Annotated in this window: 87 protein-coding genes and 1 pseudogene (1 of these 88 running past the window's edge); 40 read left to right on the top strand and 48 right to left on the bottom strand. The window is 68.7% G+C overall.

Annotated features, from left to right (window positions below; all coding sequences use genetic code 11):
* Positions 1-3: 3 nt before the first annotated feature.
* Together ACWIDZ_RS05825 and ACWIDZ_RS05820 are read left to right on the top strand one after the other, a co-directional pair.
* The gene (locus ACWIDZ_RS05825; protein ID WP_453988731.1) at positions 4-138 is read left to right on the top strand and encodes a homogentisate 1,2-dioxygenase domain-containing protein; all 135 of its coding nucleotides are present in this window, start codon (positions 4-6) and stop codon (positions 136-138) included.
* Positions 135-497: a hypothetical protein gene (locus ACWIDZ_RS05820; RefSeq protein ID WP_453989144.1), complete on the top strand. Its 363-nt coding sequence runs from the start codon at positions 135-137 to the stop codon at positions 495-497. The genes ACWIDZ_RS05825 and ACWIDZ_RS05820 overlap by 4 nt, the downstream gene beginning before the upstream one ends.
* A gap of 59 nt (positions 498-556) precedes the next feature.
* Here ACWIDZ_RS05820 and ACWIDZ_RS05815 read toward each other — a convergent pair whose 3' ends face one another.
* The 13 genes from ACWIDZ_RS05815 to ACWIDZ_RS05755 all read right to left on the bottom strand — a co-directional run bounded on the left by ACWIDZ_RS05815 (position 557) and on the right by ACWIDZ_RS05755 (position 13181).
* Positions 557-859 (bottom strand): hypothetical protein, encoded by a 303-nt coding sequence (locus tag ACWIDZ_RS05815; RefSeq protein ID WP_338577891.1) that lies wholly within the window; start codon positions 857-859, stop codon positions 557-559.
* 74 nt (positions 860-933) lie between these two features.
* Positions 934-1902, bottom strand: a complete 969-nt coding sequence (gene glk / locus ACWIDZ_RS05810) for a glucokinase (protein ID WP_453989143.1) — start codon at positions 1900-1902, stop codon at positions 934-936.
* Between the two features lie 31 nt (positions 1903-1933).
* On the bottom strand, positions 1934-3823 hold the full coding sequence (gene edd / locus ACWIDZ_RS05805) for a phosphogluconate dehydratase (protein ID WP_453989142.1): 1890 nt from the start codon (positions 3821-3823) through the stop codon (positions 1934-1936).
* Entirely contained in the window at positions 3823-4530 is a 708-nt protein-coding gene (gene pgl, locus ACWIDZ_RS05800; protein ID WP_453989141.1) for a 6-phosphogluconolactonase, read from the bottom strand. The genes edd and pgl overlap by 1 nt, the downstream gene beginning before the upstream one ends.
* Complete coding sequence (gene zwf, locus ACWIDZ_RS05795; RefSeq protein ID WP_453989140.1) at positions 4527-5981, bottom strand: glucose-6-phosphate dehydrogenase; 1455 nt, start codon at positions 5979-5981, stop codon at positions 4527-4529. The genes pgl and zwf overlap by 4 nt, the downstream gene beginning before the upstream one ends.
* Positions 5982-6027: 46 nt before the next feature.
* The gene (gene hisIE, locus ACWIDZ_RS05790) at positions 6028-6651 is read right to left on the bottom strand and encodes a bifunctional phosphoribosyl-AMP cyclohydrolase/phosphoribosyl-ATP diphosphatase HisIE (RefSeq protein WP_452112144.1); all 624 of its coding nucleotides are present in this window, start codon (positions 6649-6651) and stop codon (positions 6028-6030) included.
* A 156-nt stretch (positions 6652-6807) separates the two neighbouring features.
* A complete protein-coding gene (gene hisF / locus ACWIDZ_RS05785) occupies positions 6808-7575 on the bottom strand; it encodes an imidazole glycerol phosphate synthase subunit HisF (RefSeq protein WP_453989139.1) in 768 nt (255 codons plus the stop codon).
* Positions 7572-8306 carry a 1-(5-phosphoribosyl)-5-[(5-phosphoribosylamino)methylideneamino]imidazole-4-carboxamide isomerase gene (gene hisA, locus ACWIDZ_RS05780; RefSeq protein WP_453989137.1) on the bottom strand — a complete coding sequence of 245 codons (735 nt, stop codon included), beginning with the start codon at positions 8304-8306 and terminating at the stop codon, positions 7572-7574. Before hisA ends, hisF begins: the two co-directional genes overlap by 4 nt.
* Before the next feature lie 181 nt (positions 8307-8487).
* Positions 8488-9087 carry an imidazole glycerol phosphate synthase subunit HisH gene (gene hisH, locus ACWIDZ_RS05775; protein ID WP_453989136.1) on the bottom strand — a complete coding sequence of 200 codons (600 nt, stop codon included), beginning with the start codon at positions 9085-9087 and terminating at the stop codon, positions 8488-8490.
* Positions 9084-10517: an imidazoleglycerol-phosphate dehydratase HisB gene (gene hisB / locus ACWIDZ_RS05770; RefSeq protein WP_453989135.1), complete on the bottom strand. Its 1434-nt coding sequence runs from the start codon at positions 10515-10517 to the stop codon at positions 9084-9086. The genes hisH and hisB overlap by 4 nt, the downstream gene beginning before the upstream one ends.
* Positions 10518-10698: 181 nt before the next feature.
* Positions 10699-12006 carry a histidinol dehydrogenase gene (gene hisD / locus ACWIDZ_RS05765; RefSeq protein WP_453989134.1) on the bottom strand — a complete coding sequence of 436 codons (1308 nt, stop codon included), beginning with the start codon at positions 12004-12006 and terminating at the stop codon, positions 10699-10701.
* Entirely contained in the window at positions 12006-12887 is an 882-nt protein-coding gene (gene hisG, locus ACWIDZ_RS05760; RefSeq protein ID WP_453989133.1) for an ATP phosphoribosyltransferase, read from the bottom strand. The genes hisD and hisG overlap by 1 nt, the downstream gene beginning before the upstream one ends.
* A 9-nt stretch (positions 12888-12896) precedes the next feature.
* On the bottom strand, positions 12897-13181 hold the full coding sequence (locus ACWIDZ_RS05755; RefSeq protein WP_453989132.1) for a YerC/YecD family TrpR-related protein: 285 nt from the start codon (positions 13179-13181) through the stop codon (positions 12897-12899).
* Between the two features lie 24 nt (positions 13182-13205).
* On the opposite strand from ACWIDZ_RS05755, the pseudogene ACWIDZ_RS05750 reads away from it, so the two are divergent.
* The 4 genes and pseudogenes from ACWIDZ_RS05750 (at position 13206) to ACWIDZ_RS05735 (ending at position 18799) form a co-directional block, all read left to right on the top strand.
* Positions 13206-14339 (top strand): annotated as a pseudogene (locus ACWIDZ_RS05750) (urea transporter).
* A gap of 105 nt (positions 14340-14444) precedes the next feature.
* Positions 14445-15653, top strand: coding sequence for an NAD(P)/FAD-dependent oxidoreductase (locus ACWIDZ_RS05745; protein ID WP_453989131.1), 1209 nt, complete (start codon positions 14445-14447; stop codon positions 15651-15653).
* 117 nt (positions 15654-15770) lie between these two features.
* Positions 15771-18038, top strand: coding sequence for a TonB-dependent receptor (locus ACWIDZ_RS05740; protein ID WP_453989130.1), 2268 nt, complete (start codon positions 15771-15773; stop codon positions 18036-18038).
* Between the two features lie 83 nt (positions 18039-18121).
* Complete coding sequence (locus ACWIDZ_RS05735; RefSeq protein ID WP_453989129.1) at positions 18122-18799, top strand: Fe2+-dependent dioxygenase; 678 nt, start codon at positions 18122-18124, stop codon at positions 18797-18799.
* Positions 18800-18826: 27 nt separating this feature from the next.
* Here ACWIDZ_RS05735 and ACWIDZ_RS05730 read toward each other — a convergent pair whose 3' ends face one another.
* Both ACWIDZ_RS05730 and ACWIDZ_RS05725 read right to left on the bottom strand, forming a co-directional pair.
* A complete protein-coding gene (locus ACWIDZ_RS05730; RefSeq protein ID WP_453989128.1) occupies positions 18827-20428 on the bottom strand; it encodes an ATP-binding protein in 1602 nt (533 codons plus the stop codon).
* A gap of 117 nt (positions 20429-20545) precedes the next feature.
* Entirely contained in the window at positions 20546-21934 is a 1389-nt protein-coding gene (locus ACWIDZ_RS05725) for a UDP-N-acetylmuramate--L-alanine ligase (protein WP_453989127.1), read from the bottom strand.
* A 76-nt stretch (positions 21935-22010) separates the two neighbouring features.
* On the opposite strand from ACWIDZ_RS05725, the gene ACWIDZ_RS05720 reads away from it, so the two are divergent.
* Complete coding sequence (locus ACWIDZ_RS05720; protein WP_453989126.1) at positions 22011-22850, top strand: LD-carboxypeptidase; 840 nt, start codon at positions 22011-22013, stop codon at positions 22848-22850.
* A 7-nt stretch (positions 22851-22857) separates the two neighbouring features.
* Here the strand turns inward: ACWIDZ_RS05720 and ACWIDZ_RS05715 are convergent, their stop codons facing one another.
* Both ACWIDZ_RS05715 and ACWIDZ_RS05710 read right to left on the bottom strand, forming a co-directional pair.
* The gene (locus ACWIDZ_RS05715) at positions 22858-23349 is read right to left on the bottom strand and encodes a retropepsin-like aspartic protease family protein (protein ID WP_312218626.1); all 492 of its coding nucleotides are present in this window, start codon (positions 23347-23349) and stop codon (positions 22858-22860) included.
* Between the two features lie 77 nt (positions 23350-23426).
* Positions 23427-23645: a DUF1289 domain-containing protein gene (locus ACWIDZ_RS05710; RefSeq protein WP_312218625.1), complete on the bottom strand. Its 219-nt coding sequence runs from the start codon at positions 23643-23645 to the stop codon at positions 23427-23429.
* Positions 23646-23811: 166 nt separating this feature from the next.
* On the opposite strand from ACWIDZ_RS05710, the gene ACWIDZ_RS05705 reads away from it, so the two are divergent.
* Positions 23812-23973 (top strand): hypothetical protein, encoded by a 162-nt coding sequence (locus tag ACWIDZ_RS05705; RefSeq protein WP_162938831.1) that lies wholly within the window; start codon positions 23812-23814, stop codon positions 23971-23973.
* Between the two features lie 126 nt (positions 23974-24099).
* A complete protein-coding gene (locus tag ACWIDZ_RS05700; RefSeq protein ID WP_453989124.1) occupies positions 24100-24897 on the top strand; it encodes a crotonase/enoyl-CoA hydratase family protein in 798 nt (265 codons plus the stop codon).
* A 95-nt stretch (positions 24898-24992) separates the two neighbouring features.
* Here the strand turns inward: ACWIDZ_RS05700 and ACWIDZ_RS05695 are convergent, their stop codons facing one another.
* The 3 genes from ACWIDZ_RS05695 to ACWIDZ_RS05685 are packed head-to-tail and all read right to left on the bottom strand — an operon-like array spanning position 24993 to position 27969.
* On the bottom strand, positions 24993-26009 hold the full coding sequence (locus ACWIDZ_RS05695) for an HlyD family secretion protein (protein WP_453989122.1): 1017 nt from the start codon (positions 26007-26009) through the stop codon (positions 24993-24995).
* A 23-nt stretch (positions 26010-26032) separates the two neighbouring features.
* Complete coding sequence (locus ACWIDZ_RS05690; protein ID WP_343828478.1) at positions 26033-26791, bottom strand: ABC transporter ATP-binding protein; 759 nt, start codon at positions 26789-26791, stop codon at positions 26033-26035.
* 5 nt (positions 26792-26796) lie between these two features.
* Entirely contained in the window at positions 26797-27969 is a 1173-nt protein-coding gene (locus ACWIDZ_RS05685) for an ABC transporter permease (RefSeq protein WP_453989120.1), read from the bottom strand.
* A 183-nt stretch (positions 27970-28152) separates the two neighbouring features.
* Here ACWIDZ_RS05685 and ACWIDZ_RS05680 point away from each other — a divergent pair, with 183 nt between their 5' ends.
* Positions 28153-30246 (top strand): S46 family peptidase, encoded by a 2094-nt coding sequence (locus ACWIDZ_RS05680; RefSeq protein WP_453989119.1) that lies wholly within the window; start codon positions 28153-28155, stop codon positions 30244-30246.
* Positions 30247-30312: 66 nt separating this feature from the next.
* Here the strand turns inward: ACWIDZ_RS05680 and ACWIDZ_RS05675 are convergent, their stop codons facing one another.
* Positions 30313-30651, bottom strand: a complete 339-nt coding sequence (locus tag ACWIDZ_RS05675; protein ID WP_453989118.1) for a YdeI/OmpD-associated family protein — start codon at positions 30649-30651, stop codon at positions 30313-30315.
* 161 nt (positions 30652-30812) lie between these two features.
* Between ACWIDZ_RS05675 and ACWIDZ_RS05670 the strand changes: the two genes are divergently transcribed.
* Positions 30813-32909: a S46 family peptidase gene (locus ACWIDZ_RS05670; RefSeq protein WP_453989117.1), complete on the top strand. Its 2097-nt coding sequence runs from the start codon at positions 30813-30815 to the stop codon at positions 32907-32909.
* On the top strand, positions 32906-33433 hold the full coding sequence (locus tag ACWIDZ_RS05665; RefSeq protein ID WP_453989116.1) for a GNAT family N-acetyltransferase: 528 nt from the start codon (positions 32906-32908) through the stop codon (positions 33431-33433). The genes ACWIDZ_RS05670 and ACWIDZ_RS05665 overlap by 4 nt, the downstream gene beginning before the upstream one ends.
* Before the next feature lie 28 nt (positions 33434-33461).
* Here ACWIDZ_RS05665 and pgsA read toward each other — a convergent pair whose 3' ends face one another.
* The 5 genes from pgsA to ACWIDZ_RS05640 form a co-directional block, all read right to left on the bottom strand.
* A complete protein-coding gene (gene pgsA, locus ACWIDZ_RS05660) occupies positions 33462-34088 on the bottom strand; it encodes a CDP-diacylglycerol--glycerol-3-phosphate 3-phosphatidyltransferase (protein ID WP_312218613.1) in 627 nt (208 codons plus the stop codon).
* A gap of 76 nt (positions 34089-34164) precedes the next feature.
* Positions 34165-34779, bottom strand: coding sequence for a carbonic anhydrase (locus tag ACWIDZ_RS05655; RefSeq protein WP_338577929.1), 615 nt, complete (start codon positions 34777-34779; stop codon positions 34165-34167).
* A 70-nt stretch (positions 34780-34849) separates the two neighbouring features.
* Positions 34850-36748 (bottom strand): excinuclease ABC subunit UvrC, encoded by a 1899-nt coding sequence (gene uvrC, locus ACWIDZ_RS05650; RefSeq protein WP_453989115.1) that lies wholly within the window; start codon positions 36746-36748, stop codon positions 34850-34852.
* A 16-nt stretch (positions 36749-36764) separates the two neighbouring features.
* Positions 36765-37211 (bottom strand): DMT family transporter, encoded by a 447-nt coding sequence (locus tag ACWIDZ_RS05645; protein ID WP_338577930.1) that lies wholly within the window; start codon positions 37209-37211, stop codon positions 36765-36767.
* 8 nt (positions 37212-37219) lie between these two features.
* A complete protein-coding gene (locus tag ACWIDZ_RS05640; protein WP_453989113.1) occupies positions 37220-37693 on the bottom strand; it encodes an NUDIX domain-containing protein in 474 nt (157 codons plus the stop codon).
* A gap of 193 nt (positions 37694-37886) precedes the next feature.
* Here ACWIDZ_RS05640 and ACWIDZ_RS05635 point away from each other — a divergent pair, with 193 nt between their 5' ends.
* The 6 genes from ACWIDZ_RS05635 (at position 37887) to ACWIDZ_RS05610 (ending at position 40771) form a co-directional block, all read left to right on the top strand.
* Positions 37887-38636 carry an SDR family NAD(P)-dependent oxidoreductase gene (locus ACWIDZ_RS05635; protein WP_453989112.1) on the top strand — a complete coding sequence of 250 codons (750 nt, stop codon included), beginning with the start codon at positions 37887-37889 and terminating at the stop codon, positions 38634-38636.
* 76 nt (positions 38637-38712) lie between these two features.
* Complete coding sequence (locus ACWIDZ_RS05630; RefSeq protein ID WP_453989111.1) at positions 38713-39249, top strand: 6-pyruvoyl trahydropterin synthase family protein; 537 nt, start codon at positions 38713-38715, stop codon at positions 39247-39249.
* Entirely contained in the window at positions 39246-39635 is a 390-nt protein-coding gene (gene folB, locus ACWIDZ_RS05625; protein WP_291779213.1) for a dihydroneopterin aldolase, read from the top strand. Before ACWIDZ_RS05630 ends, folB begins: the two co-directional genes overlap by 4 nt.
* A gap of 57 nt (positions 39636-39692) precedes the next feature.
* Positions 39693-40067, top strand: a complete 375-nt coding sequence (locus ACWIDZ_RS05620; protein ID WP_453989110.1) for a serine/threonine protein kinase — start codon at positions 39693-39695, stop codon at positions 40065-40067.
* A gap of 13 nt (positions 40068-40080) precedes the next feature.
* Positions 40081-40455 (top strand): hypothetical protein, encoded by a 375-nt coding sequence (locus ACWIDZ_RS05615; RefSeq protein ID WP_269298737.1) that lies wholly within the window; start codon positions 40081-40083, stop codon positions 40453-40455.
* Positions 40456-40480: 25 nt separating this feature from the next.
* Complete coding sequence (locus ACWIDZ_RS05610) at positions 40481-40771, top strand: GNAT family N-acetyltransferase (RefSeq protein ID WP_453989109.1); 291 nt, start codon at positions 40481-40483, stop codon at positions 40769-40771.
* Between the two features lie 222 nt (positions 40772-40993).
* On the opposite strand, the gene ACWIDZ_RS05605 is transcribed toward ACWIDZ_RS05610, so the two are convergent.
* The 4 genes from ACWIDZ_RS05605 to uvrB all read right to left on the bottom strand — a co-directional run bounded on the left by ACWIDZ_RS05605 (position 40994) and on the right by uvrB (position 45445).
* On the bottom strand, positions 40994-41320 hold the full coding sequence (locus tag ACWIDZ_RS05605; RefSeq protein WP_291779225.1) for a hypothetical protein: 327 nt from the start codon (positions 41318-41320) through the stop codon (positions 40994-40996).
* 114 nt (positions 41321-41434) lie between these two features.
* Complete coding sequence (locus ACWIDZ_RS05600) at positions 41435-41623, bottom strand: hypothetical protein (RefSeq protein WP_291779228.1); 189 nt, start codon at positions 41621-41623, stop codon at positions 41435-41437.
* A gap of 983 nt (positions 41624-42606) precedes the next feature.
* On the bottom strand, positions 42607-42957 hold the full coding sequence (locus ACWIDZ_RS05595; RefSeq protein WP_453989108.1) for an endonuclease domain-containing protein: 351 nt from the start codon (positions 42955-42957) through the stop codon (positions 42607-42609).
* Between the two features lie 166 nt (positions 42958-43123).
* Positions 43124-45445: an excinuclease ABC subunit UvrB gene (gene uvrB / locus ACWIDZ_RS05590; RefSeq protein ID WP_453989107.1), complete on the bottom strand. Its 2322-nt coding sequence runs from the start codon at positions 45443-45445 to the stop codon at positions 43124-43126.
* A gap of 123 nt (positions 45446-45568) precedes the next feature.
* On the opposite strand from uvrB, the gene ACWIDZ_RS05585 reads away from it, so the two are divergent.
* The 4 genes from ACWIDZ_RS05585 (at position 45569) to ACWIDZ_RS05570 (ending at position 49641) form a co-directional block, all read left to right on the top strand.
* Positions 45569-46705, top strand: coding sequence for a beta-ketoacyl-ACP synthase III (locus ACWIDZ_RS05585; protein ID WP_453989106.1), 1137 nt, complete (start codon positions 45569-45571; stop codon positions 46703-46705).
* Positions 46645-47385 (top strand): iron-containing redox enzyme family protein, encoded by a 741-nt coding sequence (locus ACWIDZ_RS05580; protein ID WP_453989105.1) that lies wholly within the window; start codon positions 46645-46647, stop codon positions 47383-47385. Before ACWIDZ_RS05585 ends, ACWIDZ_RS05580 begins: the two co-directional genes overlap by 61 nt.
* Complete coding sequence (locus ACWIDZ_RS05575) at positions 47382-48311, top strand: DUF6999 family protein (RefSeq protein ID WP_453989104.1); 930 nt, start codon at positions 47382-47384, stop codon at positions 48309-48311. Before ACWIDZ_RS05580 ends, ACWIDZ_RS05575 begins: the two co-directional genes overlap by 4 nt.
* Positions 48312-48372: 61 nt before the next feature.
* The gene (locus tag ACWIDZ_RS05570) at positions 48373-49641 is read left to right on the top strand and encodes a dicarboxylate/amino acid:cation symporter (protein WP_453989151.1); all 1269 of its coding nucleotides are present in this window, start codon (positions 48373-48375) and stop codon (positions 49639-49641) included.
* On the opposite strand, the gene ACWIDZ_RS05565 is transcribed toward ACWIDZ_RS05570, so the two are convergent.
* On the bottom strand, positions 49638-49847 hold the full coding sequence (locus tag ACWIDZ_RS05565) for a hypothetical protein (protein WP_453989103.1): 210 nt from the start codon (positions 49845-49847) through the stop codon (positions 49638-49640). The two genes, ACWIDZ_RS05570 and ACWIDZ_RS05565, sit on opposite strands and share 4 nt — an antisense overlap.
* Positions 49848-50071: 224 nt before the next feature.
* The gene (locus tag ACWIDZ_RS05560; protein ID WP_453989102.1) at positions 50072-52702 is read right to left on the bottom strand and encodes a M14 family metallopeptidase; all 2631 of its coding nucleotides are present in this window, start codon (positions 52700-52702) and stop codon (positions 50072-50074) included.
* 212 nt (positions 52703-52914) lie between these two features.
* Here ACWIDZ_RS05560 and ACWIDZ_RS05555 point away from each other — a divergent pair, with 212 nt between their 5' ends.
* The 5 genes from ACWIDZ_RS05555 to ACWIDZ_RS05535 all read left to right on the top strand — a co-directional run bounded on the left by ACWIDZ_RS05555 (position 52915) and on the right by ACWIDZ_RS05535 (position 56562).
* Positions 52915-53238, top strand: coding sequence for a PadR family transcriptional regulator (locus ACWIDZ_RS05555; RefSeq protein ID WP_312218909.1), 324 nt, complete (start codon positions 52915-52917; stop codon positions 53236-53238).
* A 19-nt stretch (positions 53239-53257) separates the two neighbouring features.
* Positions 53258-54385: a hypothetical protein gene (locus ACWIDZ_RS05550; RefSeq protein ID WP_453989101.1), complete on the top strand. Its 1128-nt coding sequence runs from the start codon at positions 53258-53260 to the stop codon at positions 54383-54385.
* 72 nt (positions 54386-54457) lie between these two features.
* A complete protein-coding gene (locus ACWIDZ_RS05545) occupies positions 54458-55576 on the top strand; it encodes a bifunctional transcriptional activator/DNA repair enzyme AdaA (RefSeq protein WP_453989100.1) in 1119 nt (372 codons plus the stop codon).
* Positions 55557-56120: a methylated-DNA--[protein]-cysteine S-methyltransferase gene (locus ACWIDZ_RS05540; protein ID WP_453989099.1), complete on the top strand. Its 564-nt coding sequence runs from the start codon at positions 55557-55559 to the stop codon at positions 56118-56120. Before ACWIDZ_RS05545 ends, ACWIDZ_RS05540 begins: the two co-directional genes overlap by 20 nt.
* Before the next feature lie 37 nt (positions 56121-56157).
* Positions 56158-56562 (top strand): host attachment family protein, encoded by a 405-nt coding sequence (locus tag ACWIDZ_RS05535; RefSeq protein WP_338577950.1) that lies wholly within the window; start codon positions 56158-56160, stop codon positions 56560-56562.
* Positions 56563-56566: 4 nt separating this feature from the next.
* Here ACWIDZ_RS05535 and ilvA read toward each other — a convergent pair whose 3' ends face one another.
* Positions 56567-58084, bottom strand: a complete 1518-nt coding sequence (gene ilvA, locus ACWIDZ_RS05530) for a threonine ammonia-lyase, biosynthetic (protein ID WP_453989098.1) — start codon at positions 58082-58084, stop codon at positions 56567-56569.
* Positions 58085-58442: 358 nt separating this feature from the next.
* Between ilvA and nadA the strand changes: the two genes are divergently transcribed.
* From nadA to ACWIDZ_RS05505, 5 genes are all read left to right on the top strand, one after another.
* Positions 58443-59522, top strand: a complete 1080-nt coding sequence (gene nadA / locus ACWIDZ_RS05525; RefSeq protein WP_453989097.1) for a quinolinate synthase NadA — start codon at positions 58443-58445, stop codon at positions 59520-59522.
* Between the two features lie 58 nt (positions 59523-59580).
* Positions 59581-60459, top strand: coding sequence for a metalloprotease (locus ACWIDZ_RS05520; protein ID WP_453989095.1), 879 nt, complete (start codon positions 59581-59583; stop codon positions 60457-60459).
* 4 nt (positions 60460-60463) lie between these two features.
* Entirely contained in the window at positions 60464-62032 is a 1569-nt protein-coding gene (locus tag ACWIDZ_RS05515) for an L-aspartate oxidase (protein ID WP_453989094.1), read from the top strand.
* Complete coding sequence (gene nadC, locus ACWIDZ_RS05510) at positions 62033-62908, top strand: carboxylating nicotinate-nucleotide diphosphorylase (RefSeq protein ID WP_453989093.1); 876 nt, start codon at positions 62033-62035, stop codon at positions 62906-62908.
* 90 nt (positions 62909-62998) lie between these two features.
* Positions 62999-63211, top strand: a complete 213-nt coding sequence (locus tag ACWIDZ_RS05505; RefSeq protein WP_291779289.1) for a hypothetical protein — start codon at positions 62999-63001, stop codon at positions 63209-63211.
* Between the two features lie 11 nt (positions 63212-63222).
* Here ACWIDZ_RS05505 and ACWIDZ_RS05500 read toward each other — a convergent pair whose 3' ends face one another.
* On the bottom strand, positions 63223-64323 hold the full coding sequence (locus ACWIDZ_RS05500; protein ID WP_453989092.1) for a cell wall hydrolase: 1101 nt from the start codon (positions 64321-64323) through the stop codon (positions 63223-63225).
* Between the two features lie 425 nt (positions 64324-64748).
* Between ACWIDZ_RS05500 and ACWIDZ_RS05495 the strand changes: the two genes are divergently transcribed.
* The 4 genes from ACWIDZ_RS05495 to ACWIDZ_RS05480 all read left to right on the top strand — a co-directional run bounded on the left by ACWIDZ_RS05495 (position 64749) and on the right by ACWIDZ_RS05480 (position 67667).
* Entirely contained in the window at positions 64749-64946 is a 198-nt protein-coding gene (locus ACWIDZ_RS05495; protein WP_338577956.1) for a hypothetical protein, read from the top strand.
* 249 nt (positions 64947-65195) lie between these two features.
* A complete protein-coding gene (locus ACWIDZ_RS05490) occupies positions 65196-65558 on the top strand; it encodes a DUF6481 family protein (RefSeq protein WP_291779298.1) in 363 nt (120 codons plus the stop codon).
* A 311-nt stretch (positions 65559-65869) separates the two neighbouring features.
* On the top strand, positions 65870-66346 hold the full coding sequence (locus ACWIDZ_RS05485) for a Dps family protein (RefSeq protein WP_453989091.1): 477 nt from the start codon (positions 65870-65872) through the stop codon (positions 66344-66346).
* Between the two features lie 73 nt (positions 66347-66419).
* Positions 66420-67667, top strand: coding sequence for a cell wall hydrolase (locus tag ACWIDZ_RS05480; protein WP_453989090.1), 1248 nt, complete (start codon positions 66420-66422; stop codon positions 67665-67667).
* Between the two features lie 13 nt (positions 67668-67680).
* On the opposite strand, the gene ACWIDZ_RS05475 is transcribed toward ACWIDZ_RS05480, so the two are convergent.
* The gene (locus ACWIDZ_RS05475) at positions 67681-67932 is read right to left on the bottom strand and encodes a helix-turn-helix domain-containing protein (RefSeq protein ID WP_453989089.1); all 252 of its coding nucleotides are present in this window, start codon (positions 67930-67932) and stop codon (positions 67681-67683) included.
* Positions 67932-68534: a DUF2975 domain-containing protein gene (locus tag ACWIDZ_RS05470; protein WP_453989088.1), complete on the bottom strand. Its 603-nt coding sequence runs from the start codon at positions 68532-68534 to the stop codon at positions 67932-67934. The genes ACWIDZ_RS05475 and ACWIDZ_RS05470 overlap by 1 nt, the downstream gene beginning before the upstream one ends.
* Before the next feature lie 81 nt (positions 68535-68615).
* Between ACWIDZ_RS05470 and ACWIDZ_RS05465 the strand changes: the two genes are divergently transcribed.
* A complete protein-coding gene (locus tag ACWIDZ_RS05465) occupies positions 68616-69572 on the top strand; it encodes an MBL fold metallo-hydrolase (RefSeq protein WP_453989087.1) in 957 nt (318 codons plus the stop codon).
* 17 nt (positions 69573-69589) lie between these two features.
* Here the strand turns inward: ACWIDZ_RS05465 and trxB are convergent, their stop codons facing one another.
* The 11 genes from trxB to ACWIDZ_RS05410 all read right to left on the bottom strand — a co-directional run bounded on the left by trxB (position 69590) and on the right by ACWIDZ_RS05410 (position 83060).
* Positions 69590-70597, bottom strand: coding sequence for a thioredoxin-disulfide reductase (trxB, locus tag ACWIDZ_RS05460; RefSeq protein ID WP_453989086.1), 1008 nt, complete (start codon positions 70595-70597; stop codon positions 69590-69592).
* Between the two features lie 62 nt (positions 70598-70659).
* Positions 70660-71004, bottom strand: coding sequence for a hypothetical protein (locus ACWIDZ_RS05455; RefSeq protein WP_291779309.1), 345 nt, complete (start codon positions 71002-71004; stop codon positions 70660-70662).
* Positions 71005-71173: 169 nt separating this feature from the next.
* Complete coding sequence (locus ACWIDZ_RS05450) at positions 71174-72202, bottom strand: mitochondrial fission ELM1 family protein (protein ID WP_453989085.1); 1029 nt, start codon at positions 72200-72202, stop codon at positions 71174-71176.
* Entirely contained in the window at positions 72193-72666 is a 474-nt protein-coding gene (greA, locus tag ACWIDZ_RS05445) for a transcription elongation factor GreA (protein WP_003170051.1), read from the bottom strand. Before greA ends, ACWIDZ_RS05450 begins: the two co-directional genes overlap by 10 nt.
* A 178-nt stretch (positions 72667-72844) precedes the next feature.
* Positions 72845-73057 (bottom strand): hypothetical protein, encoded by a 213-nt coding sequence (locus ACWIDZ_RS05440; RefSeq protein WP_291779317.1) that lies wholly within the window; start codon positions 73055-73057, stop codon positions 72845-72847.
* A 53-nt stretch (positions 73058-73110) separates the two neighbouring features.
* A complete protein-coding gene (locus ACWIDZ_RS05435; protein ID WP_453989084.1) occupies positions 73111-73329 on the bottom strand; it encodes a cysteine protease in 219 nt (72 codons plus the stop codon).
* Positions 73330-73415: 86 nt separating this feature from the next.
* Complete coding sequence (locus ACWIDZ_RS05430) at positions 73416-74738, bottom strand: amidohydrolase (protein ID WP_453989083.1); 1323 nt, start codon at positions 74736-74738, stop codon at positions 73416-73418.
* Between the two features lie 292 nt (positions 74739-75030).
* Positions 75031-78330, bottom strand: coding sequence for a carbamoyl-phosphate synthase large subunit (carB, locus tag ACWIDZ_RS05425; RefSeq protein WP_453989082.1), 3300 nt, complete (start codon positions 78328-78330; stop codon positions 75031-75033).
* 10 nt (positions 78331-78340) lie between these two features.
* Complete coding sequence (locus tag ACWIDZ_RS05420; RefSeq protein ID WP_453989081.1) at positions 78341-78661, bottom strand: ribonuclease E inhibitor RraB; 321 nt, start codon at positions 78659-78661, stop codon at positions 78341-78343.
* 175 nt (positions 78662-78836) lie between these two features.
* Entirely contained in the window at positions 78837-82157 is a 3321-nt protein-coding gene (locus tag ACWIDZ_RS05415; protein ID WP_343828517.1) for a TonB-dependent receptor, read from the bottom strand.
* Positions 82158-82361: 204 nt separating this feature from the next.
* Positions 82362-83060, bottom strand: a complete 699-nt coding sequence (locus tag ACWIDZ_RS05410; protein ID WP_453989080.1) for an HAD family hydrolase — start codon at positions 83058-83060, stop codon at positions 82362-82364.
* Between the two features lie 120 nt (positions 83061-83180).
* Here ACWIDZ_RS05410 and ACWIDZ_RS05405 point away from each other — a divergent pair, with 120 nt between their 5' ends.
* From ACWIDZ_RS05405 to ACWIDZ_RS05395, 3 genes are all read left to right on the top strand, one after another.
* Positions 83181-84488, top strand: coding sequence for an amino acid permease (locus ACWIDZ_RS05405; protein ID WP_453989079.1), 1308 nt, complete (start codon positions 83181-83183; stop codon positions 84486-84488).
* A gap of 87 nt (positions 84489-84575) precedes the next feature.
* Positions 84576-85736 (top strand): glutamine-hydrolyzing carbamoyl-phosphate synthase small subunit, encoded by a 1161-nt coding sequence (gene carA / locus ACWIDZ_RS05400; protein ID WP_453989077.1) that lies wholly within the window; start codon positions 84576-84578, stop codon positions 85734-85736.
* Positions 85737-86702, top strand: coding sequence for a hypothetical protein (locus ACWIDZ_RS05395; protein WP_453989075.1), 966 nt, complete (start codon positions 85737-85739; stop codon positions 86700-86702).
* 21 nt (positions 86703-86723) lie between these two features.
* Here ACWIDZ_RS05395 and ACWIDZ_RS05390 read toward each other — a convergent pair whose 3' ends face one another.
* A protein-coding gene (locus tag ACWIDZ_RS05390) for a hypothetical protein (RefSeq protein WP_453989074.1) crosses the window boundary here: on the bottom strand, positions 86724-86934 show its 3' portion. It continues 47 nt past the right edge of the window; the window shows 211 of its 258 coding nt (coding positions 48-258); its start codon lies beyond the right edge, outside the window; it ends in the stop codon at positions 86724-86726.

Here is an 86934-nt window from a genome sequence, read left to right as displayed (position 1 = left end):
AAGATCGAGAACACCCTGGCCTTCATGTTCGAGACGCGCATGCCCATCCGCACCACGCTATGGGCCGAGCAGACGCCGCTGATGCAGCTCGACTACGACGACTGCTGGACCGGCTTTCAGAAAGGCCGCACGGCGTGAGGGGGAAATCGATCATCGTGGCGGCGGGGCTTTCGGCTCTGCTGGCGCTGGCCGGATGCGCGCCGTCCGCCGAGAAGGCGACCGATCAGTCCGCCGAGGTCGCGGCCTGCGCCGCTCGGGGCGGAGAGATGCGTCCCGTGGGACGGCTGCAGAGCGTCCAGTGCGTCATTCGCTACGCCGATGCGGGGAAGCCCTGCACCGACGGCGCCCAGTGTCAGGGCGACTGCCTGGCGTCCGCTGACGCCCGCCCTGCGGTCGGCGCGGCCGCGAGCGGCTTCTGCGCCGCAGACAGCAATCGTTTCGGCTGTCGCACCGTGATCGAGCACAGTCAGGCCAAGCCGACGCTCTGCATCGACTGACGTCATGAAAAGGGCCCCGTCGCGATCACGACGGGGCCCTTGTTCTGTGCGAGGTCTGTTTAGGACTTCGGCGGGGTGTTCGAGGTGGTCATGCCGCCGTCCAGGTTGCCGGCCTCGGCCTTGATGGCGTCAGCCTTCTCGTCGGCCTTCTTCTGCACGGCGTCGGCCTGGGCGTTGAGGGCGTCGGCCTGTGCGTCGGTCGGGGCGACGTCGGCCTGGTTCTCAAGCTGCGTGGCGGTGACGTCGGCTTCCGCTTCCACGGCGTCGGCGCGAGCGTCCGCTTCCTTCTCGGCCGGGTTCTGGCAGGCGGCCAGGCCGGTCATGGCGGCGACGGAAACAGCGGCGAGAACGAGTTTGCGCATGGTTGTGCTCCAGATGGTTGAGCCTTGGAAACTCGCGGGCTCACAATCGGTTCACGCCTCTGTGATCACGTTTTTCAGCCTGCTTCGGCGAAGGCCACGCGCGCCGCGCCCAAAAGGGCGGCGTGTTCATGCAGGATCACCTTGGTGGGGATGGCGGCCATATAGTCCTGAAAACGTCCCTTGCGCTCGAACCGTCGGCGGAAGGGGCTGGCCTGGATGAAGGGCAGGATGCGCGGGACGATGCCGCCGGCGATATAGACCCCGCCGCGCGCGCCGGTGGTCAGGGCGATGTCTCCAGCCACGGCGCCCAGCATGGCGCAGAAGCGGGCCAGGGTGGCGCCGCAGGGACTGTTCGGATCGTCCAGCGCCTGGGTCGTGATCTGGGCGGGGTCGTCGATATGGCTCTCGCGGCCGTCGATCTCGGCCAGGGCGCGATGCAGGTTCAGCAGGCCCGGTCCGCAGATCAATCGTTCGATGGACACGCGGTCGTAGCGGCGGCGCAGGATGCGGAGCACCTCGTCCTCGACCTCGTCGCCGGGAGCGAAACAGGCGTGGCCGCCTTCGCTGGGCAGGGCCATCTCGCGCCCGCGGGCGTCGCGCGCCAGGGCGGACATGCCGAAGCCCGTGCCGGGACCCAGCACGGCGATGGCGGCGTGAGGATCGCCTTCGGTCGGCCCGCCCAGGGGCGCCAGCTGGTCAGCCGGCACGATCGGCGCGCCCCAGGCCAGGGCCTCGAAATCGTTAATCAGCCGGGCGGGATTGAGACCCAGCGACTGGAGCTCCTTCTCCGACAGACGCCAGGGCGAGTTGGTCAGGTCGATGGCGCCGTCCGTGACCGGCCCGGCCACGGCGATGACCCCGCCTGCGGGCTTGATCGCGCAGTCGTCGAGGTAGGCCTGCACCCCCTGGAGAAAGGTCGGATAGGTCTCGGCCGGGAAGCTGTCGAAATGCTCGAGCCGAGGATGGCCGTCGACCATGCGGGCCAGGGCGAAGCGGGCGTTGGTTCCGCCGACGTCGCCTACCAATAGGGTCGCGTCCCTCATGCTTTCTCCTTCGCGGGTTCTCCTGGTGGGTTCAGGCGTCCACGGCGCGATCGACCAGGTTCGGATCGGGCGGGCCGTCGTCATGGCCGTTGGCGCCGACGGGCGAGGCGAAGCAGACGCTGGCGCCTTCCTCCGCCGTCGACACCGTCTGACGGAAGGCGCCGAACAGTTCACGACCATAACCCCAGGACGAGCCTTCGGCATGGGCGCGCGAGCGCTTCGCCGCCGGGCGTGCGTCCAGATCCTCGATCCCCACCGTGGTCAGCACTCCCGCTTCGGGGTCCAGCCGGATCACGTCGCCGTCGCGCACGTAGGCCAGGGGGCCGCCGGCCAGGGCTTCGGGGCTGACATGGATGGCGGCGGGCGTCTTGCCGCTGGCGCCCGACATGCGGCCGTCGGTGACGAAGGCGACCTTGAAGCCCTTGTCCTGCAGCACAGACAGAGCCGGCGACAGGCTGTGCAGTTCCGGCATGCCGTTGGCCTTGGGTCCCTGGAAGCGCAGCACCAGCACCACGTCGCGGTTCAGCCTGCCGTCCTTGAAGGCCTGCAAGGCGTCTTCCTGGGTCTCGAACACGGCGGCGGGGGCCTCGACGATGCGGTTCTCGGGCTTGACCGCCGAGACCTTGATCACCGCCCGTCCCAGATCGCCCTGCACCAGCCGCAGGCCCCCCTCGCGGTCGAACGGGTCGGAGGCGGGGCGCAGGATGGTCAGGTCCAGACTCTCCTTCACCGTGTCGCGCCAGACCAGTTCGCCGTCTTCCAGCCGAGGCTCCTTGAAGTACGGCTCGAGCCCCTGACCCATGATGGTGGTCACGTCGGGATGCAGGTTCCCGGCCTCGACCAGTTCGCGGGTGACGAAGGCCACGCCGCCCGCCGCCTGGAAGGCGTTCACGTCGGCTGAACCGTTGGGATAGACCCGCGCCAGCAACGGCGTCACCGACGACAGCTGGTCCATGTCGGTCCAGTCGATCAGCACCCCCGCAGCCCGCGCCATGGCGACCAGATGGATGGCGTGGTTGGTCGAGCCGCCGGTCGCCAGCAGGGCGACGATCATGTTGACGATGGTCTTCTCCGACACGACGTCGGCCATGCGGCCGCGCCCCTCGCGCGCCAGTTCGATCGCCCGCTTGGTCGCCGCCGCCGTCAGGGCGTCGCGCAGCCCCGTGTCGGGATGCACGAAGGCGGTCGAGGGCATGTGCAGCCCGGCGACCTCCATCATCATCTGGTTGGAGTTGGCCGTGCCGTAGAAGGTGCAGGTGCCGGGCGAATGATAGGAGGCGATCTCGCTCTTCAGGAGTTCGGCGCGGTCGATCAGGCCTTGGGCGTATTCGGCGCGGACGCGAGCCTTCTCGGCGTTGGGAAGGCCCGAGGGCATCGGCCCGGCCGGGGCGAAGACCACCGGCAGATGGCCGAAGGCCAGGGCGCCCATGAACAGCCCCGGCACGATCTTGTCGCACACGCCCAGCATCAGGGCGGCGTCGAACGCATCGTGGGTCAGGGCCACCCCCGTCGACATGGCGATGACGTCGCGGCTGAACAGGCTCAGCTCCATGCCGGGCCGCCCTTGCGTGACGCCGTCGCACATGGCCGGGGTTCCGCCCGCCACCTGGGCCGTGGCGCCGACCTCGCGCGCGGCCTGACGGATAACCTCCGGAAAGCGCTCGAACGGCTGATGCGCCGACAGCATGTCGTTATAGGCGGTGACGACGCCGAGGTTGGGCTGGGCGCCGGTCATGGCCGTCAGCTTGTCGGCCACGGTCTGACCCGCAAAGGCGTGGGCCCAGTTGGCGCAGGACAGCTTGCCCCGCCCCGGCCCCGATCCCGTCGTCGCGTCCATGCGGCGCAGATAGTCGGCGCGGGTCTTGCGGCTGCGTTCGACGATGCGGGCGGTGACCTCAGCCACCACAGGATTGAGCGCCATCACTCGGCCTCCGTCCAGAACACTTCAAGGGGGGCGTTCGCCGCGATCAGGGCGGCGATGGGGTTTACGGCGGGATCGCTCGCCGCCTCGCGCTCGTATACCGCGCGCTTGCCGGCTCCGGTCAGGGCCAGCACCAGGCGCCGGGCTGAGACCAGCCAGGGCAGGTTGAGCGTCAGCCGCTCCTGCGGCGGCGCCGCGCCGTCACGCCCGGAGGGCACGCCGTAGACGGCGGGCTTCAGGCCCGGCGTCAGCAGGGTCGTCAGCGTCGGACTGCCGGGGAACATGGAGCAGATGTGTCCGTCCTCCCCCATGCCCAGTAGAACGGCGTCCAGCGGGCGGCCCTCGGCGGCCAGCGCCTGAGAGGCGATTGCGGCGGCGCGATCCACTGTCACGGCGGGGCTGTAGAGGGGCGTGAAGCGCGCCGCGGCGGCCCGGCCGGTCAACAGGTTGCGCTTCAGCAAGGCTGCATTCGAGTCAGGCGAGGTTTCGGGCACATAGCGCTCGTCAACCAGGGTCGCCGTAACCCCGGCCCAGTCGAGGTCGGCCTCAGACAACCGCGCGTAGATGGGCGAGGGCGTCGATCCGCCCGATCCGGCGAACAGGGCGCGTCCGCCTGCAGCCAGGGCGTCCGCCAACGCCTCGGCCAGCGCGTTCGCTGCAGCTTCGGCCCAGACGTCGCGGGTGGTAAAGGTCTGGCTCTTAATCATCGCGTGTTCCACTTCCGGCCCGTGCGCGACAGCAGCAGGTCGGCCGCCTCCGGCCCCCAGGTCCCGGCGTCATAGTCCAGCGGCCGGCACTCGCGGCAGGCCCAGGCGTCGGCCACCTCATCGATCCATTTCCAGGCCTGTTCCGCCTCGTCTCGGCGCACGAACAGGGTGGAGTCGCCGTGCAGGGCGTCCAACAGCAACCGTTCATAGGCGATGCGGCGGCGCGGCGGCGCGGCGTCCTTGCCGTCCTGCCCCCACGACAGACTCATCTGGATCGGTTGAAGCTGCATCCTCTGCTCCAGCCCCGGCTTCTTGTTCATGACCGACAGGGAGATGTCCTCATCGGGCTGAAGCTCGATGACCAGGCGGTTGTCATAGATGGCCCCGCGCTCGCCGTGGCCGAAGATGGAGTGGGGCACCGGCTTGAACTGGATGACGATCTCGGTGCGCTTCTCTGGAAGCCGCTTGCCGGTGCGCATGAAGAAGGGCACCCCCGCCCAGCGCCAGTTGTCGATATCGGCCCGGATGGCGACGAAGGTCTCCGTGTCCGACGGCTGGCCGCGCTCGGTCTCATAGCTGTCGACGGTGCGGCCCTCGACCGCGCCTTCCACATACTGGCCGCGCACGGTGACGCGTTCGGCGTCCTCGGCGGTGACGGGGCGCAGGGAGCGCAGCACCTTCACCTTTTCGTTGCGCACCGAATCCGGGTCCAGGTCGCTGGGCGGCTCCATCGCCACGAGGCACAGCAGCTGCAGCATATGGTTCTGCACCATGTCCCGCAGCGCGCCGTATTCGTCGTAATAGGGCCAGCGGTCGCCGACGCCGACCGTCTCACCGACCGTGATCTGCACATGGTCGATGGTCAGATTGTTCCACAGCGGTTCGAAGATGGCGTTGCCGAAGCGCAGGGCGATCAGGTTCTGCACCGTCTCCTTGCCCAGGTAGTGGTCGATGCGGAACACCTGCCGCTCATCGAAGGCGTGGGCCACGGCGTCGTCGATTTCGAGGAAGCTCTCCAGGTCTCGGCCGACCGGCTTCTCCAGCACGATGCGATCGTTTTTCTCGGCCAGGCCGGCCGCCTTCATGGCTGTGACGATGCGGCCGTAGAGAGAGGGCGACACCGCCAGGAAGGAGACGGTGTCCCCTTCGCCGGACCGGGCCTTCAACGCGCGCAGGCTCTCGGCGTCGGTGGCGTCCACCGCCAGGTAATCGAGCCGGGCGGCCAGGCGCGCCCAGCTGGCCTCGTCCCAGGCGTCGTCGGCCTCGGCGCGGGGCTGCACCGCCTGGCGCACCTTGGCGATGTAGTCCTCGGCCGTCTCCTGAGATCGGGCGGCGCCGATGATCTTGAGCCCCTGGGGCAGAAGGCCGTCATGATCCAGGAAGTAGAGCGACGGCAGAAGCATCCGCATGGCGAGGTCGCCGCCGCCGCCGAACAGGATCAAAGCCGCCATCTAGGGCCTCCCTCGCAGAAGATCGGCCCGCCAAGCGAGACCGTAGTCAGCCAGAGTGATTGGCTGGTTCCGCCCGCCGGGCCAAGACATCCAGCACGTCCTGAAACACCATGTGACGGGCGTGCAGAAGCACCAGCAGGTGATAGATCAAATCCGCCGCCTCACTGGCGAGTTCCGTATTATCTCCCGCCGCCCCGGCCAGGGCCGTTTCGACCCCCTCTTCGCCGACCTTCTGCGCGGCGCGTTTGGGGCCTTGCGCGATCAGGCGCGCGGTCCAGCTGTCGTTGGGATCGGCCTGGGCGCGGACATGGATGGTGCGCTCGAGCCGGCCGACGCGGCCGAGCCCCGGCGCGTCCTCCTCGCCGAAGCAGCTGATGCGGTTCAGGTGGCAGGCATTCCCGACCGGGCGCACCTTCACCACCACGGCGTCGCCGTCGCAGTCGGGCGTCACCGAGACGACGTTGAGGAAATCGCCCGACGTTTCGCCCTTGCGCCACCGCCCCCCGCGCGAGCGCGAGAAGAAGGTGGCCTGGCCGCTGTCCAGCGTCTCGCGCAGCGCCGCTTCGTCCATATAGGCCAGCGTCAGCACCTGCAGGGTGTCGGCGTCCTGCACCACGGCTGGGATCAGGCCGTTTCCTTTGGCGAAGTCGATGGATTGAAGGTCGAGCATCATTCTAATCCGCTCATCCCGGCGGACGCCGGGATCCAGTAAGAGCCACGCAACGCGGCGTTGGAGATCATGTGCTTGAAAGCCTGCAGGTCTGCGTTTGAGGCCAAAGCACTGGATCCCGGCGTCCGCCGGGATGAGCGGGAGGGGAGGGCCAGTTCATATCCTCACCTCCACGCCCTGCTGATCCAGATAACGTTTCAACTCCGGCACTGTGATCGCGCCTGAGTGAAACACGCTGGCCGCCAACGCGCCCGACACATCCGCCTCCACGAACACGTCGCGGAAATGCTCGACCGCGCCTGCCCCGCCCGAGGCGACCAGCGGAATGGTCAGCCGCCGCCGCGCTTCGGCCAACTGGTCCAGGTCATAGCCGCGCCGCACCCCGTCCTGATCGATGCAGTTCAGCACGATTTCGCCGGCGCCCAGCCCCTGCGCCTCGACGATCCACTCCATCGTCAGCCGCCCCGCGCCGCGCCGGGCGTCCGGATCGCCGGTGTATTTGTGCACCCGCCATTCGCCGTCCTGAAAGGCGCTGTCGACGCCGACGACGACGCACTGACGCCCCAGCCGCGCGGCCATCTCGCCGATCAGTTCGGGTCGCTCGAGGGCGGGCGAGTTGATCGACACCTTGTCCGCGCCGTGATCGAGGCAGCGCGCCGCCTGCTCCACCGTGCGGATGCCGCCCGCCACGCAGAAGGGAATATCCAGCAGCCGGGCGATGTCCTGCACCCAGCCGTAATCCAGCGTCCGCCCCTCGGGGCTGGCCGTGATGTCATAGAAGACAAGTTCGTCGGCCCCCTGATCGCGATAGCGCGCGGCCAGTTCAGCGGCGTCGCCCATGTCGACGTGCCCCTCGAACCGCACGCCCTTGACCACGCGACCGTCCTTGACGTCGAGGCAGGGGATGATGCGTCTCGCCGTCATGGGGCGATGGCTTTCAGCGCCTCGGCCACGGTGAAGCGGCCGGTATAGAGGGCGCGGCCGGTAATGGCACCGGCGCAGCCGATCGCCTTGGCGGCGGTCAGGTCGTCCAGATCCGCCACCCCGCCCGAGGCCTGGATCTCCAGCTCAGGCCGACGGCGGATGGCTTCGGAGAGCAGCTCTTGATTCAGGCCGGTCAGGGCGCCGTCGCGACCGACGTCCGTGATCAGGATATGGCGCAGCATCCCGACCGGATAGCGCTCCAGCACGCTCCACAGATCTACGCCCGACGACTGGGTCCAGCCCTTCAGGGCGGGCACGGGCAGGCCGTCCTCGTAGCGGACGTCCAGGGCCAAGGCGATGGCGTCGGGGCCGAACTGCTCCAGCCATTTCAGCACCTGATCCGTATCGGTGACGGCCAGCGAGCCGATGACGACGCGGCTGATCCCGGCCCCCAGCAGGTGCTCGATATCCTTTTCCGAGCGGACGCCGCCGCCCGACTGGACCTTGATGTCCACGGCCTGGGCCATGTCGCCGATCAGCGCATACTGACGCGCCTCGCCCGCCTGCGCCCCGTCCAGGTCGATGACGTGGATCCACTCGGCCCCCTCGGCGGTGAAGGCAGCCAGCCGGTTGGCGGGATGGGAATCATAGCGGGTCACGTGATTGAAATCGCCGTGCAGCAGGCGAACCGCATGGCCGTCGATCAGGTCAATGGCGGGGTAGATGATCATATTTCTGCTCTCTCTGCCGTCATTCTCCGGCAAGCCGCGAAGCGGCGCTGACCGGGGAACCCAGCGGCGCCCGTCAGGGCGAAAACACTACGCGCCAGCTTCGCGACGAAGATCGCCTTCGGCGCCGCTGGGTCCCCCGATCTCCGCTTCGCTTCGTCGGAGGATGACGAAAGAAAGGGGGTCACGCGGTCAGCTCCAGGAAGTTCTTCAGAATACGCGCGCCGAGCGCGGCTGAGCGTTCCGGGTGGAACTGGCAGCCCCAGCGGTTGGCGCTGTTGACCATCGCGGGCACGGCGACGCCGTAGTCGGCGGCGGCGAGGGTCGCCGGGCCGTCGGGACAGACGAAGCCGTGGACGAAATAGGCCCAGTCGCCGAACTGGACGCCGTCCAGCAGCGGGTCGTCGCGACGGATCGTCAGACGGCTCCACCCCATGTGTGGCGAGGGGCGCGAGGGGGCGGGCAAGATGGCCTCGACCCGGCCGGGGATCAGACCCAGCAGGTCGGCCCCGCCATCTTCCGCACTCGTCTCGAACAACAACTGCTGGCCCAGACACACGCCCAATAAGGGACGCGAAAACCGACGCAACGGCTCGATCAGGTCCAGCGTCTTTAGCCGCTGCATAGCGTAACCGGCGGCGCCGACGCCGGGCAGGATGATCCGCTCGGCCTCAGCCACATCGGCCGGGTCGTCGGTGATCCGCACCCGGGCGCCCAGCCGCTCCAGCGCGAACCGCACCGAAGCGACATTGCCCGAGCCGTAACCGATCAGAGTGACGTTCACAGCACCCCCTTGGTGCTGGGCACGGCGTCGCCTTCGACGCGGATGGCCTGACGCAGGGCGCGGCCCAGCGCCTTGAACACGGCCTCGGTCTTGTGGTGGTCGTCGTCACCGGTGACGCGGACGTGGACCGCCGCGCCCAGATTCTCGGCCAGCGACCGCACGACGTGCGCCGTCAGGTCGGTGCGGTAATCGCCCAGCATCGGCGTCGCGAACGTCCCCTCGAACACCGGATAGGGCCGCCCCGACAGGTCGATGGAGACCGACGCCTCGGCCTCGTCCATCGGCAGGACGAAGCCGTAGCGGCCGATGCCGCGCCGATCGCCCAGCGCCTGTTTCAACGCTTGGCCCAGAGCAATGGCGCAATCCTCGATCGTATGGTGCGGGTCGATGTGCAGGTCGCCTTCGCACGACAGGCGGATCGAGAAGCCGCCGTGCGCCGCCACCTGTTCGATCATGTGGTCGAAGAAGCCGACGCCGGTTTCAATCTTCACCGGCCCGGCGCTGTCCAGATCGACGGCGCAGACGATGCGCGTCTCCTTGGTGTCGCGGATGGCCTGACCGATGCGATTGCGGCGCGCGCCGGGGCTGGCGGCGCCCAGGGCGGTCAGCAGGCGGTCGTTGACTTCGGGCGTCAGCGAGACGGGCAGGCGTAGCCGCTCGCTCGCCGGATCGGCGCTTAAGCCATAGCGGCGCAGGGCCTCGACCGCGCCTGCCGGATCAGAGGGCTTGGCGATGATCACCGGCCCCACCCCGGCCTCCAGCGCCATGATGCGCGACAGGGCCTCGGCGACGCGGGCGCGCTCGCGGCGCACGCCGCTGATGCGTTCGGCCGTCTCCATCATCCGCGACGGGTCCAGCGCCTGCATCGCCAGCCGCACCGAGGCTTCGGGCAGGGCGTAGGGCTCCAACACTGCGGCCAGCCGCGCCAGCGTTTCCTCTTGCGCGACCGCCGCCCCGACCCGCGCCCCGGCCAGCCCATAGGCCAGCGACAGGCTGCGCAAGACGATCAGATTGGCGTGATCCTTCACCACGGCAGCGGCCGAGGGGGCGTCGGCGAACTCGACCAGCCCCTCGTCCACGACCAGCAGGGCGGGGGCGACGCGCGCGGCCATCTCGGCCACGGCCTCGGGCGAGCCGAGGGCGCGGATGATCACGGCGGCGGTGTCGGCGCCGTCGGCCGGGCGGGCGTAAAGGGCGGCCAGTTGCGTATAGGGCTCGGCGTCGGGCGCCTGCACCTTCTGCCGGTCGCGCGCGGCCAGGCGCCAGACCAGTTCCAGCCCGTGCGTCAGTCCACGCGTCGGCAGCACCTGATCGGCGCCGACGCCGTAAAGGGCGGCCATGCGGGCGGCCAGAGCGGCAGGCTCGACCGGATAGCACTCCAGGCCGTCGCCACCCGACACCAGCGGCGGATAGGGGGCGGGAAGCGTCATGACCTTTCTCCCGCGCCACACTGTCCTTCTCCCCTTGTGGGAGAAGGTGGCCTGCGGAGCAGGTCGGATGAGGGGTGCGTATCCACAGGCAAGAGGGCTGAGGGCGAAGCCAGCACGCCCCTCATCCGAGCGCCTCCGGCGCCCACCTTCTCCCACAAGGGAAGAAGGAAGAGATCGTTGGTCATCCCGCGCTCCTCAGATCGGCGGCTCTGGCGTGGGCCTCCAGCCCCTCCAGCCGAGCCAGTGCGGCGGCGACGGGGGCCAGTGCGGCGGCGCCCTGTTCGCTGACGGTCTGCACCGACATGGTGGTCATGAAGCTGGCGGTGGTCACGCCGCCCAGCGTCCGCGCCGCGCCGTCGGTCGGCAGGACGTGACTCGGCCCGGCGGCGTAGTCGCCCAGCGTTTCCGCCGCCCAGCGCCCGACGAAGACCGCGCCCGCCGCGCTGATCCGCTCGACCAGCTTCTCGGCTTCTTCTGTCTGGATCGACAGGTGTTCTGGGCCATAGAGGTTCGCCACTTCGCACGCCTCGACCATGTCGCACACGCGGATGGCGCGGGCCTCGGCCAAAGACGCGCGCGCGATGGCGGCGCGGGGCAGGCTTTCGACCTGACGCTCGACCTCGGCGATGATCTCGCTCAGGGCCGTGCCGCTGTTGGACACGAGGATAACCTGGGCGTCCGCGTCATGCTCGGCCTGACTGAGCAGGTCGGCGGCGGCGATCTCGAAATCGGCGTCGCGGTCGGCGATGACCAGCAGCTCGGACGGCCCCGCAGGCAGGTCGCAGGCCGGGCCGCCGGGCAGGGACGAGGCGTAGCGCTTGGCCTCGGCCACATAGGCGTTGCCGGGTCCGAACAGCTTGTCGACGGGCGCGATGACGCCGTCTTCCAGCTCGACGCCGAAGGTCAGGGCGGCGATGGCCTGCGCCCCGCCCAGCAGCCACAGTTCGTCCAGCCCCGCCTCGGCGGCGGCGGCGATCATGGCCGGGTGGACCGAGCCGTCCTTCGACGGCGGCGTCACGGCGACGCGCCGCCCGACCCCGGCCACGCCCGCCGGTATGGCCAGCATCAGCAGCGACGAGAACAGCGGCGCCGTCCCGCCCGGCGCATAAAGCCCGGCCGAGCCGATGGGCCTCCAGACCAGTTTCGACTTCACGCCCGGCGTCGTCTCGATGAAGGGCGTGTCCTCGGGCCGGGTCGCCTGATGGAAGACGCGCACATTGTCGGCGGCGACGCGCAGGGCGCGGGCGGCGGCGGGGGGCAGGTCGCGGCGGGCCTTCGCGGCGGCCGCCTCGGTGATCTCGATGCGGCGCGGCGCGGCGCCGTCCAGACGCGTCGCCCAGTCGGTCACGGCCTCGCCGCCCCGCGCCTGCACGTCGTCGAAGATTTCGCGCACCACGCTGGTGACGAAGCCCTCGGTGCGGCGCTGCGGGCGGGCCAGGGCGGCTTTGCGTCCGGCGGCGTCGAGTTGGTTCCAGTCGATACGCTTCATCACATCATCTTCTCGATGGGCAGGACCAGTATGGCCGACGCCCCTTCGGCCTTCAGTTTCTCCAGCGTCTCCCAGAAGACCGCCTCCTGACACACGGCGTGGACGGCCACGGCGTCGTCGCGGCCCGACAGGGGCATGACGGTGGGCGAGCCTGCGCCGGGCAGAAGAGCCGTGATCCGGTCCAACGCCGTGCGCGGCGCGTTCAACATCACGTATTTGGCCCCTTGCGAGGACACCACGCCCGCCATCCGCTCGACGATGGAGTCCAGCAGGTGTTGAAGCCCGGCCTCGGGCGGCGTCGGCGCCTTGATCAGCACCGCCTGACTGTCCAGCACCGTCTCGCGCGCGCTCAGGCCGTTGGCCTCCAGCGTCGCTCCGGTCGAGACCAGATCGCAGATGGCGGCGGCCAGCTTCAGGCGGGGGGCCACCTCGACCGCGCCGCGCATGGTGACGATGTCCGCGTCGACGCCCGCCTCATCCAGAAAGCGACGCAGGATCTTGGGGTAGGAGGTCGCGATCCTTAAGCCCTGCAACGACGACGGCCCGGCATAGTCCAGCCCCGGCGGCGTCGCGATCTTCAGCGTGCAGCGCCCGAAGCCCAGCGGCATGACGACCTCTGCGTTCGGCCCGCCGTTCTTCACCTCTTCCAGCACATTCTCGCCGACGATGCCCAGATCACAGACCCCGTCCGCCACGAAGGTCGGAATGTCGTCGTCGCGCACCCGCAACAGGTCGATCGGATAGTTCTCGATCCGGTACAGCAGGTCGTTGTTGCCCTTGACCACGCGCAGGCCCGCATCGCGGACCAGATCGAGGCTGCGTTCGGCCAGACGGCCGGATTTCTGGACGGCGATGCGCAGCCGCCCCTGAACCGTGCTCATGATGTCAACTCAGGCTTTCAGTCTGTCCAGCACCAGCCGATAGCCCTGGTGCGGCATGTCCTTCAGGGAGCGCGCGACACGCACGACGGTGGTCGGGCTGGCCGGGGCCTGGGCGGCGATCTCACGATAGGTCCTGTCCCCGGCGTCCAGCATCCGCGCCACCTGCCACCGCTCGGTCATGGCGCGCAGCTCGGCCGGGGTGCACAGATCGGCCAGAAACGCGTCTGCCTCCTCCCGCGTTTTCAGCGAGAGCAGGGCGTCCAGCAGGGCAGTCCTGGCGGCGTCGGTGCTCATGGTGTGTTCCATTATGCTGTAACAATGGAACGGTCAAGGGCCCTTCGTCATGTCTGGCTCGGCGCGGCAATGTGGGCGGAGAAGCTTGGCGGTGGCCATGCAGGGCGGGCGTCCCGGGAGGCGATGGGCTATGGATGCGGGATTCTCGGGATAGCGGGGTGGATCATGCTGGGTGTTCGGTTCGGCCCTACGGGCATGTTGTTCGATGATCGCCGGCCCGCTGCTGTCGTGCTGGGCTTCATCGACGCTGTGTTGCGCGGCGTCGGCCAGGTCATGCTCCAGAACAGCACCTATGCGGGCCTGCTGTTTCTGGCCGGCGTCTTCTACAATTCCACGCTGTTCGGCGCCGGTGTCCTGGTCGGGGCGACGACGAGCACGGCGATCGCCTGGATTTTCGGGGCTGACCCCGCGCGGCTGCGCGCTGGCCTGTTTGGCTTTAATTGAGCCCTGGTCGCTGTCGGCCTGCTTTACTTTTTGCAGCCTGGGGCGCTGACATGGGTCTGCGTGGTTTTCGCGGCCGCCTGTTCCAGCGTCCTGATGGCGGCCATGCTCAATCTGTTCAGCCAGTGGAAGATGCCGGTGCTGACAGCGCCCTTTGTCTTCACCACCCTGTGCGTCTTTCTGGCGACGGCGCGTTTCGGACGATTGCAGTCCACGGACATGTTGCCGACGGCTGGCTTGCCGCACGCGGTGACGGTTGAAGGCGTGGTGAATGGATCGACGTTGATCGAGGGCCTCTTGAGCGGCGTCGCCCAGGTCTTCTTTCAGGCCAGTCCGGTCACCGGCGGTCTGTTTGTCGTCGGCCTGTTGATCAGTTCGCGCCCCGCGGCTGCGGCGGCGCTGGGCGGTTCGCTGATCGGCCTGCTGGCGGCCTGGGGGATGGGGGCGGCCGAGCCGGCCATTCGTTCGGGCGCCTTTGGCTTCAATAGCGTTCTGACGGCTATCGCCTTGGCGAGCGTCTTCCTCCGTCCCGGCGTTTTCTCCCTGGTCTATGCCGGCCTGGCGACCATAGCCGCAGCGGTGGTCTTCGCTGCCGTGTCTGCGGCCCTGGAACCCATCGGCATGCCGGCCATGACGCTGCCGTTCGTTCTGGTCGTCTGGGTTTTCGTGATGGCGGCGTCCCTGTTTCCTCGCGTCGGCGTGGTGGAGACAGGCTGACGCGAACAACTCCCGGCCCTTGGCTGCCCTCGCCGTCTGCCGGCGATCGGGAAAAGGCGCATCTCGCCACTCGCCACTCGCCACTCGCCGCCCTATCTGTCCGCCATGAGCAAGGTTCTGATCATCGGCGCGGGACACGCGGGGGGCTCGGCGGCGGCGCTGCTGAGGCAGTATGGGTTCGAGGGCGAGATCGTCCTAGCGGGGCAGGAGAGCGCGCCGCCCTATCAGCGGCCGCCCCTGTCCAAGGCCTGGCTGAAGGGGGAGGCGGGTCTGGAGGACCTGCTGCTGCGCCCCGAGAGCTTCTACGCCGAGCAAAACATCGCCCTGCGCACCGGCGTCACGGCGACCGCCATCGACGCAGGCGTGAAAACCGTGACCTTCGCCGACGGCGCGGTCGAGACCTATGACGTGCTGATCCTGGCAACCGGCTCGACGGCGCGCAAGCTGGCCATCCCCGGCGCGGATCGGCCCGACCTGCTGGAGCTTCGCACCCTGGAGGACGCCGAGCGGCTGAAGGCGGTTCTCGCCCCCGGCAAGCGGTTGGCGGTGGTCGGCGGCGGCTATGTGGGTCTGGAGGCGGCGGCCTCGGCCCGTGCGCTGGGCGCCGAGGCGGTGGTGATCGAGCGCATGGACCGGGTGCTGGCCCGCGTGGCGTCGCAGCCCCTGTCGACCTTCTTTACCGAACTGCACAAAAAGCACGGCGTCGAGATCCTGACCGGCGTCGAGGTCGCTGGGTTCGAGGATGCGGGCGTGCGTCTGGCGGACGGCGAACTGATCGCGGCGGACGCGGTTCTGGTCGGCGTCGGCGCCTTCGCCTGCGAGGCTCTGGCGCGAACGGCGGGGTTGGCCTGCGACAATGGCGTGGTCGTCGATGCGGTGGCCCGCACCAATGACCCGAACATCTACGCGATCGGCGATGTGACGCGGCGGCCCATCCCGATCCACGGCGGCGTCATGCATCGGCTGGAGAGCGTGCCCAACGCCCTGGAGCAGGCCAAGCAGGCGGCCTCAGCCATCGTCGGCCGCGCAGCCCCGGCGCCGGAAGTGCCGTGGTTCTGGTCCGACCAGTACGACGTCAAGCTGCAGATCGCGGGCGTGCCCTTCGACGCCGACCGCCAGTTGGTGCGCGGCGATCCGGCCGGCGGCGCCTTCTCCGTCTTCCACCTCAGCGGCGAACGCATCGTCTGCGTCGAGGCGGTGAACGCCCCGGCCGACTTCATGGGCGGGCGACTGCTGATCGGGAAGGGGACGCCGGTCGACGACGCCCTGCTGGGCGATCCCTCGACGTCGATCAAGGCGGTGGCCAAGGGGTAGGTGTGACTTCTGTGTGACACCTGACCCGCAAGTGCGATTTAGTCGCAGGAGTCAGATTGTCGCACCTTGAAATGGTGCTAATGCGAGCCGGTCTCAATCACTGACCGGTTCCTCCCCATGTCCGACACTCGCTCCGCCGCCCTCAAGGCGCTCCTGTTTGCGTCCAGCGCCGCCGGGATGCTGTGCGCGGCGCCGGCGATGGCTGCGGTCGCCGACGAGGCCGCGCCCGCCGACGGCGTGGTCAGTCAGGACGCCACCAATCTGGGCACGGTGGACGTGAACGGCCATCGCGTGAAGCGCGAGCCGAAGGACCCGCAGTTCGTCACGCCTCTGGTCGATACGCCGCGTACCGTGACGGTGATCCCGCAACAGATCATCGAACAGACCGCCGCCACCTCCTTGCAGGATATTCTGCGCACCTCGCCGGGCATCACCTTCGGCGCGGGCGAGGGCGGTCAGCCCTTGGCGGACCGGCCCTTCATCCGGGGACAGGCTTCGGGCAACAACATCTTCGTCGACGGCATCCGCGACACGGGCGGCCAGCAGCGCGAGGTTTTCAACCTGGAGCAGGTCGAGGTCATCAAGGGCGCCGATTCCGTCTATTCGGGCCGGGGTTCGGGCGGCGGCAGCATCAATCTGGGCTCCAAGTCGCCGCGTTTGACCAACTTCGTCCATGGCTCGGCCGGCGTCGGCACGGACGATTATCTGCGCGGCACGGTGGACGCCAACTGGCAGGTCGGTCCGACCGCCGCCATGCGTCTGAACGTCATGGCCTCGCAGGGCGACGTGCCGGGCCGCAACGGGGCCGATTTCGACAAGTGGGGCGTCGGCGCCTCGATCGCCGCGGGCCTGGGCACGCCGACGACAGTCACCGCCAGCTACTACCACCTCGACAGCAATCAGACGCCTGACTACGGCATCCCGCTCTACACCAAGCTGGGCGGTGCGGCGGCGCCGCGCCCGGACGCCTCGGGCGTGCTGGACGTGCCCTACGACAGCTTCTACGGCCTGAAGGCGCGCGACTATCTGAACAATACGGTCGACAGCCTGACGCTGGAGGTCGAGCACCGCTTCAACGACAACCTGGCCCTGCGCAATGTCACCCGCTACTCGCAGACGCTGAACGACTATGTCGTCACCAACCCCGGCGACGGCGGCGCGGCCGAGCAGATCAACGGCGTCTGGTGGATGAAGCGGGGTCTGAAGTCGCGCTGGAACCCGGCCGAGACCCTGGCCAACGTCACCGACCTGCACGGCTCCTTCCTGACCGGCGCGATCAAGCATGACTTCGACGTCGGCCTGGAGCTGTCGCGCGAGAAGAACCGTAACGCCTCCTATAATGTCACCACCCTGACCGGCACGGCCTGCCCGGCGCCGCTGACGGGACTGGACTGCACCCAGGTCTATGCGCCGAACCCGAACGACCCGTGGACGGGTACGATCACGCGCGGGCCGGAGACCTATTCGGACACAGATGCCCTGGGGCTTTACGCCTTTGATTCCGTCAGCCTGGGCGAGCGGTGGAAGCTGAACCTGGGCCTGCGCTACGACCGCTATGACGTCGAGGGCACGGAACTGCCGCGCGGCGCCACGGCGCCCATCATGCGCGAGGCGGACTGGGACTTCGTCAACTATCAGCTGGGTGTGGTCTACAAGCCGACGGCGAACAGCAGCGTCTACGCTTCCTTCTCGACCGCTTCGACGCCGCCCACGATCTCGGCGGGCGATCAGAACGGCGTCGGCGGCGTGGGCAGCGGCAACCTGGCCAGCACCGTGCTGGATCCGGAGCAGACCGAGAGCTTCGAAATCGGCGCCAAGGCCAATCTGTTCGATGACCGGCTGGCGCTCAGCGGCGCCCTGTTCCACCTGACGCGCAAGGACGCCGCCATCGAAGTGGCGCCGGGCCTGTTCGAACAGGCGGGCGAGACCAGGGTCCAGGGCGTGGAGTTGGGCGTGTCGGGCAACATCACCGACAAGTGGCAGGTCTTCGGCGGCTACACCTGGATGGACTCCGAACTGGTGCGCGGCGCCTACAGCAGCGTCAACCTGGGCGACCCGCTGGCCAATACGCCCGAGCACAGCGCCAGCCTGTTCACCACCTATCGCGTCCTGCCCAAGCTGAGCCTGGGCGGCGGCGTCTATTACGTCTCCAAGTCCTGGGGCGGCAACCAGGGCGGGGCCGGCGGCGGCGGCAACCGCGTCTATGCGCCGGAATACACCCGCGTCGACCTGTTCGCCTCCTACGACATCAACGACCGCGCCTCGCTGCAGCTGAACGTCCAGAACGCCGGGGATGAGGAGTACATCATCCGCACCAACGGGGTGCATCACGCCGATGTCGCCCCGGCGCGCCAGGCGATCCTGACGCTGAACGTCCGCTACTAAGAGGTCGCGTTTCGCGCCATCATGTCGGCCCCGTCGTTCGTTCGAGCGGCGGGGCCGATGCGTTTCCAGACGGTGAGAGAGCCATGCTGCTGCACATCCCCGAAGTCTTCACCAAGGCCGAGGTGAAGGCCCTGCGCCAGACCTTGGACGCCGGCCCCTGGGCCGACGGCAACATGACCTCGGGCCATCAGTCGGCGAGCGCCAAGCGCAATCAGCAACTGCCCGAGGACAGCGCCCAGGCGCGCGAGGTGTCGGCCCTGGTGGTGCAGGCGCTGAACGCCAATCCGATGTTCGTCTCGGCCGCCTTGCCGCACACGATCTTTCCGCCCCTGTTCAACCGCTATGAGGGCGGCGGCGAGTTCGGCACCCACGTCGACAACGCCATCCGCCAGCGCGACGGCCATCGCATCCGCAGCGACCTGTCGGCCACCCTCTTCCTGTCCGAACCCGAGGACTATGACGGCGGCGAGCTGATCATCGAGGAGATGTACGGCGCCCAGTCGATCAAGCTGCCGGCGGGCGATCTGGTCCTCTATCCGTCCAAGAGCCTGCACCGGGTGACGCCGGTCACCCGCGGCGCGCGCGTCTCCAGCTTCATGTGGCTGCAGAGCCTGATCCGCGACGACGCCGACCGCGAGAACCTGTTCCGCCTCGATGTGGCGATCCAGCGCGTCAATCTGGACAAGGGGCCGAAGGATGTGGCCGTGATCGAGCTGACCGGGGTCTATCACAACCTGCTGCGGCGCTGGTCCGAGGTGTGAAGGGCGAGGTGTGAAGGGCTGGGGCGATCAGGCCGCCTGGGCCGCCTCGCCGCGCGACAGGACCAGGCGGATGGCGTTCAGCAGGGCCTCGGGCTGGATGGGCTTCTGCGCCACCCCGTCCATCCCTGCCGCCAGATAGGCGGTTTCGTCGCGCGGATCGGCGTTGGCCGTCAGCGCCAGGATCGGCAGGGCGGCCGCCGGACCGGGCAGGGCGCGGATCGCGCGCGTCGCCGCCACGCCATCCATCACCGGCATCTTCACGTCCATCAGGATCAGGTCGAACGTCGCCGCCGCCGCGCGCTCGACCGCCTGGCGACCGTTCTCGGCGGTCTCGTGGGTGCAGCCGAACAGCTCCAGCACCTTGCCCGCCACGAAGCGGTTGGCGGCGTTGTCGTCCACCACCAGCACGTGCAGCGTGGCATGGGCGGTGGGGTCGGCGAGGGCTTCGGGATTGCGGAGACCGTCCGCCTCGGCCAGGGGGAGGCGCAGGTCGAAACGGAAGCGCGCCCCGCCCTGCGGCGAGCGCTCGACGGCCAGCTTGCCATCCATGCGCTCGACGATCTGCCGACAGATCGCCAGCCCCAGACCGGCGCCGGCGCCCTGGCGACCCGCCTCGCCGGTGTTGAACGGTTCAAAGATGGCGCGCGCCGCCTCGTCGCTGACGCCGGGGCCGCTGTCGTCCACCGTGGCCGACAGGCGCACCTGGCCGGTCTCCAGCGTCGTGGTCAGCCGCACCGCGACCGAACCCGCTTCGGTGAACTTCAGGGCGTTGCCGATCAGATTGTTCAGCAACTGCTTCAGCCGCATCTCGTCGCCGACGATCCAGCGGGCGGCGGCGAGGTCGTTCTCGACCCGCAGGTCCAGCGCCTTCTCCTCGGCGCGCGGGCTCCACAGGGCGAACAGGTCCGCCGACACCGCCTGCAGGTCCAGCGGGGCGGGCTCCAGCGTCAGCATCCCGGCCTCGGCGCGCGACATGTCCAGCGCGTCGGTCAGCAGGCGCAGCAGGCTGTTTCCCGAATCCAGAATGGTGCGGACGTGGGGGCGCAGAGCCTCCTGCGTCAGTTGCCGCTCCATCAGGGCGGCCACGCCCAGCACCCCGTTCAGGGGCGTGCGGATCTCATGGCTCATCACGGCCAGGAACTCGGACTTGGCCCGGCTGGAGGCGCGGGCTTCGGCCTCGGCGCGGACCAGGTTCTGGGCCAGTTCGGCCATGGCCTCGGCCCGCCGCTTGTGGATCGCCACCCCGGCCTGCAACACGTGCAGGCCCGCCCCCACGCCGACATAACGGCCGCGCGAGACGACGATGAACCCCTTCAGCAGGGCGCCCAGTCCCGCCGCGTCCATCGACTGGAACAGGACGTCAGCCGAGGCGTCGGCCTCCACGATCATGGGAGCGGGGTCCATCAGCGCCGAGACCGGCCGTCGAGCGTAGAGGGCCCGGCCGAACTCGGCCGCCAGCTTCAGGGTGAAGGCGTTGCGCTCGATCAGACCGACGGGCCGGCCGTCGGCGTCGGCCACGGCGATGACCAGGGTCGCGGGCTCGGCCTCGAAACGAGCCAGGGCGTCCGCCCCCGGCGCGTCCGGCGCCATGGGCGCCGAGGCGTCCACGAAGTCTCCGATCCTGGCCATTCCCAGCCGTCCCCTGCGTTCTGCGAGCGCAGGGTTAGGTCAGGCCGCTTAACAGCCGCTTTTCCGTAAATGAATGTTTTGCAAGGTTAATCTGAAAGATCATCCGGTATCTGATGATCAGAGGCGCGCCAGAAGTTCGGCCGCAAAGGTCGACAGGCTGTCGTCGCGCGCGCCCATGACCACCACGCGGTCGCCGGGCTGCGCCGTCTCGACGATGCGGTCGCCGCAGTCGGCGCGGGTCGCCAGGGCCAGCGCCTGACGCCCGGCCGCACGCACGCCCGCGGCGATGTCCTCGCTGCCGACGCTGCGGTCGGTGGTGCCGCCGTAATAGACGGGCTCGGGCATCAGCAGCAGGTCGTCCTGCCGCATCAGCCCGGCGAAACCTGCGATGAATTCCTGCTTCATCAGCTTCAGCGGGCCGAAGCCATGCGGCTGGAACAGGATCAGCAGCCGCCCGTCAAAGGCGTGCAGCGTCTTTAGGGTGGCGGCGATCTTGTCCGGGTTGTGGGCGAAGTCGTCGATGACGGTGACGCCGTTCCGTGTCCCTACCACCTCCAGCCGGCGCCGGATGCCGCTGAACGTCTCCAGGGCCGCGACCGCCTGATCCACCGGCACGCCCAGCGCCTTGACCGCGCCCAGGGCCGCCAGGGCGTTGGCGACATTGTGCGCGCCCGGCACGTTCAGCGTCACCGCCCGCGCCGCCTCGCCGCGCACGCGCAGCTCGAACCTCATGCCGGTCGGCAGGGGCTCAAGGTCGTGCGCCGACAGATCGGCGTCTTCCTCGCCTAGCGCGAAGGTGATCGCCTTGCCGGGCGCCAGGGTCTGCGCCAGCGCCGCCGTCTCGGGGTTGTCGAGATTCAGCACCGCCGTCGTCGCCCAGCCGACGAAGCCGCCGAACAGGTCGCGCAACTCCTCCATCGACTTGTGGTCCAGCGAGATGTTGGAGACGACCGCCACCGTCGGAGCATAGCGGGCGATGGAGCCGTCGCTTTCGTCCACTTCAGCAACGAACAGGTTTGGTCCGCCGATCAGGGCGCTGGCGAACGGCTGGTCGGGCGAGGCGAAGTTCTTCATCACGGCGCCGTTGACCACGGTCGGGGCGCGGCCGGCCTGATCCAGAATCCAGGCGACCATGCCGGTGATGGTGGATTTGCCGCTGGTGCCCGCCACGCCGATCGAGGTCGGAGCCGCGTTGAACAGTTCGCTCAGCAACTGAGGCCGGGTCTTGATGACGGCGCCGACGCGCTTTGCAGATCCAATGTCAGGCACCGTGTCCTCGACGGCCCCGGTCGCGACGACCACCTGATCGGCGCTGACCACGCCCGATCCGTCCTGCGGGTGCAGGGTGACGCCGTGGGCGCGCAGCCAGTCGAACTTCTCTGGCGTGCGGCCTTGATCCAGCGCCCGGTCTGACCCGGCGATACGGGCGCCCGAGGCCTGAACGATCATGGCCAGCGGCATCATGCCGGAACCGCCGACGCCGCAGAAGAAGTAGTCTTTGTTCATCGGCTTGATTTCAATGCGAGAAACCGGGGAATGTCCGGTCTGACTAGCACGCAAGACGCTCAAGGCCACCCCGTCCATGCAGACCAGACCGTTCCGAATCGGCGTCGTCAACGCCAGCTCCCGTCTCGATCCGGCGCGGGGCGAGGCGATCCGGGCCTGGGCGGCGGCGACCTGGCCGGACGGGGAGGTAGAACTGGCGCTGCACCCGGCCCTCCATGAGGTCCACGGTCATTTCGGCGGCGACGACGCCACCCGCGCCCGCGCCTTCGTCGAGACGGCCAACGACCCCGCCATCGACGCCGTCTGGTTCGCGCGCGGCGGCTATGGGGCCTGCCGCATCGCCGAGGCGGTGATTCCCGAACTGACCGCCCATGCCTACGCCAAGCGTTACCTGGGCTATTCCGATGCAGGCAGTTTGCTGGCGGCGCTTTATCGCGCGGGCTTTCCCCATGTCGCGCACGGGCCGATGGCGTCGGACGGATCGCGCCATGACGCTACCGGGCGCCGGGCGGTGAACTGGCTGAGGTCGGGCGATCCGACCTCCCTGGAGCCGTCCCTGCTGACCGACGCCCGACCCGCCGTCGGCTTCAACCTGACCATTCTCAACGAACTGGTCGGGACGGCGATCGAGCCGGACCTGACCGGCCACGTCCTGATGCTGGAAGAGGTGTCCGAGGCTCTCTATCGCGTCGACCGGATGATGTTCCACCTGACCAGCCAGGCTTCGATCCGTCGTGTGGCGGGCATCCGGCTGGGCCGTGTCTCTGACGTCACCGTCAACGATCCCGACTTCGGCCTGACGGCGGAGGAGATCGTGCGTTACTGGTGCGTGCGGTCAGGGATTCCCTATCTGGGCGACGCCGATATCGGCCATGACCGGGATAATAAGGTGGTGCCCTTCGGCGCGCGCGACTGAGCCGCCCTCAACCCCTCAGGATCAAGCCGTCGGGTCGCGCCTCGAAAGCCGACAGCCGGCCCAGGAAGCTCATGCCCAGCAGGGCTGCGGGCATGTCGCGGTCGATCACCAGGGCCTCGACCGAGGTCATCTCCACCCCCGCCACGGATACGGAGGTCAGCAGCACCCGCGCGGCGGGCGTCTGGCCCGAGGCGGTGTTCAGCGTCTGGTTGAAGTCATGCGGCTTCAGCCGCACGCCCAGCCGTTCGGCGTCGGCGCGGCTCAGCGTCACCACGCTGGCGCCGGTGTCGACCAGCATCCGCATGGGCCGCCCTTCGACGGTCGCCTCGGCCCAGTAGTGGCCGTCGGCCGCGCGCGTCACCGACGGCGCCTCCTTCAGGGCCACGGCGGCGTAGGCCTGGGCCGGGCCTTCCCACCACATCAGGGCGCCGACGCAGGCCGAGGCCGACGCCAGGGCGGCGGCGAAGACGACAGCGGAGCGGAGGTCAAAGCGGATCATGTCGCGGACTATGCGGGCTGGCCTCTTCCCATGCGGTGAAGCGACGTGGCGAACGAAAGGTTGACGACGCCCGCCCTTCACTCGCCCAGCAGCCGGGGGTCGATCCGCTTTTTGCGACCCGGCAGGTCGTCCATGACGGCGGCGCGGGCCTCGTCCGTCATCCGGCTCCAGGTCGCGATCTCCTGAAGGGTGCGCAAACAGCCCAGGCACAGGCCGGACGCGCCGTCGACGGTGCAGACCATGATGCAGGGACTGACGATCGGACGCGGGGGGAGGGAGGCGGGAGCAGGGGGCATGGTTCGTGACGATATCGCAACAATGAGTCCGAGAACGGACTATAATTTCTTGACTTTTCGCGCCGGGCGGCTATGTTCATCCTCGACGCGAAACGACTGACAGGGTGAGAGTCCCAAAAAGCACGACGTGTCTTCTTTCATCGTTCAACGAAAGGAGACGCCAAAAATGAACGAAAACAAAGAGCGCAATCTCCAGCACGCCATGCTGTCCTTCGCCCTTTTCGGCGGGATGCTGGTGAACACGAAGCAGATGAACGGCGCCGGCGACCGCGTGGTCAGCCACCCGTCCAACTTTGTGCCCATAACGATCAAACGGCCGCGCGCGTAGTCGCGAGACTGGATGATCCAGCCAGAAGCCCCGGTCAGAACGACCGGGGTTTTTCAATTCCGCCCTTGCCATCGCGCCGCCCCTTGGCCGACACCCGGGCCTCTATTTCAGAAGAGGAAGCGCGGCATGGGTCTGATCGTCGAAGAGCGCAAAGGCGCGGTCATGGTCTGGACGCTGGCCCGGCCCGATCGTCTGAACGCCCTGCCGGACCTTGAGGACGGCGAGGCCTTCGCCGCCGCCTGCGACGCCGTCAACGCCGACCCCTCCATCCGCTGCGTGGTGCTGACCGGCGCCGGGCGGGCCTTTTCGGCGGGCGGCGACCTGAAGGCGATGAAGGATCGCCGCGACCTGTTCGAAGGCTCGGGCGCCGCCATCCGCGAACGCTATCGCCGCGTCGTCCACCGCATCGTGCGCGCCCTCTATGGCTTGGAGGTTCCGCTGGTGACGGCGGTCAACGGACCGGCCATGGGGCTGGGCTGCGACATCGCCGGACTGGGCGACATCCGCATCGCTTCTGACCGCGCCAGCTTCGGCGTCCCTTTCATGAAGCTGGGCATCATTCCCGGCGACGGCGGCTCGTGGCTGCTGCCGCGAAACATCGGCTACGCCCGCGCCGCCGAACTGCTGTTCACCGCCCGTTCGATCGACGCGGCGACGGCCGACCAGTGGGGCCTGGTCAACCGCGTCGTCCCGCATGAGACGCTGATGGAGGAGGCGATGCAGACGGCGGAACAGATCGCCGCCCAGCCGCCCCAGGCTCTGCGCATGGCCAAGAGTCTGCTGCGTCAGGGCCGCGACATGAATTTCGACCAGATGCTGGAACTGTCCGCCGCCATGCAGGCCCTGGCCCACCTGACCGACGACCACATCGAAGGCGTGACGGCGGTGCTGGAGAAGCGCAGCGGTGAGTTTACGGGGAACTGAGCGTCCTTCTCCGCCGGGGCGAGCGGGTGAAGACCGTGTCGCCATAAAAAAGGGCCCCTCGCGAGGCCCTTGCTCCGTCTCCATCCTGACCGCTGTTACGTCCGAGCGGGCGCCTTCATGGCGCGCGCGGCGGGCACGCCGGTGGAGGCGTTGTCGCGCTTGGCGCCGGCGGTTTCGCCCGGCTTCATGAACTTGACCAGGACGCGCTGGCCGATCAGCAGCGGGGCGTCGTCCACGGCGACCACCACCTCGACCACGCGTTCGTCGGTGCGCTGCGAGGGATCGTCCGAGGCCAGCTTGCGGGCGCCGAAGACGGCGGCGCGGCGCAGCACCTTGCCGACATAGACCTTGGACGGGTCGCCTTCGGGGGTGATCTCCACGGCCTGGTCGACGGCGACGTTCGGGATGTCGGCCTCGACGATCTCGGCGCGGGCGATGCGCGGGGCCGCCGGCTCCAGATCGAACATGTTCGACACGTTCAGGGTCGAGGCGCCGGCGCCGGGGTTGGCGTAGCGACGCACGATGCGGCCGTCGGCGGGCGAGCGGATGACGGTCAGTTCGACGTCGTATGCGGCCTGGTCGCGACGGGCGCGGGCGCTCTGCACCGCCGACTGCTGCGAGCCGAGGCGGGCCTGGGCCTGGGCGATGGCGTCGCGGGCCTGGTCCATGCGCTGGGCGGCGACGAAGTTGGTGGCGACCAGCTTCTGCAGGCGGTCGTATTCGCGCTGGGCCGCGGCGATGTCGACGTTGATCAGGCGCAACTGGCTCTCGGCTTCGGCCAGGGTGGCCGAGGCGGTCTGCAGCGCCAGGCGCGGCTCGTCGTCCTCCTGGCGGGCCAGGATCTGACCGGCCTTGACCAGATCGCCTTCCTGCACCAGCACATCGCGGACCACGCCGCCGCGTCGCGCGGCGATCTGGATGATGCCGCCCTCGATGTCGATCTTGCCGTTGGCGATGGCGGAGTAGGGGCTTTCGACCTTCTTCTCGGCCGCCTCGGCCAGTTCGGCCTTCTTGGCGGCCCCGGCCTTCTGCACCATGCCGAAGCCGATGATCAGCACGACCAGCAGCGCCAGGCCGATCCAGAGCCATTTGTTTTTCAGAAATGCGGGCATGGGGGTCCTCAAGGGGATCGGTGTCAGTGCGACGCCAGGATGGCTTCGGGATTGGGGGTGCGGCGCTGATCGTCGATGATCACGCCGTCTTCGATGTGGATGACCCGGTCGGCCCAGGCCTCCAGGCGCGGGTCGTGCGTCACGCAGATGACCGCCGCGCCGTGTTCGGTGGCTGCCCGGCGCAGCAGTCTGATGACCACCTGGCCGTTCTCGCCGTCCAGCGCCGAGGTCGGTTCGTCGGCGAACAGGATCTGCGGGTCCTTGGCCAGGGCGCGGGCGATGGCGACGCGCTGCTTCTCGCCGCCGGACAGGGCGGCCGGGCGCTGGTGCAGGCGATGGCCGAGGCCGACCTCCTCCAGCGCCAGGGCGGCGCGCTTCTTGGCGCGATCGGACGACAGGCCCTGGAACTTCAGCACCGTCGTCACCTGTTGCAGGGCGGTCAGCGACGGGAACAGGTTGAAGCCCTGGAAGATGAAGCCGCAGTGATCCAGGCGGAACTTGTCGATCCTGCCGCCCGACAGCTTCCACAGGTCATCCACGTCCAGGGCGTCGACGCGCCCTTCCTCGGGCCGCAGCAGGCCGGACAGGGCGGCGATCAGCGTCGACTTGCCCGAACCGGACGGCCCCATGACCATGGTCAGGTCGCCGTGGCGCGCGTCGAAATCCACGCCCTTCAGCACCTCGACATAGGACCGGCCGGACTTGAACCGTTTGACCAGACCCTTGGCCTCCAGGGCGAACTCGCCATGCTTGCCGTGAACTTTCGTGTGCCCAAAAGCCATGGTGTTCATCGCAGCAGGTCCGCAGGTTGGCTCTTCTTCAGGATGCCCATCGACAGGAAGCCCGACAGCATGGAGATGCCGATCAGGCCTCCGCCGACCACGAGCAGCAGGCTGAGGGGCATTGAGATGATGACGGCGTTGGACAGGGCGAACAGCGACAGCAGCCAGGTCAGCAGGATGGCTGCGCCGACCCCGACCATGCCGACCCAGAAACTCAGCTCCATGACGATGCGGCGCAGCGAGCCCATGCCGACGCCCAGGGCGCGCAGGGAGGCGAACTCCTTGATGTTGGCCATGATGGCGCCGCGCAGGGTCTGCCAGGTGATGGCCACGCCGATGATGATCCCCAGCACCACGCAACCGCCGATGATGATGACCAGTATGCCTTCTTCGAACATGGCGCCGGCGTTGGCGTCGGCCAGCTGCTGACGGGTCCAGGCCTTCCACTGGCCGTTGCCCATGGCGTTCAGCTGGGCCACCACATGTTCGGCGCGAGCCGGATCCTTGATCCGGAGCATCAGCGGGCCGACGCGCGGCCCTTCGAAGGCCTCGCCCAGCATCCGCAAGGAGTCGCGCGACATGACGATGGTCGGCTGCATCATGTTGGGATAGCCGCGCAGCACCCCGACCACGGTCACGGTCTGGCCGTTGAACAGGGCCTTGTCGCCCAGCTTGACGCCCAGCGGCGTCAGCGCCGTCTCGTCCACCGCCACGGTGAAGGGTTGGCGCAGGGCCTCGACCAATTCCTCGGAATAGTCGCGCGGGATGGTGACCGAGCCGGGCGCCGTGTCGATGATGTTGACCAGGACGCTCTTCTGGCGCGGCGCGCCTTGCTTGGCGCGGTCGGCGGCCGTGGCGGTCGGATCGACGTTCTTGATGTTCTGGAAATTGCCGCCTGACATGTCGAGCGTCTTCACCTCGACCACCTCGGGGTGGTTATAGGCCAGCGGCACGAAGCGGCGCGGCATGCCCATCGGCCCGCTGAACAGGGCCTTGGCGCCGGGCTGCATGATGAAGATGTCGGCGCTCGAGCGCTCGATGGCGGCGGTGAAGCCCTTGCCGATGCCGATGAAGACCCCGGTCATGGCCAGCACGAGCAGGCCCGAAAGGGCCAGCGCCATGACGGCGGCCATATAGCGGCGCCACTCGAAGAGCAGCGTGGATAGCGCGAGCGACATGACGCGTATTCATTCCCCTGACTTGCGCTGTTATCTGACCGCCGCCCCGCCGGAGGCCAAGTTAAATCGGGGTAAGGCTGGCTCGGCCGGATCTATTGCGGGGCTTGAGGGGGCGGGCCTTGCGGGTCTAGTGACGGCGCCACAGCAAGACGGGGCGTGATGTCACGCTCTAGGGAGACGCCCATGTCACTTCGCCGCACCCTTTCCTTCGCCGCCTCTCTGGCCGCCCTCGGCATGGCCGCCGTCGTGGTCAACGCCCCTGCTTCCGCCGCACGCGCGGACGAGGGCATGTGGACCTTCGACAACTTTCCGATCCAGACGGTGAACGACAAGTACGGCACACGCATCGATCAGGCCTGGCTGGATCGCGTGCGCAATGCGGCGGTCCGTCTGCAGGGCTGTTCGGCCTCGTTCGTGTCGGGCGAAGGCCTGATCCTGACCAACCACCACTGCGTCATCTCCTGCGTCCAGGATCTGTCGAGCGCCCAGAACGACTACGTCAAGAACGGCTGGATGCCGGCCACGCGCGAGGAAGAGAAGACCTGCCCCGGCCAGACCGCCGAGGTCCTGACCGACATCACCGACGTGACCGATCGCGTCCTGGGCGCCGGCGCGGGTCTGGAAGGCGCGGCCTTCGTCGCCGCCCGCTCGGCCGAGATCGACGCCATCCAGAAGGAAGCCTGCGGCGACGACCGCAAGCTGACCTGCCAGGTCATCAGCTTCTATCGCGGCGGCAAATACGCCCTCTACAAGTTCCGCAAGTACGAAGACGTGCGTCTGGTCTTCGCGCCCGAGTTCCAGGCGGCCTTCTTCGGCGGCGATCCGGACAATTTCAACTTCCCGCGCTACGCCCTCGATGCCGCCTTCCTGCGCGCCTATGAGGACGGCAAGCCGGTCGTCACGCCCAACCACCTGAAGTGGAACCCGAACGCGCCGGTCGACGGCGAAGTGACCTTCGTGGCGGGCAACCCCGGCTCGACCTCGCGCCTGCTGACCATGAGCCAGCTGGAGCGCCTGCGCGACCAGCAGATTCCGATCACCCTGATCCAGGGCGCAGAGCTGCGCGGCCGCCTGATCGAATATTCGACGATCGGCGAGGAAGAGAAGCGCGTCGCGCTGGATCCCATCTTCGGCCTGGAGAACAGCTTCAAGGTCTACTACGGCCAGCAGGGCGCGCTGACCGATCCGGCCTTCATGGCCAAGAAGCGCCAGGAAGAGGCGGAACTGCGCCAGCGCGTCGCCGCCGATCCGGCTGTGGCCGAACGCATCGGCGACCCGTGGGCCGATCTGGAAAAGGTGCAGGCGACCGCCCGCGACCTCTATCTGCCCTATCGCCAGCTTGAAGCGAACGCCGGCGGCGGTTCGACCCTCTATTCCTACGCCCGCGCCATCGTCCGCGCGTCCAAGGAACGCGCCAAGCCCGTCGCCGAACGCCGCGCCGGATACGCCGACAGCGACATCGCCGCCCTGGGCCGCCGACTGGCCTCGGACGCGCCGATCCCCGTCGGCGTCGAGGAGATCCAGCTGTCGCACTGGATGCTGAAGACCCGCGAATACCTGACGGTCGACAGCGCCGACGTGAAGACCATGCTGGGTGCCGAAAGCCCCGAAGTCATCGCCGCCCGCCTGTCGCAAAGCCGCCTGATCGACCCGGCCTTCCGCGCCGAAGCCCTGGCCATGACGCCGGAACAGCTGGCCGCCTCGGGCGACCCGATGATCGCCTTCGTCCTGGCCAATGACGATGCCGCCCAGGCCGTCCGCACCCAGTGGGACGCGGGCGTCAACGCTCCGACCGCCCGCGCCGCCGAAAAGGTCGCCCAGGCCCGCTTCGCCGTCTATGGCGAGAACCAGTATCCGGACGCCACCTTCTCGCTTCGCCTGTCATACGGCCAGGTGAAGGGCTGGACCTATCGCGGCGTGACCGTTCCGTCCTTCACCCACATGGGCGGCCTGTACGAACGCGCCACCGGCGCCGAGCCGTTCAACGCCGCCGAGCGCTTCCTGGCGGCGCAGGACCGGATCAACAAGGACGTCGTCTATGATTTCGTCTCGACCAACGACATCATCGGCGGCAACTCCGGCTCGCCGGTGATCAACGCCAAGGGTGAAGTGATCGGCGCCGCCTTCGACGGCAACATCCACTCCCTGGGCGGCTCGTTCGGCTACGACGGCGAGCTGAACCGCACGGTGTCGGTCTCGACCGCCGCCGTCACCGAGGCCCTGCGCAACGTCTACGACCAGCCGCGCCTGCTGCGCGAACTGGGCGTGCGCCGCTGAGCCTGGCGGATTGATGTCCGGGATCTGGGGGCGCCTTCGGGCGCCCCCTTTTCTTTGCCCGCAGGCCTATCTCGACTTGCCCTGCTTCTCGATGAGCACAGCCTGTTGCCAGCGGCCGGGAGCCTTGTCCGAGCGATGGATGCAGCCAACCCAGCAGCAGGGCCGCCGCTTGCCTTCGTGCAATTCCTCAACGGCACGCTCGATCCGTTTCTGACGGGTGGCGGCCTGTTTGGCGTCTTCGACCCAGCAGATGAACTCATTGCGCCCCAGCGCGGTGAGGCCGCGCCACAGGTCGAGGGTTTCCGGCTCGGATGAGAGTCGCGCCCGCATGTCGTCCGGAACCTGATGCGCCACGCCCTGGGGGAAGTCGTCCGACATCGCGTCAATCCCGTCCCGTTTCGTCATTCGCCGAATCTAGACCCGCGAAGGCGCGATGTGAATGCTTTCGCCGGGGGTTGCGATTTGCCTCCAGGTTCTGTTCAGACTGACCGCAAAGACGGCCTCGGGTTTAAGGGGCTGAAACCGGGCCTCGGCGATGACCAAGGCCGCGACGCCGAGGATGTCTCATGCGCACCACCTACGCCCCCCTTCTGTTCGCCTCGGCCGCCGTCCTGGCCTTCGCCGCCGCCTCTTCGGCCAAGGCGGAGGAGGGCATGTGGACCTATGACAACTTCCCCATCGCCCGCGCCAACCAGACCCTGGGCACGAACATCGACCAGGCTTGGCTGGACCGCGTTCGCCTGTCGTCGGTGAAGTTCGGCGGCTGTTCGGCGGGCGTCATCTCGGCCGAGGGGCTGGTGATGACCAACAACCACTGCGTCTCCTCGTGTGTCGCCAACCTGTCGACGCCGCAGCTTCAGTACAATGAGACGGGATTCACGCCCAGGAGCCGCGAGGAAGAGCTGCAGTGCCCCGGCGCCTCGGCCGAGATTCTGACCGACATCACGGACGTGACCCAGCGGGTGCAGAAGGCGGGCGAGGGGCTGGACGGTCAGGCCTTCACCCAGGCGCGCGAGGCCGAGGCCGGCCGTATCGAAGCGGAAGCCTGCGGTTCCGATTCCAAAATCCGCTGTCAGGTCGTCAGCCTGTATCGCGGCGGTCAGTTCAAGCTCTACAAGTTCCGCAAATACTCGGACGTGCGTCTGGCCTGGGCGCCGGAAGACCGCGCCGCGACCTTCGGCGGCGACCTGGACAACTTCTCCTTCCCGCGCTTCGCCATCGATGCCGCCTTCATCCGCCTGTATGAAGACGGCAAGCCCGCCGCGACGCCGACCCACTTCACCTGGAACCCGAACAAGCCGACCGAGGGCGAGCCCGTCTTCGTCACCGGCAACCCCGGCTCGACCCAGCGTCTGCTGACGCAGGCCCAGCTGATGACCATCCGCGACGTGGTCCTGCCGCTGGATCAGCTGATCGCCTCCGAACTGCGCGGCCGTCTGATCCGCTATTCGGAAGAGGGCGAGGATCAGGCCTTCATCGCCATGGACCCGCTGTCGGGGGTGGAGAACACCTACAAGCGCGGCCGCGGCCGCATGGCGGCCCTGATCGACCCGGCCTTCATGGACCAGCTGGCCGGGCAAGAGACCGTCTTCCGTCGCGGCGTGGCCGAGAACGAGGCCCTGTCCGCCGAAGTCGGCGATCCCTGGGCTGTTCTTGCCGATGTCCAGCCGCTGGCGCGCGAGCTTTATCCGGCCATGGCTCTGCTGGAAGGCGGCACCGGCATGGGCACGACCTCGGTCGCGGGCGGCTCGCCCCTGTTCCAATGGGCGCGGGCCATCGTGCGCGGCGCCCAGGAGCGCGCCAAGCCGTCTGACCAGCGTCTGTCCGAGTTTTCCGACAGCCGACTGGCGGGGGTCCAGTCCAGCCTCTTCGCCGCGCGCCCGACCTATCCGGCGCTGGAGCAGATCCGCCTCGAGTGGTGGTTGTCCAAGACCCGAGAATGGCTGACGGTCGACAGTCCCTATGTCCGCACCCTGCTGGGCAAGGAAAGCCCCGAGGGCCTGTCCGCGCGTCTGATCGAGGGCACGAAGCTGGCCGACCCCGCCGTGCGCCGCGCCCTGTGGGAGGGCGGCCTGCCCGCCGTCCAGGCCTCGACCGATCCGCTGATCCAGTATGTCCTGGCCATCGACGCGCAAGCCCGCGCCGTCCGCACGGATTGGGAGAACCGGGTGCAGGCGCCGACCGACCGCGCCTCCGAACAACTGGCCGTCGCCCGCTTCGCCGTCTTCGGAGACGCCGTCTATCCGGACGCTACGGGCACCCTGCGCCTGACCTACGGCCGGGTAGAGGGGACCGACGTGCCGGGGCAGCGCATCCCCGCCTTCACCACCTTCGCCGGACTGTGGGACCGCGCCACCGGCGCCGAGCCGTTCAACGTCGCGCCCAAGCTGCTGGCCGCCAAGGACCGCATCGACCCCGCGACGGTGATGGATATGGCGGTGTCGTCGGACACCATCGGCGGTTCGTCAGGCTCGCCTGCGGTCAACGCCAGGGGCGAGATCATCGGCGCCAACTTCGACTCCACCGTCCTGACCCAGCGCAACGCCTATGGCTATGATCGCAACGTCAACCGCAGCGTCATCGTCACCACCCAGGCCGTCACCACGGCCCTGCGCGACGTCTACGGCATGGATCACCTGGTCGAGGAACTCGGCGTTCAATGAGCGAGCTGAGCTTGCGCCCTGCAGCGCCGGACGATGTTCCGGCGCTGCATCGTCTGATCGAAAGCGCCTATCGCGGGGACAGCGCCAAGGCGGGCTGGACCCATGAGGCCGACCTGCTGGGCGGCCAGCGCACGGACGAAGTTGAGCTGCGCGGCATCCTGGCCGACGCCTCGCGGATCATTCTGCTGGCCGAGGTCGAGGGCGGCCTGACCGGCTGCGTCCAGGTGGCGGATCAGGGCGAGGGGCTGGCCTATCTCGGCCTGCTGACCGTCGATCCGGCGCGTCAGGCGGGCGGTCTGGGGCGGGTGCTGATCGAGGCTGCTGAAGCCCAGGCCGTCGCTCGCTTCGGCGCGACACGCATGGAGATGACGGTCATCCGTCAGCGAGGCGAACTGATCGCCTGGTACGAACGGCGCGGTTATCGCCTGACCGGCGAGACGCGGCCCTTCCCGCTGGACGACGAACGTTTCGGCCTGCCCCAGACGCGCGAGCTGGAGTTCGTGGTGCTGGAGAAGACGCTCTGACGTCCTTCTCCCACAAGGGGAGAAGGATTTAGAGATCCCGCATCTGCTTTTGGGCGGCGCTGAAATACTGCCAGCCGGTCCAGATGGTGACGATCGCCGCCAGCCAGATCAGGGTGTCGGCGAAGGGCTGGAAATAGTTCAGCAGACCGAAGTCCAGGCCGAAACTGTCCCAATTGCGAGCGAACAGCTGGCAGCCCAGGGCGACCATCTGCAAGGTGGTCTTCCACTTGGCGGCCAGGGTGACGGGCAGATTGATGCGGCCCGCCATCGTCTCGCGCAGAGCCGAGACGGCGAACTCGCGGAACAGGATCAGGCCGCAGGGAATGATGATCTGCTGCACCGACCCGCTCGTCAGCACGCCCAGCACGGCGCCGGTGACCAGAATCTTGTCGGCGATCGGGTCCAGAATGGCGCCCCAGCGCGTCTCGGCCTTCCAGCGGCGGGCCAGATAGCCGTCGATCCAGTCCGTCGAGGCGGCGATGACGAAGATCCAGAAGCCGATCTTGTACATGGCGAACTGGTCGTCAGGGCTCAGCCAGGCCGAGACGAAGGGGAAGCCGCTGGTCGCGCCCGCCAGCAGCAGGAACATGACGATCCCGGCCGCCAGCCGGAGGCTGGTCAGGATGTTGGGGATGGCTTTGTAGGCAGGGGCCATGACGTCTTCCGTTGCAACACGCCGGGTGTGCCACGGTTCGCGGCCAGAGGCGAGGGCAGAGGCGAGGACGCCGCCTTCAGTCCAGCCGCTCGAACCGCCCCGGCCCGGTCAGCTTGGACAGGATGCCCAGGGCGATGCCGAAGTGCAGACCGCTGAGCTTCAGTTCGCCCGCCGCTTCCTTTTCCGCGATCCAGGGGAAGGTGCGCAGATTGTCCAGCGACAGGCGCACCACGGCCTCCTCGGCCGCGCATTCGACCTGATCGGCGGGCAGCGTCTCGACCACGCGGCGCACGGTCGGGGCGGCCTGCTCGACCCAGGGGGCGACGAAGTCCTGACAGTTGGCGGGCGAGCCCTTGAGCATGGCGGTGACGCCGCCGCAGGAGGCGTGGCCCATGACGACGACATGCCGGACCTGCAGGACGTTGACGCCGAACTCCAGCGCCGCCGAGACGCCGTGCAGCTTGCCGTCGGGCTGATAGGGCGGAACTAGGTTGGCGACGTTGCGCACCACGAACAGCTCGCCCGGCGCCGTGTCGAAGATCAGGGCCGGATCGGCGCGACTGTCGGAACAGGCCACCACCAGGGTGTGCGGCTTCTGGCCATTGGCGGCCAGGGCTTCGTATTCGGCGTGTTCGGACGGCCACCGATTCTGGCGGAAGCGGTGATAGCCCTTGGTCAGTTCGTCGGTCATGACCTAGCCCTTAGACCCGCGACGGTTCGTCGCTCAACCCGAAAACGCCGCTGGCCGAAATGCGTCTGGTTCAGGACTTGTGAAAGAAGCCGTGAATGCGCTCGGCCAGGGCCTGGCTGACGCCGTCCACCTTGACCAGATCTGCGACCGAAGCGCGGCTGACCCCCTTGGCCGAGCCGAAGGCGTGCAGCAGAGCCTTCTTGCGTCCCGGCCCGACGCCCTCGATTTCATCCAGCGGATTCTTCTTGATGTCCATCGAGCGGCGCTTGGCGTGGGCGCCGTTGGCGAAGCGGTGCGCCTCGTCCCGCAGGCGTTGCAGGTAGTAGAGGGCGGGGCTTTTCAGCGGCAGCATGAAGGGCGCCTTGCCCGGCATGAAGAACTTCTCCAGCCCCGCGTCGCGGTCCGGCCCCTTGGCCACCCCGACCACGGCGATGTCGTCGACGCCCAGATCGGCCATGACGGCCAGCACCTCAGCCAGCTGGCCCGCCCCGCCGTCGATCAGCAGCAGGTCGGGGCGCTCCACCGCCTCGCCGGCCTCCTCGTCCTTGACCAGTCGGCCGAAGCGGCGGCGCATGACCTCGCGCATCATGCCGTAGTCGTCGCCGGGCGTCAGGTCTTCGCCCTTAATGTTGAACTTGCGGTACTGGTTCTTGCGGAAGCCTTCGGGGCCGGCGACGATCATGCCGCCGACGGCGTTGGTCCCCTGGATGTGGGCGTTGTCATAGACCTCGATCCGCTCGGGTCGGGCGTCCAGACCGAAGGCCTCGCACACCTCGTCGAGGATTTTGCCCTGCGCTGAGTTCTCGGCCAGCTTGCGGCCCAGCGCCTCGCGGGCGTTGGTCAGGGCGTGGTCGACCAAGCTGGCCTTGCCGCCGCGCTGGGGGCGGGCGATCTCGACCCGGTGTCCGGCCTTCATGCTGAAGGCTTCCTCCAGCAACTCCAGCTCGTGCGGCCGGACGTTGGACAGGATCAGGCGCGGAACCGGCTTGTCCTCATAGAACTGGCCGAGGAAGGCGGCGAGGATTTCGGGGTCGCTGTCGGTCTTGTCCACGCGCGGGAAATAGGCGCGTCCGCCCCAGTTCTGGCCCGCGCGATAGAAGAAGACCTGGACGCAGGCCTGACCGCCTTCGGAATGCAGGGCGAAGACGTCGGCCTCGGCCACCCCGTCGGCGTTGACGCTGCTCTCCATGGCGATGGCCGACAGGGCGCGGATGCGGTCGCGCACGCGGGCGGCGGTCTCGAAGTCTAGGTCGTCCGACGCCGCCTGCATCTCCCGCGACAGGCGGCCGATGACGGCGCGCGACTTGCCGCGCAGGAACTGCTCCGCCTCGCTGACCAGGTCGCCGTAGTCCTCCAAAGAGATCAGGCCGGTGCAGGGGGCCGAGCAGCGCTTGATCTGGTGCAGCATGCAGGGGCGGGTGCGGGTCTCGTAGACGCTGTCCGAACAGGACCGAAGCAGGAAGGCTTTCTGCAGGGTGTTCAGCGTGTGGTTGACCGCCCAGGTCGAGGCGAAGGGGCCGAAATAGTCGCCGGGAATCGTATGGGCGCCGCGATGCTTGCGGATCTGGGGCGCGCGGTGGTCGCGGCGGATCATCAGTTCGGCGAAGGACTTGTCGTCGCGCAGCACGACGTTGAAGCGCGGCTTCAGCTTCTTGATGAAATTGGATTCGAGCAGCAGGGCCTCGGTCTCGGACGCCGTGACCACCAGCTCCATCGAGCGGGTCAGCGATACCATCAGGCCGATGCGCTGGGTGTGGAAACGCCCCTGCGCATATTGCACCACACGCTTCTTCAGCGACTTGGCCTTGCCGACATAGAGGCAGGCGCCGTCCTCGCCGTACATCCGATAGACGCCGGGCTTGTCGGGCGCGCGCCGGGCCTCGTCCGCGATCAGCTCGGCGGCCTGAAGCGGAAGGGCGTTCGCCTGCGAGTCGGGCGTCTCCGGAATGTCGGGCGTCGGGTCGGTCATCAGGCGGGATATAGGCTCAGCCGCGCCGGACCAGAAGCACCCCGCCGATCACCAGCAGCACGCCGGCGATGCGCGTCAGGCTGATCGGCTGCTGCGGCACGCCCATGACGCCGAAATGATCGAGGATCAGGCTCAGCGCCAGCTGGCCCGCCACCATCAGGGTGATGGTCAGCGCTACCCCGATCTTGGGCACGCCCCAGGCGGCGGCCACCACGAAGACGCAGCCGTAGAGCCCGCCCAGCCAGGCCCAGGCGGGCAGGGCCTTCATCGCCTGCACGTCCGGCCGCGCCTGCAGCGTCACGGCGACGAGAGCCAGGGCGACGGTTCCCACGGCGAAGGAGACGAGCGCCGCATTGACCGGCGAGCCGACGGCGCTGGCCAGTCGCGCATTGGTCGGCCCCTGCAGGGCGGTGGCGGCGCCGCCCAGGATCATGGCCAGCAGGGCGAGGACGGGAAGCTGCATTAATGGTCTCACCAGTTCGGATCGGGGGCGGCGCCGCCGAAGATCTCGGCCAGACGGTCGCGAGTGGCGCGGGTCGTGTCTTCGGGCAGGGCGTCCGGACGGAACCAGCCGATCTCGGCGATCTCGCCGTGGCTGGTCCGCTCGGTCATGTCGAAGGCGTCGATGCGGAAGACCAGGACGTGATCCCCCGGAAAGAAGCGTTCGTTGGAGTGGACCGACAGCAGGCGCGGCTCGCCCCTCACGATCAGCCCAGCCTCCTCGCGCAGTTCGCGGATGACGGCGGCCTGGGTGGTCTCGCCCTTGTCCACTCCGCCGCCGGGCAGCCACCAGCCCTCCAGATAGGTGTGTTTGACCAGAAGCACCCGGCCTTCGTGATCGACCGCCACGCCGCGCACGCCCAGCGTCATGCCTCGGCTCATCCGCGACCAGGCGAAGAACAGCGGACGGGTGAAGGGTTCGATGCGGGTGCGCCAGTTCGCCATGCGCGAACGATAGGCTGTCGTCGGGCGGCTTGAACAGGGGCGCGCTTGCCCCTATTCGGGGACAAAATCAGGAGACCCATCATGCTGGCCATCGCCATCATCTTCGCCTTCATCGCCGTCATCGCCGCCTTCAACTACTTCGAGTTCGGCCGGGTTGACTGACTTCAGGTCGGCTGACGCCTCGTTTCGAGGTGTGGCGCTGGTCACGGCCGCCTCGCGCCGGATCGGGGCGGTGCTGGCGAAGGCGACGGCCCAGGCGGGCTATGACGTCGTCGTCCACTATCGTTCCGACGCGGACGGCGCACAGGGCGTCGTCCAGGCCATCGAGGCCATGGGACGGCGCGCCGTCGCCGTCCAGGCCGAGCTGACGGACGCCGCGGCGCGGACCGCCCTGATCGACCGGGCCGCCGCCTTCGGGCCGTTGCGGGCGCTGGTCAACAACGCCTCCCTGTTCGTCTATGACCAGCTGGAGACCTTCCGTGAGGCGGATCTGCGCCTTCATCACGAGGTCAACGTCCTGGCGCCCCTGGCCTTGATCCGCGACTTCGCCGCGCGCCTGTCGGACGGGGACGAGAACGGGGAGGGGGGCGTGGTGGTCAATATGCTGGACTATAAGGTCACGGCTCCGAACCCCGACTTCTTCTCCTATACGGTCAGCCGCGTGGGCATCGCCCATATGACCGGCGCCCTGGCGCTGGCCCTGGCGCCGCGCATCCGCGTCTGCGGCATCGCGCCGGGTCTGACCCTGCCCTCGGCCGGGTGGCCCGAGGCCGACTATGAGGCCGGGGCGGAGGCGACGCCGCTGAAGCGGCCGGTGGCGGTCGAGGACCTGGCGGCGGCCCTGACCTTCATCCTGACGACGCGCAGCCTGACCGGCCAGAACCTGGTGGTGGACGCCGGAGCCGGCCTGACGCCCCGCGACCGAGACCTGGAGTTCGCCTGAAGGCGTTCGCCGCCACATGACCTTTATTTGCCGATAGGTTGGCGCCTTAGCTGCCGCCGTTCATTCTGAGACCTCCATGCCCGCTGTCCGTTTCACTCGCCGCTTCTCGATGGCGCACCGGCTGATCGCCGATGCGGGGTCGAGGTGCGCCGTGCCGCATGGGCACAATGAGTTCGTGACGGTGACGCTGGAGCCGACGGCCGAGATCGCCTTCGGCGGCGCCAACCATGCAGCCTCGTTCGAGCGGCTGAAGGCGCGCTGGCACGGCTTCGTCGACCGCAGCCTGGACCACGCCTTCCAGCTGAACCGCGCCGACCCCCTGCTGGCCTGGTTCCAGCAGCATGAGCCGCACCGCCTGAACCAGGTGCTGACCGTGGACGGCGATCCGACGACCGAGGCCCTGGTCATCGCCCTGTGGCGCAAGCTGGAAGCCATCCTCGAAGCCGAAGCCCTGCCCTTCCGCCTGGCCGAGCTGGCCATCGAGGAGACGCCGACCAACACCGTCCTGACGCGCGGTCTGACCGAGGCGGAGCGGGCCTGGGAACTGGGCGCCTGGTGCGACCGGGCGGATTTCAGCATCAATGATCTTCTGCCGCCGGAGACCTGGTCTTGAGCGCCGTCGTCACCCCCCTGCCGTCCGTCGAACCGCGCCGCGTGGGCCTGAAGGTCATGGTGCGCGCCCTGAAGGTCGAGGCCTCCATCGGCTTCTATGATCATGAGCATGGGCGGCTGCAGCCCCTGGTGGTGGACGTTGAACTGGACCTGGGCGCCGCGCCGGTCGAGCGGCTGGCCGATACGCTGGACTATGACGGCGTGGCCCGCATCGTGCGCGAACTGGCGGCGGGGCCGCACATCGCCCTGATCGAGACCTTCGCCGAGCGCACGGCCGTCGCCTGCCTGGCCGATCCGCGCGTGCTGAACGTCGTCGTGCGGGTCGAGAAGCCCGGCGCCATTCCCGATGCGGCGGCCGCCGCCTGCGAAGTCGCCTATTCCCGCTGAGGCCAGTTGCGCGGGGCCGTTCGTCCCGCCATCATCCCGGCCTGACAAGAGGTTCCGATGGTCCAGTCCGGCGATTACAGCAGCAACAGCAGCGGCGAGGTCTCGGCCGACCTGACGGGCCTCTATGCCGGTTACGCCCTGATCCTGCTGGCGGCGCCGACCTTCGGCGTGGCGGCGGCGATCGGTCTGCTGCGCGTGTGGCGCCGACCCGCGCCCATCGATCCGATGCTACGCAGCCACTTCGTCTTCCAGCAGCGGACCCTGTCGGCGGCGGTGTGCGCCATCATCGCCGGCGCGGTGCTGATCCTGGTCAACGTCGGGGTCTTCGTCCTGTTCGTCATGGCGGTCTGGACCATCGTGCGCGGCGCCCTGGGGCTGAAGGATATGCTGACCGGGCGGCCCATCGCCGAGCCGCGTCGTCTCTTCTACTGAAAGGCCTGCCCCCATGAGCGATCAGAACACCGCCGCGCCGGTCGCGGGCCGAGACGGCGCCGTGGTGGCGTGGATTCTCTACATCCTGTCGATCCCCAGCGCGAACGTGCTGGTGCTGGTCGGACTGGTGCTGGCCTATGTGAACCGGGGCTCGGCGACGGGGCTGGCGGCCCAGCACGTCGAGGCGCAGATCAGGCTGTTCTGGTCGGTGTTCTGGATCAGCGCCGTCCTGTGGGTGCTGGTGGCGGTGAGCGCCGTGGCCTCGGCCTTCCTGATCGGGATTCCGTTCCTTCTGCTGTTCGGGCTTCTTTTGCTGCTGGTGTCGATCTGGTTCACGGTGAAAAGCGTTCTGGGTCTGCTGGCCCTGCTGAGCGACCGGCCGGCCTGAACTGATCCATTCGGGAGGAGCCGCCGTGCCCGCCTTCAAAGACCACGCCGCCGACCGCCGCTTCCAGCAGATGTTCGCCGACGCGGACGGGACCGAGCATCCCGTCTGGGCCGAGTATGCGGTGCGCGGCCACGCCCGCGTCATCCTGCATGTCGAGGCGCACCCGGCCCTGCGCGGGACGGGGGCGGCGGGCCGCTTCATGCAGGCCCTGGCCGAGCACGCCCGCGCCGAGGGGCTGACCCTGATCCCGCATTGCAGCTATGCGGTCGCCTGGCTGAAGCGCAATCCCGAGTACGAGGACGTAGTGGGGGCGTAGCGGCGCGCCTGCTGGATTCTCGGGTCAAGCCCGAGGATGACGGCGTTGAAGGGAGGCGCGGTGCGAAGCGCCCAGGCCGCGTCGGGTCGAGAAGGCGGAGCCTTCTGACCGCGGCCCGCTAACATCACTCGCGTGGGGTCGAGAAGGCGGAGCCTTCTGACCGCGGCCCGCAAACATCATTCGCGTCGGGTCGAGAAGGCGGAGCCTTCTGACCGCGGCCGATCAGGAATGACTCTTCGCCACGATGGCCTTCATGGTCTCGGCCTTGGACGGCAGGTCGGCGACCAGGCGGGCGGCCAGTTCGCGGGCGCCGACGGGATAGGCGTCGCCGCCGTCGGCGATCTCCTTGGCCATGTCGGCGGCCTTGCACAGGGCGACCTCGAGGGCCTCGACCTGTTCGAGCGCCAGGGCGCGGGCTTCGGCCTGCAGGCGCTTGACCCGTTCGGCGGTGGTTTCGGGCGCGCGCATCAGGTCATAGACCTCGGCTTCCGGCGAGGAGACCACGCGCAGGGCGGCGCGGGCGTCGGATTCATTGCTGGACTTGGTCATCGGCGTCTCTCCTTAACGCACCATGCCGCATTTTCGCCGCAAGGTCGCATCCCATTTTGCGGCCAAGCTCGAGGGCGCGCCGCCATGTTGCCCGTAAGCCTCATGAACCGGGCCTCATGAATCGGGGATGAAGGGCGGCGCGGCCCAGCGCGCGCGACGCCGCTCGGCGATGGCCCACAGATGGTCGATGCGGCTGGCCAGCTCGCGCCGCAGCCGCCGTTCCTCGGCCGGATGCAGGGGCCGGTCGTCGTCATCGGGGACAGGCGGGGACGCAGGCGCGCGCGGCGGTCGGGGACGGGTCATGGGGTCCTCTTTCTCCCTCCCCTTCATGGGGAGGGTGGTCGCGCAGCGACCGGGTGGGCAGGGCAGGGGTTGGGCGCGGCGTGTGGCTTGCGGCGTCGCCCCCACCCGGCTTCGGCTGGGCCTCAGCCACCCTCCCCATGAAGGGGAGGGAGATTGGGCGCACGGGTTTGGCCGCCGCGCCTTTCGGCGGGCGGTTGGAGGGCTGGGCGGAGCGCCGGGCCGACGCCCGGAGTGTGATGTGTATTATACCGTTTCGACGCCGACAGACGCTCCGCGCGGACGGGCTTCCACGAGCTCGGGGCAGGCGCCGGTCTTATCGGCTACCCCCGGCGCCCGCGGCGGGCGGGGGCCTGCTTGCGACAGGCCTCCCGGAACGGTCCGCGTAACCCCCGCGACCCTGGCCGAAGCCTCTCTGACGGACGGGTCGAACGCCCCGTCACCAGGCTCCGTCGGCTTCTTGTTGGGTGCGGCCTACCGCCCTTCGGGCTACTTGAGGCCGCGAAAGCAGCCAGCGCCCGTTGGGTGGCGAGCCGGGCGTCGGCGCCGGCGTTCGCCCGCATCGCCGCCCTTCGCATCCTGGACCGCCCGGCGCGCTCCGCCGGACGCGCCGCTGGGCTCCCGCCCTCGACCGGCCGCCGCGACGGACGCCGCGCGGTCCGACAAGAACTCCGCTCCATCCGCTCCCGCCGCCCGCAAGGTCGCAGGCCTCACGAGCCCTCCATGCGACGGAACGAGGGCAGGGTGGCATGGCGGGGAGGCAGGGCGGGCTGAAAGGGGATGGCGGAGAGGGAAAGGCGGGAAATTGCTGGGGTTGAGGCGGGACGGTAGGCGGGTTCGTCCTTCTCCCCTTGCGGGAGAAGGTGGCCCGCCAGGGCCGGATGAGGGGTTTCTCACCCGAGGACGAAGGCGATCGTCCATCCACAGCGCGACCCCTCATCCGACCTCGCTCCGCTCGGCCACCTTCTCCCGCAAGGGGAGAAGGATCAGTCGCGCGTCAGCTTTTTGTCCGCCGCCGCAATGATCGCCGCCAGCACCTCGTGGGGGCGGTTCTCGATCTGCGGGTTGGGAAAGCGCAGCACGCGGAAGCCTTCTTCGCGCAGGAAGTCGTCGCGGGCGGCGTCCTCGGCGCGGTCGTCGTGGTGCGGGCCGTCGGCCTCGACGATCAGGCGATGACGCAGACAGACGAAGTCGGCGACGTAGCGCCCGATCACGACCTGCCGCCGGAATTTCAGCCCCTCCAGCCGCCGGTCCCGCAGAATGGCCCACAGCCGCCGCTCATAGAGGGCGGGTTCGCGACGCATCGCCTTGGCGCGGGAGTGCAGCCATTCGTCCATACGGCGACGTTAACCCTTCTCCCCTTGCGGGAGAAGGTGGCCCGCGCAGCGGGTCGGATGAGGGGTTTCTGGACGGTGATGAAGGCCGCGAAATCCACCCGCAGCGAGACCCCTCATCCGTCGGCCTGCGGCCGCCACCTTCTCCCGCAAGGGGAGAAGGGAAGGTTTATCGCCCCTTCCTGAACGCCTCCGCCTTCTCGGCCGCTGCTTCGGCGCGCCAGCGTTTGGGGGCTGACCTGTCGACCTCCTCGCCCGCGCCGGTGAGGGCTTCGTTGGCGAATTCGAGGTCGAGGAGCTTCATCTTCTTGATCTCGTCGCGCAGGCGGGCGGCTTCCTCGAACTCAAGGTTGGCGGCGGCTTCGCGCATGCGGCCTTCCAGATCCTTGAGAGCGGCCTGGAAGTTGGAGCCGACGAAGGGCTTGGCTTCCTCGGCGACGCCGGGGCGGGTCAGGCGGTCCAGGTCGCGGGACTCATAGGGGCTCTCGAGGATCTCCTTGATGTCGCGCTTGACCGTCTCGGGCGTGATGCCGTGTTCGAGGTTGTAGGCCTGCTGCTTCTCGCGGCGGCGGTCGGTCTCGGCGATGGCGCGCTCCATCGAGCCGGTCATGCGGTCGGCGTAGAGGATGACGCGGCCGTCGACGTTGCGGGCCGCGCGGCCGATGGTCTGGATTAGGGAGGTCTCGGAGCGCAGGAAGCCCTCCTTGTCCGCGTCGAGGATGGCGACCAGGCCGCACTCGGGGATGTCGAGTCCCTCGCGCAGCAGGTTGATGCCGATCAGGCAGTCAAACGAGCCCAGGCGCAGGTCGCGCAGGATCTCGATCCGCTCCAGCGTGTCGACGTCGGAGTGCATGTAGCGGACGCGCACCCCCTGTTCGTGCATGTATTCGGTCAGGTCCTCGGCCATCTTCTTGGTCAGGGTGGTGACCAGGGAGCGGTAGCCGGCGCGGCTGGTCGCCTTCACCTCGTCGATGACGTCGTCGACCTGGTTGCGGGTGGCGCCGGAGACGGGGCGGATCTCGACCGGGGGGTCGATCAGGCCGGTGGGGCGGATGACCTGTTCGGTGAAGACGCCGCCGGTCTTGTCCAACTCCCAGGCGCCGGGGGTGGCCGAGACGAAGACGGTCTGGGGCCGCATGGCGTCCCATTCCTCGAACTTCAGCGGGCGGTTGTCGATGGCGGAGGGGAGGCGGAAGCCGTACTCGGCCAGGGTCGACTTGCGGCGGTAGTCGCCGCGGAACATGGCGCCGATCTGGCCGACGGTGACGTGGCTCTCGTCCACGAACAGCAGGGCGTTGTCGGGGATGTATTCGAAGAAGGTGGGCGGCGGCTCGCCCGGCGCGCGGCCGGTCAGCCAGCGGCTGTAGTTCTCAATGCCGGCGCAGGAGCCGGTGGCCTCCATCATCTCCAGATCGAAGCGGGTGCGCTGCTCCAGCCGCTGGGCCTCCAGCAGCTTGCCGTTCTCGACCATCCAGTCGAGCGTCTCCTTCAACTCGGCCTTGATGCCGTTGACGGCCTGATTAAGCGTCGGGCGCGGGGTGACGTAGTGGCTGGCGGCGTAGACGGTGACCTCGTCCAGCGCATTGGTCTTCTTGCCGGTCAGGGGATCGAACTCGTCGATGGCCTCGATCTCGTCGCCGAACAGGCTGATGCGCCAGGCGCGGTCCTCGAGGTGGACGGGGAAGATCTCCAGCGTGTCGCCGCGCTTGCGGAACATGCCGCGCTCGAAATGGACGTCGTTGCGCTTGTACTGCAGGGCGATCAGGTCGGCGCGCAGCTTGGCCTCGTCGATCTGGTCGCCGACCTTCAGGTTGAAGGTCATGGCGGTGTAGGTCTCGACCGAGCCGATGCCGTAGATGCAGCTGACCGAGGCGACGACGATGACGTCGTCCCGCTCCAGAATCGCGCGGGTGGCGGCGTGGCGCATCCGGTCGATCTGCTCGTTAATCGACGAGTCCTTCTCGATGTAGGTGTCGGTGCGCGGGACGTAGGCCTCGGGCTGATAGTAGTCGTAGTAGCTGACGAAATACTCGACCGCATTGTCGGGGAAGAAGGCCTTGAACTCGGAATAGAGCTGGGCCGCCAGCGTCTTGTTGTGGGCCAGGATCAGGGCCGGGCGCTGGGTCTGTTCGATCACCTTGGCCATGGTGAAGGTCTTGCCCGAGCCGGTGACGCCCAGCAGCACCTGTTCGCGATCGCCCTCGTCCGCCTGGGCCACAAGCTCGGCGATGGCCGAGGGCTGGTCGCCGGCGGGCTGGTATTTCGTCTCCAGCCGGAAGGGGACGCGCTTCTTGTTGGTCGGCCGGTCGGGGCGGTGGGGGACCCAGTCGGCGGGGGCGGCGGGCGCCTCCTCGGGCGTCAGGCGCGGTCCGTTCACGGGCGCGAAGGCGGGCGCACGACCGTGGTCGAAGGCGACGGGCGCCTCGCTGAGACCGGGATTGGGCGTGTGGACGGGCTTGGTCGGTTTCGCAGGAGAACGGGCCATGAACATCAAGGTAATGCGTGCGCCTGCGCGACGCTAGGGCGAGCGGAACGGCGATTCCGATAAAGCGCGGCGTCCGAACCGACGCTTTCCGGCTTGTGCGGCGCCGGACGCGTCGCCAAGGTTCGCGCCATGAGTATGCTTCGCGACGTCTTCATCACCGGGACCGGCGCCGTCCTGCCCGGCGAGCGGATCGGCAACGATCGGATGGAGGACTTCATCGGCCGCATCGGCGGGCGGGCGTCCGCCGTCGGGCGCCGCGCCCTGCGCTGGAACGGGATCGAGGGGCGGCATTACGCCCTGAACGCCGAGGGCGAGCCGCTGCATTCCAACGCCTCCATGTGCGCGGACGCCGTGCGGGCGGCGCTGGATGGGGCGGGGCTGAGCCTCGGGGATCTGCAGCATCTCGGCGCGGCGGCGACGCAGGGCGACTATCTGGTGCCCGGCCACGCCAGCGCGGTTCAGGCGGAACTGGGCGCGGGCCCGCTGGAGGCGTTCAGCTATCAGTCCGTCTGCGCCAGCGCCCTGATGGCGGCCAAGGGGGCGTGGTTGAGCGTGCGCGCGGGCGAGGCGGAGGTCGCCGCCGCCTGTGCGGGCGAGTTTTCCTCGCGCTGGTTCCGGCCGGCCTTCTATGAGGGCACGGTCCTGGTGGACGACAAGGGCCGGGCGCGGATCGAGGCGGACTTTCTGCGCTTCACCCTGTCGGACGGGGCGGGCGCCGTGGTGATGGAGCCGAGGCCGAAACCCGAGGGGCTGAGCCTGAAGGTCGAGTGGATCGACATGACCTCGCTGGCCGGGCGTTTCGATCCCTGCATGTGGGCCGGATCAACGCCGCAGGCGCGCGCCGACATGACCAGCGCCTGGAGCCACGCCGGACCGGCGGCGGCCCATGCGGCGGGGGCGGTGGCCCTGTTGCAGGACTTCGAACTGCTGAAGATCGTCATCCGCGCCTGGATCGGCGTCTGGCTGGAGAAGGTGGACGCTGGACGCATCGTCCCGGATCAGGTCGACCATCTGCTGTGCCATTACTCCGCGCGGTCGCTGCGTCAGGAGATCGTCGGCCTGCTGGAAAGCACGGCCGCGATGATCCCGGAGGAGAAGTGGTTCACGACCCTGACCGACAGCGGCAATGTCGGCTCGGCCTCGATCTGGGTCATGCTGGACGCCTTCCTGAAGTCGGGACGTGGAAAGCGCGGAGACAGGGTGCTGTGCATCGTGCCCGAGAGCGGGCGGGCGATGATCGGCTTCATGATGCTGGAGATTGTGTGATGGCGGAACAACTGGCCGAGGCGGCGGTGGCCGATTGCCTGCGGAAGCTGGCGGTGGTCTTCGCCGATTTCGAGCAGCGTCTGGAGGCGACGCCGCTGATCCGCAAGCTGACGCGGGGGCGGTTCGAGGTCGCCGACTACCACGCCTTCCTGATCAACCTGCGCCAGCAGGTGAAGGACGGGGCGCTGTGGATGAGCCGGGCGGCGTCCAACATCGGCGAGGATCATCTGGAGCTGCGCTCGACCCTGATGCGCCATGCGGTGACGGAGCATCGGGACTTCCGCCTGCTGGAGGCCGACTTCACAGCCTCGGGCGGGGCGCTGGATGACATTCAGTCGGCGCCGAAGAATGTGGGGTCCGAGGCCCTGTCGGCGTGGATGTTCCATGAGGCGTCGAAGCCCGATCCGTTCGGCCTGCTGGGGGCCATGTTCATCATCGAGGGACTGGGCTCGATCAAGGCGCGGCCGTGGGGCCTGAAGGTGCAGGAGCGGCTGGCCCTGCCCGACGAGGCGGTGCGTTTCCTGCTGTATCACGGCGACAACGACGCCGAGCACATGAAGGAGTTCGAGGAGATGTTGGGCATGGTCCTGCCCGATCCCTTCATCGCCGAACGCATTGTCGTCACCGCCAAAGTCACGGCCCGCCTCTACGCCCTGCAGATCGAGGAGATCGCGGCGTGAGATACTACAAGCCGGGGGAGGATCCGTTCGACCCCGCGAGGTTCGATCCCAAGGATCCTGATCCGTGGATGGCCCTTTATTTGGACCACAGCCTGCCGATCGACGACGGAGCCAAGCGCGACCTGTTGCTGGGCGCGCGGTCGCGGTCGCGCCGCTGGCTGTTTCCGATGGCGCGGCCGCTGGTGTTCCTGTTCTTCTGTCTGGTGAAGGTGCTGCGGGTCATTTCGCCGAAATACCCGAACCTGAACGGCCTGCTGCACAAGACCATCCACTGGGGGCTGCGGACCTTTGTGACGCCCGAGGGCAATCGGGTGATCCTGCGGCACTTCCACGTCGGGTCCGAGCTGACCGCCTTCGTGCGAGAGAACGCGGGGGTGGGCGACAAGGTGACGAAATGGCCGCTGACGCCGACGCGGCTGAAGGACATCGAGCCGGACCTGTTCCTTCAGCACGACCTGAACATCTTCAACTTCGTCATCGAGATGAACGCCGCCCTGCGCGCCGAGGGGCGGGAGCTGACGCCGCCCGAGCGGATCGACTTCTCCATGATCTCGGACGAATTCCCGCCGTTCGAGGCGTTTCCGCGCAAGTGGCACAACTTCGTCGACGTGCAGACGGCGGTGGAGTTCTACACCCCGATCTACGCCCTGATGCTGCCGCGCGACGACTTCGTGCGGGCGTCCAGTTCGCTGCAGCTGGATGAGGTGATGGCCATCTATATCGCCCGCATTCTGGGCACGAGCTACCACATGGCCTTCGTCAAGAACGGCCATCCGCTGGTGGCGCTGTCGACGCTGCAGGCGGGCTATCGGCTGATGATGCACGGGCTGGATTCAGAGGCCATGCACGGCTGGCTGCGGGTGATGAAGGCGCGCCAGGCGGCGGGCCTGCCGCTGGACCCGGCCAACTCGGGCGCGCCGAAGTAGGGCGTGGCGTCTACGGCGTTTTGCACTGGCGCGCGGCGCGGCGGCTGCTAGCGTGGCCGGTATGAAATCGGCGCGCTCCTTTCTGACCTCTCTCAGCACCCTGGTGCTGCTGTCCCTGGTGCTGGGCCTGCTGGCCGGGGCGGGGGCGCAGCGCTGGGGCCTGCCGGGCGGCCATGTCACGGCGGACTTCATCCAGGCGCTGGGCCAACTGTGGCTGAATGCGCTGCGGATGACGATCATCCCGCTGGTGTTCAGCCTGCTGGTGACGGGCATCGCCTCCATCGCCGATGCGGCGAGGACCGGGCGTCTGGCGCTGAAGGCGGTGGCCTGGTTCGGGGGGCTGATCGTCTTTGCGACCGTCTACGCCGTCGCGGCGGCCTATGGGCTGCACGCCGTCTGGCCGATCGATCCCGAAGGCGCGCGCCTGCTGCTGGCGATCAAGCCGGAGGGCGCCGAGGGTCTGGGCGCCGGCGCGCCGTTCAGCGAGTTCGTCAAGACCATCGCCCCGTCCAACCCGATCCGCGCGGCGGCCGAGGACGCCATCCTGGGCATGGTGGTGTTCGCCGTCTTCTTCGGCTTTGCGGCCTCGGGGCTGCCCGAGCGGCTGCGGGCTCCCCTGATCACCTTCTTCGAGGCGGTGGGCGAGACGATGATCGTCATCGTCCGCTGGGTGCTGAGCGTCGCGCCGCTGGGCGTCTTCGCCCTGTCGGTCGGGGTGGGGCTGACGGCGGGGGCGAGCGCGGCGGGGGTGCTGCTGCACTATGTGGCGCTGATCTCGCTCGCCTGCATCGGCATCGGCCTGATCTTCTATCCACTGGCCGTCATCTTCGGGCGGGTGAGCCTGGGCCGGTTCGCGCGGGCGGCGGCGCCGGCGCAGGTGGTGGCCTTCTCGACCCAGTCGTCGCTGGCCAGCCTGCCGGTCATGGTCGAGCGGGCGGTCGACGAACTGGGCGTCAGGCGGGCCACGGCGGGCCTGGTCCTGCCGCTGGCGGTGGCGGTGTTCCGCATCACCAGTCCGGTCGCCAATCTGGGGGTGGCCATCTACTGCGCCCATCTGTTCGGGCTGGAGCCTTCGGCGGGACAGCTGCTGGCGGCCATGCTGACGGCGGTGCTGATCTCGATCGGCACGGTGGGGTTGCCGGGTCAGGCCAGCTTCTTCGCCTCCATCGCCCCGATCTGCATCGCCATGGGGGTGCCGCTGGAGCTGCTGCCCCTGCTGCTGGCGGTCGAGGTCGTGCCCGACATCTTCCGCACCCTGGGCAACGTCACCGCCGATCTGGCCGTGGTGCGCATCGTCGAGGGCGCAGAGGCGACGGACAACCGCCCTTAGTCCTCCATCGCTTCGAACATGGTCTCGGCCTCGTCGAAGTCGTCGTAGTCGAGCCGCTCGGGCGGGCGCAGGATGACGAAGCGGCTGAGGACGGGCGCGTCCGGCTCGGGGCGACGATCCCATTGCCAGAAGCTGCGGTCGATCCGGCTTTGCAGCAGGGTCCAGTCGCCGTCGTCGGCGGGCGGGCGTGGCGTGTGGAAGGTCATGCGCATCAGCTCCCCTGCTGGCGGAAGCAGGAAAGCCTGCGCGGGCGCGGGTTGTCAAAGTCGGTGCGTTGTTCCTTCTCCCCTTGTGGGAGAAGGTGGCCGAACGGAGTGAGGTCGGATGAGGGGTTGCGAGAGCTTAGCCTCGGCCTCTCGTCAAACGTCAAACACACCCCTCATCCGTCCGGCTTCGCCGTCCACCTTCTCCCGCAAGGGGAGAAGGGATGTCAGTCGCCCCTCGTGCCTGACGTATGCGCCGGGCCGCGGAAGACGGCGTTGAGGAACAGCGGCTTCAGCCCTTCCAGGAAGGCGCGCATGGTCACGTCCTGGGTGAAGGCGACGACCTGGCCGCGACCGACCTCCGAGGCCATGGCGACCGGCTTATAGGCCAGCTGGCGGCGGTTCTCGGCCCATAGCTGGCCGGACGCCAGCACCTGGTCCGGTCCGGCCAGGCGCACGACGTTGGTTCCCTGGTCGCGGGCCAGCGGAGTGTAGATGTCCGAGCCGCGCACCATGACGCTGAGGGTCGGGGCGACGCCCGCGCCCAGCCAGTGTTCGTTGTCGACCACGGCGCTGGCCAGGACGCCGGCGACCGGATCGGGGGCGCCGCCGTGATGGCCGGTCAGGGCCAGGTATTCGGCGTCGGTGGCGATCTCGCTGCCGCCGTCCTTCTTGTCCTTGTCGCCGTCGCCGGAGACGGCGCTCTCGCGGCGGCTCTCCAGCAGCTTGGAGTCGGGATCGGTCAGCAGACGGCTGGCCGAGCCGACGCCGATCAGGACGCCGCCCGCCTGGACCCAGGCGCGCAGGTTGGCGACGCCGCTCTCGCCCAGGATCTGCTCATAGTTTCCGCCTGAGGGCAGGATCAGCACCTGGTAGCGGGACAGGTCGGCGTTCGCCAGGCGGCGGGTGCGCACGGCCGTGACCGGCCAGCCGTATTCGCGCTCCAGCACATGGCGGATGGAGCCGGCGGATTCCGGCTCGGTCGGGTCGTCCCAGGCCATGGCGACGCGCGGGGCGGCGATGACTGTGGCCTTGTCCGAGCCGATGCTGGGGCCACTGGAGACCCAGGAGGTGGCCAGCGGCGTCACCTGGGCGCCGCTGCCGGCGGCCAGACGGCGGACGTGTTCGTCCAGGTCGTCGGGCGAACCGGCGCGCGTCACGATGAAGGTTCCGCCCGGATAGGCGCGGCCGTCCAGGGTGAAGGGCTCCTCGACCGAGCGGACCGGCAGCTTGTCGGTCAGGGCGGCGGTCAGGAAGCGCATTCCCGCCGTGCCCGGATGGATGGCGTAGCCGTAGGCAGCGTCGCCGGAGGCCACGGCGGCGGGGCGGATCAGTTCGGGGCCCACGGCGGCCGTCTGGACCGACGGAGCGCCGGTGCAGCGCTGGCTCGGCACATTGAACAGCAGGGGCAGGGACCAGCCGGTCAGGTCATAGATCTCATCGCCCAGACCCCGCGCGCGGCGGGCTTCCTGCTCGGCCAGGAATTTGGGGTCCAGCGGCACGTCCCTGGCCAGCAGGGTCTCGGCCATGCGGCGCTGGGGTTGAGCCAGGTTCACCACATAGTCGCCCGCCTGATAGCTCTGGCCGCAGGCGGAGAAGGCGGCGGTCGCGCGTCCGACCTCCAGCCCCGAACGCACCAGCAGGCCCGCCAGCTTGTCGGCGGCGGCCGGGTCGGCGGCGGCGGAGCGCGACAGGACATAGGCGCCGCGACCGCCCGAAATCCCGTCGCGGTGGAAGGCGTAGAAGTCGCTGAGCAGCTTCTCGCGGTCGCGGGCGGCGGTCTCGATGGTCGACAGGGTGGCGGTCAGGTGGCCCTTGACCGTGTCGGCGTAGGTCAGCATCTCGCCCGACGACCGGCGCGCCAGCAGACCGCGCGACGAGCCCTGCTCATAGGTCATGGAGACGGCGCCGAAATAGGCGGGCCAGCCGTCGCCGTAGCCGGGATAGAAGGCGTCGAAGGTCTCGCGCGTGAAATAGTCCAGCCCGGCCTGGTCGAAGCGCCCGGCGGTGTTGCGGCCGAACCGCTCGCGCGCGTCCAGGATCGGCGGATAGATCCACGGGTTCAGCGGCTGGGCCTCGGGCGGGAAGAAGAAGCTGGAGTCGGTGCCCATCTCGTGGGAATCGACCACCACCTGCGGGCGCCATTCGCGGATCAGGGCCGAGTGGCCCTGCGTCTCCGGCTGGGACTGGATGAACCAGTCGCGGTTCAGGTCGAACAGATTGTGGTTGTAGCGGCCGGACGGCCACGGCTCGGCCCGCTCGGCCGACAGGGGATCGCCGTTGGGCTGGGCGCCGAGGCCCGCCTCGAAGCTGTTGATGAAGCGCTCGCGTCCGTCGGGGTTCTGGGTCGGGACGAAGACGACCACGACGTCCTCCAGCCAGCCTTGCGCCTCGGCGTCGAGGCCGTCGGTCAGGCGGCGCGCGGCGATCAGGGCGGCGTCGGCGGGGCTGATCTCATTGCCGTGGACGGAATAGGCCATCCAGACGATGGCCGGGGTGTCGTTGATCAGGGCGCGGGCCTGCTCGGGACTGGTCTTGCGCGGGTCGGCCAGGGCGTTGGTCGCGGCCTTGATGGCGTCCAGACGGGCGATGTTGCGCGGCGAGCCGACGGCGGCCCAGAACAGGGGGCGGCCTTCCCACGTCTGGGCGTAGTCGCCCATGACCATGCGGTCGGGATTGGCGGTCCGCAGCGCCTCGAAATAGCGGCGCACGTCGGCCGAGCGGGTGATGCGCTCGCCGCTGTCGTGGCCGATGACGGCCTGAAGCTCGGGCGGGTTCTGTTGAGCCAGGGCGGGCGCGGCGCCCAGGGCCAGGCTGAGCGCCAGCAAGGAACAGGCGGCGCGGCGACGAGACGACATTGGAAAACTCCCCCTACAGATCGATGACCTTAACCGTGGAGCCGAGGCGAAGGAAGCGGCGCCGCGCCCTCATTTCTTCCGCTTTGCGCGCTGTATTTCGACAGGGATTAGGCGGTTCGCCGTCCGGGATGGCGAAGGTTGTTGACAGCCTCATACAGTATGTCGCATACACTGTGTGTCACACACTATGTGGCGGCAGGTGAGGCGGCGTCGTGGATCGGGAACTGTTCGAGACGATGCGGCTGGAGCTGCGGCGCGGGACGCTGGTCCTGGCGGTGCTCGCCTGCCTGCGGACCGAACGCTACGGCTACACCCTGCGTCAGGCGCTGGCGGCGGACGGGCTGGAGATGGAGGAATCCACCCTCTACCCCCTGCTGCGGCGGCTGGAGGGGCAGGGGCTGCTGACCAGCGAATGGCGCGAGGAGGAGAAGCGAAAGAAGCGCTTCTACGTCCTGTCGCCGGGGGGCGAGGCCATGCTGGCCGCCCTGACCGAGGAATGGCGCGGCATCAACGCCTCGCTGGAACGATTGCTTTGAAGGGACGGGAGAGGGCGCGATGGACATCATCGAACGCTATCTGGAGGCCGTGGCGGCGCAGCTGCCGACCGAGGACCGCGAGGACATCGTCGCCGAACTGCGCGACCTGATCCTGAGCCGCGTCGAGGCGCGCGAGGAGGAGCTGGGCCGGGCGCTGAGCGACGAGGAGAAGGAGGCGATCCTGCACGAGATCGGCCACCCGCTGATCGTCGCCGCCCGCTATCGCAAGGGGCCGGACAGCCTGATCGGGCCGGAGCTGTTCCCTTATTGGCTGTTCGGGGCCAAGGCCGGGCTGATCGTCATCGCGGCGGTGCAGGCGCTGGGGCTGCTGATCAGCGTGCTGGGCGCGCCGGCCGATTTCGGGCGGGCGATCAGCCAGGCCTTCCACGGCTTCTTCTCCGGAGGGCTGACCCTGCTTGGGGCGCTGACCCTGGCCGGGGCGATCATGGAGCATTACGACATCAAGCCTAAGTGGCTGACCAAATGGCGGGTGCGCGACCTAGCGGCCTTCGGCCTGGCCGATCCGGCGAAGTGGGGCGCGTCCCTGGCCGGAACCGAGAAGGCCAAGTCCGAGTGGTTGCCGAAGGGCGCGCGCGTCTGGGGCGTGACGGCGAACGACAAGCCGGGACTGGAGGCGCTGGCTTCCCTGATCGTCGGGGGCGTCTTCGTGATGTGGTGGATCGGCGTGATCCGCTTTCCGGGCCTGGGCGAGTTCTCCTTGAGAAGCGGCGCGGTGGGGATCGAGGCGGCGCCGGTGTGGGCGGCCCTCTACGGCCCCATCCTGGCCCTGGCCGTAGGCGGCATGGCGGTGGACGCGGTCAGCCTGATCCGTGGACGCGAGGGGCGGCTGACCTGGCTGCTGAAGATCCCGCTGGCGGGCGCGGCGCTCTGGGTGCTGTGGCGGCTGTTTGATGCGGGCTGGTGGCTCACCCTGACCCAGGGCGCGGCGAGCGCCCGCGTCGAGGGCGGGGCGACGAACATCAGCCTGGACGCCCTGCGCGCGGTGAACGATGCGGGCCGCGATCTGGATGGGACGGCCCTGACGCTGGGTACGGTGATGACCTGGGTGTTCGCGGTGATGGCGATCAGCTTCGTCGTCAACATCGCGACCTATGTCTGGCGGCTCGCGACGACGCGCGAAGGGTAATCCGCCAGGCTGCGGCGCCGTCATGTCCGAAAACCGCGAGACACGGCGGCGCGGCGGGCGCATGTTGCAGGCATGGAAAGCGCCCGCAACATGCTGGATCAGGAGGCCTGCTATCGAGCCGTCCTGACGCGCGATCCGCGCTTCGACGGGCGCTTCTTCACCTGTGTGAAGACGACGGGGATCTATTGTCGCCCGGTCTGCCCGGCGCGGACGCCCAAGCGCGAGAACATGACCTTCGTCATCAGCGCGGCGGCGGCCGAGGAGGCGGGCTTTCGCGCCTGTTTGCGCTGTCGACCCGAGACGGCGCCCGACATGGGCGCGTGGCGCGGCACCTCCAACACCGTCAGCCGGGCGCTGAACCTGATCGAGGCGGGGGTGCTCGATGAGGGCGACGTCGACGCCCTGGCCGCCCGTCTGGGCGTGGGCGAGCGGCACCTGCGCCGCCTGTTTCGCCAGCATCTGGGCGCCGCGCCGGTCAGCGTGGCCCAGACGCGCCGCGTCCTTCTGGCCAAGGCCCTGATCCACCAGACCGACCTGCCGATGGCTGAAGTGGCGATGGCGTCAGGCTTCGGCAGCGTGCGACGGTTCAATGAGACGTTTCAGGCCCTGTATGGGCGGCCGCCGTCGGCGCTGCGGGCGCGGGCCGAGCGGCCGTGGGACGCCAGGTCGAATGAAGGGGTGCGGCTGAGCCTGCCCTATCGTCCGCCCTATGAGATCGAGGCCATGTTGGCCGCCCTGAAGGCGGGCGGAGAGACGGTTGAAAGAGGCGTCTGGCGCCGCGCCCTGACCCCGGCGACGGACGGGGCGACGGGCGAGGTTTCGGCCCGGTTCGAGGCGGGCGACCGGCTGGCGGTGACGGCGGCGCTGGACGATCTGAAGGCCCTGCCGGGCGTGCTGGCGCGGGTGCGACGGCTGTTCGACCTGTCGGCCGATCCCGAGGCGATCCGGCGCGATCTGGCGGCTGACCCTGTGCTGGCGCCGCTGGTCGAGGCGCGGTCGGGCCTGCGCCTGCCGGGCGTCTGGAGCGATGAGGCGGCCGACATGGCCAGCGACCGGCTTGAGGACGAACGGCTGGCGGGGCGGGCCGAGCGGTGGCGGCCCTGGCGGGCCTATGGCGTGCTGCACCTGCGCGAGGCGGGGATCGACGGCATGACGATCATGGAGAACGACGATGATAAAGACGCAGCTTGAAGCCTTCACCCTGGACCGCATCGCCACGCCGGTGGGCGAGGTGCTGTTGGTTACGGACGCCGACGGCGCCGTGCGCGCCTTCGACTTCACCGACTATGAGGCGCGGATGATGAAGTTGCTGGCCCGTCACTACGGCGAGGCGCGGCTGACGCCGGGGCGGGCGCCGGAGGCGGTGCGGAACGCCGTGGCCGCCTATTTCGACGGCGATCTGACGGCGCTGGACGGGCTCGCGGTGAAGACCGGCGGCACGGACTTCCAGCGCGCGGTCTGGGCGGCGCTGCGGACCATTCCGGCGGGACGGACCTGGAGCTACGGTCAACTGGCCCAGGCCATCGGCAAGCCCGCCGCCGTGCGGGCCGTAGGGCTGGCCAACGGCGCCAATCCGATCGGCGTCATCGTGCCCTGCCACCGGGTCGTCGGGGCCAATGGAACCCTGACCGGCTATGCGGGCGGGCTGGAGCGCAAGCGCTGGCTGCTGGCGCATGAAGCGTCGCAGGACGGCCCCGATGATGGAACGCAGCAGGGGGCGTTTGCGCTGGACTGACAGCGCCCTCCCTTTCGGCGCTCATTTCTGGAGTCTGATGATGAACCTGCCCAACGGGGCCCTGGTCGCCGTCGCCGACGGCGAGAAGCTGAGCCTGTTCCGCAACACCGGCCACAACCTCGACATCCAGCTCAAGCCGATGGCGACGCCCGAGATCCCCGAACGCCTGTCCGGCGCGCCGGGCCGCCGCTCCAGCGACGCCAACCCCGACAACGACACCCAGGCCGAGGACGGCTTCGCCATGGGCGTGGCCGAGGCGCTGAACCACATGGCCCTGACCAACAAGATCGAGGCCCTGGCCGTCGTCGCCGCGCCCAAGACCCTGGGCCAGCTGCGCAAGCATTGGCACAAGACGCTGGAGGAGCGTCTGGTCGGCGAGATTCCCAAGGCCCTGGCCGGCCGGCCGGCCGAAGAGATCGCCGAGGCGATCAGCCGGGCGTAGCCGTTCAGGCCGCGCCGTCCAGAAACAGGCGGCAGGCCGGGTTGTCGGTCTCGTCGGCGTAGGGGTAGCCCAGTTCGTCCAGCGCCTTCGTCAGGGCCGCCGCCTGGTCCGGCGGGACGCTGACCCCCGCCAGCACCCGGCCCGCGTCGTCGCCGTGGTTGCGGTAGTGGAACAGGGTCAGGGCCCAGGCGGGCTGCAGGCTGTTGAGGAAACGCAGGAAGGCGCCGGGCCGCTCGGGGAATTCGAAGCGCAGCAGCCGCTCGTGCGGCAGGCCGATGGTGCGCCCGCCGACCATGTGGCGCACGTGCAGCTTGGCGGTCTCATTGTCGCTCATGTCCACGACGGCATAGCCGTCGGCGGTCAGGCGTCTGAGCAGGCTTTCGCGCTCGGCGGCGCCGTCGCGCAGGGCCACGCCGACGAAGATCTGGGCTGTACCGTCGCCGGACCAGCGGTAGTTGAATTCCGTGATCGAGCGGCCGTCCAGGCTCTGCAGGAAGCGGTGGTAGTCCTCGCGCCGGTCGGGCATGGAGACGGCGAACAGGGCCTCGGCGCCCTCGCCGATCTCGGCCCGCTCGGCGACGTGGCGCAGACGGTCGAAATTGACGTTGGCGCCCGAGTTGATCGCCACCAGCGTCCCCGATCCGGGGTTGCGCGCGGCCCAGGCCTTGAGCCCGGCCAGGGCGACGGCGCCCGACGGCTCGGCCACGGCGCGCACGTCGTCGAAGATGTCCTTCACGGCGGCGCAGATGGCGTCGGTGTCGACCAGCACGATCTCGTCCAGCAGATCGCGGCACAGGCGGAAGGTCTCGTCGCCTGCGCGGCGCACGGCCACCCCGTCGGCGAACAGGCCGACCTGATCCAGATCGACGACGCGCCCGGCCTCGATGGCGCTCTTCATCGTCGGGGCCTCGGCGGGTTCGACGCCGATGAGGCGCGTTTCGGGCCGCAGGAAACGGACGATGGCCGCCACCCCCGCCGCCAGTCCTCCGCCGCCGATGGGGATGAAGACGGCGTCGATCGGATCGGGGTGCTGGCGCAGGATCTCCAGTCCGACCGTGCCCTGGCCGGCGATGACGTCGGGGTCGTCGAACGGATGGACGAAGGCGGCGCCGGTCTGCGTCTCGAGCGCGCGGGCGTGGGCGTAGGCGTCGTCGAAGCTTTCGCCGTGCAAGACGACCTGACCGCCCAGACCCTGGACCGCCGCCACCTTGATGCCGGGCGTGGTGGTCGGCATGACGATGGTCGCCGCCGCGCCGCGCCTGGCCGCCGCCAGCGCCACGCCTTGCGCGTGATTGCCCGCCGAGGCGCAGATGACGCCGCGCGCCAGTTCGGCCTGACTGAGCGCCGCGATCCGGTTGTAGGCGCCGCGGATCTTGAACGAGAAGACCGGCTGCAGATCCTCGCGCTTCAGCAGGGCCGGGCGGCCGATGCGGGCCGACAGCCGCTTCAGCGGATCGAGCGGAGTCTCCTCGGCCACGTCATAGACGCGGGCGGTCAGGATGCGGCGGACGGTGTCTTGCACGATGATCTCGGTCAGGCGGCGCAGGGGAGGATGAAGCGTGTCCCGGTCTAGGCGATGCTGCGGCGCATGAGAATGAAAATTGCGCGCCTGTCCTTCTCCCCTTGCGGGAGAAGATGGCGACCGAAGGTCGTCGGATGAGGGGTTTCGCAACCTTGAGCACTGGGCTTTAGCTTAATGGAAGGCGCAAAGAGACCCCTCATCCGTCTCGCTGCGCGAGCCACCTTCTCCCGCAAGGGGAGAAGGATGCGCGTCGTTGATTTCCCTTGCGCCGGGTGCGGAAGAGCCTACATTGTTTCTGCTTATGCTAAGTTTGAGCATAAGTCGGGGCCGCGCAGACGGCCGATAGGGAGTAGGGACGATGGCGGACGGCGCTTTCGGTCTGTCGAAGGAACTGGCGGAAGAGACCGCCCCGGTGTGGGACAAGGTCAAGGACTTCGTCACCCCGCTGGAGTGGCCGCAGCAGGCCCGGCTGATCAGTGAGATCAACCGGCTGAAGCGCGAGCGCGACGCGGTCATCCTGGCCCACAACTATATGACGCCCGAGATCTTCCACGGCGTGGGCGACTATGTCGGCGACAGCCTGGGTCTGGCCAAGGAGGCCGCCAAGTCCAAGGCCAAGGTGATCGTTCAGGCAGGCGTTCATTTCATGGCGGAGACGTCCAAGATCCTGTCGCCGGACAAGACGGTGCTGATCCCCGACCTGCGCGCGGGATGCTCGCTAGCGTCCTCGATCACGGGGGCGGACGTGCGGCTGATCAAGGAACGGCATCCGGGCCTGCCGGTCGTCACCTATGTGAACACCACGGCCGATGTGAAGGCCGAGACGGACATCTGCTGCACCAGCGCCAACGCCGTTCAGGTCGTCGAATGGGCGGCGAAGGAGTGGGGCGTCGACAAGGTCATCCTGATCCCCGACGAATATCTGGCGCGCAATGTGGCGGCCCAGACGACGGTGGGCATCATCGCCTGGGCGGGACACTGCGAGGTGCACAAGCGCTTCACCACGCAGGACATCGCCGACATGCGCGACGCCTGGCCGGACGCCGAGGTGCTGGCCCACCCCGAATGCCCCGAAGAGATTCTGCGCGCGGCCGACTTCGCCGGTTCGACCGCCGCCATGACCGAATATGTCGAGAAGCGTCGGCCCAAGCGGGTGGTGCTGATCACCGAATGTTCGATGGCCTCCAACATCAAGGGGGACGTGCCCGAGGTCGAGTTCGTCGGTCCCTGCAACCTGTGCCCGCACATGAAGCGCATTACGCTGGAGAACATCCGCGACTGCCTGCTGCACATGCAGTTCGAGGTGACGGTGCCGGAAGAGATGCTGGAGAAGGCGGCTCTGGCGGTGCAGCGGATGATCGACCTGCCGCCGCCGTCGAAGCCGGCGCGCTATGACCTGGTCAAGGCGCGGCATCATGTCGATGTGGAGCTGATCTGACGGCCCTGCGGCGACGCGGCCCGTTGCGGGACCGTCGCCGCGCGCCCAGTTCGAATCCATGAGCGACACAGACAACACCCTTCCCCCCGGCGGCCGCAGGCCCGGACCCTGGGACCCGCGTCCGGAAGAGGCGGCGCCTGCGCCCGCGCGCGAGACGCCGCGCTACAGCGCGCGCCATGAAACGCCGCAGGAGGACAAGGGCCAGCACCCGGTCTGGGCGGTGGTCTCGACCCTGCTGATGGCGGGTTTCCTGTGGTTCCTGACCGGCAGCTGGGTGGTGGCGGGGGCCGTTCTGTTCGGCCTGTTCGTGCACGAGTACGGCCATGTGCTGGCGATGAACCGGGTCGGCATGGGCCCGGCGCGCATCTACATCATCCCCTTCCTGGGCGGGCTGGCGAAGGGCCAGCGCGAGCCGAAGAGCGAGTGGCACGGCGTGCTGGTGTCGCTGGCGGGACCGGCGTTCGGCCTGCTGGCCATGATCCCCTTCGTGGCCGTGGGCCTGGCGCTGAAGGCGCCGGAGTGGCTGATGGGCGCCTTCTTCATCGCCATGATCAATCTGCTGAACCTGCTGCCCGCGCCGCCGCTGGACGGCTCCAAGGCGCTGGGGCCGGTGCTGACGCGGGTGCATCCGCGGCTGGAGCAGGTCGCCCTGCTGGTCGTCGGCGGTCTGGCCGTGTGGTGGGGACTGTCGACGGGGCGGCTGATCCTCGCCGTCTTTCTGGGCCTGGCGGTGTTCGGCCATCTGAAGCGCGGCGTCTGGCGCGCGGCGTGGGGGCGGCTGAGCTGGCCCGAGGCGGGGCGCAGCCTGGCCCTCTACCTGCTGACGGCCGTGGTCTGCGCGGCGGCGGCGATCGCCGCCTTGCTGCCGCTGACAGGCGGAGCGGTCGAGCCGGCCTTCGAGATGGGGCTGCGGTTCTTCGGCGTGGGGACCCGTTAGGGCGATGGCGCGCATGCGGCATGATGGGCCTCTGATCATCGGCGGCGGGCTGGCGGGTCTGTCGGCGGCGCTGGAGGCGGCCGAGGCGCTGGGGTCGGACGGCAAGGTGCTGGTGGTGACGCCCGAGCCCTTGCTGAACGCCTGCTCTTCGGCGTGGGCGCAGGGCGGGATGGCGGCGGCCCTGTCACCGCAGGACAGCGCGGCCCTGCACGCCAAGGATACCGAAGGCGCGGGCGCCGGTCTGGTCGAGGCCGAGGCGGCGCGCGCCCTGACGACGCGGGGGCGTGAGACGGTCGAGTGGCTGGCCGGGCTGGGCGCGCCCTTCGACCGCGATAACGACGGCGGCTTTTCCGTCAGTCTGGAGGCGGCGCACAGTCTGCCGCGCGTGGCGCGGGTGGGCGGCGACGGCGCGGGCCGGGCCATATTGTCGGCCGTGGTCGCCGCCGCGCGGGCCACGAAGGCCATTGAGATCTGGGAAGACGGCCGGCTGCGCGGCCTGATCCGCGACGTGGACGGTCGGGTGCGCGGCGCGGTGATCGAACGCCGAGGCGGCCGCTTGGACGAAGTGTTCGCCCCCGCCGTGGTGCTGGCCACCGGGGGGATCGGCGGCCTGTTCGAGGCGACGACCAATCCATCGGCCCTGCGCGGCGAGGGGCTGGCGCTGGCCTGGCAGGCCGGGGCCGAGGTGCTGGACCCCGAGTTCGTGCAGTTCCATCCGACGGCCATCGATGTGGGACTGGACCCGGCGCCGCTGGCGACCGAGGCCCTGCGCGGCGAGGGGGCGCGGCTGGTCGATGGCGGCGGCGCCTTCCTGCTGGGCGATCATCCTGACGCCGATCTGGCGCCGCGGGACATCGTGGCGCGGGCGGTGCACGCGGCGCGGGTCGAGGGGCGCGGCGCCTTCCTCGATGCGACGAAGGCGGTGAGCGAGGCCTTTCCGCATGAGTTTCCGGCCGTCTTCGCCGCCTGCATGCGGGCCGGGCTGGACCCGCGCGTCAGCCCGATCCCCGTGGCGGCGGCGGCCCACTATCACATGGGCGGCATCGTCGCCGACGACGAGGGGCGCACGACCGTCCCCGGCCTGTTTGCGATCGGCGAGTGTGCGGCGACGGGGGTGCATGGGGCCAACCGGCTGGCGTCCAACTCCCTGCTGGAGGCGGGCGCCTTCGGGCGGCGCGCGGGCCGGGCGGCGGCGGCCGAGGTCCAGCCCGAGCGGCGGCCGCTGGCGGCGGTGCAGGCGATGACGGACCTGCCGCCGGAAGCCTTGGCGGCTTTGCGTGCGGCCATGACGCGCCATGCGGGCGTGGTGCGGGACGAGGCGGGGCTGGCAGCGCTGCTGGCCCTGATCGACGACCTGGCGAAGGCGCATCCGACGGCGGCGTGCCTGACGGCGGCGCGGCTGGTCGCCGAGGGGGCGCTGAACCGGCGCGAGAGCCGGGGCGGCCACTATCGCCGCGACTTCCCCGACAGCCTGCCGAGGGCCGAGCACACGCGGATGCGCCGGACGGTTGAACCCGCGCGCGACGAAGAGGCCGAGGCGGCGACGCTCGCCGCCCTGGCGGCCGTGATCTGAATGATGAAGGACGTTTCCGTGACCCGAACCCTGCCGGACCTGCTGATCGAGCCCGTGGTGCGCATGGCGCTGGCCGAGGATCTGGGGCGTACGGGCGATGTGACGGCGCAGGCCTGCATCCCCGAGGACGCCCGCTTCAGCGCCGTCTTCTGCGCGCGTCAGGCCGGGGTGATGGCGGGCGGGGCGGTGGTGCGGATCGCGGTCCACGCGCTGGACCCCCAGGCGACGGTGGCGGTGAAGGTCGTCGACGGCGAGGCGTTCGAGGCCGGCGCCGTGCTGATCGCGGTCGAGGCGAACGCCCGCGCCCTGCTGTCGGCCGAGCGGACGGCGCTGAACCTGCTGGGCCGGATGTGCGGGATCGCGACCCTGACGCGGACCTATGTGCAGGCGGTCGCTGGGACGCACGCGCGCATCGCCGACACCCGCAAGACCACGCCGGGGCTACGGGCGCTGGAGAAACACGCGGTCGCCTGCGGCGGCGGGCTGAACCATCGTTTCGGGCTGGATGACGCCATCCTGATCAAGGACAACCACGTCGCCGTCTGCGGCGGGGCGGGCGAGGCGGTGCGCCGGGCCAAGGCCTTCGCCCCCCACCTGATGAAGGTCGAGGTCGAAGTCGACGGCCTGGATCAGCTGGACGAGGTGCTGCCCGAACGGCCGGACGTCGTCATGCTGGACAACTTCAGCCTGGAAGACATGGCCGAGGCGGTGCGGCGGGTGCGGGACAGCGCCTTCGGATCGGTGGTGCTGGAGGCGTCGGGCGGGGTGAACCTGACCACGGTCGCAGGCATCGCCGCGACGGGGGTGGACGTCATCTCCGTGGGCGCCCTGACCCATTCGGTCATGCAGCTGGACATCGGCCTGGACGCCGGCTGAGCGGACGCGGACCGGGGTTTTTCGGGGAACGGGCCCGGCAGGGGGCCGTTTTCAGAAAGCGGGAGGGCGCGACCTCGAAGGAGAGACGCCATGACCAGGGCCCCACAGCCGCCCAGGGAGCAACGCAGCTTCGCCGACCGCGGCGCCCAGTTGATGGATGAGGCCGCCGCCGTGGATCGGCGCGACCGGGCGGACGGCGTGCAATCCGGCCAGCCGGGCGATGCGGACGTCAACCTGAGCCAGCAGGGGCGTTACGGCAATCTGCAGCAGAATCTGACGACCCACCGCAAGACGCATCCCTAGACCAGGATCGATCAGGCTTCGGCGTTGATCGTGACGGTCGCGGCGGCGGGCTGGGGCGAGGCCGGGGGCGTCGCTACCGGGGCGGGCGCAGCGGCGGGACGCTCTTCCGTCTTGCCCGACGCCAGGGCTTCGCGCGCCAGGACGGCGGTGTAGGCCACGGCGCCCGAGGCGTTGCGGGCGGCTTCGACCGGATCGAGGCTGGCCTGGACCAGACGCGGGGCGTTCTCGGCCGGACCCGACGGGCGCGGGTTGTAGGCGAAGGCCTGGCTGGCGCCCGAGCGGCCGCCGAAGCGGTAGAACAGGTGATCGCCGACCTGGTTCACCCGCACCAGATTGTTGCGCCACGACGGCGAAACGGCGGTGGTGTGGAAGTGGGTGGCGTTGCCGACGGCGGCGAACACCTGGCCGGACAGGGCCTTGGCCGCCACGTCGCGGGCGCGATTCCAGGCCGCGCGGTTGACGGCGCCGCGCATGGCGCCGTTGCAGGTGAAGCTGAACTGGCAGCCCGAACCGCGGTTGGCGCCCTGATAGACGACGCTGCAGACGGTCTTGGGGAAGGCGGGGTGGCGGGCGCGGTTCAGCACCACCTGGGCCACGGCCTTCATGCCGTCGCGGCCTTCGCCGCGGGCTTCATAATAGACGGCCTGGGTCAGGCAATCGAGGTCGCGCGACTGGTCCAGGGCGCCGTCGAGGCGGAAGGGACGAGCGGCGGAAACCCTGGTCGCGCCGGGGCCTTGCAGGCTGGCGCGGCGCAGGCCGTCCTGGCCCTGAAGCTGCTCCAGGCGGGCGGTCAGCAGTTCGGCCTGACGGTCGCGCTGGGCCGAGCCGGCGACGGAATAGGGGTCATGGCGATGGGCGATGGTCAGGGCGCTGGCGTCCAGGCCGCCGGCCGCTTCGGCCAGGGCTTCCTGGGTGTAGCCGCCGGCGCCGGCGCCCTGCAGGCGCTCGGCCTGGGCGCGCACGGTCGAGGCCTGGGCGGCCAGGCCGCCCAGATAGGCCCCTCCGACAGCGAGGCCGACGACGCCGCCGAACGCCGCCGCTGCCGTCGTGGGGCGCAGGCGGAATGAGCGGGCGGCGTGCATCAGCGCACGCGTCTGCGAGGAGAGAGACAAAGGCGTAGTCCTGTACAACAGGGCGAGGATGCCGCCCCCGTAGATCCCGAACCCCGGCGACAAGGACGCGTCGCGCTTAAGCGGGTCGGGCGAACGCCGACTGAACGCCGACCCTCGAAGGCGGGCCTTTATCCATCCGATCATGGCCTCAATGTGACTGATTCGCTAGAATTGTAATTTCTTCAGCATAAGAAGAACGCCTATCAGTCATTATTCCACGTCGTTTTAATCGTGACGAAATTGCGCCTTAGACATTCTTGCGAAGACTGTATTTTTATGTTGATCGAAGATTGAGCGTGGAGCGGTCGGGCGGTGAATAAGCTATTGGTTGATGGTCGACATCTTGGTTGTCAGAGTCACGCCATAGATGGGAACCTGAGGTCGATTCTCGCGTTCCAAGCTGAGCTATTTCAAGGAGTTGCCCCATGACCCGCACCGCTTCCCGCCTTGCCGTACTGGCGCTGGCCGGCGCCGGAGCCCTGGCCCTGTCGGCCTGCGGCCACAGCATTGAACAGAAGGCGGCCACCGGCGCAGTCGCCGGGGCCGTGGTGGCCGGTCCGGTCGGGGCGGCCGTCGGGGGCGCCGCAGGCGCGGCGGTCGGCCACGCCCAGAAGCCGCACTGATTCCAGCTGCACACTGAAGGCTGACGCGGCCGCCTCGCGCGGCTGCATTGTGCGTCCGAGCGGCCTCTCCGTCCCCTAAATCCAATGAAATTGGGCCGTGGAGCTTGATTTCGGCGCGAAATTCGGCTTTGGCCTCCCGCCGGGCCGAGCGCGTCGAGATGCGCCTCCCGGCCCGATCCAAGGCCGTCGCCTCGGCGATCGGCCCCTTTCGCCGTCTCCATTCCCTATCAAGGACACCCGCCTCTCAGCATGCGCGACCTCAAGAACACCGGCTTCAACGACCGCCTGTCCGCCCAGAAAGACGCCAAACAAGCCCTCCTGGCCCGGTTCAAGCCGAAGCCGACGGTTCAGGATCCCGAGTTCGAGAAACTGGCCGAAAAGCGCGCCGCCGAGAAGGAGGCCGTCCGCCAGCAGCACGAACTGGCCAAGGCCGAAGTGCGCCGCGAGAAGGCCGAGAAGGAAGCCGCCCGCTTGGCCGCCGAAATGGCCGCCCAGGAAGAGGTGGACGCCGCCAAGCGCGCCGCCCGCAAGGAGCGCAAGCAACTGACCAAGGAAGAGCAGAAGGCCGCGCGCGACGCCCGCTACGCCGCCCGCAAGGCGCGCCAGCGCTAAAGGGCTGCGCCCTTCTCCCCCTGCGGGAGAAGGTGGCGGCCGCAGGCCGACGGATGAGGGGTCTCTCCGAAGTCTGACGAGGGGCGAAGCCAGCGTCGAGCAACCCCTCATCCGACCTCTCCCGGACTGAAATCCGGGATCGGCCACCTTCTCCCGCAGGGGGAGAAGGGTTTGCGTTGCAACATCCCTGCGGCTTCGACGTTACAGGGGCGAAGATTCCTGCGGCGGGGCGCCGCCGACCCCTTGGATCGCGGGCCGGACGACCTAACTGCAAGGCTGATCTTCACACCGCACTGCAAACGGGAGCCGTCATGAACGCCATCGACACCGGTCTTAAGCCCAAGGAGCGCGCCGACGTCGCGCGCGAACTGTCCAAGGCCCTGGCCGACAGCTACGCCCTCTATCTGAAGACGCACGGCTACCACTGGAACGTGCGCGGGCCGGAGTTCTTCAGCCTGCACAACCTGCTGGAAGAGCAGTATCGCGAGATCTGGGCCGCCCTGGACGAAATCGCCGAGCGCATCCGCGCCCTGGGCGAACTGGCGCCGCAGAGCGCCTCGGCCTTCGCCAACCTGACCTCGATCAAGGACGGCGATCCCGAGAAGGAGTCCTCCGAGATGCTCAAGGAGCTGATCAAGGACCACGGCGTGGTCATCGCCACCGCCCGCGCGGCCCTGGACGCCGCCGACGAGGTCGGGGACGAGGCGTCGGTCGATCTGATGACCGTGCGTCTGGCGGCGCACGAAAAGGCCGCCTGGATGCTGCGTTCCAGCCTGGGCGAGCGTTAAGCGGGAAGAGGACCGCCGTTTCGCCTCACGGAACGGTAATCTTCGCGTCTGAAAAGCGCCGGATTGGGCGGTCATGCAGATCGTCGATTTCCGGCGCCGTCAGGCGTCGCTATACGGACGTCGCATGAACCTCGGCCGCCTCACGCCGCTGAAGACGACCGGACGCCGTGCTGTGGCAGCGGCGCCTGCCACCATGGCCGTGACCCTGGCGGCGATGGGCGTGGCCATGTCGGCCAGTTCGACCCCGCGCCCCGACATCGACCGCACCGCCGAAGCCGTGGCCCGCGCCACCGGCGGCGACCTGGGCCCGAACGGTCTGGCGGCGGTGACGGCGCGGATGGATGCGGGGCAGTTGGCCGTCGCGCGGCGGCATGATCCGGCCCTGGGCCTGCCCGAACTGTATGGGCTGACCCCCGGGTGGGAGAGCCTGACCCTGGGGGGCAAGCCCAGTCTGGATCAGGGCGTGGCGGGCGTTGCGGCGCAACAGTTGAACGCCGCCATGCCCAACGCCTTCGGCGCGCTTCAGCCCGCGCGGCCCTTCGTCTTCCGTCCAGCGGACGAGGCGTCGCGTCGGCGCGCCCTGCGCTGCCTGACCCAGGCCGTCTATTACGAGGCGGCGCTGGAGCCGACAGAGGGGCAGGAGGGCGTGGCCCAGGTCGTGCTGAACCGGGTGCGCGATCCCAACTATCCCTCCAGCGTCTGCGGCGTCGTCTATCAGGGCGCCGAGCGGACCACGGGCTGTCAGTTCAGCTTCACCTGCGACGGCTCCCTGGCGCGCGGGCCGGTGAGCTGGGCCTGGGATCGGGCCGAGCGGGTCGCGGCGCGCGCCCTGAACGGCCATGTGTCCGAGCGCGTGGGCACGGCCACCCACTACCACGCCGACTACGTCCACCCCTGGTGGTCGCCGACCCTGGCCAAGATCACCCAGGTCGGGGCGCACATCTTCTATCGCTGGAAGGGCGCGGCCGGAGAGACGGCGGCCTTCGTCAACGCATACGCGGGCCGCGAGCCGTCGATCGACGAGGCCCGCTTCGCCCAGTCTCGCGTCCTGCTGGCCACGGCTGCCGACAGCGTGGAAGAGGCGCTCGACGGGGCCAGGTCGGGCGAACTGCGCACGGTCGAGATCGACGGCCAGACCCGCGTCGTCGGCATCGCCAGCCTGGGCGGTCGCCGCCAGGCCGGCAAGGAGGAGATCGCCGCCATCAACGAGCGCCTCAAGGCCTTCGAGGCCGGCGCCGTCCCCAGCGTGACCGTGACCGGCCCGCCGCCCGCCGGCGTCACGCCCATGGCCGTCGAAGAGGTCGGCAAGCCGCAGGGCTGAGGGCGCGGGCGGATCAGCCCGCGCCGGTCTTACGGACCAGGCCGTCGTCCGTTTCTGAGATGTCGGGCGCGTAGTCCAGAATGTCGGCTGGAGCGCAGTCCAGATAGCGGCAGATGGCGTCCAGGGTGGCGAAGCGCACGCCGCGCACCTTGCCCGACTTCAACAGGGACAGATTGGTCTCCGAAATGCCGATGGCTCGCGCCAGCACGTTCGAGCGCACCTTGCGCCGCGCCATCATTACGTCCAGCCGCACGATGATGGGCATCAGACGAACCGCGAGGCGTCGTCGTGCACCTCGGCGCCCCAGGCCATGACCCGCGCCACGACGAACAGGATCAGTCCCAGCGCCAGGGCCTTGGCGCTGTCGATCCTCAGCCAGCCCTCGTCGTCGAACCCCGCCAGCGTCACCAGGACATGGCCGAGCGTCGGAGCGACGGCGTAGGCCATCAGCCACAGAGCGATGCCGCCCATGCAGCGGGCGTTCTCCTGGGTCAGGACGACGCCGGAGCCGTAGAGGCGGAACAGTCGTCGCAGCCCCCACAGCACCGCCAGGGCGGGGATCATCATCACGCTGGCCGACAGGGCCAGGGCGATCTTCTGAATCCAGGGCAAGGCGCCGACGGTGGTCCAGCCGGACGGCACGGGCGGGACCGTCGCCTCGATATAGATCTGCATCCCGCCGGGGCGCACCTGCAGCCGGGTTCCCACGTAGGTCAGCACGGCGACGACGGCGATCGCCAGCAATGCGGCGCCGAAGGCGAACAGCACCGTGAACAGCCACTCCAGCGGACGGCTGAGCCGTCGGATGCGGACGAAGGCGTCAGGCTCCAGTGGAACCGGCGGGGGCAAGGCGACGACGACCGCCATGGGATAATGCGGCTCCAATTCGATTGACGGCTATATTTTTATGTATTTCGATATGTTTGGCAACTCAACCAAGGATACGACATGTCGCATCACGGCCAAGGGCGCGGGGCGCCCGTCATCGCAGGTCTGGTTCTGGCGGCCCTGCTGGCCGGTTGCGCCACTCCGGCCAGCCGCCATCCGTTGACGCCCGCTGACCTGGGTGCGGCTTCGCGCGCCTCGGCGCTGGAGGCGAGCCTGGCGCGGCCCGGCGTCGTGACCTTCGAACGTGTTCGGTTCGCCCAGTGGACGGCGGGGCGAGGGGTCTTCATCGATCGCAAGGACTCCCGTACGGCGGCCGTTCCCAAGGGCGATGAGGAGGCGATGATCTACGCCTATGTCGTCGATCATCCTCGTTTCGGTCGGGTGATGATCGACAGCGGGGTGTCGGCCGAACTGGGGGAGCGGCTGAACGGTCTGATGCGCCGGGCGGTGGCCGACCTTGATCTCCGCATCGAGCGCACCACGGCGCAGTGGGTGGACGGCCAGACGCCGCCGCGCATGGTCTTCCTGACCCATCTGCATTTCGATCATGTGGGCGGGCTGGTCGACCTGCCGGTCACGACGCCCGTCTATGTGGGTGCAGGCGAGGCTCAGGATCGCAATCGCGTAAACCTGGTTCTGGGCCGCCCGGCGGACGCCGCCCTGCGCGGCTACGGACCCCTGCGCGAATGGCGGTTCCAACCGGACCCCGACGGCCGGTTCGCCGGGGTGCTGGACATCTTCGGCGACGGTTCGATCTGGGCCATCAGCACGCCGGGGCATTCGGCGGGATCGACCGCCTATCTGGTCAATGCGGTGGACGGGCCGAAACTGGTGGTCGGCGACGCGGTCAGCACCCGTCTGGGCTGGGAGCAGCGGATGCCGCAGCCGGTCGCAGCCGCCGCTCGCGCCGACGCCGAAGCATCCGCCGAACGGTTACGCAGCTTTGCGGCCGCGCATCCGACTGTGACGGTCTTCCTGGGCCACCAGTCCCGAATGGGGCAGGCGGAGGCGCGCTGAAGCGCCTCCCGCTTTTCTCACCAGGCCCCGATCTTCTCGGCTTCTTTGTGGCTGATGGGGTGTTGGGCGGCCTTGTGGTCTTCCTCGGCCAGGAAGCGGGCGGCTTCGAGGGCGGCCATGCAGCCCATGCCCGCCGCCGTGACGGCCTGGCGATAGACGTCGTCGGTGACGTCGCCGGCGGCCCAGACGCCCTCGATGGCGGTCGCGGCCGTGCCCGGCTTGACCCGCAGATAGCCGCCGGAATTGGTCTCCAGCTGGCCCTTGAACAGCTCGGACGAGGGGGCGTGGCCGATGGCGATGAAGACGCCGTCGGCGGGGATTTCGCTGATCTCGCCGGTCTTGACGTTCTTCAGGCGCACGCCGGTGACGTTGCGGGCCACGCCGTCGACGACGCCGACGACTTCCTCGACGGCCACGTCCCAGACGACCTTGATCTTGGGATGGGCGAACAGGCGGTCCTGCAGGATCTTCTCGGCGCGGAACTCGTCGCGGCGGTGAACGACGGTGACGGTCTCGGCGAAGTTGGTCAGGAACAGGGCTTCCTCGACGGCGGTGTTGCCGCCGCCGACGACCACCACCTGCTTGCCGCGATAGAAGAAGCCGTCGCAGGTGGCGCAGGCTGAGACGCCGAAACCCTGATAGGCGGCCTCGGAATCCAGCCCCAGCCACTTGGCCTGGGCGCCGGTGGAGATGATGACGGTTTCGGCCAGAAGCTCAGTCCCCGAGTCCAGCGTCAGGCGGAAGGGGCGCTGCGACAGGTCGGCCTTGACCACGATGTCGTGGATGATCTCGGTCCCGACATGCTCGGCCTGGGCCTGCATCTGCTGCATCAGCCAGGGGCCCTGAATGGTCTCGGCGAAGCCGGGATAGTTCTCGACGTCCGTGGTGATGGTCAGCTGGCCGCCGGGCTGAAGCCCGGCGATGATCACCGGGTTCAGCGAGGCGCGGGCGGCGTAGATGGCGGCGGTCCAGCCGGCGGGGCCGGAACCGATGATGGCGACACGGACAGTACGAGCTTGGGTCATGGCGCCTATTTAGGCGCTGATTCCCTCAAGCGCGATGCCGATGCGACATTCACAGGCCGGATTCAGGCGTGAGCCGGTTGTTTGGCGTCGGCGGCGCGGGCCGCCCGCAGCTGCTCCAGGGTGTCCGCGACGTCGGACAGGAAGACCTGACGACGCTCCGCCGCCTCGGCGGGGTCCGCGCCATGACGCATGACGCGGCCGTTGAACAGGGCGGCCTCTTCGCGGATGCGGGCGACCAGGGCGGTCAGATGGCCCTTGCCCTTGCGCTGGTCCATGACCTGGGCGTGATTGTCGGCGTCGCGAACACGCCGGGCCAGGGCTTCATCGACATCCTGTCCCATCTCGGCGCGGCCAGCCATCTGGCTGAAGTCATGGGCGTAGAGGCGGATGAAATTTTCCACGATCAATTAGAACGTCCTTTCCGTGACTGAGCTTCGGCCAAGGCGCAGCCGACCGCCGGCGATGCCGCCGTCGATTCATGGGCTGGGTTTTGCCTTGATCCCGACATATGGGGACGGCGAGGGCCTTTCGCCACCTTGGCCGCTGGGAGGGGCCGCTGGAGAGCGGCTTGGGGCCTCAGCGCTTCGGCATGGCCGCCAGCACGGCGCGGGCGGCGCGCTCGGTTTCGTTCAGCGGTTCATAGGCCCAGGGCGTCAGCGTCCCGTCGAAGGGGCGGGCGGCGCCGCGGGCCTGAAGATCGGCGTGCAGGCGGGCGAACTTGCCCGGCGCCTTCCTGGCGATCATGGGCAGGATATGGACGGGCTTGCCGGTCGAGGCGGCCTCGGCGGCCATGTTGGCGCTGTCCTCGGTGACGAGGATGTGGTCGGCGCCGTCCAGCATGGCGAACAGGGGGTTGTCGCCCGTACCGTCCCAGATCCAGCCGGGCAGGGCCGACAGGCGTTCGGTCATCGCCGCCTTGGCCGCCTGCGGCGTGCGCCGCGAATAGGTCAGCAGCAGGGCGCCGTTCGCGGCGGTCACGGCCTCGGCGATGCGGCCGGCCAGATCGGCGGCGTGGGCGGGCGGCAGGTCGAAGGCGGCGGACGCTCCGCCCACCATCACCGCCACGCGCGGATGGGGCAGGGGGGCGATGCGCGCGGCGAAGGCGGGCGCCGCCTCGGCCAGCCTTTCGCGCGTGATGCGGTGAGGGCTGCCGGTGATCGACAGGACGTTGGGGCCGCTGAGGGCGTCATGGGCGGGGGCGACGATCAGGCCGTAGCGGTCGTTGCGCCAGCGTGGGTCCTGGGTCTGGACGACGAAGGTCCTGCCGCCGCTCCAGTCGCGCACGCGCGCCGACAGGGGCAGGCTGGCGCGGCCCGTGGCGATCCACAGGTCAGGCCATTCGGCGACGCCGCGCGGATCGAACGACCCCGGCGCCAGCATGGCGGGGGTCTTCAGGGCCGAGGGCCAGCGGTCGAAGGCGGGGCGCCAGCGGACGGTCTGGACCGTGATCTCGGCCGGGGTCAGGCGGGCGACGGCCTCGGCCAGGCCCAGGGCCTGGTTCTGGATGCCGGTGCGGCCGTCGGACACGACCCAGATGGAAAGAGGGCGCGCGGCCATGCCGCGCGCCCTGCCTTCAGCCTCGATGTCGGCGGAGGTTACTTCCACTCGACCTTGAGGATCTCATAGGCCTTCACGCCGCCGGGCGTGTTGACCTCGACCACGTCGCCGACCTCCTTGGAGATCAGGGCGCGGGCGATCGGCGAGGCGATGGAGATCTTGCCCAGCTTCACGTCGGCCTCGTGTTCGCCGACGATCTGATAGACGCCTTCCTCCTCGGTGTCCTCGTCCACGAAGGTGACGGTGGCGCCGAACTTGACCTGGTCGCCGGACAGTTTGGACACGTCGATCACCTGGGCGCGGGACAGCTTGTCCTCGATCTCGGCGATCGAGCCTTCGATCCAGCCCTGGCGCTCCTTGGCGGCGTGATATTCGGCGTTTTCAGACAGATCGCCATGCTCGCGGGCTTCCGCGATGGCGGCGATCACGCTGGGTCGTTCCACCGACTTCAATTGCTTGAGTTGATCGTCGAGGGCGCGATACCCCTCGGCCGTCATCGGCACTTTTTCCATTGTGTCGTGAGTTTCTTGCTACGCCCGAAGACAGGTGAGAGACGTTCCGGTACCGCTGCGGCCACGGGGGCGTTGCGTGACCGGCCCAAGAAGGTAGGGCGCCCGACGTCCAAACTCAAGATGGCCGACCGGCGCCATTCGGCGTGGCGGAAGCGCGCAGCCCCGATTCAGCCCCTGTTCACGGCCTTGTGGTCGGAGCGGGCGGGACGGAGGGCCGGCGATCACGGCTGAAGGCGCGCCGCAGCGCCGTCCAGGCGATGAACCCCAGGGCCGCCACGGCCAGGAGCATGAAGACGCCGGACACGACCGCGACGCCCGCGGCGATGAAGGCGATGACGAGACAGACGGCCGCGAACAGGGCCGCGATGACCTGGAGAACAGACAGACGCATGAAAGTGTTAACGCCGCCGGGCAGGCCGGGTTTCCTCGGTCGGCTTCCGGACCTCAGCGCCGCCGCCCGCTCCAGCGACGGCGCCGATGGGGCGGCCGGGACGTCGTGCGGGCGCCGCGCGGGACGTCATGGTCCGGAGCGCGGCGGCTCTTCCACAATCGCCAGGCCAGAGTCGCCAGGGCGATCTTGCCGGCATGGCGCGCGGCCAGGCTGCGGCCCCGACGCGACAGCAGCAGGCCGCCCAGCAGGGCGGAAAGGCGAGGCAGAGGCATGGACGGCGTCTCCTACGGATGCGGAACCTGTGGGAGCAACGGCCGGGACGCCGCCGGGTTCAGCGCCCCGGCCTCGCCTTATCGTCTCATTCCGCGCGTTTGGGCATCAGGGCCTCGGCGGCCAGAACCGAGCCTTCCACGCCCAGGGTGACGGCGGGCTCGGGCGTGATGCGGAACAGGCCCGAGTGGTGGCCGGGGGCGTCGTCCACCTGATCGGGCGGCGTGCCGCCGACGCGGAAATAGACGCCCTTCACGCCCAGCTCGGGGGTGACGAACTCGGCGAAGTCCTCGGCCCCCATGCCGGTGCGCGGATTGTCGATCAGCACCCCTTCGCCCAGGGCGGCGGTCAGGGCCTCGCGGACGCGTGCGGCGGTCTCGGCGTCGTTGATGGTGGGCGGGGTGTTTTCCAGCGGCGAGCGCACGACGGTCGGCAGCTTATCCTCGGGCACGCCCAGGGCGCGGGCGGTGTTGGCCGAGATGCGGTCGATGCCGTCCAGCAGCTTGGCGCGGACCTCAGGGCTGTCGGCGCGGACGGTCAGCTGCATGTCCACGCGGTCGGAGATGATGTTGTGCTTGATGCCGCCCTTGATGGCGCCGACCGTGACCACGGCGCCCTCCAGCGGGCTGGTCTCGCGGCTGCGCAGGGACTGCAGGCCCACCACGATGTGCGAGGCGACCAGGATGGGATCGACCCCCAGATGCGGCGAGGCGCCGTGGGTGGCGACACCGTGCACGGCGATGTCCACGCTGTCCGAGCTGGACGAGGTGATGCCCAGCGGCACGCCGATCCGTCCCGTCGGGGTGTCGGCCGAGACGTGGAAGGCCAGGGCGTAGTCCGGCTTGGGGAAGCGGGAGTAAAGGCCGTCCTGCACCATGGCGCGGGCGCCGAAGATACGCTCCTCGGCCGGTTGGGCGACTAGAACCAGGGTGCCGGACCAGTTGGCCTTGCGCGCCTGCATCTGACGCGCCGTGCCGACCAGGGCGGTGATGTGCACGTCGTGGCCGCAGGCGTGCATGACGGGCTTTTCGACGCCGTCGCTGTCGACCTGACGGGCGGTGGAGGCGTTGGCCAGGCCCGAGGTCTCCTCGACCGGCAGGCCGTCCATGTCGGCGCGGATCATGACCGTGGGTCCGGGACCGTTGCGCAGGACGGCGACCACGCCGGTTCCGCCGACGCCGGTGGTGACGTCATAGCCCAGGGCGCGCAGCTCCTGCGCCATGCGCGCCGAGGTCTCGACTTCGAGGCCCGACAGTTCCGGGTTGCGGTGGAAGTGGTCGAACAGGGCGCCGAGGTTGGCGTCATAGTCCGCCTTGACGGCGGCCTTGAGCCCCGCGTCCTGGGCGATGGCGGGCGCGGAACCGGCCGCCAGAACGGCGGCCAGAATGGCGGTGAGCGTGGTCTTCTTCATGATGGTGTCCCCTCCGGTGTCGGGAGCGACCTTAGCCGCTGACGGGGAGGGGGCAACCGGAGAAGGGGTCGTGTGCGCGCGCCTTCTCTGCCGTCATCCTCGGGCTTGACCCGAGGATCCAAGTTGGAGGCGCGTTCTTCCTTGCCGACGTCACGCAGGCGGATGGCTGGATCCTCGGGTCAAGCCCGAGGATGACGGCGACTATAGGGTGATGGCGGCGCCTAGGCGGGGCACGAAAAAGCCCCCGGCGATCGCACGGCGGGGGCTTTCTGGTTCAGGACTGGGCCTGATCTCAGTTGTAGCTCTGGATCGGGCGGACATCCATCTCGCCGTGGCGGACGGCGGCGATGCCTTGCGCGGCGGCCAGCGAGCCGGACGCCGTGGTGTAGTAGGGGATCTTCATCATCAGCGCCGTGCGGCGGATCGAGAAGCTGTCGGCCAGGGCCTGCTTGCCGTCCGTGGTGTTGAAGACCAGCTGGACCTCGCCGTTCTTCATGGCGTCGACGATGTTGGGACGGCCTTCCAGCACCTTCTTGACCAGGCCGACGTCCAGGCCCTGTTCCGTCAGGTAGCTATGGGTGCCGCCGGTGGCGATGACCGAGAAGCCCTGCGCCAGCAGCGTCTTCACCGCCTCGACGATGAAGGGCTTGTCGGCGTCGCGCACCGAGACGAAGGCCGTGCCCTCGGTCGGAAGGATGGTGCCGCCGCCGGTCTGGGACTTGGCGAAGGCGCGGGCGAAGGCGGGGGCCAGATCGGCCTCGCCGTCACGCTTCCAATCCAGACCCATGACCTCGCCGGTCGAGCGCATTTCCGGGCCCAGGATGGTGTCGACCCCGGCGAAGCGGGCGAAGGGGAAGACGGCTTCCTTGACCGCGATGTGGTCCAGTTCCTTGTCGACTAGACCGAAGGAAGACAGCGGAACCCCGGCCATGACCTTGGCGGCGATGGCGGCGACCGGCTGGCCGATGGTCTTGGCGACGAAGGGCGCGGTGCGGCTGGCGCGCGGGTTCACTTCCAGCACGAAGATGCGCGGGTTGTCGCTGTGCGGCTCCTCGATGGCGAACTGCACGTTCATCAGGCCGCGCACCTTCAGGGCCTTGGCCATGGCGGTGGTCTGGCGCTTCAGCTCGGCCACGGTTTCGGGGCGCAGGGAGAAGGGCGGCATAGAGCAGGCGCTGTCGCCCGAGTGGACGCCGGCTTCCTCGATATGCTCCAGCACGCCGGCGACGAAGACGGTCTCGTCGTCGCACAGGGCGTCGACGTCCACCTCGGTGGCGCGGTTCAGATAGTGGTCGATCAGGACGGGATCGTCGCCCGAGACGCGCATGGCCTCGCCGACGTAGCGGTCCAGACCCTCGCGGTCGTGGACGATCATCATGCCGCGGCCGCCCAGGACGTAGGACGGGCGCAGGACGACCGGATAGCCGACCTCCTCGGCCTTGATGGCGGCTTCCTCGGCCGAGCGGGCCAGGGCGTTGGGCGGCTGTTGCAGGCCGATGGCCTGAAGCATCTGCTGGAAGCGCTCGCGGTCCTCGGCCAGGTCGATGCTGTCGACGCTGGTGCCCAGGATCGGCACGCCGTCTTCCTGAAGCGCATGGGCCAGCTTCAGCGGGGTCTGGCCGCCGAACTGGACGACCACGCCGATCAGTTCGCCCTTGGAGCGTTCGACGTCGATCAGCTCCAGCACGTCTTCGGCCGTCAGCGGCTCGAAATACAGGCGGTCGGAGGTGTCGTAGTCGGTCGAGACGGTCTCGGGGTTGCAGTTGACCATGATGCTCTCGACGCCGATGTCGTCGAAGGCGAAGGCCGCGTGGCAGCAGCAGTAGTCGAACTCGATGCCCTGACCGATGCGGTTCGGACCGCCGCCGAGGATGACGGCCTTCTTGCGGTCCGACACCTCGGCCTCGCAGGCCGGGATCTGACCCAGGGCGCCGGTCTCATAGGTCGAATACATATAGGCGGTGGCGGAAGCGAACTCGGCGGCGCAGGTGTCGATGCGCTTGAACACCGGGCGCACGTCCAGGGCGCGACGGGCCTTGCGGACCTCGCCCTCGGTCTTGCCGGTCAGGGCGCCCAGGCGGGCGTCGGAGAAGCCCTTGGCCTTCAGCTTGCGGAAGTCGGTCGCGTCCGTGGGCAGGCCCTGAACGCGGACGTGGCCTTCGGTGCGGATCAGGTCGGCGATCTGGCGCAGGAACCACGGCTCATAGGCGCAGGCGGCCTGAACCTCTTCCACCGTCAGGCCGTGGCGGAAGGCCTGGGCGATGACGCGGATGCGGTCCGGCGTCGGCAGGCCCAGGGCGCGGATGACGGCGGCCTTGATCGCGGCGTCGTCTTCGGCCCCGGTCACGCCGTCGATCTCGATGTCGTCAAAGCCGTTCAGGCCTGTTTCCAGACCGCGCAGGGCCTTCTGCATCGATTCCTGGAAGGTGCGGCCGATGGCCATGACCTCGCCGACCGACTTCATCGCCGTGGTCAGCGACGGCTCGGAGCCCGGATATTTCTCGAAGGCGAAGCGCGGAATCTTGGTGACGACGTAGTCGATGGCCGGCTCGAAGCTGGCCGGTGTGACCATGGTGATGTCGTTCTTCAGCTCGTCCAGCGTATAGCCGACGGCCAGCTTGGCGGCGATCTTGGCGATCGGGAAGCCGGTGGCCTTGGACGCCAGCGCCGAGGAGCGCGACACGCGCGGGTTCATCTCGATGACGACCAGACGGCCGTCCTTGGGGTTGACCGCGAACTGGACGTTCGAGCCGCCCGTCTCGACCCCGATCTCGCGCAGCACGGCGATCGAGGCCGCGCGCATCATCTGGTATTCCTTGTCCGTCAGCGTCATGGCCGGGGCGACGGTGATGCTGTCGCCGGTGTGGACGCCCATCGGGTCGATGTTCTCGATCGAGCAGATGATGATGCAGTTGTCCGCGTGATCGCGGACGACCTCCATCTCATATTCCTTCCAGCCCAGCACCGACTCTTCGATCAGCACTTCGGTGGTCGGCGACAGGTCGAGGCCCCGCTCCACGATCTCGTGGAATTCCTCGACGTTGTAGGCGATGCCGCCGCCGGTGCCGGCGAGCGTGAACGACGGACGGATGATGGCGGGCAGGCCCACGAAGGCCAGGGCTTCGTCGGCTTCCTCGATGTGGTGGATGGCGCGCGAGCGGGGCGATTCCAGGCCCAGCTTGTCCATCGCGTCGCGGAACTTCTGACGGTCCTCGGCCTTGTCGATGACCTCGGCCTTGGCGCCGATCATCTCGACGCCGTGACGGGCCAGGGCGCCCGAGGCGTTCAGGGCCAGGGCGGTGTTCAGGGCCGTCTGGCCGCCCATGGTGGGCAGCAGGGCGTCCGGCTTCTCCTTGGCGATGATCTTCTCGACCATCTCGGGCGTGATCGGCTCGATATAGGTGGCGTCGGCCACCTCCGGGTCGGTCATGATGGTGGCGGGGTTCGAGTTGACCAGGATGACCCGGTAGCCCTCGGCCTTCAGCGCCTTGCAGGCCTGAACGCCCGAATAGTCGAACTCGCACGCCTGGCCGATGACGATCGGACCGGCGCCGATGATCAGGATGGACTTGATGTCTGTGCGCTTGGGCATCGGCGTCTACTCAGTTCGTCACGACCGCGCACTCCCAGCCGTCGTAGTCGAGCTGGAAGGCCGCGGCCCAGGTTTGCATCATGGCCGACACAGGCGAAAACGACGCCTCGTCGACCGGCATGGTTGTCTCCAGGACGGTCATGTCGCCCTGGCCCCGCGTCAGGAAGCCCGCACGGCGGGCCACCTCGCACAGGTCGCCGTGCGCCTCTTCCTCGCCGTAGAAGTAGAACAGCGTATGGCGCGGGGTGATCCCGCTGTCGCCCTGCTCTGCGAGCGCGGCGCGCACCATGGCGTCCTTTTCTTCATGATTGGTCAGGGCGGCGGTCTCCACGCGCGCAGACGGACGGGCGCGAGCGTGCTCGCGGCCGATCCGTTCGGGTTGTCGGTTAAGCGGCCCGTTTAGAGAGGGAGGGGCCGGGGGGCAAGGGCTTATCCGGCCTTACCGCTCAAGAAAAAGGGGCGGCCCGTAAGGACCGCCCCCGCAGAGTTTCGAACCCTGTCCGTTCTTAGAAGGGACGGAAGTTCAGGCCGACGAAGAAGCGGCGGCCGTAGGGGTCGAAGTTGGAGTAGATGGTGGTGCCCAGGATGTCGCGTTGTTCCGCGTCAAACAGGTTCACCACGCCGGCGCGCAGCGTCAGGTCGTCACGGACGTTGTAACGCACCGTGAGGTCGTGACGCACGAAGTTGCCGGTGTTCATCTGGTCGACCAGACGCGAGTCCGCGTTGTTCACGAAGTCGCGGGCGCGGACGATGTTCGTGGCGGACTGCCAGTCGGCGGTCCAGTTCACGTTCCAGATGTCGTTCGGACGCCACGACAGCGACGAGGCCATGCGGACGCGCGGATAGGCGTTGGTGCCGCTCAGGCCGATGCTGGCCGCCAGTTCGGTGTAGTCGGACGGATCCGACTCGTTCAGGAACTGCTTCTGCTCGATCAGCCACGAGCCCTGCAGACGCCAGTCGAAGGCGCCCCAGTTCTTGCCCCAATCCGCGGTGTCCCACGAATAGTTGGCGCCGAAGTCGAGGCCGCGGGTTTCCAGGGCCGCGTAGTTGAACGAACGCTCGATGAAGCCGCCGATCGGGTCGCCCGAGGGAGCGCCGATGCCGAACTCGATGTCCGGGTTGTTCCGGAAGATGGAGTTACAGGCGTCCATGTTCAGTTCGGCGCCGTTGACGCAGTTTTCAGCGATTCTGGCGGCCGAAACCGCAGCGATGACCTTGTCGATGCGGATCTCGTAGTAGTCCAGCGACAGGGTCAGGCCCGGAACGTAGCTCGGCTGATAGACGGTCGAGAAGGTGAAGGATTCCGACTCTTCCGGCTCCAGGTTGGGGTTGCCGCCCGAAACGCCGGCGATGCCCGAGGTGTAGTTCGGGTTGAAGTCGTCGGTGTTGGTGGCGGTGTCGCCGGCGAAGTCGAAGGTCAGGCCCTGCTGCGCGGCGAGCGCCGTACAGTTCTTGACGCGGTTGGCCTTGATCTGCTGGTCGTCGAGACCGGCGATGCTGGTCGTAGCGCACGGGTCGGTGAAGGCGTTAGCGAACGTCTGGCCATACGGCGAGAAGTTCTCGCCCAGGTTCGGAACGCGAACCGAGGTGTTGAAGCTGGTCTTGAAGGTCAGATCGCGGATCGGACGGTAGACCAGGTTCACGCCGTAGACGTCGACGTTGCCGACGGTCGAATAGTCGGCCCAGCGGTAGGAGCCGCTCAGCTCGGCGTATTCGCCCAGGATGGAGTCGCGGAACAGCGGCACCGACAGTTCGGTGAACAGTTCCTTGGACTCATAGCTGACTTCCGGGAAGTCGGCGCCCGTGTTCAGGAACAGCAGGCGGTCGCCCGCCGTGGTGCTGCGGCCGACAGCCGAGGTGGTTTCCTTGCGCCATTCGCCGCCGAAGGCGAAGCCCAGGTTGCCGGCGCCCCAGAAGTCCCACAGCTCGGTTGAGAACGAGCCGAGGAGCTGGTGCTGCTCGTTCATTTCCTCGACGCGGACGAAGGCGTCGACGTACTCCAGGGCCTCGGCGGACTGGTTGCCTTCGCCGAAGATGTTCAGCGGCGTGCACTGGGCGATGGCGTTGCGGCCGTACTCGGTGTCACGCAGATCGCCGCCACGGACGCGGTCGGCGATCGTGGCGTCGCCGCGGGCGTTCATGAGCGTCGAACGACAAACGATCGCGCCGGGCGTTCCCAGGATGCCCGTTGCATCGACCACAGCGTCAGCCGCCAGGGCCATGCGCTGCACGTCCACGCCGCGCTCGATGTTCTCGATCTCGATCTTGCCGTAGGTGTAACCCAGGTCCCAGGACAGGGACTTGGCGAAACCGACCGGGCCGTGGTCGCCGTTGAAGCCGACGACGTAACGCTGCAGGTCGCGGGTGTTCCGCTGCGAGCGTTGCGGGCCGAAGAAGCTGTGACGCGCGATCGGCAGGGCCACGGAGTCAATCAGCTCGCCCGCGTTCTCGGCGGTCGGCGGCGCGTAGACGTCGATGCGGTTGTTGGCGATGGCGTCCTTCATCGACTGCGGCAGGAAGGCGTTGTCCGCCCAGCGCAGATCAAAGGCCGACGTCGCCCAGATCGAGTTGGTTTGGCCGGCGCCGTAGGAGCTGTTGTCCAGGTCGATGTCGAAGAACGTCGGCTGGCCGCGCATGAAGGTTTCCTCGGTGATGTACTTGGCCGAGGCGTGGAAGTTGATCGAGTCGGTGACCTTGAAGTTCGTTCCGACCTGATAGCGCTGCGATTCCGAGGCCGGAACGCGGCTGAAGCCCGAGACTTCGCCGATCGGCATGCCGTCGCCGCCGATGTTGTAGGGGCGGTTGATGCCGACGTTGCCGACGCGCTGGCCGAAGTTGGCTTCACGGGCCACGCCGCCGTCGTAGACGAAGGTCTTGCCCGGCATGATGCCGTAGCAGTTGGCCGCATAGGTGAAGTCGCCGTCGGAGAAGCAGTTCTGGTACGGGACGTTGGGGTTGGTCAGGTCGCTGGGACGCTGCAGGTTGGCCAGGGTGGTCTGACCCCAGGGCAGAATGTCCAGGCGGTTCAGGCCGTAGAAGACCTGAGCGTCGAGGCGGCCGTCATAAGGGTTGTTCGTCGGATCGGCGTCGATGGCCAGACGGGCCGGACCGCGACGGATCCAGTCGATGTCCATCGAATCGACGTTGTCGATCTTCTCGTACTCGGCGTGAGCATAGACGTTCAGACGGTCGTCGAAGAAGTTCTTGCCGATCAGGCCCGAGATGCGGCGGGTAGCTTCACCGTTGTCGTTGATCTGGCCGTAGTTGGCGTCGATCTCCAGGCCTTCGAAATCCTTCTTGAGGATGAAGTTCAGCACGCCCGAGACGGCGTCGGCGCCGTAGACCGACGAGGCGCCGCCGGTGATGATTTCGATGTTCTGGATCAGCAGACGCGGAATGGCGTCGACGTCGACCGACAGTTCACCGCCCGACGAACCGATGTGGCGACGGCCGTCGACCAGGGTCAGGGTGCGGTTGGCGCCCAGCGAGCGCAGGTTGGCCAGCGACAGGCCGCCCGTGTTCAGGCTGGAGCCGGTGGTGTCGGACGGAACGGTCGAGTTCTGCAGGGCCGGGATGGTGGCCAGATAGTCGATGACGCTGGTCTGGCCGGTCGACAGGATCTCTTCCTGCGAGACCTGGATGATCGGGGTCGGGGCGTTGGCGGCGCTGCGGCGGATACGCGAGCCGGTGACGACGATCTCGCCGACTTCGGTGGCCTGCGCGTCAGAGGCCGGCTGATCGACCTGGGCGCTGGCGGCGCTGGCGGCGGCGGCGACGACGCCGGCCAGCACGGTGCTGGCGAGGAGGGAGGAGCGATTAAAACGCATGCGAATGAGCCTTACAAAACGTCACGGTATAGACCATGGAGCGCCACAGGATTGCCTCATCGGACGCGGGTCAAGTTGGATCGACGGCAAGGTGAATATGACGAGACGGTAATGTGTCGTTGTTGCAAATTTGGGACAAATTGTGCCCAATTAAGGCCGAATAACGTCGAGTTATTGCGGTAATTTTGAAGAACTATGTTCGATTTATTCCGTGTGATCGGCGAGCCAATTCGGCACCTCGTCAAAGCGGCTGAGGGTGACGTAGCGGGGGTGGCCTTCGGGGGCGTCGGCCAGTTCGTGAGCCCAGGTAAGGTGGTAGGGAATGTGCACGCCCCAGGCGCCGGCGGCGATGGCGGGGAGGACATCCGACCGCATGGAATTGCCGATCATGGCCGCGTGGTCCGGCGTCACGCCCTGGCGCGCGAAAACCCGTTCATAGGTCGAACGATCCTTTTCCGACACGATCTCGACGGCTGAAAAGTGTTCGCCGAGGCGTGAGGCGGCCAGCTTGCGCTCCTGGTCCATCAGGTCGCCCTTCGTGATCAGAATAAGGCGGTATCGCGTCGACAGATCGGCGACCGTCTCGGCCACGCCGGGCAGGGTCTCGACGGGATGGACCAGCATCTCGCGCCCGGCGGCCAGGATCTCGCGCACGATGTGGGGCGGGGCCGAGCCGTCGCACAGCTCCATCGCCGTCTCGAGCATCGACAGGGTGAAACCCTTCACGCCGTAGCCGTAGAGCCGCAGGTTGCGCCGCTCGACCTGCGCCAGGCGGTCCAACATCACCGGCTCTTCGGCATGGTCGGCCAGGAGTTCGGCGAACCGCTTATGGCTCAGGCGGAAGATGGTCTCATTGTGCCAGAGGGTGTCGTCGGCATCGAGGCCGACCGTGGTGACGGGCATGGGCGAACTCCAGAATTTCGGCGGGGGATTAGCACGCCTGCGCCGACCGCTCATCCCGGCGAAGGGCGGAGCCGCAATCTTCATGGCGACGGCTGCGACATTTCGGTCTATGCGGCGGGCATGAGCCAAGTCGACATCCTGCCTGAACCCTCGCACCGCATCGGCTGGGGTCTGGCCGCCCTGGTGGTGGCGGGGAACATGATCGGATCGGGCGTCTATCTGCTGCCCGCCACCCTGGCGCCGACCGGCAGCTCGAGCGTCATCGGCTGGATCGTCTGCGGCGTCGGGGCGGTGACCCTGGCCCTGGTGTTCGGAGGGCTGGGGCGGATGCAGCCGGAGGCCGACGGCCTGTCGGACTTCGCCCGGCGCGGTCTGGGGCGGTTTCTGGGCTATCAGACGGGGCTGGCCTATTGGGCGGCCTGCCTGACCGGCAACGTCGCCGTGGCGGTGGCGGGAACCGGCTATCTGGCCTTCTTCTTTCCGGCGCTGAAGGAGCCGATGTGGGGGGCGCTCAGCAATCTGGCGCTGATCTGGCTGACGACGGCGGCCTATGCGGCGGGGTCGAAGACGGCGGCGCGGTTCGGGGCGATCACCCTGGTGCTGGGGCTGATCCCGATCGGTCTGGCCATCATCGCCGGCGTCATCGCCTTCAGCGGCGAGACCTTCGTCGCCTCGTGGAGCCCGGCGGGCGAGCCGCTGATGAAGACGGTTCCGGCGTCGCTGGCCGTCATCTTCTGGGCCTTCCTGGGGGTTGAGAGCGCCGCCGCCCTGTCCAGCCAGGTGAAGAACCCGGCGACCGACGTGGGCCGCGCCTCGCTGGGCGGGGTTCTGCTGGCCTTCGTCGTCTATGTGGCGGCCAGCGTGGCGGTGTTCGGCGTCATTCCGGCCGACGTCCTGGCCCATTCGACCAGCCCCTACGCCGATCTGGTGGCGCGGGTGATGGGGGCCTCGGTGGCCGGTCTGGTGGCGGCCTGCGCCGTCATCAAGGCGACCGGCACCATCGCGGGCTGGACCATGATGGGCGGCGAGACGGCCCGCGCCTCGGCTGAAGCCGGATGGTTGCCGCGCTGGTTCGGCGGGGCGCAGAAGGGCAGGACGCCCCTGTCCAATCCCCTGATCAACGGCGTCATCATGAGCGCCATGGTGATCGCCAGCGCCCAGCCGACCTTGGGCCAGCAGTTCGGCGTGCTGATCGGGGTGACCTCCGTGTTGACCCTGTGCCTTTACGCCCTGTGTTCGGTGACGCTGTGGAAGCTGACGACCAGGCCGGGCTGGCGTCTGCTGGCCGTCGGTGGGGCGGTGTTCTCGGCCTTTGCGGTCGCGGCGGCGGCGGGCGGCTACATCTGGCCCAGCGTCGGCTTCTTCGCCGTGACCAGCCTGGCCTGGCTGTGGGTTCGCAAGCGACAGGGACGCGTGCAGGGGGCATAGTCGAAGGCCTGTGTTGACACGCCCCCTTCATCTCTTTAGCGACGCCGCCGTTTGTCCGCCCGTATTCACTGCTAGGAGCCCTGCGCCATGACGACTCACATCCTGTCCGGCGCCACCGGCGTCCTCGTGCTCGCAGATGGAACGGTCCTGTCGGGGATCGGCGTCGGCGCGACCGGCTCGGCCGTCGGCGAGGTGGTCTTCAACACCGCCATGACGGGCTATCAGGAAATCCTGACCGACCCTTCGTACATGAGCCAGATCCTGGCCTTCACCTTCCCGCACATCGGCAACGTCGGCGTGAACCTGGAGGACGTCGAACAGATCGGCGAGGCGCCCGAGCGCGCGGCGCGCGGCGTCATCCTGCGCGACGTGCCGACCGATCCGGCCAACTGGCGCGCCACGGGCGGGCTGGACGCCTGGATGACGTCGCGCGGCGTCATCGGCCTGGCCGGCGTGGACACCCGCGCCTTGACCCAGCTGATCCGCGAAAAGGGCGCCCCGCACGCCGTCATCGCCCATGACCCCGACGGCAAGTTCGACCTGGAGGCCCTGACGGCCCAGGCGCGCGACTGGAAGGGTCTGGTCGGCCTGGATCTGGCCAAGGACGCCTCGACCACCCAGGCCTTCGAATGGACCGAGGGCGCCTGGGAATGGCCGACGGGCTACGCCAAGCCCGAGGCCGGCGACAAGTCGGTGGTGGTCGTCGACTACGGCGTGAAGCGCAACATCCTGCGCGCCCTGGCTTCGACCGGGGTGAAGATCACCGTGGTGCCCGCCTCGACTACGGCGGAGGACATCCTGGCGCGCGATCCCGACGGCGTGGTGCTGTCGAACGGCCCGGGCGATCCGGCCGCGACCGGCGAATACGCCGTGCCCGAGATCAGGAAGCTGCTGGACAGCGGCAAGCCGCTGATGGGCATCTGCCTGGGCCACCAGATGCTGGCCATCGCCCTGGGCGCCAAGACGCTGAAGATGGAGCAGGGCCACCACGGCGCCAACCATCCGGTCAAGGACCTGACCACGGGCAAGGTCGAGATCGTGTCGATGAACCACGAGTTCTCGGTCGACGGCGCCAGCCTGCCCGAGGCGGTGGTTGAAACGCATGTGTCGCTTTTCGATGGTACGAATTGCGGCGTTGCGCTGAAGGACCGTCCGGTGTTCAGCGTTCAGCATCACCCGGAGGCCTCGTCGGGCCCGACCGACAGCCTCTATCTGTTCAAGCGTTTCGTGGATTCCATGAGGGCGTAAATGGCTTCACCGGCGGCGAAGTCGGCCTACCTGGGCTGGGTCGCCGCCGCGATCGCGGGCGAGAGGGGGGCCTCTCCGACCTTTGCGGCGGGCGAGCATGATCTGATCCTGGGCTACGCCACCGGCTATGAAGCCGCCGATGTGGCGGTCTTCGTGCGCTCCCTGCGCGCCGTCTACGCCGGGCCCGTCGTGCTGGTGACGGATCAGGAGCCGGAATTGCTGGCCTTCCTGGCGGCGCATGGGGTGGAGTCGGCGCCGCCGCGGTCTCTGTGCAACGGGGTCTGGCGGCCGCATCCGGTGATGCAGCGGTTCGCCGCCTTCGACGCCCTGATGAGCGAGCGGCCCTGGGCGCGCAGCGTCCTGCTGACGGACGTGCGCGACGTGGTCTTCCAGGCGCCGCCGTTCGACCCGCCGCCCCGGAAGCCCGAGTTCTTCGTCGAGTACGACGGCGGGCTGAAGGGCCACGCCTTCAACATGAAATATCTGCGCGGCGTCGGCGGCGAGGACGTGGCGCGCGCCCTGGCGGACAAGCCGTGCGTCTGCGTCGGCACCGTGATGGGGCCGCGCGCGTGCATGATCCGCTTCTGCCGCACCCTGCTGATGCTGGCGGCCATTCCACGCTCAGAGATCGGCGGAGCCTTCGGGGCGGACCAGGCGGCCTGCAACATCGCCCTGCACCTGGGCCTGGTCGAGGGCGAGGCGGCGGCCAACTACGGCCGGATCGCCACCGTCGGCCTGACGCCGGGCGAGGCCCTGTCGTTGGCGGACGGGCGGATCGTGAACCCGGACGGCGGGATCAGTCCGATCGTGCACCAGTACGACCGCCACCCGGCCCTGATGGCCGCCATGCACGAACGCTGGGGCCAGGGTTTCGAGGCGCGCGAACGACGGCGCGGCAAGAGCCTGTCCGAGCGCGGGCGCAAGCTGAAGGAATCCCTGGCGCGGCGCCTGCCCGAATTGCGCTGAGCCTTCACTGCGCTGACCTGCTCAGGGCAGGGGCGCGGCCTGGGCGCGACGGAGTTGGGTCGCCTTGCCGACGGCGACGGCGGCCGCGTGCAGCCAGTAGTCGGCGTCTTCGCGGCGGTTCTCCTGACGCCGCCGCCAGCCGCGTCGCCGCCTCAGAGCGGCGTTGGCCAGCAGGCGGGCGTGAAGCGCGCGCGGCTTGAGCAGGGGGACAGCAGGAGAGCCGGGGACGGCG

The organism is Brevundimonas sp. NPDC055311 (assembly GCF_053645695.1).
Note: the sequence above shows the minus strand (reverse complement) of the source record. Positions and strands in the feature narration are given on the sequence as shown.

Excerpts from the sequence above, each read along its gene's own strand:
- ACWIDZ_RS05730 (WP_453989128.1), bottom strand. The coding sequence starts at position 20,428 with ATGGCCAGGATCGGAGACTTCGTGGACGCCTCGGCGCCCATGGCGCCG.
- uvrC (WP_453989115.1), bottom strand. The coding sequence starts at position 36,748 with ATGACCGACCCGACGCCCGACATTCCGGAGACGCCCGACTCGCAGGCG.
- greA (WP_003170051.1), bottom strand. The coding sequence starts at position 72,666 with ATGGAAAAAGTGCCGATGACGGCCGAGGGGTATCGCGCCCTCGACGAT.
- ACWIDZ_RS05540 (WP_453989099.1), top strand. The coding sequence starts at position 55,557 with ATGATAAAGACGCAGCTTGAAGCCTTCACCCTGGACCGCATCGCCACG.
- ACWIDZ_RS05415 (WP_343828517.1), bottom strand. The coding sequence starts at position 82,157 with ATGCGTTTTAATCGCTCCTCCCTCCTCGCCAGCACCGTGCTGGCCGGC.
- ACWIDZ_RS05495 (WP_338577956.1), top strand. The coding sequence starts at position 64,749 with ATGACCCGCACCGCTTCCCGCCTTGCCGTACTGGCGCTGGCCGGCGCC.
- ACWIDZ_RS05655 (WP_338577929.1), bottom strand. The coding sequence starts at position 34,779 with ATGACCGACGAACTGACCAAGGGCTATCACCGCTTCCGCCAGAATCGG.
- carB (WP_453989082.1), bottom strand. The coding sequence starts at position 78,330 with ATGCCCAAGCGCACAGACATCAAGTCCATCCTGATCATCGGCGCCGGT.
- glk (WP_453989143.1), bottom strand. The coding sequence starts at position 1,902 with ATGAGGGACGCGACCCTATTGGTAGGCGACGTCGGCGGAACCAACGCC.
- ACWIDZ_RS05515 (WP_453989094.1), top strand. The coding sequence starts at position 60,464 with ATGGCGCGCATGCGGCATGATGGGCCTCTGATCATCGGCGGCGGGCTG.
- ACWIDZ_RS05745 (WP_453989131.1), top strand. The coding sequence starts at position 14,445 with ATGAGCAAGGTTCTGATCATCGGCGCGGGACACGCGGGGGGCTCGGCG.
- ACWIDZ_RS05545 (WP_453989100.1), top strand. The coding sequence starts at position 54,458 with ATGGAAAGCGCCCGCAACATGCTGGATCAGGAGGCCTGCTATCGAGCC.
- ACWIDZ_RS05475 (WP_453989089.1), bottom strand. The coding sequence starts at position 67,932 with ATGCCCATCATCGTGCGGCTGGACGTAATGATGGCGCGGCGCAAGGTG.
- ACWIDZ_RS05550 (WP_453989101.1), top strand. The coding sequence starts at position 53,258 with ATGGACATCATCGAACGCTATCTGGAGGCCGTGGCGGCGCAGCTGCCG.
- ACWIDZ_RS05410 (WP_453989080.1), bottom strand. The coding sequence starts at position 83,060 with ATGCCCGTCACCACGGTCGGCCTCGATGCCGACGACACCCTCTGGCAC.
- ACWIDZ_RS05480 (WP_453989090.1), top strand. The coding sequence starts at position 66,420 with ATGCAGATCGTCGATTTCCGGCGCCGTCAGGCGTCGCTATACGGACGT.
- ACWIDZ_RS05490 (WP_291779298.1), top strand. The coding sequence starts at position 65,196 with ATGCGCGACCTCAAGAACACCGGCTTCAACGACCGCCTGTCCGCCCAG.
- hisIE (WP_452112144.1), bottom strand. The coding sequence starts at position 6,651 with ATGCTCGACCTTCAATCCATCGACTTCGCCAAAGGAAACGGCCTGATC.
- ACWIDZ_RS05675 (WP_453989118.1), bottom strand. The coding sequence starts at position 30,651 with ATGACGAAACGGGACGGGATTGACGCGATGTCGGACGACTTCCCCCAG.
- ACWIDZ_RS05570 (WP_453989151.1), top strand. The coding sequence starts at position 48,373 with ATGAAATCGGCGCGCTCCTTTCTGACCTCTCTCAGCACCCTGGTGCTG.
- ACWIDZ_RS05735 (WP_453989129.1), top strand. The coding sequence starts at position 18,122 with ATGCTGCTGCACATCCCCGAAGTCTTCACCAAGGCCGAGGTGAAGGCC.
- ACWIDZ_RS05470 (WP_453989088.1), bottom strand. The coding sequence starts at position 68,534 with ATGGCGGTCGTCGTCGCCTTGCCCCCGCCGGTTCCACTGGAGCCTGAC.
- nadC (WP_453989093.1), top strand. The coding sequence starts at position 62,033 with ATGATGAAGGACGTTTCCGTGACCCGAACCCTGCCGGACCTGCTGATC.
- ACWIDZ_RS05430 (WP_453989083.1), bottom strand. The coding sequence starts at position 74,738 with ATGAAGAAGACCACGCTCACCGCCATTCTGGCCGCCGTTCTGGCGGCC.
- ACWIDZ_RS05755 (WP_453989132.1), bottom strand. The coding sequence starts at position 13,181 with ATGAGCACCGACGCCGCCAGGACTGCCCTGCTGGACGCCCTGCTCTCG.
- ACWIDZ_RS05620 (WP_453989110.1), top strand. The coding sequence starts at position 39,693 with ATGGTCCAGTCCGGCGATTACAGCAGCAACAGCAGCGGCGAGGTCTCG.
- ACWIDZ_RS05535 (WP_338577950.1), top strand. The coding sequence starts at position 56,158 with ATGATGAACCTGCCCAACGGGGCCCTGGTCGCCGTCGCCGACGGCGAG.
- ACWIDZ_RS05605 (WP_291779225.1), bottom strand. The coding sequence starts at position 41,320 with ATGACCAAGTCCAGCAATGAATCCGACGCCCGCGCCGCCCTGCGCGTG.
- ACWIDZ_RS05685 (WP_453989120.1), bottom strand. The coding sequence starts at position 27,969 with ATGTCGCTCGCGCTATCCACGCTGCTCTTCGAGTGGCGCCGCTATATG.
- ACWIDZ_RS05465 (WP_453989087.1), top strand. The coding sequence starts at position 68,616 with ATGTCGCATCACGGCCAAGGGCGCGGGGCGCCCGTCATCGCAGGTCTG.
- ACWIDZ_RS05645 (WP_338577930.1), bottom strand. The coding sequence starts at position 37,211 with ATGCAGCTTCCCGTCCTCGCCCTGCTGGCCATGATCCTGGGCGGCGCC.
- ACWIDZ_RS05740 (WP_453989130.1), top strand. The coding sequence starts at position 15,771 with ATGTCCGACACTCGCTCCGCCGCCCTCAAGGCGCTCCTGTTTGCGTCC.
- zwf (WP_453989140.1), bottom strand. The coding sequence starts at position 5,981 with ATGGCGGCTTTGATCCTGTTCGGCGGCGGCGGCGACCTCGCCATGCGG.
- ACWIDZ_RS05630 (WP_453989111.1), top strand. The coding sequence starts at position 38,713 with ATGCCCGCTGTCCGTTTCACTCGCCGCTTCTCGATGGCGCACCGGCTG.
- ACWIDZ_RS05440 (WP_291779317.1), bottom strand. The coding sequence starts at position 73,057 with ATGCGTCTGTCTGTTCTCCAGGTCATCGCGGCCCTGTTCGCGGCCGTC.
- ACWIDZ_RS05690 (WP_343828478.1), bottom strand. The coding sequence starts at position 26,791 with ATGGCTTTTGGGCACACGAAAGTTCACGGCAAGCATGGCGAGTTCGCC.
- ACWIDZ_RS05670 (WP_453989117.1), top strand. The coding sequence starts at position 30,813 with ATGCGCACCACCTACGCCCCCCTTCTGTTCGCCTCGGCCGCCGTCCTG.
- edd (WP_453989142.1), bottom strand. The coding sequence starts at position 3,823 with ATGGCGCTCAATCCTGTGGTGGCTGAGGTCACCGCCCGCATCGTCGAA.
- hisG (WP_453989133.1), bottom strand. The coding sequence starts at position 12,887 with ATGAGCACGGTTCAGGGGCGGCTGCGCATCGCCGTCCAGAAATCCGGC.
- ACWIDZ_RS05435 (WP_453989084.1), bottom strand. The coding sequence starts at position 73,329 with ATGCCTCTGCCTCGCCTTTCCGCCCTGCTGGGCGGCCTGCTGCTGTCG.
- ACWIDZ_RS05395 (WP_453989075.1), top strand. The coding sequence starts at position 85,737 with ATGGCTTCACCGGCGGCGAAGTCGGCCTACCTGGGCTGGGTCGCCGCC.
- ACWIDZ_RS05485 (WP_453989091.1), top strand. The coding sequence starts at position 65,870 with ATGAACGCCATCGACACCGGTCTTAAGCCCAAGGAGCGCGCCGACGTC.
- ACWIDZ_RS05585 (WP_453989106.1), top strand. The coding sequence starts at position 45,569 with ATGAGTATGCTTCGCGACGTCTTCATCACCGGGACCGGCGCCGTCCTG.
- ACWIDZ_RS05595 (WP_453989108.1), bottom strand. The coding sequence starts at position 42,957 with ATGGACGAATGGCTGCACTCCCGCGCCAAGGCGATGCGTCGCGAACCC.
- ACWIDZ_RS05560 (WP_453989102.1), bottom strand. The coding sequence starts at position 52,702 with ATGTCGTCTCGTCGCCGCGCCGCCTGTTCCTTGCTGGCGCTCAGCCTG.
- hisD (WP_453989134.1), bottom strand. The coding sequence starts at position 12,006 with ATGAAGCGTATCGACTGGAACCAACTCGACGCCGCCGGACGCAAAGCC.
- nadA (WP_453989097.1), top strand. The coding sequence starts at position 58,443 with ATGGCGGACGGCGCTTTCGGTCTGTCGAAGGAACTGGCGGAAGAGACC.
- ACWIDZ_RS05715 (WP_312218626.1), bottom strand. The coding sequence starts at position 23,349 with ATGATCCGCTTTGACCTCCGCTCCGCTGTCGTCTTCGCCGCCGCCCTG.
- ACWIDZ_RS05405 (WP_453989079.1), top strand. The coding sequence starts at position 83,181 with ATGAGCCAAGTCGACATCCTGCCTGAACCCTCGCACCGCATCGGCTGG.
- ACWIDZ_RS05615 (WP_269298737.1), top strand. The coding sequence starts at position 40,081 with ATGAGCGATCAGAACACCGCCGCGCCGGTCGCGGGCCGAGACGGCGCC.
- ACWIDZ_RS05640 (WP_453989113.1), bottom strand. The coding sequence starts at position 37,693 with ATGGCGAACTGGCGCACCCGCATCGAACCCTTCACCCGTCCGCTGTTC.
- ACWIDZ_RS05710 (WP_312218625.1), bottom strand. The coding sequence starts at position 23,645 with ATGCCCCCTGCTCCCGCCTCCCTCCCCCCGCGTCCGATCGTCAGTCCC.
- ACWIDZ_RS05695 (WP_453989122.1), bottom strand. The coding sequence starts at position 26,009 with ATGCCCGCATTTCTGAAAAACAAATGGCTCTGGATCGGCCTGGCGCTG.
- ACWIDZ_RS05565 (WP_453989103.1), bottom strand. The coding sequence starts at position 49,847 with ATGACCTTCCACACGCCACGCCCGCCCGCCGACGACGGCGACTGGACC.
- hisA (WP_453989137.1), bottom strand. The coding sequence starts at position 8,306 with ATGATCATCTACCCCGCCATTGACCTGATCGACGGCCATGCGGTTCGC.
- hisB (WP_453989135.1), bottom strand. The coding sequence starts at position 10,517 with ATGACGCTTCCCGCCCCCTATCCGCCGCTGGTGTCGGGTGGCGACGGC.
- ACWIDZ_RS05665 (WP_453989116.1), top strand. The coding sequence starts at position 32,906 with ATGAGCGAGCTGAGCTTGCGCCCTGCAGCGCCGGACGATGTTCCGGCG.
- ACWIDZ_RS05720 (WP_453989126.1), top strand. The coding sequence starts at position 22,011 with ATGCAGACCAGACCGTTCCGAATCGGCGTCGTCAACGCCAGCTCCCGT.
- hisF (WP_453989139.1), bottom strand. The coding sequence starts at position 7,575 with ATGACGGCGAGACGCATCATCCCCTGCCTCGACGTCAAGGACGGTCGC.
- pgl (WP_453989141.1), bottom strand. The coding sequence starts at position 4,530 with ATGATTAAGAGCCAGACCTTTACCACCCGCGACGTCTGGGCCGAAGCT.
- carA (WP_453989077.1), top strand. The coding sequence starts at position 84,576 with ATGACGACTCACATCCTGTCCGGCGCCACCGGCGTCCTCGTGCTCGCA.
- trxB (WP_453989086.1), bottom strand. The coding sequence starts at position 70,597 with ATGACCCAAGCTCGTACTGTCCGTGTCGCCATCATCGGTTCCGGCCCC.
- ACWIDZ_RS05520 (WP_453989095.1), top strand. The coding sequence starts at position 59,581 with ATGAGCGACACAGACAACACCCTTCCCCCCGGCGGCCGCAGGCCCGGA.
- ACWIDZ_RS05680 (WP_453989119.1), top strand. The coding sequence starts at position 28,153 with ATGTCACTTCGCCGCACCCTTTCCTTCGCCGCCTCTCTGGCCGCCCTC.
- ACWIDZ_RS05600 (WP_291779228.1), bottom strand. The coding sequence starts at position 41,623 with ATGACCCGTCCCCGACCGCCGCGCGCGCCTGCGTCCCCGCCTGTCCCC.
- ACWIDZ_RS05725 (WP_453989127.1), bottom strand. The coding sequence starts at position 21,934 with ATGAACAAAGACTACTTCTTCTGCGGCGTCGGCGGTTCCGGCATGATG.
- ACWIDZ_RS05505 (WP_291779289.1), top strand. The coding sequence starts at position 62,999 with ATGACCAGGGCCCCACAGCCGCCCAGGGAGCAACGCAGCTTCGCCGAC.
- pgsA (WP_312218613.1), bottom strand. The coding sequence starts at position 34,088 with ATGGCCCCTGCCTACAAAGCCATCCCCAACATCCTGACCAGCCTCCGG.
- ACWIDZ_RS05700 (WP_453989124.1), top strand. The coding sequence starts at position 24,100 with ATGGGTCTGATCGTCGAAGAGCGCAAAGGCGCGGTCATGGTCTGGACG.
- ACWIDZ_RS05705 (WP_162938831.1), top strand. The coding sequence starts at position 23,812 with ATGAACGAAAACAAAGAGCGCAATCTCCAGCACGCCATGCTGTCCTTC.
- ACWIDZ_RS05815 (WP_338577891.1), bottom strand. The coding sequence starts at position 859 with ATGCGCAAACTCGTTCTCGCCGCTGTTTCCGTCGCCGCCATGACCGGC.
- uvrB (WP_453989107.1), bottom strand. The coding sequence starts at position 45,445 with ATGTTCATGGCCCGTTCTCCTGCGAAACCGACCAAGCCCGTCCACACG.